The organism is Novosphingobium lindaniclasticum LE124 (genome assembly GCF_000445125.1).
GTDB lineage: Bacteria > Pseudomonadota > Alphaproteobacteria > Sphingomonadales > Sphingomonadaceae > Novosphingobium > Novosphingobium lindaniclasticum.
Genome location: NZ_ATHL01000046.1, coordinates 1 through 85,545, shown reverse-complemented (window position 1 = coordinate 85,545; position 85,545 = coordinate 1). Strand labels below are relative to the sequence as shown.

Below are 85,545 nucleotides of genomic sequence, written 5' to 3'. Positions count from 1 at the left end.
CCTCAATGCGGGCGCGCCGGTGCGCTCGACCGACCTCGCCGTGCCCCGCCTCGTGCGGCGCGGCGAGGCGGTGACGATCTCGCTGGTATCGGGCGGGTTGAAGATCACTTCGGCAGGCCGCGCGCTCAGCGACGGCGCCCGCGGCGAGCATGTGCGCGTGCTCAACCTCGCCACCAACCGCACGCTCGAAGCCGTGGCCGAGAGCGCGGGCAACGTGCGCATGACCGCGCAGTAGGGAGACCGGCCGTGAAGAACCGTTTCGCACCTTTCGTGTCCGTGCTGCTTGCCGCCAGCCTGCTTTCGGGCTGCGGCGCGGTGGGGCGCCTCAAGAACGTGGGCAAGCCGCCGAAGATGTCCGCGGCGGAAGACCCGGTGGCCCCGCGCCTCGAACCGTCGCTGGGCAACCATTCGGTCGATGACCGGGCGCTGGCGGCCAATGGCCAGAGGCAGCCTGACGAGGGGCGCGGCGCGTCGCTGTTCCGCACCGGCGGCGGCGCCTTCTTCCGCGACCAGCGCGCCTCGCGCGTGGGCGACATCGTGACGATCCGCATCAACATCGCCGACAATGCACAGGTGGCCAACTCGACCACCCGCACCCGCAACGGCAGCGAGAGCGGCGGCATCGCCGCCCTGCTCGGCCTGGAAAGCCAGATCCCGAAGATCCTTCCGGGCAGCCCCGACCCGGGCAATCTGGTCAGCACGGATTCGAAGTCCAGCGCCACCGGCGTCGGCAACACGACCCGCAGCGAGCAGATCAACATGACGGTCGCGGCCACCGTGATCGGCGTGCTGCCCAACGGCAACCTCCAGATCCGCGGCAAGCAGGAAGTGCGCGTCAACTACGAGCTGCGCGAACTCGTCGTCACCGGCGTGATCCGGCCCGAGGACATCGCCCGCGACAACTCGATCAAGCACTCCCAGATCGCCGAGGCCCGGATCAGCTACGGCGGACGCGGCCAGCTGACCGACGCCCAGCAGGCACGTTGGGGACAACAGATCTACGACGCCCTGTTCCCGTTCTGACGGGGCGTATCGTTGCAAAGTGAATTGCGCCTCTCCGGCAGTAGTCGGAGAGGGCTTTCGCGTATCTGCAAAATTCATCATTCTGGCATGCCGCCACCATCACCCTCGATTTCATCATACCGAACGTAGCGAAGCAATCCAGCGCGGCCTGGCGTAGACTCTGGATTGCTTCGCTACGCTCGCAATGACGGGGAATAGTTTCTCCCAAACTCAGAGAGACAAATTTTTTCTTGCGGAAATTCCGGAGCGTTCTTCCATCTTCCTAGAATGAACATGCAGCCGGAAGAACCAGCTGCGTGCATGGCGGCACTCCCGCCATCTGGCCGCAGAATCGGCCTGCTTTTCTAGAAGGAAGACAAAATGGCGTTTTCGGTTAACACCAATGCTGGCGCGATGGCCGCTCTCCAGAGCCTCAACGCGACCAACAAGTCCATGAGCACTGTCCAGAGCCGCATCAACACCGGCCTGAACGTTGCCTCGACCAAGGACGATTCGGCAAAGTACACGGTTGCTCAGACGCTTCGCGGCGACCTTGGCAAGCTGAGCGCGGTTACCTCCTCGCTCAACAACGCCAAGAGCGTCACCGACACCGCAGTTGCCGGTGCGGAGCAGATCTCCGATCTCGTCAACCAGATGAAGTCGAAGACTCTGGAAACCTCGGACGCGGGTCTGGATGCCGAAAGCCGCAAGGCTATCGCCAAGGACCTCAGCGCTCTGAAGAAGCAGATCAACACGATCATCGACGGTTCGGACTTCAACGGTACGAACCTGCTGAAGGGCGATGGCCTTGCCGCCACCCTTACGAACGGTAAGGTCAGCGCGCTTCAGTCGATCTCGGGCACTGAGACGCTGAAAGTTGACAACCAGGGCTTCACCGCCAAGGCTGACACCGCTCTCGGCGTAGCAGGCACAGACACCGACATCGATGCCATCGCCGCTGCAGCTGATGGTACCGCGGCCAAGACGGCGGCTGACGCCTTCACCGGGAAGCTCAACACCTTCTTCGGTGAGATCAAGACCAGCCTCAGCGCGCTGGGCTCGGCTTCGCGTCAGATCGAAGGCCAGCTGTCGTTCAACAGCAAGCTGACCGACGTGGTGACCAGCGGTATCGGTAACCTCGTCGATGCCGACCTCGCCAAGGAATCGGCGAAGCTTCAGGCCCTTCAGGTCCAGACGCAGCTGGGCACGCAGGCCCTGTCGATCGCCAACCAGGCGCCGCAGACGATCCTGTCGCTCTTCCGTTAATTGGAAGGTCGATGGTCTCCCGGTTCGCCGGGAGACAGGTCGTCTGGAAGGCCGGGATGGTTCGCCATCCCGGCCTTCTGTCGTTTTCCGGGGCAGTCCCGACCGGCCTTGCACCACGAATTTCCGGGTGCCGCGCGCCCTCGATTCACCCGCCGGGCTATAATGAAGAAGACGCTCCCATGGCGGGGCCGACCCCCCAAGCAGGAACTGGAATACTGATGCTTGATTTTTTTAACAATTGGCGATTGCCCAAAAAGCTATGGGCGGCCTTTTCGATCATCAACGTGATGATCGCCGTGGTGGGCCTGAACGGTTTCCTTTCGACGCGCGAACTCAATGCCGTCGCTGAATCGCACGTCTCGCGCGGCATGGCAGGCATGTCCGCGCTCACCGACGTGATCAGCAACGTCAAGGAACTGCGGATCATCGTCTACAGCTACTACAACGCCGCCAGCGCCAGCGACGCCCAGAACCTGCGCGATCGCCTGAAGGCAGGCGACGAGGAACTGCTGAAGTCGGTGGATGCCTACAAGCTGATTGGCGAAGAGGCGTTCGGTCCCGAAGTGGCCGAACTGCGCACCCGCGCGGTCGCGCTGACCGAAGTGAACGACCGGATCTTCGCCCTGCGCACCGCCGGCGATGTCGATGCCGCCATGGCCATGATCAAGACCGAGGGCAAGAAGGCCTCGCACGACATGATCGAGCAGACTGAGAAGCTGATCGAACTGACTCGCAAGCGCGTGGCCGGCAAGGCCGAAGATGGTGCCGCGACCGCCCAAACCGCCACGATCCTCTGCGTGACGCTGGCACTGGCCGCCATGGCGCTGATCGTGTTCATCTGGCTGCTCATCAATCGCTCGGTCGCCGCACCGATGAGCCGTATCGCCCAGGTCACCACCACTCTGGCCGAAGGCGGCAAGACCGACGTGCCCTTCCGCGAGCGCGGCGATGAGATCGGCGAGATCGCTCAGGCCGTCGAACAGTTCCGCGCCGCCGCCGTCGCCCGCGCCGAGATCGACGCCGCCCACGCCAAGGAACAGGAAGTCGTCACCACGACCCTGCGCACCAGCCTCCAGGCGATCAGCGAGGGCGACCTCACGCAGAACATCACCGCCGAGTTCCCGCCGGCTTACGGCGAACTCAAGAACAACTTCAACATGGCCGTCAGCGCCTTGCGCGAACTGATCGGCGCGGTAGCCGAAAGCGCCGTCGCCATCCGCACCGGCTCCAGCGAAATCGCCCAGGCCTCGGAAGACCTCGCGCGTCGCACCGAGAGCAACGCCGCCAGCCTCGAGGAAACCTCGGCCGCCATCACCCAGATGGACGAGCGCCTGCGCGCCACCGCCGCCGCTGCCGGTCGCACTGTGCAGCGCGCCGATGGCGCCATGACGGTGGTCGGTTCCGGCCGCGAGATCGCCGACGAGGCGGTGCAGGCCATGGGCCGCGTCTCCGAAAGCGCCAAGGGCATCGACTCGGTGATCGAAGGCCTCGACAAGATCGCCTTCCAGACCCGCGTTCTCGCCATGAACGCCGCTGTCGAGGCCGGCCGCGCAGGGGATGCCGGCCGCGGTTTCGCCGTCGTGGCGGACCTCGTCTCGGCGCTTGCCATGCGCTCGGAAGAGGAAGCCAAGCGCGCCCGCGAGCAGCTGACCGCCACGCAGACCGACATCGGCACCGCCGTGGAAGCCGTGCAGCGCGTCGATGGCGCCTTGCAGAACATCTCGGGCGACGTCACCGAAGTGCACTCGCTGCTGAGCAACATCGCCAGCGACAACCAGGCGCAGTCCTCGACGATCACCGAGATCAGCGCGACGATCGGCACCATGGACCAGGCGACGCAGCAGAACGCCGCGATGGTCGAGGAAACCTCGGCCGCCGCGCGCAACCTGAACAGCGAAGTGACCTCGCTTTCGGACCGCGCCGCGATGTTCCGCACCGGCAACGAGGGCCTGCGCGCCGCGCCGCGTCCGGTCGCCACTGCAAAGGTCGCTGCCGTCCAGCCTGCCGCGATCCGCAAGCCGATGAAGGCGCTCGCCACCGCCGACGACTGGATGGATTTCTAAGCGCATACCGCCGTCCCGGACCTGATCCGGGACCGCTGGCCATGTCGCGCCTCGCGCGGGATGGCGCCTCAATACCGACAGCGATCCCGGATCAGGTCCGGGATGACGAACAAGAAAAAGCCGTCCTGTCCCGGGCGGCTTTTTCTTTTTGCCGGCTACTTCAGCGTCAGCGGCAATCCCGCCGCCACGAACACGGCGCGCTCGACCGTCGCCGCCACTTGCTGGTTGAGCCGCCCCGCTTCATCGCGAAACCGCCGTCCCAGGGGCGTATCCGGCACGATCCCCAGCCCCACTTCGTTCGCCACCAGGACCAGCGGCTTCGGACAGGCGGCGATCGCCCGGCAGAGCCCGTCGAAGTGGATTTGCAAGGCCGCGTCCGCCAGCATCAGGTTCGACAGCCACAAGGTCAGGCAATCGACGAGCACGGCATCCGCCTCCCTTGCCGCTTTTCCGATCCCTTCGACAAGCTGCACCGGCGCCTCCAGCGTCATCCAGCGCGGGCTGCGATCCTCGCGGTGACGGGCGATCCGCGCCTCCATCTCGTCATCGAGCGCCTGCGCCGTCGCGATATAGGCCAACCGCCCCGGAACCGCCTCCGCAAGCGCCTGCGCATGGCGGCTCTTGCCTGAGCGGGCTCCGCCCAGGACGAGTGTGCTTGTCATCCGCGGTACTCCGTGAGGGCCAGCAGGCCGTCGATATCGAGATGTCGCTCCATGTCGGCGGCAAGCTCGTCGAGCGCGGCGTCGACACCGGCATGATGGTCGAGCCCATCGCTGTTCCCGCCCAGGCGCGCGAGGAGTTCGGCGCGCAGGCCGGTGGATGCCAGCAGCCCGTGGCAATAGGTGCCCATGACCTTGCCCGAAGCGTCCACCGCTCCATCGGGCCGGTCACCGCCGAGCATGGCGAACGGCGCCGCATCGCCGCGCCGGGTGACGCCCATGTGCATCTCGTAGCCGGCCAGTTCCGCTCCCAGCGCCGTGCCGGCGACCTCGCGCAGCGCCTTGCGTGTCCCCAGCACCGTCGTCACGTCGAGCAATCCCAGTCCGGCGATCTCGCCCGGGGCGCCCTCGATGCCGAGTGGATCGGCGATCGAGCGGCCCAGCATCTGGTATCCCCCGCAGATGCCCAGGATCAGGCCGCCGCGCCGACGATGGGCCAGCACGTCGATGTCCCAGCCCTCGGCGCGGAGAAAGGCCATGTCCGCCCTGGTCGCCTTGGAACCGGGCAGCACGATCAGCGCCGCCTCGCTTGGGATCGGCGTCCCCGGCGGGATCATCGCCACCTCGACGCCGGATTCCTGCCGCAGCGGGTCGAGATCGTCGAAATTGGCGATGCGCGGCAGGATCGGGCACGCCACCAGCAGCTTGCCGCTTCCACCTCCCAGTCCGCGCTCCAGCACGACCGCATCCTCGCTCGGCAGCCGTCCGACCGCGCTCGCCCAGGGCATGACCCCGTAGCCGCGCCAACCCGAAAGGCGCGCGATGGCCGCATAGCCATCGGCGAAGAGAGCCGGATCGCCGCGAAACTTGTTGATGAGAAAGCCCCGGATCATCGCCGCATCCTCGGGATCGATCACTGCGCGCGTCCCCGCTACGGCAGCGATGACGCCGCCCCGGTCGATGTCGCCCACGAGCACGACCGGCACCCCGGCCTCACGCGCGAAGCCCATGTTGGCGATGTCCCCGGCGCGCAAGTTGATCTCGGCGGGAGAGCCCGCCCCTTCGACCACCACGAGATCGCAGCGATCTTCCAACCGCCGATAGCTGGCCATCACTTCCGGCAGCAGAGTGCGGCGCGCCTCACGGAAATTTGCGCTGCCGAGCGTGCCCCGCACCTGACCATGCACCACCAGCTGCGAGGTGCGGTCGGCCTGGGGCTTCAGCAGCACGGGGTTCATGTCGACATGAAGCGGGGCTCGCGCTGCCAGTGCCTGCAGCGCCTGAGCCCGGCCGATCTCGCCGCCTTCCGGCGTCACCGCTGCATTGTTCGACATGTTCTGGGGCTTGAAGGGGAGCACCTTCAACCCGCGATGGCTCAGGGCTCGGCAAAGCCCCGCCACCAGCACCGACTTGCCGACGTCCGAGCCGGTTCCCTGCAACATCAAGCCAGCCATGCTACCCCCGCTTCCAGGCCAAGTGCAACGAGCGCGAGGAGAACGCAGGCCCGGCGGTAGATCGCCAGAGCCCTCCGCAAGTCCGCCACCCCCGCCACGCGGCCCTCCTCTCCGATCCACGGCTTGGCGGCAAGGGCTCCGTCGTAGACGATGGGCCCGGCGAGGCGCACGCCGAGCACGCCCGCCATCGCCGCCTCGGGCCATCCCGCATTGGGCGAGGCGTGGCGGGCATGATCGCGCAGCATCACGGCCACGCCCCTGGTGCAGCCGCTTCCTCCGGCCAGGCAAAGCAGCGCGCCCGCCAATCGCGCGGGGACCAGATTCGCCAGATCGTCGATCCGCGCCGCCGCCCAGCCATAAGCCCGCAGCGGCTCCTCGGGATGGCCGACCAGGCTGTCCGCCGTGTTGATCGCCTTGTAGGCCCAGGCTCCCGGCAACCCGCCAAGCAGGAGCCAGAACAGGGGGGCGACGACGCCGTCGCAAAAGCTCTCGGCCAGGCTCTCGATCGCGGCGCGGACCACGCCCGCCTCGTCGAGCCTTGCCGTGTCGCGACCGACGATCATGCCGACCGCCTCGCGCGCCTGGCCCAGATCGGCCCGCTCCAGCGCAGCGAGGACCGGGCGAACGTGATCGTCCAGACTGCGCGCCGCCAGCGCCGGCCATGCCAGCACGGCCAGGATGAGCCAGGCCCATGGCCCCGCCATGCCCCGCACCAGCCAAACCGCCACGGCGATGCTGGCCGATACGGCCGCGATGAGCGCAAGCATCGCCAGGAGACCGGCGACCCGCCTCGCCATATCCGACCATTCGGCGCGATTGAGCTTGCGCTCGCTGCCGGAGATCACCCTGGCGAACAGACCCACCGGGTGGCCGACCAGACCGTGGAGCCTGGCCGGCCAGCCGAGGGCGCCTTCCAGCGCCATGGCGGCGAACGCCACGGGCGCGATCATGTCGGCGCCTCGATCATGCCAGCGCCTCGTCCAGACGGCGCAGGGCGGCAGGGTCGGCGGGGACGCCGAAGCGCAGCCAGTCGGCACGCTCGGCAAAGGGTCTCACCAGGATTCGCGCGCGCGCCAGTTGCTCGAACAGCGCCTGCCCTTCGCAGCCGGTGACGAGCCGGAACAAGGGGCATTCCCCCTCGGGCGACAGACCATGGCGGCGCAGGACCTTGTCGAGTTTCGCGGCGCGGACGGGCAGGTCTTCGCGCGTGCGGACGATCCAGTCCTCGTCGGCATAGGCCGTCGTGCCCAGCGAGAGTGCCGCCGCGTGGACCGGCCAGCTTCCCAGCATCTGCCGCAGCAGCAGCATGAGCGCCGGCGGCCCCAGCACGAAGCCGAGCCGCAGCCCCGCCAGCCCGAAGAACTTGCCGAAAGAGCGCAGCACGATCAGCCGAACCCCCGAGGCGACGGCATGGGCCACGCTCGCTTCGGGATGGCAATCCGAAAACGCCTCGTCGACGATCAGGAAGCCGCCGTCGGCATCGATCCGCTTTGCCCATTCGATCACGGCATCGGGATCGCGCAGGACGCCGTCGGGGTTGTTCGGATTGGCGATAATGAAGACTTCTTTCGCCTTGGGCTGCTCGCCGAACAGGGCCGGCCGGGAGGGAAAGAACGCCTCACGGTGCGTGCGGTAGGCGGGAACCAGCGAGCGTCCCGGCAGGTCGAGCGCCCTGGCCAGCAGGCGCAGCGCCGTTTCGGTCCCGGGTACGGCGCAGCACATTGCGGGCGCAACCCCGAAGTGACGGGCGGCGGCCGCCTCCAGCCCGGCAAGAGCGTCGGGATCGGGCAAGGCGGTCCAGTCGATCGGCTGATGCTGCGGCACGGGCCAGGGTTTGGGATTCAGGCCGGTCGAAAGATCCAGCCAGTCCTCCGGCGCGCCGCCATAGGCACGCGCAGCCTCGCCCACCCGGCCGCCATGAAAGAGGAATGCCGCGCTCATCGGCCGACCACCAGCGCCAGCAGCAGCAGCGTCTCGGTCACTTCGATACCGGCACCGTGCCCGTCGCCCGAAATGCCGCCGATCTTGCGCTTCAACCAGTAGGCCCATGCCGGAACTATCAGGAACACGGCCAGCAGCGGCGGCGCCGCGAACAGGCTGGCGGCAGCCGCGACGATGCTCCATCCGGCCGAATGCACCCAGCTTACGGTGCTGCGGAACCGGCTGGCCAATCCTTCATGAAGCGGCGGCAGGGCCAAGGTCCAGAACAGCGGCGCGATCCGGGCCAGCGGCGGGGCGAGCAGCAGTCCCCAGATTTGGCTGGGCACCAGCGCGTGGAGCAGGACCAGCTTCGCCAGGACGTGCAGCACGATCGCCACGACCGCGAAGCTCCCGACATGCGGGTCGGCCATCACCGCCGAAAGCCGCGCCCGGTCCTTGTGCGCTGCGCCTGCGCCATCGGCCACGTCACCCAGACCGTCCAGGTGCAGTCCGCCGGTGATCGCGATCCAGGCGGCAAGCGCGAACAGCGCCGCCAGCCAACGGTCACCGAGCAGGTCGCCGAGCCACCAAGCCCCCGCCACGGCGCCGCCGACAGCCACTCCAGCCGCCGGAAACCAGCGCATCGACCGTGCGAAATCCTCCGGTTCGGCGCGAACGGCCGGAAGCGGGAGGCGGGTCAGGAACTGCAATGCGAGGACCAGCCCCCTCATGTCGGCGTGCCGCTGTCGAGCCTGAGGATCTGTCCGGCAGGCACGCCGTCGCCCGGCCAGATGCGCAGGCTGACCAGTGCGCCGTAAGGCAGGTCGAAGGCCCAGACCTGCCGGTGGTCGAACCCGAACACGACCGAAAGCGCGGCGCGCATGGCTCCTCCATGCGACAGGATCAGGCTGGCCTCCCGAACCTGCGCCAATCCCTCGCCCACGCGGGCGCGGAGCTGCGACCAGCGCTCTCCGCCGGGAGGCGGACATGCATCCGGATCGTCCCAGAACCGCGACTGGTCGGCCGGATCGATTTGCCCGGGCATCAGACCGTCCCAAGCGCCGAAATCGATCTCGCGCCAGCGCAGGTCGAGGTCGTGCGGCAAACCTCGCTGCTGGGCGATCTCGGCAGCCGGTATGCTCGAACGCCGCAAGTCCGAGGAAATCACCCGGTCGAACGCCAGGTCCGAGGCACGCGCCACGCAGCCGGCCACGCCGCCCGGCGTCGGCACATCGTCGCGGTGACCCAGGAGCAGGCCCGGCTCCTCCGGCGCCCCGTGGCGCATCAGGTGGACAAGGATGCCGCTCACGCCGCGCCCGCCACGGCCGCTTCCGCGAAAGTCGCCATGCCTCCATGCGCAGCCAGGGCCGAGCGCACGATCTGTGCCGCGACCGCAGCGCCCGACCCTTCGCCCAATCGCATGCCGAGATGGAGCAGCGGATCGAGGCCGAAGCGTTCGAGCAGCCGAACATGCCCCGCTTCCGCCGAACAGTGCCCGGCAAGGCAGTGGGCGAGGAACCGGGGATTGTCGGCCAGCAGCGGCGCCATGGCCGCGCATGTGATGAACCCGTCCAGCAGGACCGGCACCCGGAGATGCCGTGCCGCCAGAGCCGCGCCCGCCATGGCCGCGATCTCGCGCCCGCCCAGGCGGCGCAAGGTCTCGAAGGCGCCATTGCAGTATGGCCCGTGCAGCGCCAGCGCCGCCGTCACGGCTTCCGCCTTGCGGGCCAGCCCGGCCTCGTCCAGTCCGGTGCCGCGCCCCACCCAGTCCTGGGCCGATCCGCCGAAGACCTGTGCCGCCAACGCGGCGGCGGGCGTGGTATTGCCGATGCCCATTTCGCCCAGAAGAGCCAGATCGCTCTCATCCGAGACAGCGGCAGCCCCGGCGTTGAGCGCGGCGAGACACTCGGCTTCGCTCATGGCAGGCCGACATGCGATGTCGCCGGTCGGACGGTCGAGGTCGAGCGCCACGATGGCAAGCTCCGCTCCGCAAGCTGCCGTCAGCGCATTGATCGCCGCCCCGCCCGCGTGGAAATTGGCGACCATCTGCGCCGTGACTTCAGGCGGGTAGGCGCTGACGCCGCGTGTCGCCACTCCGTGGTTCCCGGCGAAAATCGCGGCGCGAATGCGGTCGGCGCGGGGCCGTTCACGCCTCTGCCAGCCGGCCATGAACACCGCGATGTCCTCCAGCCGCCCGAGCGAACCTGCAGGCTTGGTCAGGTCCGCCTGACGGGCGCGTGCTGCGTCCAGAGCGGGTGCATCGGGCTCGGGAAGTTCGGCAAGCGCCTGCGCGAAAGACGCAGGGTCTTCGAAGCGGATCATGTGCCCACGAACCCTTCCGGCGGCGTTCGGGTGATGAAGTGCCCCTTCACGCCCTGCGGCCACTCGCGATAGGGCACCTGCCCCTCCTCGCTCGCGGCATGGCGCACGGCATATTCGAGGATCGCCCGCGCGGCGTCGTCATCCGGTGCGAAGTCGCCCAGCACATAGCCGAGCTTACCAGGAGCCCGGACCGCCACGGTGCAATGCCGCTGGCAGGCGAAAAGGCAGGGCATCTCCTGAACCGCCACGCCCTGAAGCTCGGGGTCGGCCGCCTGCAAGCCGCGCATGGCTTCCGCCAGGAGCGCGCCGCCGCGACGACCATCTTCGTCCTCGCGCATCTCGGCGGAGTGGCGGCAGGTGCTGCACACGACGACGGACGGGCCGGGTTCCACGGGACTCAGCATCAGAAACGGCTCCTCAGGCCAAGGTGGATCGTGCGCCCCAGGGTGCCGTAGCCGCTCACGGTCTCGTACTTCTCATTGCCCACGTTCTCGACACGTCCTTGAAGACTAAGGCTTTCCCTGATCTGCCACTGTGCGCGCAGGTCGACCAGCCAGTAATCGTCCAGCTTTTCCCGTCCCGTCGCGGCGTTGTAGCTCTCGCCCGCATAGCGCGCGGCGGCGCTGGCGCGGATGCCCTGCGGCAGGTTTACGCCCGCCTCGATATTCGCGAGATGACGCGGCACGCGCTGCAACTGGCGGCCGTAGGTCTCGCTGCCGGCCGTGCGGTCCTCTGCCTTGATCCAGCTGTAGTTGCCTTCCGCGAAGAGGATCCCCCACTTGGCGGAGCCGCCAAGCTCCAGCCCGCGCGCATGGCTGGCCTTGACGTTGGCATAGTAGCCGAAACGCGTGGTGGACGTGCCGGGAATGGTGCAAGCCTCGGGAAGAGTGCCGCCGGTCGGGCAATAGGCGAAGTCGATCAGGTCGTCGGTCTCGCGCTCGAACCAGACGGCGGTGAGGCGAAGGGCTTCCCCGAAACCCTGTTCCGCGCCGAGTTCCCATCCCCTGGCCTGCTCCGGCCGCAAGTCGTCCACGCCGTAGACACTGTAGAGCTGGTAGAGCGAGGGCGCCTTGAAGCCTTCGTCATAGCCGGCGCGCAGCACCGTGGCGCCGGCGTTGGGCGTATAGACCACGCCTGCGCTGTAAACCGTGTTGCCGCCGAAGCGCGACTGACGATCGTAACGCGCGCCGCCGTTCAGCGTCAGGCCTGTCAGCGGGGTGACGCGCAATTCGCCGTAGATACTGTCGGTCTCCGCTTTCGTCTGCGTCAGAACATAGGGCGCGGTGCTGTTGGAGGGCGAGGCGGTGGTCATTCGCTGCGCCTCGCGCTCGGCCCCGAACACCGCCTGCAGGGCATCGCTGAAAGTGTAGGTGCCCTGGTACTCGAACCGGCGCACGCGGCCATGGGCATCGAACGTGATCTGGCGAACCCGGCGCGCGGGGTCGTAGTTCTCGCGGTCCGTCTCGGTCTGGAGCACCGCGACCCGGTTCGCGAACTTTCCGTCCAGCAGCGCGAAGTTCAGCCCGGCATAGCCCGACCACTCCTCGGTCCGGCCATAAGCCAGCGAGTCGCCTGCGGTGCCGTCGAAGTCGTTCCGCGAGTCGGACCAGTAGCCGCGCAGGTCCAGCGAGAATCCCGGCGCCAGGCGGAGGGAGACGGTGCCACTGGCGGCGCTGCGGCGATATCCGTCATCCTCGGTCCCGTTCGAGCGCGCCGAAATGCCGTCCGTGGAGAACCGCGAGGCCGAGAGGCGCCAGTCGATCGCTGCCGAGCTGCCGCCAAGGCCTGCGCGGGCAGATGCCGTGTCGCGGCTTCCCGCCTCCACGGCGAAGCTCCCTTCCAGCGGCTTCGAGGGACGGCGGGTGCGGACGTTGACCACGCCGCCGATCGCGTCGCTGCCCCAAAGAATCGACTGCGGGCCGCGCAGGATCTCTATCCGCTCGGCATCGTCGATGAGGAAATTGGCGAAAGCGTAGCCGCCTGCGGTGGAGGACGCGTCCGACAGCCGCATGCCGTCTATCACCATGACCGTTTGGCCCGCATCGGCTCCGCGAATGCGCAGCGACGTCGTCGCGCCATAGCCGCCATTGCGACTCATGCTGATACCGGGCGTGCGCAGGAGAATGTCGGTGAGCGCGATCGGCTGCGCGGCAACGATCTGCGCCTCGTCCAGCACGGTCACGGTATCGGAGACGCGGTCCGCCGCAACCGGCGTGCGCAAGGCCGTGACGACGATCCGCGTATCCGAAGACGCGGCGTCCGCCTCTTCGGCCCAGGCGCCTGGAGAATGGAGCGCCAGCGCGAGAGCCAGCGTGAAAGCCGGCGTTCTGGCGGCGACAGGTATTCGGCAGTTCACGTCATGTCCTTCCAGCGAGCATCGACCCGGCCGAGCCGAGATGCGCGCGAAGGGTTGGCCGCGTGGCAGGCGACGACATCCCCCTTCGCACCGCAAGCCGGCGCGGCAGTGGCTGTCGTTGCGCGAGGGACTGCCCCGATCGCCCGGCTCACCCTGTCCGGTCGAAGAACGACGGCGACGGGCAGGTCTCCTGGCTCACGGGTCAATGTCGTTCCGGCCGCCTTCTCAGGGACATGCCCCAATGGCAGAATGGCCGCACGGCTCGCCGCTTACAGTTGCAGGGGCAGCCCGGGCATTGCACCCGCGTTCCCTTTTGATCCCCTTGCGGGGAACCTGTCGCGGCACCGGCCCTATCCCGCGCCGCGGCGCGGTGCAAGAGCCCGGCGCTTGCGCGGCTGCGCGAAGTGCCATAGTCCGCCGCCGTCTCGCAGGGCCACATGCCTGCCTCTGCGCCGAGAGGATCGAAGCGGTTGCGTCACTTTCGAACTTGTCCGTCCATCGCTGCGCCTCGGCGATATCGAGGCGCAGCGCGATGACCGCCTGCCCGGCGCTGCTCGTCACGGCACCGTCGTCCGGACAGGGCAAGACGCTCGTCACCGCTGCCCTGGCGCGCCGCCATGTCCGTGCGGGGCGCAATGTGCGCGTGTTCAAGTGCGGGCCGGATTTCCTCGACCCCATGGTTCACCAGGTGGCCAGCGGCGCGCCCGTCCATCAGCTGGACCTCTACATGTGCGGCGAGGATCAATGCCGCGCGCTGCTGCACGAGGCGGCGCAGGAGGCGGACCTCATCCTGGTCGAGGGCGTGATGGGCCTGTTCGACGGCACGCCTTCGTCCGCAGACCTCGCCCGGCACTTCGGGCTGCCGGTCATGGCGGTGGTCGACGGATCGTCGATGGCCCAGACGTTCGGGGCGCTGGTCCACGGCCTCGCAACCTACCGCAAGGATGTGACACTGGCTGCCGTGCTTGCCAACCGCGCAGGCAGTGCGCGCCATGCCGACCTGCTGGAACGCGGCATGCCGGAAAACGTGCGATGGCTCGGTGCGATGCGGAGGGATGCCGATGCGGGCCTGCCCGAAAGGCATCTCGGACTGGTCCAGGCGCGTGAGATCGCGGATATCGACGCCCGCATCGACCGCGCCGCGGATCTCCTGCCGGAAAGTGCGCTGTGGTTGCCGGATCCGGTTGCATTCCCTGCGCCGGATGACGCTGTGCCGCCGCCCGCCGCTCTGGCAGGCAAGCGCATCGCCATTGCGCGAGACGCGGCGTTCGGGTTCATCTACCCGGCCAATCTCCGCTTCCTCGAACGCGCGGGCGCCGATCTTTCGTTCTTCTCGCCGCTGCGCGACGACGTGCTGCCGGACTGCGACGCCCTCTGGCTGCCCGGCGGCTACCCGGAACTTCATCTCGCCGCCCTTTGCGCCAATGGCGCGATCATCGCGGCCATCCGGAGGCATTTTCAGGCCGGCAAGCCGATCCTCGCGGAATGTGGGGGCATGCTCTATGCCAGCGAACGGCTTGAGGATGCGTCGGGGGCGAGTGCGGCGATGCTCGGACTATTGCCCGCGCGCGCGACCATGCAGACGCGTTTCGCGGGGCTCGGCATGCAGAAGGTCCAGTTGGACGGCCATGAGGCGCGCGGCCACACCTTCCATTACTCCAGGCTCGAAACGGATGCGGTTCCGGTCGCCGTCGCCCGCACGCCCGATGGGCGCGAGGGAGAACGGATCTTCCGGCACGGCGCGCTTACGGCGAGCTACATGCACTTCTACTTCCCGTCCGCGCCGGAACTGATCGCGGGGCTGCTGGGATAGGCGAAGACCAGACATCGCCCCCACCGCCCTGTCGGCGGCGGAGGCGAGCGAGGATCAGCTCACGCGATGGCGGGCAGCTTCGCGAGGTACTTGTCCAGTGTGATCGGATAGTCGCGCACCCGTACGCCGGTAGCGTTGTAGACGGCGTTCGCCACCGCCGCGCCCACGCCGCACAGTCCGAGTTCGCCGACACCCTTGGCCTTCATCGGCGAGACCTTGTCGTCGGCCTCGTCGAGGAAGATCACCTCCTGGTGCGGGATATCGGCGTGGACCGGCACTTCGTAACCGGCAAGGTCGTGGTTGACGAAGAAGCCGAACCGCCTGTCGACCGCCAGTTCCTCCATCAGCGCACCGCCGACGCCCATGGTCATGGCGCCGATCACCTGACTGCGCGCCGTCTTGGGATTGAGAATGCGCCCGGCCGCGCAGACCGCCAGCATGCGCCGCACCCGCGTCTCGCCGGTGTAGGAATCAACCGCCGCTTCCACGAAGTGCGCGCCGAAGGTCGACTGCTGGAACTTCTTCGCCAGATCACCCCACTGCATGGCCTCTTCGGCCACGATCTCGCCTGACTTCGCCGCTTCGGCAAGCGAGGCCGAGCGGTTGCCCGCGCGCACTTCGCCGTCGATGAACTCTGCCGTCGCCGGGTCCATGCCGAGCCTTTGAGCCACCGCTTCGCGCAGTTTCACGCAGGCCGCATAGACGCCCGAGGTGGAACTGTTGGCCCCCCATTGGCCGCCCGACCCCGCGGAGGCCGGGAACGAGGAATCGCCGAGCTTCACGCGGACTTTCTCGACCGGAAGGCCCATCATCTCCGCCGCCGTCTGGGCGATGATCGTGTAGGAGCCGGTGCCGATATCGGTCATGTCGGTTTCGACCGTCACGACGCCGTCACCGGCAAGCCGCACCCGCGCGGCGGACGTCATGTTGATGTTGTTGCGAAACGCCGAAGCGACGCCCATGCCGATCAGCCAGCGGCCTTCCCGCACCTGCCCCGGCTTCGCCTTGCGGCGGCTCCAGCCGAACCGCGCCGCCCCCTCCTGCAGGCAGCGCACGAAGTTGCGCTGGGAGAATGGCCGTTCGGGATGCTCGGGATCGACCTGGGTGTCGTTGAGGACGCGGAATTCCACCGGGTCCATGCCCAGCTTTTCCGCCGTCTCGTCGATCGCGATCTCCAGCACCATCATGCCCGGCGCTTCGCCGGGCGCGCGCATGGCATTGGCTTCGGGAAGGTCGAGTTCGGCAAGGCGCATGGCGGTCAGGCGGTTGGCCCCCGCATAGAGCAGTCTGGTCTGCTGCGTCGCCACTTCCGGACCGCCGCCGGGAAGATCGCCGGACCAGCTCTCGTGACCGATGGCGGTGATGCGGCCCTCCTTGGTCGTTCCGATACGGACGCGCTGGATCGTGGCCGGGCGGTGCGTGGCATTGTTGACCATGAACGGGCGCGGCAAGGCGATCTTCACGGGCCGGCCGCATGCCTTGGCGCCGAGTGCCGCCATCACCGCATCGGCGCGCAGGAACAGTTTTCCACCGAAACCGCCGCCGACGTAAGGCGAACGGACATGGACCTTCTCGGGCGGCATCTTGAAGGTCGCCGCCAGTTCCTTCTTGTTCCAGGCGATCATCTGGTTCGAGGTCCAGACGGACAGGGCGTCCCCTTCCCACCAGGCGATCGTGGCGAAAGGCTCCATCATCGCGTGGTTCTGGTCGGGCGTCGTGTAAGTCTGATCCAGTTGCACCGGCGCCGCCGCGAAGGCGCCTTCGAAATCGCCCGTATGGGTATCGGCATCGTTGCCGGTGAGAGGCTGCGCACCGGGCTTCGCCTTGGCAAGGTCGAAGCGGCCGGAGCCGCGCTCATACTCGATCCGCACCGCATTGGCCGCGCTGCGCGCCTGTTCGAAGCTCTCGGCAACGACCACCGCCAGTGCCTGATGGTAATGATCCACCTCGGGGCCGCCAAGCAGCTTGGCGGTGTTCATCTGGCCTTTGCCGAGCGGCTGCGCATTCTCGGCGCTGACGACCGCAAGGACGCCGGGCATCCGCTTTGCCTCGGCCGTGTTCATGGAGGCGACGCGGCCCTTGGCGATGCCGGCGCCGATCACGTAGCCGTAGGCCGGCTTGCCGGGTACGTCCTTGTGCTCATAGGCATAAGGTGCCTGGCCGGTGGTCTTGAGCTTGCCGTCCACGCGATCGACCGCCTGGCCGATCACCTTCATCGCGTCTATGGGGTTGGCGCCCGCAGGCGTTTCGAACTTCATGCGCGGTTCTCCTGCATGACGGCCGCAAGCGTCCGTTCGGCCAAAGTGACCTTGAAGGCATTCTCATGCGTCGGACGCGCGTCGGCAAAGGCGGTGCGGGCCACGGCGCTGGCGCCGCTGCGCATCTTCGCATCGGCTGCTTCCACCCGCCAAGGCTTGGGCGCGACACCCCCGAACGCCACCCGGCCGCTGCCGTCCTCGTTCAGCACTGCCGCCACCGAGACCAGGGCGAAGGCATAGGACGCACGGTCACGAACCTTGTGGTAGAAATGCCGCCCGCCCAGCGGCTTGGGCAAGGTCACTGACGTGATCAGTTCGCCGCGCTGGAGCACGTTCTCCACATGCGGCGTATCACCCGGCAGACGGTGGAACTCGCCGATCGGCACGCTGCGGGTCGCGCCCGAGGCATCGACGGTTTCCACTGCGGCATCGAGCACGCGCAGGGCGATGGCCATGTCGCTGGGATGCGTGGCGATGCAGGCGTCGCTCGTGCCGATGACACCGAGCTGGCGGCTGAACCCGCCGATCGCCGCGCAGCCGGAGCCGGGCTTGCGCTTGTTGCAGGCCTGGTTGGTATCGTAGAAATAGGGGCAGCGGGTGCGCTGAAGCAGATTGCCGCCGGTCGTCGCCTTGTTGCGAAGCTGGCCCGATGCCCCCGCGACGATCGCGCGGGTGAGGACGCCATAATCCCGCCGCACCCGCGCGTCCGCCGCCAGCGCGGTGTTGCTGACCAGGGTGCCGATCCGCAATCCGCCTTCCGCGGTCTCCTCGATCTTGTCGAGTCCGAGATCCTGCACGTCGACGAGGTGCGTCGGCGTCTCGATCTCCAGCTTCATCAGGTCGAGCAGATTGGTGCCGCCCGCGATGAACTTGCCGCCCTTGTGACCGGCGACGGCGGCAGCCGCCGCGGCGGGCGTCTTCGCCCGTTCATAGGTGAAAGCCTTCACGCCCGGACCTCCCCGTCCCGCATTTTCGCCTCATGCGTTTCGGCAATCCGAACGCCCGCCACCTCGGCCATGGCCTCGGCGATGTTCGAATAGGCACCGCAGCGGCAGATATTGCCGCTCATGCGCTCGCGCATCTCCAGCACGGTCATCTCGGGAGTGCCGCTGACGTCGCCCTGGACATGGCTTGGAATGCCCGCCTTGATCTCCTCCAGCACCGCCACGGCCGAGCAGATCTGGCCGGGTGTGCAATAGCCGCACTGGAAACCGTCGTGCTTGACGAAAGCGGCCTGCATCGGATGCAGATCCTCCGGCGTACCCAGCCCCTCGATCGTGGTCACCGCATCGCCTTCATGCATGACCGCAAGGCTGAGGCACGAATTGATGCGCGTGCCGTTGACGAGGACGGTACAGGCTCCGCACTGGCCGTGGTCGCAACCTTTCTTGGTGCCCATCAGGCCGACATGGTCCCGAAGCGCGTCGAGCAAGGTCGTGCGCGTGTCGAGCATCAGCGCCTGCGCCTTGCCGTTGATCTTGAAAGTCACCGCCATCTTGGGAGGCTGATCTGTCATGGGTGCCGCTCCTTCCGCGACGGACGGAATGGCGGAAATGCCGACGCTCGCAGCGCCGCCCGCCAGAACCGCACGTCTGGATACCTCGAAATGCGCCGTTTCGCTCATTGCCCGTCCTTCTTGCCCGAGACGGCAGTTTCCGTCCGGGCGATACGATAGCGTAAGACAAGGAAATTCGGCACTGCGCTAATTCGCATGCTATCATGAACGGCGCTCATCAACGAGCGTTCCCGATCAGCAGGGCGGACAGGCGAACGCCGTTATGGTCCGCGGTCATCCGGCCTCGCGAAGCAGGTTCCGTCCCTCGTCCTTGGCCCGATACAGGGCGCGATCGGCACGGGCCATCAGCTGCGCGCAATCCATGTTGCCGCTCAGCGAAGCCAGTCCCATGCTCACCGTCACTTGCTGGAGATCCAGCGGCTCCCAATCGATCGCCTCCACGGCGCGGCGGACCCGCTCGGCGACGGCGAAAGCCATTTCCGGGCTGGTTGCCGGCAGCACGATCAGGAACTCCTCACCGCCGATCCGCCCCACGAGGTCGGTGCCCCGGATCGCCGATGCGCAGACTTGCGCGACGCGGCGGATCACCTGATCCCCCACGGCATGGCCGAAGCGGTCGTTGATCTGCTTGAAGCGGTCGATGTCGAGCACGGCCACGCAGAGGGACCCTTCCAGAACCGCCGCTCTGCCTATCTCCGCTTCGAGGAAAGACAGCGCCTTGCGGCGATTGGCGATCTCCGTGAGCGCATCCGTTTCGGCCAGGTGGATCGCTTCGTCCGCCCGCGCTTCGGCGCGGGCCCGCGCGCTGGCCAGTTCCATCGCCGCCAGCACGCGGCTGGTGACATCCTGGAAGATGCCGAATATCGCAGCCGGCTTTCCGTCTTCGCGCAGCTCGACCTCGCTGCAACTGTAGACATAGCGGATCTCGCCGTCGGAGCGGACGATCCGGGCTTCGAATTCGCTGGGCTTGAGCGTCTCCAGGCTCCGGGACAAGGTGCCTTCCACCAGCGCGCGGTCTTCCGGATGATAGAAGTTGACCGCCCTGTCGAGCGCCGGGGACGGCCCGGGATCGAGGCCATGAATGTGGAACACCTCCACCGACCAGAACAGGCGCTGCTCGGCCAGTTCAAGCCGCCAATGCCCGACTTTGGCGATGCCTTCGGACATTTCCAGCCACCGCTTGCCGCGTTCCACTTCCGCGAAGCTGCGGTCCCGCATCGCCATGAGTGCCGCCAGCGGAAGGGCGGAAATGAGCAATGTGAAGAGGTAGAACTGGAAAAACAGCACTTCCGTTGCCGGGCCAGCATCGAGCAGGCCGATGCTCCCGCGTCCCTGCCAGATCGACACGGACCCGATCGCGGCGATGATCAGGATGCTGCACGTAGCGCCGGTCGCGCCCAGGATATAGGTCGCGAAAAGCACGCTGAGCAGCGGCAGGAACAGCAGCGGATAAGTCGATTGCAAAAAGACGCCGCCGGCCGTCACGGTGACCAGCAGCAGGACCAGCGCCGTGCTCGCAGCATTTCGTTTCGCCCTGGTCGTCCCGCCGGGTCCGGGGTGGGCGAAATTCATGATCAACGGGACCACGATCATGATGCCGAGCGCAACCGTCGTCAACCAGGACAGGAACATGTGCCCGAAGCCATGGCCGGTCAGCAGGCTGACGATCGCCGCACTCGTCAACGACGCCAGGACCGCGGCCAGGCAGAAGCGCAGGATGGCGGCGATGTGGAAGAACGAATCGTTGCGCCGCTGGATGTCCCGCATGATCCAGAAGGCGACCAGGGCCTCCGCCACGTTGGCGACCGTCTGTCCCAACGACGCAATGGCCGCGCCGCTCCACGCGAAATTGGCAAGGAAGCTGGCACAAGCCAGCGAGAGCAACACCCATCGCCGCTCACCCGGCATCGCCAGCAAGAGCGCCGCCACGGCGACACCGCTGGACGGCCAGACGGTGGCGATCCCGTCCGCTCCTCTCGTCAATTGAAGCGCGATGACGGCAAGAACAAAATAGAGCAGGCCCGCCAGGACCGCGATCCAAACCGTTCGCCGAAGATTATTGCTACCCACATGAGGCAGATAGCCGTCCTGGCGGTCGATTTCGAGCCAAGAACGAACGCTGCCGTCAATTTAGGAAGCCCCGATCCGGGACAATCCGAAGCCGCGCCCCGGCTCGACCATCGATCGTCACGATTTCGCTGAGACAAGCAGCTGGCGGAGCGGGAGGGATTCGAACCCTCGATACGCTTTTGACGTATACTCACTTTCCAGGCGAGCGCCTTCGACCACTCGGCCACCGCTCCGCATGCACTGGTAAGGCGGGCGCCCTAGCCTGCGTTGAAGGGTTCCGCAAGCCGTCTCGGCATGCCATCACGCACTTGATGCAAAAATTCTTTTCCGCCCTCGCGGTTTCCGCCGTTCTGACAGCACCGGGCCTGGCCGAGGATCCCCCTTCGGCCCGCACGCCGAACGATATCGTCGCGGCAGCGCCCGCCGGTGCGTGGAAGCGGATCGCGCCTTCCGATCTCCTGGTGATGGACCTTGCCCCCGATGCCGCGGGCAAGCTGCGGCGGGTGGTGATCCAGTTGATCCCGGCGCCGTTCTCGCAAGGCTGGGTGGGGAATATCCGCAGGCTGGTAGCCGCGCGCTGGTATGACGGGATTGCCGTGGTGCGGGTTCAGGACAACTACGTCGTCCAATGGGGCGATCCCGAAGGGGAGAACCCCGCGAACGCCAAGCCGCTGCCCAAGGGGCTCAGCGTCGTTAGCGAAGCCGACTACGTCTCCGCGATCGAGAGCACGATGATGCTGGCCGACAAGGAAGGCGATCTCGGCAGGATGCGGGCCAACATGGCGTTCGCGGGCGGAGAAAAACGCTTCGCCAAATTGATTTCGGCAGGCAACGACCCCTACGCGGGCACGATGATCGTCGATGGCTGGCCCCTGGCCATGGGCCCTCTCGAGAGCGCTTCCTCCATGGGTCGAACCAGCGGCAGTCCCGGCCTTTTCCCGGAGCGGGAGAGGATTGCGGCTGACCGCGCTGCCTATGCCTGGCCCGTGCACTGCTACGGCTATGTCGGCGTCGGGCGGAACAATTCGCCCGACACCGGCTCCGGCGCCGAACTCTACGCCGTGATCGGCCATGCGCCGCGTCAGCTCGATCGCAATGTGGCGATCGTCGGGCGGGTGATCTCCGGGATCGAGAACCTGTCCGCCCTGCCGCGCGGCAGCGGGGACATCGGCTTCTACAGGACGCCTCAGGAGCGCGTGGCGATCCGCTCCGTGCGCATGGGCAATGAAGTGACCGGCCTTCCGGAATACGAATATCTCTCAACCGACAGCCGCAGCTTCTCGGCCTACGTGGAGAAGCGCGCCAACCGTAAGGACGACTTTTATATCCACCCCGCCGGCGGCGTTGATGTCTGCAACGTGCCGGTGCCGATCCGCGAGGCCTCGCGATGACGTTGCTGGAACAGCTCCATCACACCGGCCGCCTCTGGCGCTGGACCGGCGGTTCGGGCAGCGGAACCTGGCATTTCGTCACCATCGACGGGGCAGCGGGCGAGGCGCTCTCCGGCACGGCGGTGATGCGCAAGCTGGAAGGGACCGCGCGCGGCTTCGGATCGCTGAAGGTCAAGGCGCGGATCGGCGCCACCAGCTTTGCGACCTCGGTATTTCCCGGCAAGTCCGATGACGGGGCAGCGGAGCAGGTCTGGCTGCTGCCGGTAAAGGCCGCCGTCCGCCGCGCGGAGGGGCTGGCGGAAGGGGATGCGGTGGAAGTCAGCCTGGATTACTGACTTCCACCAGGATCAGATGCGGGACGCTTCGGCCACCGCCTCGCTGGCGCGCAGGGCGCTGACGATGCGGGTGAGGTGCGCCAGGTCGCTCACTTCCAGATCGGCCTCGTAAGTGCCGAAAGGCTCGTCGCGGTGGACCATCTGCAGGTTGGTGACGTTCGCCCGGTTGGAGGCGAGGATCTGCGTCACCTCGGCCAGCGTGCCGGGCCGGTTGTAAAGCACCAGGCTGAGGCGACCGACGGCGCCGGTCGTGCGCTCTCCCCATGACAGGTCGAGCCAGTCCACGTCGGCGCCGTTGGCCAACGTCAGGCAGTCGATCGCATGGACTTCCACTTTGTGATCGGGACGCCTGATGCCGACGATCCGGTCTCCCGGAACCGGATGGCAGCATTGCCCCAGTTCGAAGCCCACGCCGGGCGTGAGGCCGCGAATCGAGATCGCTCGTTCGGTAAGGGCCCATTCGGCTTCATCGGGCAGTTCGGCGGTGCTGCCGGGCACCAACGCTTCCATGACCTGACGGTCGGTGAGACGGGCGGAGCCGATGGCGAACATCAGGTCTTCCTCGTCACGCATGTCGAGGCGCTGGATGGCGCCGTCGATCGCCTTCTTGCCGATCCGGCCGGGCAGGCGGCCGACGATCTCGTCGAGCAGCTTGGCGCCGATCTCGGCCACTTCCTGCCGCTCCTTCGCACGCACCGCGCGGCGGATGGAAGCGCGCGCCTTGCCGGTGACGACGAAGCCGAGCCAGGAAAGCTGCGGCTCGGAGGTCGGGCTCTTGATGATCTCCACCACGTCGCCGTTGGCAAGCTGGGTGCGCAGCGGCATGTGGCGGCCGTTGATCTTCGCGCCGACGGTCGCATTGCCGAGATTGGTGTGGACCGCATAGGCGAAGTCCACTGCCGTCGATCCCTTGGGCAACTGGAACAGCGCGCCCTTGGGCGTGAAGGCGAAGATGCGGTCCTGGTAGATCGCCATCTTGGTGTTTTCGAGGAGTTCCTCGGCATCGTGGCTGGCGTCCACGATCTCGATCAGGTCGCGCAGCCAGCCCACCTGCCCGTCGGGCCGGGTGCCTCCGCCCTGCTTGTAGGCCCAGTGCGCGGCAAGGCCGAACTCGTTGGTGCGGTGCATCTCGCGCGTGCGGATCTGCACTTCCATGCGCATCGAGCGCTCGAAGATCAGCGCCGTGTGCAGCGACTGATAGCCGTTGGACTTGGGCGTCGAGATGTAGTCCTTGAAGCGCCCCGGGATCATCTGCCAGGTCTGGTGCAGCACGCCCAGGGCCTTGTAGCATTCCTCGACATCATCGGTGAGGACGCGGAAGGCCATGATGTCGGTGATCTGCTCGAAGGTGACATGGCGTTCGGCCATCTTGCGCCAGATCGAATAGGGGTGCTTTTCGCGCCCCGAAACTTCGACGTTCAGCCCCGCCTCGGCCAGGGCCTGCTTGATGGACAGCGCGATCGCATCGACCTGCCCGCCTTCCTCGCTGCGGATCTGCGCGAGGCGGCCGGTGATCGTGGCGTAGCCTTCCGGTTCCAGCTGCTCGAAGGCGAGCATCTGCATCTCGCGCATATACTCGTACATGCCCACGCGCTCGGCGAGAGGAGCGTAGATATCCATGGTCTCGCGGGCGATGCGGCGGCGCTTGTCCTCCTTCTTGATGTAGTGGAGGGTTCGCATGTTGTGCAGACGGTCCGCCAGCTTCACCAGCAGGACCCGCAAGTCCTCGCTCATGGCCAGCAGGAACTTGCGCAGGTTCTCCGCCGCGCGCTCGTTCTCGGTCATCACCTCGATCTTGGAGAGCTTGGTGACGCCGTCCACCAGCCGCGCGACATCGGGCCCGAACAGCCGCTCGATCTCGTCGATCGTCGCCAGCGTGTCTTCCACCGTGTCATGGAGCAGCGCGGTGATGATCGTCTGCTGGTCGAGCTTGAGCTCGGTCATCAGACCGGCCACTTCGACCGGGTGGCTGAAGTAGGGATCTCCCGAGGCCCGCTTCTGCGAGCCGTGCTTCTGCACGGTGTAGACGTAGGCACGGTTGAGCAAGGCTTCGTCGGCCTGGGGCGCGTATTCCTTAACGCGTTCGACAAGTTCGTATTGGCGCAGCATTCCCGGACTTCATGTCAGGATTTTTCGCGACGCGGCAAGGCCCGAGTCGCAAGGTGCAAATTATGCAACGGAACTGTGGCAAACGCACCACCTGATCTTCCGGTTTGCTGCGCGACATGAGCAGGAACAAGGGAAGCAATCGTTTGTGCAGGAAGTCCCCGAAGCCTGGCCCTAACTCTGCGAGGAACAGCGCTGGAATAGGATCCAGAACAGAGCGGGTGCCGCCCGCCGAACGTGAAGCGCTCAGGAGTCCGGCATGGCGCGCGAAATGCCCCCGACGATCTACATATCGCACTTTGGAACGACCGAATCGGAACTGGCGAAAGCATCCTTGCTGCCGCCGAGACACGTTCAGCCACGTGCCCCGCGTCAGCGCACGCTGATCGCTGCCAGGCTGCTGCGGGTGGGGACGCCGGAACACGCCGTCATCGTCCGCAATGTCTCGGTGCGCGGTGCCTTGCACCGCGACGTGCCGCTGCCCGGCGAGATCGTTGCCATCCGCCTGCCCGAGAACGTCGAACACCTTGCCGAAGTGCGCTGGACCGATGACCGGGAATTCGGCGTGGAATTGTTCTCCACGCTCGACGTGGAGAAGCTTGGCGCGGCGAACCGGCGGCGCCACCGGGTCTTCCTCGACCTGATGGATGCCAGCTTCACGGCACCGATGCCGGTGACCGTCGTCGCCCGCCTCTGACCCTGGCGGGAGCCGGCCGTGAAGGCCGGCTCCCGCCCTTCCTGATCAGGCGATGGTGGGCAGGATGCCGCCCTCCGCCCTCAGCGCCGCGCCATTGGTGGCCGATGCCAGCGGGCTGGCCACGAAGGCGACCATGGAAGCCACCTCGTCCGCCTCGATCAGGCGGCGGATCAGCGAAAGCGGACGCAGCTTGGTGAAGAATTCCGCTTCGCGCTCGGCTTCGGAGGCATCCTTGTTGTCCACGACGGAACGGATGAACTCGACGATGCCTTCCGACCGGGTGGGGCCGGGCAGGACCGAGTTTACCGTGACCTGCGTTCCGCGCGTGGCATCCGCCATGCCCCGGGCCACGGCGAGTTGCGCGGTCTTGGTCATGCCGTAGTGGACCATCTCGCCGGGGGTCATCAGACCGCTCTCGCTGGAAATGAAGATCACCCGCCCCCAGTTGCGCTCCAGCATGCCCGAGAAGTAGTGGCGCGAGAGGCGAATGCCGCTGAGGACGTTGACCTCGAAGATATCGCGCCATTCCGCATCGGTGATCTCGACGAAGGGCCGCGCCTCGTAGATGCCGAGGTTGTTGACCAGAATGTCGACGTGCGGAACCGCCTCGATCAGAGCCTTGGCGCCTTCCTCGGTGGCCGGGTCGGCCAACACGGCGCGAACCTTGCCGAGCCGGCCGACCAGCTCTGCGGCGGCATCGAGCTTGGCCTGGTTGCGGCCGGTCACGATCACCTCGGCACCCTCGTCCGCAAGCTTGGCGGCGATGGCCAGTCCGATGCCGGCGGTCGATCCGGTGACGAGCGCAGTCTTTCCGGCGAGCTTGAGATCCATGGTAGAAATCCTTCCTATCTTGCAATCGGCTAGCAAGATAGGCGATCCCCCCAGGATCGATTAGACCGCTTTCAGGCGGCGCAGCTTTGCTCCCCGGGCAAAGGTCCTGCTCAGGACCAGGTCGCTTCCGGCGGCAGGCTCATCAGGATCGCGTCGATATTGCCGCCGGTCTTGAGGCCGAACAGCGTGCCTCGGTCGTAGACGAGGTTGAACTCGGCGTAACGGCCGCGCCATTCGAGCTGGACCGCCTTGTCCTCGGCACCGAACGCCATTCCCATGCGACGACGCACCAGGCGCGGGAACACGGCCAGGAACCCCTCGCCCACCGCGCGCGTAAAGGCGAAGTTTGCCTCCCAGCCGGCAGGATCGGCGCATTCCAGATGATCGTAGAAGATCCCGCCGACACCGCGATGGACCTTGCGATGGGGGATGTAGAAATAGTCGTCCGCCCAGGCCTTGTAGCGATCGTAATATCCCTCACCGTGGGCATCGCAGGCCGCCTTGAGTTCGGCATGGAACGCCTCGGTATCCTCCTGATACGGGATCGGGGGATTGAGATCTGCACCGCCGCCGAACCAGGCCTTGGTCGTGGTCAGGAACCGGGTGTTCATGTGCACGGCCGGGACATGCGGATTGGCCATGTGCGCAACCAGGCTGATCCCTGTGGCCGAGAACGCGTTCTGCTCGGCGGATGCGCCATTGATCGTCCCTGCGAAATCCTTCGACAGCTCGCCGACGACCGTGGACACGTTCACGCCCACTTTTTCGAAGACCTTGCCCTTCATCAGGCCCCGCGTGCCGCCGCCAGTCTCACCGCCACCGCCAGCCTCGCCTTCCCGGCCGCCTTCCACCGCTGCCCGCTTCCACGGACTGTATTCGAAAGCGGCCGACGATCCCGCTTCCCGTTCGATCGCCTCGAACTCGGCGCAAATGCGGTCGCGCAGCGTCTCGAACCACGCGCGGGCGCGGGCGGTTTGGGCAGTCCAGTCTTGAGCGGGCCGGTCGGTCATTTGGTTTCCTTTTCCGCCCGGCGCTTGCCAAATCGGGCGGGCTGCGGCAAGGGAAAGACATGGTTCCCTTTTCGTTCCTTTCCCAGGAATTGCGTCTGGTGCCCCCGCCCCCTGGTTCGGGAGCAGGACGCGGTGCCGCACTTTACTGGCCGCGTGAAGAAGCGCTGCTGGTGGCGGACCTGCACCTGGAAAAGGCCAGCTTCTTCGCCCGGGGCGGACAGATGCTCCCGCCTTACGACAGCCGCGAAACGCTGGAACGGATCGCGCTGGCGGTTCGGCAGACCGGCGCACGCAGAGTTTTCGCGCTTGGCGACAACTTCCACGACAGCAAGGGAACGCAGCGACTCGATCCCCATGCCGCCGGCATGCTCGGCGCCCTCACCCGCGCGCTCGACTGGGTGTGGATCACCGGCAATCACGATCCTCACCTCGGCAGCGAAGCGGGCGGCACGCGCGTGGACGAGGTCGCGGTGAACGGCATCGCCCTGCGCCACGAAGCGAGGCCGGGTACGACCGGGCCGGAGCTTTCCGGCCACTTCCACCCGCGCCTGATCGTCCATGCGCGCGGCCGAAGGATCGCCCGTCCTTGCGTGGTGCACAGCGGTAACCGTTTGATTCTTCCAGCTTTCGGCGCTCTCACCGGCGGCATGGACGCGGCCGATCCGGCGATTTTGAAGGCCCTGCAACCGGCGGAAGAGATCAACGCGCTCGTCACCGCGAAGGATCAACTTCTCCGTTACCCCCTCTGGCGATCCGCGGCCTGATACCTATATGACGTCATGGCCATTTCCCATGGCCGGGGCGTCCGGTAGAATTTGCACAATTCGTGCTTTGCGTGTCGATGCGATTCGCATTAATGACGCCCGCACTCGCCTAGCGACAGAAACGATTCAGGAGAACGCTTATAGCACCCCCACCACGGCGTATGATGACGCCACCGGTCAAGAGCGGACCGCGCTACAATAACATGATCCAGTCGGACAAGGTCCGCGTGATCGACCAGGACGGCGAGAACATCGGCGTCATGTACACGCGCCAGGCGATCGAGCAGGCGGCCGAGGTCGGCCTCGACCTGGTTGAAGTCTCGCCCAACGCGGATCCGCCGGTGTGCAAGTTCCTGGATGTCGGCAAGTTCCGGTATGAGGCTCAGAAAAAGGCCAATGCCGCGCGCAAGACCCAGAAGACGCAGGAGATCAAAGAGATCAAGATGCGTCCGAACATCGACGATCATGACTATGACACGAAGATGCGCAACGTGCAGCGGTTCATCACCGATGGCGACAAGGTGAAAGTCACCCTGCGCTTCCGCGGCCGTGAGCTTTCGCATCAGCAGCTCGGCATGAACCTGCTGCGCCGCGTGCAGGAAGACGTCGCCGACATCGCGAAGGTCGAAGCCTACCCGCGCATGGAAGGCCGCCAGATGCTGATGGTGCTCTCGCCCAAGTAAGGGCTGCACGTCGGATATGGCAAAACGCGAAGGGCGCGCCGCAAGGCGCGCCCTTTGTGTTTTGGCTGAAGCGGCTCGCGTTATCGTCGTCCCGACCGCTTGGCTTAGCCCTTCCACTCGCGGCGATCTTCCGCCGCACGCAGGACTTCGTAGGCCAACTGATAGGTCTGAAAGGCCTTGGCCGCTTCGGGATCGTTCGGCTTCACGTCCGGGTGCACTTCCTTGGCCTTGGTGCGCCAAGCCTTGCGAACGGCGTCGAAATCGGCGTCCGGGTCAAGGCCGAGCGCTTCGAGCGCACGCAGTTCGTCGCGGCTGCGGCTGCCATCGCCGGACGTCGCCCAGCCGTAGTGCGCCGATTCCTTGTAGCCCGCGTTATGGGTCTGCTCGTCCGATTCCCGGCGCGCGGCTTCTTCCGCGTCCAGCCCGGCAAAGTAGTCCCATCCGGCGTTGTATTCGGCCGCATGCTTCTGGCAGAAATACCAGCGATCCGGGCTGTTGGGGCTTTTGGGCGCGGGGCAGTTGCCGGGCTCGGTACAGCCATGCCGATCGCACAGGCGCACTTGCGCGGCCTCGCGCGAGCTGCCGTAGCTGCGCCAGCGCGGGAAACCCCAGTCCATCGATCGACCTGCGCGACTCATTCGACGGGCGATACCTGTCCTCATGAAGCCAATGCAAGTGCGTATCCATGCGAGAGGCCCGGCTCGCAGGTGCGAACCGGGCCTTTCATTGCTTCAATCCGCTGTCAAATCAGTCGATCGTGACCGTAACCGCGCGGCGGTTCTGGGCCCAGGAGGCCTCGTCCGAGCCAAGCGCGATCGGGCGTTCCTTGCCGTAGCTTACAGTGTTGATGCGCGAGGCATCGACGCCGAGGCTGACGAGGTAGTTCTTGGCCGCATTGGCGCGGCGTTCACCCAGGGCGAGGTTGTATTCGCGGGTGCCGCGCTCGTCGGCATGGCCTTCGATGGTAGCGCGCTTGCTGGGATACTGCTGCAGCCACTGCGCCTGCTTCGACAGGGCTGCCTGGTCGGCCGAGTCGATGCTGTCTTCGTTCAGCTGGAAGTAGATGGTATCCGAACCCATCATGCGCGCCACGAAGTCGGCCTGGCTGCCCGGCTGCGGGCCGCTGGCGGACGGAGCCGGCTGGGTGGTGGTTGCCGGGCCCGGCTCGGGCGGCAGTTCCTTGGGCGCCTTCGAAGCGCAGGCCGACATGGCGAGTGCCCCGGCGATCAGGAGCATTGTCGATCCGGTCTTCACATGACGGGGGTACATGAGGGCAGGCATGAGGCAATCTCCTATGGTACGCAGCCATTTATAAATGGCCTGCATTTGTTGAGGTTCCGTGTAATCGGCAGGGCTGTCAACCTGAACGGCCGCTCTTTTTGGAGGCGGTCGTTTCAGGCGACAGATGAGGGCGTGGTCAGGGGCGGACGGGACCCCAGGCAGGATCCGATGCGCCTACGGGAGTAGGCAGCTTGCGCTCGTTGCGGCCGGTAAGGTCCACCTGCCAGATCGAGGCCGTGCCGGCATTGCGCGCCGTGCGGAAGAACTGGATGATGCGTCCGTTCGGCGACCAGGTCGGCGCTTCGTCCTGCCAGGAATCCGTCAGGTGGCGCATGCCGCCCCCGTTCGGGTTCATCACCGCGATGCGCAGATTGCCCACGACATGGGTGAAGGCGATCTGGTCCCCGCGCGGGCTCCATTCCGGCGTCGCCGCACGGCCGCCGAAGAAGCTGATGCGGCGCTGGTTCGAACCGTCCGAGTTCATCACGTAGATCTGCTGGTTGCCCGAACGGTCGCTCTCGAACACGATCTGGCTGCCGTCGGGCGAGTAGGACCCGCCGATCGAGATGCCGGGCGTATTGGTCAGGCGCTGCGGGGTTCCGCCGCCGGCCGAGGAGATGCGATAGATGTCGGTATTGCCGCCCGAGGCCATCGAATAGAGCACCCACTTGCCGTCCGGCGACCAGCGCGGGGCCATCGTCGGGTTGCCGGTACGGGCGATCAGCTTCTGGGTGTTGCTGGCGAGGTCGTAGACGTAGATGCTGGGCTGTCCGTTGAGATAGGACAGATAGAGGATCTTCGAATAGTCCGGCGAATAGCGCGGAGTGAGCGCGGTCGACTGGCCGCTGGTCAGGTAACGGTGGTTGGCACCGTCCGAATCCATGATCGCCAGGCGCTTCATGCGGTGGTCCTTGGGACCGGTCTCGGCGATATAGGCGATCTTCGAATCGAAGAACGGGCTTTCGCCCGAGAGGCGCGAATAGACCATGTCGGCGCACTTGTGCGCGGCGCGGCGCCAGTCGGACGGCGGAACCTGCCAGCCACCCTTCACCAGCTGCTGCTTGAGCGCCACGTCGTAGAGGTAGCAGCCCACGGTGATCTGGCCGCCGGAACCTGCGCGCACGTATCCCTGCACCAGCATGTTCGCGGCGCGTGCCGACCACACCGGGAAATCCGGGGTCTGGACTTGCGAATAGGCCGGCTGCGGCAGGCCGTCCGGGCCGGAGGGCTTGAACAGACCGTTGTTCTTGAGGTCGGCCGCGACCACTTGCGACAGCGCGCGGCCGAGCGCCGCCGTCGAACCGGCGTTGGTGCCGGTGGGCACGTCGGCATCGGTGGCGAAAGTGGTGATGGCGATGCCGAGATCCTGCCAGTCGCTATCGTCCGAGACGGTGACCTGAAGGCCGCCGTCCTCGTCAGCGGGGGCACCGGGCGCTGCGGGGGCGGGCTGAACGGGCACGACCGGTGGCGCGCTCTGGGCGAACGCTGCCACGGAACCGGAAAGCAGCAGGCCAAATGCAGCGAGGTGGATGATCTTTTTCATTGCGATAGCCTTCTGTCGAAGTTGGTCGTGATGACCTTCCAGCCGTTGTAGAGGTCTTCCGGCAGATTGAACGGAGCTGCAAGCTTCACCGCGCGGATCGCCTGTTCCTGGTGACGCTGGACCTGCGCCGAGTTGGCCGCGTTCTGGCCGGTCGTGCGCAGGACCTGAGGATCACCATTGAGGCTGCCGTCCTGGTTGAGGCGGAAGCGCACGGTGGTCACCAGAAGTTCCGCGTCCGCGCCCTGGGGAGCGGCCCAGTGCGGCTTGAGCTGGCGGCTGATGGCCCCGTTGAGTGCGGACACCGCCGCCGGCCCCAGAGCCGCCGCGGGTTGGCCCTTGCCCTGCGTGGACGTCGCGCCGGAAACGCCGGCAAGGAAGTCCGCTCCGACACGGCTACCGCCGGCCTTCTTGGGCGGCGTGGTCGCCTTGCTTGACGCGGAGCCGGACTTGCCGACGATCCGGTCGATCGCGCTGCTGTTACGGCTTGGCGCGGGCTTTGCAGCGGGCTTTTGCGGAGCCGGCTTGGCGGCGGGCTTCTGAGGCGCGGGCTTGGGCTTCGGTGGTGTCGGTTTGGGCGGTGCAGGTTTAGGCGGGACCGGCTTCGGCGCGGGTGCCGGCTTGGGCTGCGGTTTGGGTTGCGGCAGCGGACGCGGCGCAGGCGCCGGAGGTAGCGGCTCGGGCTGCGGCAAGGGCTCCGGGGCGGGCGCTGGCGGCGGCGCCGCCTCGCCGATCTCGGGCGCGATATCGGGCGCGGCCTGGCTGAACGGGTCGGGCGAGGTCGAGGTCATGCCGACCTGATCGCTCAGCGTCACTTCGATGCGCTGCGGCGGCTTCACGACATCGGTCTGCGCCGGGCGCAGCACGATGACCGCCAGCACCGCAACGTGCAGCGCGACTGCCAGCGTGAGCCCCAGCCCCTCGTCCTTGCGCAATCCCAGCATTGCCATCGTGCCAGCCTAACTCAGCCGCCTGAACCGCTGCTGACACCCGTCACCAGCGAGATCGAGGTGAAGCCGGCATGGTTCAGCTCGCCCATGACGTCGATCACCCGGCCATAGTCGAGGGCCTTGTCGGCCCGCAGGGTGACCTGCGGCTTGCGGCCGTCGGCGCCGTCCGGCACCGAGGCGAGACGTTCCGTCAGTTCGCCGGGTGCGAGCGCTTCGGTCTCGTAGTAGATCGTGCCGTCGCGCTGGACCGAGATGGTGATCTGGTCCTGTTCCTCGTTCATCGCCTTGGCGCGGCTGTCGGGCAGCTCGATCGGCACGGCCGCCTTGAGCAGCGGCGCGGTGACCATGAAGATGATCAGCAGCACCAGCATGACGTCGACCAGCGGCGTCACGTTGATTTCGGCCATGGGGGTACGTCCCCCGCCGCTGCGCCGGCTATTTCGCCTGCCGCCGCCGGAAACGCCCATGCCCATCAGCGCTGCTCCAGCTCACGCGTAAGCGCGGAGTGCAGCCGGTCGGCAAAGCGCTGCAGGCGCGATTCGAACAGGTTCACGCGGTGCGAGAAGCGGTTGTAGGCGATCACCGCCGGGATGGCCGCGAACAGACCGATGGCGGTGGCGAACAGCGCCTCCGAAATGCCGGGGGCGACGACCGCGAGCGAGGAATTCTGCTGCTGGCCGATCTGGAAGAAGCTGTTCATGATGCCCCAGACGGTGCCGAACAGACCCACGAAAGGTGCCACCGAACCCACGGTCGCCAGGAAGTTCAGGCGGTTGGAAATGCGGTCGCTCTCCTCACCCACCGAAGATGTCATGGCCAGGGCGATACGCTCGCGCGCGCCATCGGGGTCGAACTTGGGCATGGCGGCATTGCGGCGCCATTCGGCGAGACCCGCGCCCGCGACTTTGCCCATCGGCACGTCGCCGCGGCGGCGTTCCTTCTGATAGGCCTCGAAGTTCTGGGCTTCCCAGAAACCTTCCTCATACTCGGCGCATTTGCGGTTGAGACTGCCGATGCGCAGCATGAAGCTGATGATGATGGCCCAGACCCAGACGCTCGCCAGGATCAGCCCCGCCATGATCGACTGCACGACGATATCGGCGTGGAGGAACAGCTTCACCGGATTGAGGTGGTTGGAATCGCTGCCGATGGTGACGGCGGAGGCGAGCAGTTCAAAAGTCATTCTTGTCCTCTCGGATGCTCTTGCATGAGCGAGGCGAAAGCGTGTTGCCAGGCGGCGGGCTGTTTGCGCGGTCGTCCTTCAGGACTGATGAACCCGACCTTTACCGTGGCCTCGGCAAGGCGAATTTCTCCGCGTCGGGCCACTTGGCGAAGCGTGCAGCTCACGCGGCCGACCTGAAGCGCATGGGTATCGATCACCACCCCGTCCCCGAGGCGCGCGGGCGAAAGGTAACGGATGTTCACTTCCGCAACGGTGTAGAGCCCTTCGCCGGACTCCATTGCCGCGCGCTGGTCGATACCCAGCAGGTCGAGCAGATCGGAGCGGGCCCGTTCGAACCAGCGGATGTAATTGGCATGATAGACCACCCCGCCCGCGTCGGTGTCCTCGTAGAACACGCGAAGCGCATAGCGGTGGAGCGGCCCGTCGAGGACGCCGCTGGGGGGAAGAGGATCGCTGCTCATGCTGCCGAGTTGTGTAGCGGGAGGGGGCCGTAGCGCAATCCACTCGTCGCAACTTATCCCGCGCACGGGGCGTGTTCGTGCGAATTTCACGCCATCCGTCGTCCCGGACTTGATCCGGGACGACGGGGTTTGCCCGCCCTGCCTACTCCGCGATCATCTGGAAGAACTGGCGGCCGCCGAAAATGTGCACATGGAGATGCGGCACTTCCTGGTGGCCGTTGGTGCCCATGTTGACCATCAGGCGATAACCCGGCTCGTCCAGTTCGAGCTGGCGCGTGACGTGGCCGACGGCGCGCATGAATCCGGCGATTTCGGCATCGTCCGCCTTGGCGGTGAAGTCGTCCCACGAGACATAGGCGGCCTTGGGGATGACCAGCACATGGACCGGTGCCTGTGGGCGGATGTCGTTGAAGGCCAGCGCGTAGTCGTCCTCGTAGACCTTGCTGCACGGCAGCTCGCCGCGCAGGATCTTCGCGAAGATGTTGTTCTCGTCGTAGGGCAGCTTGGGGTCGATCGGCATCGGTGTCTCCCGGAGTATCGAAAGCAATGGGACTGGAGGCTCAGTCCTTGGGGCGGGCGGCCTTCTCGGCAATGCCGGAGACGCCTTCGCGGCGGTCCAGTTCGGCCAGCACGGCAGCGAACGGCACGTCGCGCGCGCCGAGCAGCACCATGAGATGGAAGATCAGGTCGGCCACCTCGCCAGTGAGCGCCTTGTCGTCCTCGGTGAGGGCGGCGATCACGGTTTCGGTGGCTTCCTCGCCCAGCTTCTGCGCGATCTTACCCAGCCCTTTGGCATGGAGCTTCGCGACATAGCTGCTTTCGGGATCGGCGGCGCGGCGCGTGGCGATCGTGGCTTCGAGGCGGGCGAGAGTGTCGAGGCTGCTCATGTCCTGCCCATGCGTTGCGTGAGCATATCGGTCAAGAGCGGCAAAATCCGAAAGAAGGCGGATCAATCCGGCCGGTTGCGCGAGAACTTGCGCCCGATGACCACATCGGCCACCCCCATGGCGAGAAGGAACAGGCCGCTGGGCTCGGGCAGGCGCGTGGCGTCGGCCGCGAAAACGGAGGCGGGCGTGAGTGAGGCCGCCACAAGGACGGACAGGCAGCGATAGCAAGGCAAGATATGGCTCCTGCGGGACTGTTGAGCGGCCATCAGCGTAACCGCTTGAAACGGCAAGTGCGCATCGGCACTTGTCCCGATCCGGGGCGATCGGAAGAGCAAGGGTTTGCCATATTGCCGTCCGGGACGACGTATTCGTCACCCCCGCGCCGGCAGCCCTGCCGAACGCAGCGCTGCATGCGCCTCCGCAATCGAATGCTTGCCGAAGTGGAAGATCGAGGCCGCCAGCACCGCGCTGGCCTTGCCGCGGGTCACGCCCGCCACGAGATGGTCCAGATTGCCGACGCCGCCGCTGGCGATCACCGGCACCGAAACGCTCCCGGCAATCAGGCGGGTGAGTTCAAGGTCGTAGCCGCTCTGCGTGCCGTCGCCGTCCATAGAAGTAACGAGCAGCTCGCCCGCACCGTAATCCGCCAGTTTCACGGCATGTTCCAGCGCGTCGATCCCGGTGGCCTTGCGGCCGCCGTGGGTGAAGATCTCCCACTTACCCGGCGCGACCTTGCGGGCATCCACCGAAGCGACGATGCACTGCGAGCCGAACTTCTCGGCAATGTCCGCCACGACTTCGGGGCGAGAGACGGCGGCGGAATTGACCGCCACCTTATCGGCCCCGGCAAGCAACAGCGCGCGGGCATCCTCGGCGGTGCGCACGCCGCCGCCGACCGTCAGCGGCATGAAGCAGACCTCGGCAGTGCGCTGCACCACGTCGAGCAGGGTACCGCGCCCTTCGTGGCTGGCGGAAATGTCGAGGAAGCAGAGTTCGTCGGCCCCGGCGGCGTCATAGGCGCGGGCCTGCTCCACCGGATCACCGGCGTCGACGAGATCGACGAAGTTGACGCCCTTCACGACGCGGCCGTTGGCGACATCGAGGCAGGGAATGACGCGGATACGGACGGTCATTTCGGGCTCCTGGACATGGGTGTCACTCCACCGGCTTGAAGAACAACAGCACGCAAAACACGCCTACCGTCAGGCAGACGGCGAAGTTGAACGCGGTGTAGGCCCAGAACTTGCGCGGGTTCTCTTCACGCCCTGCTTCCACTTTCGAGCGGGCCCGGCTGAACAGCATGAGCCGCGCCCTGCCCTTGCGGAAGTCGCGAAGGGCAAAGATCGCGCCCGGCACGAAGATCGCCAGCGCCAGGACGCCGACGAGGCGGTTCTCGTTCACGCCTTCTCCGCCATCGCGATCGCGGCGGCAAGGTCGAGGCGGCCGTCGTAGAGCGCCCGTCCGGTGATGACACCCTCGATGCCGCCCCCGGCATGGAGCCCCAGCAGGCGAATGTCGTCGAGGCCCTTCACGCCGCCGCTGGCGATCACCGGCAGGTCGGTGCGACGGGCGAGATCGACGGTGGCGTCGATGTTGCAGCCCTTGAGCAGGCCGTCCCGGCCGATGTCGGTGAAGAGCAGCGATGCCACGCCCGCGTCCTCGAACCGGCGGGCCATGTCGACGATCGAGACGTCGGAAACTTCCGCCCAGCCCTCGGTCGCGACCATGCCTTCGCGCGCGTCCACCGCGACGACGATGCCGCCGGGGTATTCACGGGCCATGTCCTTGACGAACTGCGGATCCTTCAGCGCGGCGGTGCCCATGACCACGCGCGAGACCCCAAGGTCGAACCAGCCCGCCACCGCCTCACGCGTGCGGATGCCGCCGCCGAGCTGGACGTGACCGGGAAACGCTTCGAGAATGGCTTCCACCGCCTCGCGATTCTCCGCACGGCCCGCGAAGGAGCCGTCGAGATCGACGACATGGAGATACTGCGACCCCGCTTCGGCAAAGAGCATGGCCTGCGCGGCGGGATTGTCGCCATAGACGGTAGCGCGATCCATGTCGCCTTCGGCCAGGCGCACGACCTGCCCCTGCTTGAGGTCGATGGCGGGAAAAACGATCATTGTCCGGCCTCCCGGCCGGAGGCGGCACCGGCCCACGCCGCGCAAGGATCGGCGAAAGCCGATCCGGTCAATGCATCAAAATTCATCTCAGGGCTTCCATTCGAGGAAACGGGAAAGCAGCGCCAGCCCGTAGGCCTGGCTCTTTTCGGGGTGGAACTGCACGCCCACGACATTGTCCTTCGCCACGGCCGCGACAAGGCCGCCGCCGTGGTCGGTCATGGCCGCCACATGCGCGCCGTCGTCCGGCTGGAAGTGGTAGGAGTGCAGGAAATAGGCTTCGCCGGGCTCGATCAGCCCTTGCGCCGGATCCTTGCGGCCGAGCGAGACGTCGTTCCAGCCCATGTGCGGAATCTTGATCGCGGGATCGGTGCGCTCGACGATCTGCACCTGGCCGCCGATCCAGTCGAGCCCCCGCGTCACGCCGTGCTCAAGCCCCCGGGTGGCGAGAAGCTGCATGCCCACGCAGATGCCCAGGAACGGCGCTCCGCCGACATGGACGCGCTCGTTCATGGCCTCCACCATGCCGCGAATGCCCCAGAGCCCTTCGGCACAGGACCGGAAGGAGCCGACACCCGGCAGGACGATGCGGTCCGCCGCGCGCACGACGTCCGGGTTGGCCGTGACGACCACGTTCTCCGCCCCCGCCGCCCGCAGCGCATTGGCGACCGAATAGAGGTTGCCAGCGCCGTAGTCGATCAGCGCCAGGGTCATCCCGCGAGACCCGAAATACTGTCGTCGAGGAAGCCGTGCGCCCACTCGATCACTTCGATGGTGGCGACGCCGCCCTTCACGAAAGGATCCTGCGAAGCGAGTGCCTCCACCGCGGGCTTGCTCTCGCCCTTGGCCAGCAGGATGCCGCCCTCTCGCGGAACCTTGCGGCCCCAGCCCAGCAGGTGCCCGGCCGCATGCTGCTCGCGCAGCCAGGCGACATGCTTTTCCAGCAGCGCGTCGATCGCTTCGATCGGTGCGGTATAGGTCAGCGAAACGATGAAGCTGGCCATTACAGAGACTCCTGTCCGAGAATGCCCTTGGTCGAGGGTATGGCCCCGCCCTTGCGCGGGTCCAGTTCGACGGCGGTGCGCATCGCGCGGGCGAAGCCCTTGAAGATGCCTTCGCAGATGTGGTGATTGTTGGTGCCGTAGAGAAGCTCGATGTGCAGGGTGATGCCCACGGCCTGCGCGATCGAGTGGAACCAGTGCTCCACCATCTCGGTGTCGAACTCGCCCAGCTTGTCCTGCGTGAAGCCCGCCTTCCAGACCAGCCAAGGTCTGCCCGAGATGTCGAGCGAGACGCGGCTCAGCGCCTCGTCCATCGGCGAATGGACATCGCCGTAACGGCCGATCCCCGCGCGGTCGCCCAGGGCCTGGCTGATCGCCTGGCCGATGGCGATGGCGCTGTCTTCCGTGGTGTGGTGCTGGTCCACATGAAGATCGCCCTTGATGCGGCAGGCGATGTCGATCAGCGAATGGCGGCTGAACTGCTCGATCATATGGTCGAGAAAGCCGATCCCGGTGGAGACCTGATAGGCTCCCGTGCCGTCCAGGTTGACCTCCACGGCGATGTCGGTCTCGTGAGTCTTGCGGATGATCGAGGCTGTGCGCATGGCTGCGCCTATAAACCGGTACACGCGGGAATCAATTCCGCCCGGCACCAAGTGTGCGCGAAAAGCGTTTCCAAAGTAATCTTCGGTCGCTCCCTTTAGCAAACGACCTAGGGAAAACCTGTCGAGACGTGCTATTTTACGCTCGAAGCCGCTTGACCGAAAAAAGAACCATGAGCACGTAAGGCGCGATGAACGATACGACACCAGACAGCCTGATCCCCTACGATGAAATCGTGCAGGAGGCCCTGCGCGCCGTTGTCGGCCGCGTGCTCGGCCAAGTCGAGGATGCGGGCGGCGTCCTGCCGGGCGCCCACCATTTCTACATCACCTTCAAGACCGGCGCGCCCGGCGTCTCGGTTCCTCCCGAACTGCGCGCGCGCTTCCCGGACGAGATGACGATCGTGCTCCAGAACAAGTTCTGGGATCTGGCCGTGCGGGAAGAGGATTTCACGGTAAGCCTCAGCTTCAACCAGATGCCGTCCAAGCTGGTGATCCCCTTCTCGGCGATCACCGCCTTCGTCGATCCGGCGGTGGACTTCGGGCTGCAGTTCCAGGCCGTGGAAGAGGACGAGGACGATCTCGCCTCCGCCGAAAACGATTCGGCCAATGGGGCTTCGGAACGCGACGTGGCCTCGCGCATTACCTCCAGCGAAGACGGATCGAACGTCGTTTCGGTCGATTTCGGCAAGAAGAAGTAAGGCGGGCGGAAAACCGCCCGGGAAAGCAATATCCATGGGCGTCGTTTCCGTACCCAAGAAAGTCGGCCAGAGCGTCGGCAAAAGCATGAGCAAGGCCGGAACGGCGGTGAAGAACACCGCCGGAAAGGCCCTGGACAAAGCCAGCACCTTGAGCGGCCCCAGTCCCAACGCCGCCACCAATCTCGCCATCGCCGACATCGCCCTTCGCGGGGGATCGTTCCTGGCCCGGCGCGCGATGGAACATGCGCTGCTCGGCAAGCGCTACACGCCGGAAACGGCAGCGCAGATCCTGCGCGGCCGCTCGTTCAGTCAGGCCATGCTGCATACCGCCATCGCCCGCGTGGCGCTAGGCTCCGGCCCCGGAGCCGCGCTGGTCATCGGTAGCCTGGCGGCAAAGACGCTCTATGAACGCAGCCGCGCCCGCAAGGAAAAGGCGCGCGGCCAGAAGCAGCTCCAGAGCATGGCGGAAGAGGGCGAGGGCAAGTCCGACATCGTTCCCAAGGTGGGATGACGGGCGTTTCCGGCCCTTCACGCGAACGCCGCCTGATTTGCCCTCTTGATTTGCCCGCCGGTCATCGGCATCGGGGCACATGGTCAACTCCCCGGAAAATCCTGCCGATACGCTTGCCCGTCGCGGGCTGATGCTCATCCTGTCCTCGCCCTCCGGCGCCGGCAAGACGACGATCGCACGCATGCTGCTCGAACGCGATCCGCACATCCGCAACTCGGTGTCCTGCACCACCCGCGCCCCGCGACCGGGCGAAGTGGACGGCAAGGACTACCACTTCGTCAGCCGCGAACAGTTCGACCGCATGGTGGCGGACGAGGACTTCCTGGAATGGGCGACCGTGTTCGGCCACTCCTATGGCACCCCGAAAGCCCAAGTGAAGGCCGGGCTCAAAGACGGGCAGGACTATCTCTTCGACATCGATTGGCAAGGCACCCAGCAGCTCTATCAGAAGCTGGAGCGCGACGTGGTGCGCGTATTCCTGCTGCCGCCCAGCATCGACGAACTGCGCCGCCGCCTCACCGGGCGCGGAACCGACAGCATGGACGTGATCGCCGCCCGCATGGAACGCGCCCGTTCGGAAATCAGCCACTGGGACGGCTACGACTATGTGGTGGTCAACGACGACATCGCCCAGTGCTTCGACAAAGTGGAGCAGATCCTCTACGCCGAACGCATGCGCCGCGCCCGTCAGACCGGCCTGATCGGCTTCGTGCGCGAACTGATGGTTCCCTGACACCCGTTTTCCCGCGCGGCACGGGCACTTGTTCCGGTTTCGCGCGTAGTTAGCCGGGAACAGGAGACGATGATGGTCACGCGACGCAATTCGCTGGTGCAGGCTCTGCCATGGGCTTGCATTCTCGCCCTTTCGGCCTGCGGTTCGCCTTCCCGCGAGGAAGCGACCGAAAGCCCGCAGGTCACGGACACGGCGCCCCGGGCCGCGGAGCCGGTCGCATCCGCAACGCCGGCCGCGCAGAGCACGGCGTCGTCCGACCCGCTTTCCTGTGCGGACGAAATCGGCGCCACCGCCGCACAGAAGCGCGCGGACTTGTGCCGCAACGTCTCCCCCGCGACCCACCCACCCTGCAACGTCGCCAACAGCTGCGCGATGATCGAGGACGAGATCGCCCGCAGCTGCACGCTCTTCGATTCCAAGGGCGATCGGATGCCCGAGTGCGGGATCGATCCCAGGAGCAAGGAAGCCGCCGCCGCCGTCGTGGAGCGCTACTATTCCGCGCTCAACGCGCGCGACTATGGAACGGCCTGGCAGCAATGGGGCGACAACGGCCCGCCGAACCAGACGCTCGACAAGTTCCAGTCCGGCTTCGCCCATACCCGCTCCACCCATGTCACCATCGGCAGGCTGGAGCCGGGCGATGCCGGTGCAGGCTCGATCTACCAGCCGGTGCCGGTGACGGTGGACGCCACGCTGAATGATGGCACTCGCCAGCGCTTTCGCGGAACATATGTCGTGCGGCGCGTCAACGATATCGACGGCGCCAGCGCCGACCAGCGACGCTGGCACATCGATTCGGCCCAGCTCACCCCGGTAGGCTGAACGAGCGCACCGGGCGACTGGAGCGGTTTCCGATCCGACTGCATCGGATCGACCACTCCAACTTTCTGGTTTGACGCCCTTTCCGAGCCATCAGGTGATTCCACCTAATTAGAGAATGCTCCAGCGCGCAACGAAGCGGCGCGCAGCTTGTGCCGATTGCATCCTTCTTTCTTGTCCTCGCCTCCCGCAGCCTCTAGGCGCGCCTGCAAACCTGCCTTTTTGGCCGACTTTCTGGAGACGCGAACATGTCCGAACTCGAAACCGCGATCGAAGCCGCCTGGGATGCGCGCGACACCGTCACCCCCGCCAGCGAAGATGTGCGCAAGCTCGTCGATGAAGCGCTCGGCCAGATCGAATCGGGCGCCGCCCGCGTTGCCGAGCCGGACGACCAGGGCGGCTGGAAGGTCAACCAGTGGCTGAAGAAGGCCGTTCTTCTCTCATTCCGCCTCAACGACAACGTACCCGTCGCCCACGGTGCCGGCGGCGCGCCCGCCTTCGACAAGGTGCCGGTGAAGTTCGACGGCTGGGCCGAAGAAGACTTCCGCAACGCTGGTTTCCGCGTGGTTCCGGGCGCCGTCGCCCGTCGCGGCACTTACATTTCGAAGGGCGTCGTGCTGATGCCGAGCTTCGTGAACATCGGCGCCTATGTTGGCGAAGGCACGATGGTCGACACCTGGGCGACCGTTGGCTCCTGCGCCCAGATCGGCAAGAACGTCCACATCTCGGGCGGCGTCGGCATCGGCGGCGTGCTTGAGCCGCTCCAGGCCGGCCCGGTCATCATCGAGGACAACTGCTTCATCGGTGCCCGTTCGGAAGTGGCTGAAGGCGTCGTCGTCGGCGAAGGCGCGGTGCTGTCGATGGGCGTTTACCTGGGCGCCTCGACCAAGATCGTCGACCGTGCGACCGGCGAAGTCCACATCGGCAAGGTGCCGCCTTACTCGGTGGTCGTGCCCGGCTCTCTGCCCGGCAAGCCGCTGCCCGACGGCACCCCCGGACCGTCGCTCTATTGCGCCGTGATCGTCAAGACCGTCGATGCGCAGACCCGCTCGAAGACCGGCATCAACGAACTGCTGCGAGACTGATCGCGCGCTCGATGATTGCGAAATGGGGTCGGATGCCGCTGCATCCGGCCCTTTTTCGTATCGGACCTTGCCGGAACGCCCTCCAATGTGACGCGTTGATCCCCAGGAAGGGCTGCGTGCGAAATGCGTCGGGCCGAGAACCGGGAGATGTCCATGGAAAGCCGCGGAGAGGAAATCCACGTCGAGAAGACCGAAGCGCGCGCAGGCGCCACGCCCAATGTCGTGCGCTACGTCCTGCTGATCAGCCTGGTGCTGGCCATCGCTGCCATGTCCGCGATCTGGATCTTCGGCGCGGTGCAGGCGCCCGACGACACCGGCGGACCTGCCGACACGCGGCAGGCCGTCGAACGCGGCGATGTCGATCCCCAGGCGCAGCCGGGTGTCCAGAGCCCCGAACCGGCGCAGAACCAGGGCGCCAGCCAGAACTGAGCGATGGCCGCGCTCGACCGCTTCGTCGAGGCGCAATCGCGCGATTACCCGAGCGTCGTTGCGGAATTGCAGCGCGGCAGCAAGCGCAGTCACTGGATCTGGTACATATTTCCGCAAGTCGCCGGGCTTGGTCGCAGCGAGACCGCGCGCTTCTACGCCATTTCGACACTGTCCGAGGCTAAGGCTTACCTCGCCCATCCGTTGTTGGGCGCGCGGCTTCGCGAATGCGTCCAGCTGATGCTCTGCTGGCAACCGGAGCGCAGTGCCGCGACGATCCTGGGCGAGCTGGATGCGATGAAATTGCGCAGTTCCCTGACACTGTTCGAAGCGGCAGGCGGCGGCGCGCTTTTCGGCCGCGCGATCGACGGGTTCTTCGAAGGACGGCGGGACGAGAACACGCTACGGATAGTCGGCCTGACGGCTCCCCGGACAAAATGATCCGAGGTCAAAAAGCCGGGAACCAAATGCACCATCCAGCGTTTACGTCGTCGGCCCTCATTGCATTGCGGCCGCAGAGCCGCTCCCAAAAGCTGTCGGGCCATGGGAGAGCCGAGATGCAACGTGTCGGTGATGAAGTTCATCTGGACGAGGACGAAGCCCGTTCCGGCAGCACGCCCCATATCGTGCGCTATGTCCTGCTGGCCAGCCTCGTTCTTGCGATTTTGGCCATGTCGGCGATCTGGATTTCGCGCGCCTGGTGGGATCAGCCGCCCGCCCAGGGCCATCCGGTAACGGCGGAAGAGCACGCGCTCGGAAACTGACCCTGCCGATTTCGCTTGCCTGATGCCGCAACTTGCCCTGTTCTTCACGCGGGAGAAACAGAAGGACCGACGTTGCCGATAGCGCAGCGCCGAGTCCCGGTGAAAGGAACCGGAAGGATGCGGGATCAGGTCGAGATCGATTCGGCGCGTGCAGGCTTGCCGCAGGACGTAGCCGTTCACGGGGATTCCGGTCAGCCGCCGCTCATGGCTGGCCTGCAAACCGGGAGAAATTCCTCCCTGCCAATCCTGCCCCATATTCTCGCGGCGATTTTCGGCGTGTTCGCCATCGCCATCGTCATCCTGTGGCTTTCCATCAGCCTGTGGAGCCGCCCCGATCCCCATCGCCTCGCTCCCGGCGGGGCACCGTTGCAGGCGCCTGCGGATCCCTCGCCTTGAGCGAGCCGAGGACGACCGGATCGTAAAAAAAGAGCCGCCGGTGGATGACGTGTCCCGAGCGCGGCGTGCCGCGCTCCCGCCACGGATCGATCGTTCGCCCCCCGACGATCCGATCGTTCCCTGCACCGACGGCTCGGTATGAACGGCGTCAGGCGCCATTCTCTACGCGTCCGATACTGCGTTCGGTGGCGGCTCTATTCTCCACTATCCGTTTGGATAACAGATCGTTGCAAGAATTTAACGATAGCTCGGCGTTGCTCGGAACGGCTGCGCCCCCGACCGGGCCGTCACGCCAGCAGCGCCCGCGTCCGCGCCGTCACTTCCACCAGGTAGTCGCGCGCCGCTTCCACGCCCAGCGCCGCCTGCGGGAGCGAGAGGTCCAGCCCCAGGGTCTTTCCGCGCGGCAGGGCGTCCACGAATTCGCGCAGCGGCAATTCGCCCTCTCCGGGGATCAGCCGCCCGCGTTCCTCTTCCTCGGCATGTGCCATCGCCGCCTTCAATGCCCCGTCGCAAAGGCGAACATGGCCGATCAGCGCGGCATCGAGTTCCGCCAGTTCGCGCACGGCGCCGCCGGAGCGGAAGAAGTGCAGCGCATCCACCGTCACGCTCACCCGGTCTCCGCCGATATGCGCCACGAGATCCAACGCTTCGCGGAGATTGCGCAAGGTCATGACCGGCGAAAACTCGAAGGCGAAGTCCATGTCCCGCTCACGGGCCATTTCGGCGAGGCGGGCGATGTAGTCGAAAGCAGGCGCGCGCTCGAGACCGTTGTCGCGGGCGCCGATGCGGCGGGTGCCGAGCTCGGCGAAGAGATCGAGGTCGGCGGCATGGTCGCCCGGCGACTTGAGGGAGGAAACTTCGATGCCCTCGCCCAGGCCGATCCGCAGCCCGGCGCCCGTCAGCGCGGCCCGGACTTCGCGCCGCAGCAACGCATCCTCGCGCAGGCTCCACGCCGCATAGCCTTCGCGCCCGCTGGAAGGCTGCTCCAGCCCAAGCGACACCGCCTTGCAGCCAAGGTCCGCTGCCAGGCCGACATGTTCGATAGGGCCCATTCCGGCAACCGTGCGCCTGTCGATGCCTAAGGGGTGGGGCATTATCGTATCCTCATGACGGCGCGAAAGCCTTGCGAAGGCGTTCTGAATAACCATCCTTTCGGCCGGCGCGAAGCCTCCATCCGGCGAAAGCCCCAATTACCTGCGCGCCCATGCCAGCCCCCAGTGCGATCATCCAAAGCTCTTGACGCCGGCGCGCGGCCCGGCAACGGCGGGACGGTATCCACAAGGACCGAAAACAGCCATGATCCCCTCCGTTACCCTGCTGCCTGACCTGACTTTCGCGAACGACCGCCCGTTCGTCCTGATCGGCGGGATGAATGTCATGGAAAGCCGCGAGGCGGTGATGGACGTAGCGGCCGAATTCGTGCGCGTGACAGGCGATCTCGGCATACCCTATGTGTTCAAGGCCAGCTTCGACAAGGCGAACCGATCCTCGATCTCCTCTTTCCGGGGACCGGGCCTGGAAGAGGGCATGAGGATCCTGGCAGACGTGAAGGACCGCTTCGGTGTGCCGGTGCTGACGGACGTTCACGAACCCTTCCAGGCGGAAGCGGTTGCCGAAGTGGCGGACATTCTCCAGCTACCGGCCTTCCTGGCGCGGCAGACCGACCTCGTCGTGGCGCTGGCGCGCACGGGCAAGGTGATCAACGTGAAGAAGCCCCAGTTCCTGGCCCCGCAGGAAATGCGCCACATCATCCGCAAGTGCGAGGAGGCGGGCAACGGCCAGGTGCTGCTGTGCGAGCGCGGCTCCTCGTTCGGCTACAACAACCTCGTCGTGGACATGCTGGGGATGGACGAGATGAAGGCTATGGCCCCGGTGGTGTTCGACGCCACCCACGCCCTCCAGCGACCGGGCGGCCGCCCGGACAGCGCCGACGGCCGCCGCACCCAGGCAGCCGCCTTGACGCGGGCCGGCATGGCGCTGGGCATCGCCGGGCTGTTCCTGGAAGCCCATCCCGACCCGGACAAGGCGCTTTGCGACGGCCCTTGTGCGCTGCCGCTCGACCGGCTGCGCGCCTATCTGGAGCAGGTGCAGGCGATAGACCGGCTGGTCAAGGCGTTCCCGCCGCTCGACATCGACTGAACGGAAAGGAGGGCGCCCGGAGCGGCGCCCTCTTCCCTAGGCTATGCCGCGTTCCTTGAGGATGCGTTCGATCACCGGCTTGTCGCCGGGGTTGTTCAACTCGATCGCGTCCCACGACAGGGGATCGAGCGTGACCACCGAAACCGGCAGGCCAAGATCGAGGAACCGCAGCTGTTCCAACCCTTCGAGCAGTTCGAGTTCGCACGGCGGTGCGGCGACGTAGCGCTCCAGCGCCTCGCGCCGATAGGCATAGAGACCCAGGTGCAAGTGCACCGGCGGGAACTCCCGCGCTGCCGCTTCCGCGGGAAGGTAGGGCAGCACCCGCTTCGAGAAGTAAAGCGCGCGCCCGCGCCCATCGATCACGGCCGTGGTTCCGCCCACACGGCCTTCGGCCTGGTCGTGGACCAGATGCTCGTAGACAGAGCGGGACGCCCGCACGGCGGGCGTTGCCATGATCGCTTCGGGATCCTGGAGCAACCGCTCGACCAGGGCGGGCACCACGCCTGCAGGGGAAAGCGGCGCATCGCCCTGAAGGTTCACCACGACGTCCGCCACCGGGCCCAGCGTGGCGATCGCTTCCGCGCAGCGCTCGGTACCGTTGGCGCAATCGGGAGAAGTCATGACGACCTGTCCGCCGAAGCTATCCACTTCGGCGGCGATCCTCTCGTCGTCCGTGGCCACCCAGACCCCGGCGGCGCCGGGAACGCCCATGGCGCAGTCCCAGCTACGCCGGATCAGGCTGCGCTCCTCGCCCGTGGCGCCGGCGAGGCGGACGAGCGGCTTGCCCGGATAGCGGCTCGACGCGAAGCGCGCCGGGATGACGATCGCGAAACTCGCGGCAACACTGGCTGAAGTCACGGGAGGGTCAGCTCAGTCCCGAGCGGAGGAAGTCATGCACATGGATGATGCCGACGGGGATCTGGTTGATCGTGGCGACCATCTCGTCCTCGACCACGGCGCAGTTCGGGCCGTCTTCGCCGACGACGAAAGCGCATGTGATCTGTGCATCGTTGAGGAAGCGCAGCGCATCCTCGGCGGCCATGTCGGCGCGGAGCATCTTCGGACAGGGCGTCATCACCTCGCGGGCGCAGACCTGGTCGAGCACCTTAAAGTGACGGCGCAAGTCGCCGTCGGTGATGATGCCTGCCAGACGGCCTGCCTGATCGACGACACCCGCGATGCCGAAGCCCATCGAGGTCATGCAGGTGATGACGTCGTCCATCGGCAGGTTCAGATCGACCAGGGGCAGCTTGTCGCTGCCGTGCATGAGCTGGCTCACCGATGCCAGGCGCAGACCGATCGAACCGCCCGGATGAAGCGCCTTGAGGCTTTCACGGGACACGCCCTGCATGTCCATGAGCACCATCGCGATGGCATCGCCCAGTGCCAGCTGCTGCGTGGTCGAACTGGTCGGCGCGATGTTGGCCGAGCAGGCCTCGGTCGCGATCGGCAGCAGGATGCACACCGTCGAGCGGCGATCCACCAGCGATTCGGCGTAAGACGTCATGCCCACGACCGGGATGCCCCAGCGTTCGGTATGGTCGAACAGGACCTGGAGTTCGGCGGTGTTGCCGGAGTTCGAGATGGCCAGCACCACGTCGCCTTCGACCACCATGCCGAGGTCGCCGTGCGCGGCTTCGCCGGGGTGCAGGTACATCGCGGGTGAGCCAGTGGCGGAAAGAGTCGCGGCGATCTTGCGGGCGATGTGGCCGGATTTGCCGACGCCGGCGACGATGATTCGCCCGGTTGCGCCCGCCAGGATCTGGCAGCCCTTGGTGAAGCTGGCGCCCAGCGAGGCGCCGAGAAGATCCAACGTGCGCGCCTCGATTTCGATGACTTCCCGCGCCCTGGAAATAATGAGATTGCTGGCCCCGACGGTGATCGGGACGACCGAATGTGACAAGTTTACCCCCCTGCTGGTGTGCTTCCGATTGCCGCGCATCGCCTACACCTTGCTAGCCGCATTGCACAACGCCGCAGTCCTTACATGTACTGTTAAGCGAGGGCATAATCCGCGAATTTGTGCTACGCAGCATGATTGCCTATGTAAACCCCGCCATGTCCGACCAATCCTCCACTTGCCGCAAATTCGGCACGGGCGTCGGCAAGTAGCGGAGGTTGATTGTTGAAGCTATTGATGCGGCAGCTCTCCATTGCTTACGTAGATAGCTTTCAGTCCATCGAATCTACTGGGCGGCGCACCCCGACTTTGCGCCAGGGCTGCCCCACGACGTTCTCGAAGCGATCGCGTAGTGCCCAGAGCCAGCCCACCCGGCGCTCTGCGAGCCCCGGCAGGCTTAGCGGATCGCCGCCCAGCCAGGGCACGAAGGGATTGCGGCGGCCGTAGGACCAGATCTCCACCCGCTCGATCGGCCGAACCGAGTCGCCTCGCGCGTGAAATCCCAAGGTATCCGCCACGACCAGAGTGTTGGCGGGCACGGCCAGCGCGCGCGGCGCGGGCAGCTGCATTTCCGCAAGATCGGCAGCGTCCACCCGGGGCGAGCCGCGCGCCGAGAGCCTGTCGATCGCTGTCGGATCGGCCAGGCTGCGGCGATATTCCCAATCGAGCCGCGCTTTGGTCAACCGGTGCGAACCGGGCACGAAGGTGAACGGCGCCTCGTCCGCCGCAACCGCATTGAGGAACAGCCAGGACTTCAGCGACGAGTGGAAGGCATCGGCATGGAGCGTCTCCTGCGGGTCCGCCTCGTTGCTGGCGTCGTGAGTCACGATCGTCTGGATGTAGTGCAGCGGCGCGATCCGGAAGCCCGCGACGTAATGGAACAGCGCCTTGATATCCTTGCGGTCGAGCAGACGGCGCAGTTCGGGAACGGCGTGGAACATCTGCGGATCGACAGCGAGGCGGCGGGTGATCGCATCGCCCTGCCGCATTTCCCGCGCCTCGCCCTCGTAGCTGAGGATCGCGCGGCGCAGCGCCGCGAACTCCTCCGGCGGGATCACGTTCTCGATGGCGACGAAGCCGTCCCTGTCGAAAGCCTCGCGCCAGTCTGCCCGCACTTTGCCCGAGAGCCGCCACCGTCGCCAGCCACAAAGCGCGCCGGCCGCCCGCACCCGCGCACGGTGCAGTCCCCATCGGTTCAAACGCTGTGAGCCCAGCAGCGGATTGTCGAGGAAACTCTTGGCCGAAGTGCCGAGCTGGAGAAACCAGATCGGCAGCATGAGTAACGATTTGGCCTTGAGGACGGTCATAAGCAGTGGGCTACCAATTTCGGGGGAGCCGACATGCCCCCTATGACCGGTCGATGGCAACCGATTTCATGATATTCTGATCGTCAACTTTCTTGATCGGTGCCGCGGGGTGGATTTTAGGAAAAATTGCCTATGAGAACGGTCTCCTGCGGCGCCGCCGTTCTGACGCTTGCCGCCTGCCTGCCAGTGACCGGCGCCTGGGCGGAAGCGGTTGATGGCGCGGAGGCCTTTCCCGAGACCGAGCTGGCAGCTCCCGCCCAGGTGATGGCGGCGCTTGTTCCCGCCGGCACTTCCCCCCGGCCGTCAGGGTGTATCGCACTGGAACCGACGTGCGATGGGCCTGATGCAGCCTTGGCGGGTTGGGACCTCGCCGATCTGCGGAATCAGGATGTAGTAGCCGAGAACCTAGCGGGCTCGCCCGGCCTCTCCATCGAGAAGCCCGAAACAGGCTCCAGCCTGGATCGCTCCGGCCATGTCCCGCGAGACGAGGCGCGATATCGCGGCTTCTTCCAGCAGGCCGGCACGATCAAGACCGAACTGGCCATACTCGCCGTCTACATGGGCGCTCAGTCGGTGCCGAAGCTGTTCAAGGAGACCCGGCCGTTCCACTTCAAGGACGAAGGCTGGTTCGGCAAGGACACCGCGAACGTCGGCATGGACAAGCTGACCCATGCCTTCAACACCTACCTCATCGCCAACATCCTCCATGCCCGCCTGCATCGCAACACCGAAGCGTCCACCGGAGACGCCCTCACCGCTGGAGTGCTGGCCGCAGGGTTCATGGCGATCAACGAAATCTCCGACGGGATCGAGGCCGATAGCGGCTACTCCATGCAGGACATCGCCATGAACGTCACTGGCGCGGCCTTCTCGGTCCTGCGCAACGCGGTGCCCGGCGTGAAGGAGAAGCTGGCTTTCAAGATCGAGATCATGCCGAACAAGAGCATCTACAGCCATGTCGGCAAGAAGCATTACGCGCAGCAGCGCTTCATGCTGTCCATCAAGGGCGCCGGCTTCGCGGGCCTTCGCGAGACGCCGCTGCGCTACCTCGATCTCCAGGTCGGATACTACGCCTCGGACTTCCTCAACAGCGACCGGGCGAAGGGCATAGAGCCTAAGCGGCACCTGTTCTTCGGCGTCGGGCTGAACGTGGGCGAACTGCTGTTCGGCGAATCCCGCTCTCGCTTCGGCAGGGCCGCCCATTCGGTACTCGACCACGTTCAGCTTCCTTATACCTCGCTGCGTGTCGACACGGCGGGAGAGTTCGGCCATTGGTGACCCAAATCTTGGACGCCACAGAGACCTGCTGACCATGGACCGAAGCCTTACGCCTGCCGTCGAGCAGGCGATGCGCGATGCCGCGCGACTTGCCGTCATGCCGCGATTCGGAACGGCGGGCGCGGCGCTCGTGGCGGACAAGGCGCTGCGTCCCGGCGAAAGCGAGCCCGTGACCGCAGCTGACCGGGAATGCGAGGCGATCCTGTCCGACCGTCTCGCCGGATTGATACCGGGCGCCGCGATCGTCGGCGAAGAGGCCGTGCATCAGCAGCCGGAGCTGCTGGCGGGGCTCGGTTCCGGGACCTGCTGGATCATCGACCCGCTCGACGGAACCGCCAACTTCGCCGCCGGCACCGGTCCTTTCGGGTTGCTCGTGGCGCTGGCAGAGCAGGGCGTTCCGATCGGCGGCTGGATCCTCGATCCCCTGACCGGACGGTTCTGCGCCGCTCTTACCGGCGAGGGCGCCAGCATCGACGGGGAGGCTTTCCGCACCGCCGCGTCCGGCCGAGAACGACCGCTGGTGGCCGTCACCCGCCTCTTTTCCGACCAGTCCCGCAGGGCCAGGCTGCTCTCCTCCCTGGCCGAGAACGCCGAAGTGGTGGACAGCCCGCGCTGCGCCGCCGACCAGTATCCGCGCATCGCCACGGGCGGCCACGACGTGACCTTGTTCACCCGCACCCTGCCATGGGATCATGCTGCGGGCGTGGTCTTCCTCAACGAGGCGGGCGGCCGCGCCGCCCGGCCGGATGGCACGCCCTATCGCTGCGACGACGAGCGCGAGGGCCTGATCGCGGCAACGACCGACGAGGCATGGGATTGGTCCGCAAGACGGCTGGCCCAGGCGGGCGAGACGCTGACCGTGGATGTGAGGATTGCATGACCCCTGCCTTCCTCCGCATCCCCCCCTTTCCCGGCCATCGCGCTCCGCCCCTGGCCCAAACTCTGGCCGGGGCAGGACCGGCCCGAAGCCAAACGACCGGAAAAGAGCTGGCTCAAGCTCTCCGCGCCGCCCGCGTTGGCGGCGCTTTCTGGGGAGCCCAGGCGGCGCTGCCGCAAGGACGCGACGTTCTTGTTGCGGCTCATGGGACGACGCGAGCCGATCTCCAGCGCCGGGGTGTGCTGGATCGGTCGGTCACTCGGGGACGCATCGCCGGTCTTGAAGGGCTCCCCTCCCTCCCTGCGAACTGCGATCCCTGGACGGCCTGTGCAGGAACGCATCTCGTCGTTGCCGATGCCGACGACGAACTGCTGCTCGTCGCCGCGCTGTCCGGGTGCAGGGTCGAGCCAGTGGGCGACGGACGCTTCGCCGCTCTTGCCGATCCGGGCGCGCTCGAAGACGTCGTTTCCGCCGAACTTTCCCGCTGGACCTACCGCGATCCCTTCGGCGGGGCCACGCTCGGCGCCGTCCAGGCCATCGATCTGCTGGCCGGCTGGCGGACCCTGATCGACGCCAACCGCGATGTCGCGGCCGTCTATGGCATCGCCCGTTGGAAGCGGATCACGGCGGACAACCTGCTGTGGGACGGCTCAGGGCCGGTGCGGCATGCCGATAAGGCCCTGCCGCCGGCCGGCGCCTCGCTCGCCCTTGCCTGGATCGCCCGCAGCGATGCCGACACTCTCAGGGCGCTGGAAGCAAGCGGCGTCCACATTGGCGAAATCGAAGACGGCATGATCCGCTCGACGGGCCTTGGCGCCAATTGCGTGCCGCCGCTGTCGATCGTGGTCGATGCCCGGGGACCGCATTTCGACCCCGCGCAAGCCAGTGAACTGGAGATCATCCTTCAGAGCGCTACAATCCCCGAAGCGGTCCTCCAACGCGCCGCCGCCTTGCGCGAGCGGCTCGTATCCGGCGGCATCAGCAAATATGGTCAGGACAGCACGCATCGGCAGAATGCCGAGAAGAACGCCCGCAGTGCCGGGCGCAAGCTCGTGCTGGTCACTGGGCAAGTCGGGGACGACCGATCGGTTCTGCGGGGCGGCGGCGGGCTCGATAATATGGAACTGCTGCGCCGCGCAAGGGCGCAGGAGCCCGGCGCCACCATCGTCTTCAAACCGCACCCTGACGTCGAGGCGGGCCATCGCAAGGGGCGCATCCCGGACCCCATCGCGCTGGAATTCGCGGACGAGATCGACCGCACGTCCTCGATCGCCGCCCTGCTCGACCGGGTGGACGCCGTACACGTCCTGACTTCGCTCGCCGGGTTCGAAGCCCTCATGCGCGGCCGCGAAGTGGTGACTCACGGCGTCCCCTTCTACGCCGGCTGGGGCCTGACGCGGGACCTTGGCGCGGTGCCCGCTCGCCGGACCCGTCGCCGCAGCCTGGACGAACTCGTCGCGGCGACGCTGATCCTCTATCCCCGCTATCTCGATCCGGTTACCCGGCTGCCCTGTGGCCCGGAGACGCTGGTGGACAGGATCGCGGGGGGGCAGGCCGAAGTACGATCGCCGCTGATCCGCCTGCGTGAAGCACAAGGAAGGTTGAACCGGTTGATCGAATGGATCGCGCGGCGATAGGTGCCAGTCCCGCCTGAGTCAGAACCCGCTGAGTCGGATCCGGCTCAGCCGCGGATGGCTGGTCTCAGGCGCATCGCCAGCGAAATCACGAAAGGCCAGAACAGCGTCGCGATGATGTCGCGCGTGGTGTCCGGCCAGTTCCAGGAACCGTGCGCCAGGCGATCGATATATTCGTTCGCGGCTTCGAAGATCACGACCATCGCCAGCGGCCAGGCGGAACTGAGCTTCTTCTTCATCACGATGGCCGTGAGCAGCCAGATCGTGAGACCGGCATAAGTATGGGCGAACTTGTCGGGAGCGGGGCACTGCGCGACGATCCAGGAGATCGCGCGCTCATAGTGGTGGACGAATTCCATGCGGCCTTATGCTGCGGCGCACCAAGTCGGTCCAGCCCGTAAAGATCCGTCATGGCGACAAATCCGGGGACCCGCGACGCGCTTGCGTCAAGACGCGCCGAAACGGGTTCGACGCGCCTTGATCTTCTCCCTTCCCTCAGCCTGGGCCGCATGCCCTCCCTGTGGTCAGGCCAGCTTGCGCCGGAACCTCACCAAGGCCCCATCGATCGCTCCGCGCGCCGTATCGTTCCCGAAACCACCCGAGAGACGACCCGCCCATCATCCGGCCAACAGGTGCCTTTGCCTCGCCGTCACCCGGCAAGGTAGAGCGCCTGCTTGCGCCGAACGAGGGCGAGATCGTCCGCTCGGGGAACCGGATTGTCTCGCATGAAGAGGCATCCGTCATGGCTGGCATCCTCGCACGTTCATCGCAAGGCCTTCCGCCCGCCTGCGTGCCATCCGCGACAGCTTCATGACAGCATCCTCTTCCCGGCGGTTCGCAGGCCGCCTCTTGGCCTGGACATATAGCAGCCGATCAATGAAATCGGAAGCGATCATTGGCCGCCGTTGCCGGGCTTGCTCTATTCCGCATTGCGAAAGGAATTGCCCGTGCCCCGCGACCTTACGAAGACTCTCACCTACTTGTGCCTTCACCTGACCGTAGGCTTCAGCGTAGCCTATGTCATGACGGGTTCTCTTGCCCTCGCAGGCGGGATCGCTCTTGTGGAGCCCTGCATCAACGCGGTAGCCTTCTGGTTCCATGAACGCGCCTGGAAGAAGCATGATGCTGCATCCGCGAAAGCCGGGGTTCTTGCAAGAACAGCCCTCTGCGCCGCCTGAGCCCCGGCCGATTGCCTCCAGCACCGCTTTCCTGGACAAGGATGCGGATCGGGAACGGCCCTCGCCATCCCGCGTTGCCCCGCACTGAGAACCCGCTTCGCCCCTATGCGCGAAGCCCTTCATGCAATCACGACCCCAGGAAAGGACACGAAGCATGACCACGAACACCGCTTCCGCACGTTATTCGGGCCTCGGCAAGGGCGGCAAAGGCGCGATCACGACCCGCTCGGGCGTGTTGAGCGACCAGCCTTACGGCTTCGGCACGCGGTTCGAGGGCCAGCCCGGCACCAATCCCGAGGAACTGATCGCCGCCGCCCACGCCGCCTGCTTCACCATGGCCACCAGCTTCGCGCTGGCCAAGGCCGGCTTCGCGGACGGCACCCTGGACACGCAGTGCACGGTCACGCTCGACAGCGCGGACGGCGGCTTTGCAGTTACCAAGTCGGCGCTCACCCTCAAGGCCAGTGTGCCCGGCATCAGCGCCGAAGATTTCGAAAGGCTTGCCGACGAAGCCAAGGCGGGTTGCCCGATCTCGAAATTGCTGAACTGCGAGATCACGCTCGAAAAGTCGCTCGAGAGCTGAGCGCTCTGCGTACCGCGCTCGTCCCGTCGCTCAGGCAGTCAGGGATGAGAATGCGCTAGGAAAGCCTTCCGTCGCCTGCCATGGCCCCAGCCTGAAGAGCCGGTTCGATGGAGCCGGTCTCGCTGGAAGGACCGACATGGCAGGCGACGACGAAGACTACGTTTACGATGAAGACAGCGGCGAATGGATGCCCGCCTCCGAACTGGCCGGAAAACGCGCTGCCGAGAACAGCGTCGAAGTGCGCGATGCGGTCGGCAATATTCTGGCGGACGGAGACCAGGTCACGCTGATCAAGGATCTCGACGTCAAGGGCGCCGGGCAGACCCTGAAGCAAGGCACGCTCATCAAGTCGATCCGTCTCACTGGCGATCCGCAGGAGATCGATTGCAAGTATCCGGGCATCAAGGGACTGGTGCTGCGCGCCGAATTCGTCCGCAAACGCTGAATGGATCTGGCGGCCGGGTTTGGAACAGCCTGATCGACGGGGCGTTTAGAGGATCGGACGGGGCAAGCGGAGAAACCCATTGCCGATGAAGATCAATGTCGCCGCGGCCGTGCTAGGTGCGATCGCGATCGGTTTGCTGGCAGGCGCCTGCCTGCCGGCGGGCAGCGACGCGGATGTCCCCGTCGTCGTCGCCGCAGCGCAATCCGGTCATCGTCTGGACTAGGGCGTAATCTCAGCGCCTCTCGGCGGCCGAGCCTTCGCCCGTGGGGCGCTGACGATCGGTCCAGGCGCAGCCGCTGCGCGTCTCCTCCCCGTGCTTCAGCATGGCGGCGAAAGGGTAGCTGCGATCGGACATGCCGTCGCTGCACGGCCCGGGAGCAATCGCCAGCGTCAGCAAGGCGCCGTCGCGCTCGCCGCTGAACGAAAGACCGCCGCGACCAGCGAAACGGCTGACCGCCAGGGTCTCGCCGATGGGGTTTTCCGGAGTCTTGTAGGTCAACCGACCGGCGGACACATCTCCGCTCCAGAACGGTTCCGTGCCCGCGAACCGGACTGTTTCATCGGCCGATATGGCGCTGAATGGCGTATGATCCTGCGCATCGCCGGGCATGTTCTTCGCCCCGTCCTGGCAGGCGTACAATGCACAAAGGGCCGCTAAAGCCGGCAAGCGACGGGAAATCAGGGCGGGGGCTGTCATGGCGTCAGGCTAATCGCCCTGCGCGAAGCACGCAATCGGCCGGATGATGAACGCCGCTGACGATGCGTGATTCGCCGGCAACAAAATGCCGCTCGGCGCCCGATCTCACGAAATTTGCCATCAGGGAAGCAGCCATGGCGCAGCCCATATCGTGCTAAAGCCCTCTTTCGCGGAGCAAAGTTCAACAGTTGCAGTTTGTGCAATCCCAGTGGCAAGTAATTCCATTGCGGCAGCGATGTCAGATCTACATGTTGCACTGCAACAAGATAAGGGGTGCCCCAAGGCAATCTCCTATCGTCCAGACCAAGGATTTTGCCATGCTGAAGACCGTTTTCGCCATGGGCGCCGCTCTTGCTGCTGTCGCCACCACTGCCGCTCACGCTGAAGATGCCCGCGATTTCTCGCACGACGGCGTGCACTACAACTACACGACCGAGCAGAAGGGCAAGGTTACCGTGATCCAGGGCACCGCGTCGGGCCAGGTTCCGTTCCGCCTCTACGTGTCGGGCAACCGCGTCACCGGCACCTACAACTCGCGCAACGTCAATTTCCGCCTTGCCGACGCCAAGGGCGCTCTGGCCGGCGTGACCGCGCAGTAAGGGTTCATCCCTGACGAAAGAGGGCGCTTTCCCTTCGGGGAAGGCGCCCTTTTCGTATGCGCAGCCGCTCAGTGCCGCTTTTGCAACATGTCCTCGTGACGCACGAGGCGGATCTCGACGTCGCCCCCTGCTTCTACCCCATGCTTCGCGGCGATCGTCGCTTCCATTTCCGCGATCGCCGATCCGTCGGATCCGGGCGGGATCTTGTAGCGCGCCAGCACCATGCCTTCCTCCACGTCCACGACGCTGAAGTGGCTGGAGATGCACGAAGCGGCCAGCGCATCCAGATCGAGACCGTCTGCAAGGCTCCAGGTCTTGCCTTCGCGTGAGCGGATTCGCTTGCGGCAATAGCGGCATGTGCAGACGAGCGTTCCGTCCTCGTCCCGCTCTCGTCGCCCATCAGGCTCGTGCACGCGGGAGAACCAGCATGGCGTGAGCGAATAGGCGTCTGACCGTTTCGTAAACATGCGTTCACCATGTCACTGGGATATGAACGGTTGCTTGTCACGCGCCTCCGTATAAGTCCGGGGACATTCACCCTGCCGACATGGAAGCTCGATTAGTCCTATATTGGATAGAGACGTTGGCGCGATGCGGAGTTGAGATGGGTTTCGGCAAGTGGTTCCTGGTTCTGGCAGCGGGCGGAATCGGCGCAGGCGTGGTCGTGGCAGGTATGACCACGGGCAAGATGCAGAAGTATCCGGACGCTTACGCGCTTGGCGGTGAACACCGTGGCGCGGCCCGACCGGCCTATGGTGAGCCTGACGATACGGCCTACGCGCTGCCCGGAACCGACTTTGATTCCGAGGAAGACGGCGAGCCGGAAAATGCCGGGTTCGGCCCGTCGCGTGGCCGCATGGTCATACTCGGCGGCCCCGGCTGGGTGGACGATGAAGGATCGGCCGGCGCTCCCCGCTGGAGCGATGAGGATGACGACGCTTCCGACGAACGCCCCTTCATCGCAGCACCTTCGCAGCAGGCGCCGCGCTTTTTGCCCCCCGGCCCGCGCGGTTACCTACCGCAGCAGAGCCCGCCCCGCCCCGCAATGGCCCGACCGGCTCCCGGACGCGACTCCGCCGCGGACTCCGCAGCCCGCGCCGCCGGTGCCGCCGCCGACGTCCTGGCCGCCGAGCGGGACGGCGCCTGACGCTTCACCGCCGTTTTATCATCCCAGCGTCAGGAACACTTCCGCCTCGATCACCCATTCTCCGCCCAGTTCCCGCCACTTCGCCGTATAGACGCCCGACGCGGTGAGCACGTCGGAGGTGCTGTCGATGCCGTCCCAATGGCCATGTTCCAGCGCGATCGGTTCGACTGGCGAAAGGACGACCCGCTCCGTCGTCCTTGTATAGATCAGCCGTGCCGGTCCGGCGAACTCCCGCCGCCAGACTTTCACCTGCCCCATTCGCCCGGAGATCACGGCGCTGTCGGTGCCGGTCAGCATAACGCAGTCGCGCGCCAGAAGCGGCGCTATGGCACCGGCGTCACCCTCGGCGATGGCGCGGTTGAACGCGGCCCGCCGGGCGCGGATCGCAAGCTCCGAAGCGCTCACGCCCGGCCTCCGGCGCAGCCTGCCGGAGCGGGGCACCCTTGGGAAAAACCGTCGGGGACGAGATGGAAAATCGGCAGGCGGGGGCTCATGGGGGGCTTTCGTGCTGCGGAACAGGGCCGCACACGCTACATCAGCTGTTGCCGCTTGCCTCTACCTGTTGCGCGATCCAATCGTGGACAAGTGCCTGCGCCAAGCTGGATCGCCGCTTCAGGCACACCCTTCCACATAGCCCAGGACCGGCATCGTCCCGACGTGGATCAGCTTGACCTTGCGGTCCTGCCCGATTTCGAAGCGCAAGGCGGGATCGTCGCTCGCCCTGTCGGAGCGAACATTGGGCGCTGTGAGGTACTTCGCCGGAGCATCCTCGTACTTGTGCGGTTCCTCCCGGAAACCGGCGAACCACTTCTGCACGTCGCTTTCGGGGGAGCCCACGCCGACGCCTTCGACCAGCTTCACCTTCGACTGCCCGCCAAGCGTTATCCGGCGCACCTTGCCCTGCTCGACGATGGCATAGACGCCGGGATAATCGGGAGAACTGACCGTACGGCAGGCATCGGATATCTGAGCGCCGCGCTCGGCCCAGGAAGATCCCCGAGGCACGGCCTGCCCGATCCTGAGATCGCCCAGGCCTTCCAGCGAAAGCACCTGAGCATCGGCATTGGGCGAAGCGGCAGGGCTTGGCGCTCCGGATGCGGCCTCGTCCGGCACGACGGAGGTCGTCGCCGCCTCGGTGGTCTGCTCCGGGGCCGTCACCGGCTCGGAGGAACAGGCTGCGAGAGCGAGGGCAAGCGCGGAGGCGACGAGGATGTTCTTCATGGCGGTAACAACCGGAAGGATCGAGGGAAGTTCCAATCCGCAAGGCCGGACCCCGACGCCCGTTCGAGCGCCGGAGCCTCGGCTACAATCAGGCCGGCACGGTCTCTGCCGCCGGCTCACCGCTGGCGGCATTGTCCTTGCCCGAGGTTCCGCGGCCCACCGAGAGATAAGTGAAGCCGGCCTCGCGAAGGTGCTCGGGCTTGTAGACGTTGCGCAAGTCCACCAGTACCGGTGCCTTGGCGATGGCCTTGATCCGGCCGAGGTCGAGCGCACGGAAGGCGTCCCATTCGGTCACCAGGACGATCGCGTCGGCACCTTCGATGGCGGCGTAGGGGTCCTGCTTCATGTCCACCTGGGGCATCAGCGGCTGAGCCTGCTCCATGCCTTCCGGGTCGTAGGCGGCAACGGTCACGCCGGCATCGGCCAAGGTCTGGGCGATGGCGATCGAGGGCGAATCGCGCATGTCGTCCGTATTGGGCTTGAACGTCAGCCCCAGCATGGCCACCCGCTTGCCGCGCGCTTCCTCCGCCCCGCCAAGGGCATCGACGACCTTGCGGCCCATCGCGCGCTTGCGGGCGTCGTTGACCTTGACCACCGCCTCGACGATGCGCACCGGGCTGTCGTAATCCTCTGCCGTCTTGAGCAAGGCCAGCGTGTCCTTGGGGAAGCAGGAGCCGCCATATCCTGGGCCGGCGTGAAGGAACTTGGAGCCGATCCGGTTGTCGAGGCCGATCCCGCGCGCGACGTCCTGCACGTTGCCGCCGACTTTCTCGCAAAGATCGGCCATCTCGTTGATGAAGGTGATCTTCACCGCGAGGAAGGCGTTCGCGGCATACTTGGTCAGTTCCGAGGAACGGCGGCTGACGAAGAGGATCGGCGATTCGTTGAGGAACAGCGGGCGGTAGACCTCGCGCATCACGCTGCGGCCGAAATCGTCCTCGGCGCCGATGACGATGCGATCCGGGCGCTTGAAATCGCCGATCGCCGCGCCTTCGCGGAGGAATTCCGGATTGGAGACGACCGAGAAGCGGTGCCCCGGATTGCATTCGCGCAGGATCCGCTCGACCTCGTCGCCGGTGCCGACCGGGACGGTCGACTTGGTGACGATCACCGCATCGTTGGAAAGGTGCTCGCCCACCTCCTGCGCTACCGCGTAGACGTAGGAAAGATCGGCATGACCATCGCCGCGACGTGAAGGCGTCCCTACGGCGATGAAGATCGCCTGGGCACCGGCGATGCCCTCCGCAAGGTCGGTGGTGAAGGACAGGCGCCTGGCTGCGACGTTGGACTCGACCAGTTCGGCGAGGCCGGGCTCGTAGATCGGCATCATGCCGTGAAGCAGCCGCTGGATCTTGGTTTCGTCCTTGTCGATGCAGACGACTTCATGGCCGAAATCGGCAAAGCAGGCACCCGAAACCAGGCCGACGTAGCCCGAACCTACCATCGCAATCTTCATGGTGCTTCCATTTCCTTGTAAACGTGGAAAGTGAACGTGGGGAAGGTATCCTAGTCCCCTGCCCGATCGGCAAGTCAGCCATTCGGGCAGGTGGTTAACCGAATTCTCTCTCGACCTGCCGGTTCCAGCCCATGGAGCGGCCGGAGCCGCCTCCGGACGCGCCTCTAGCTGGCCGAAATGGTCATGTTGCCTACTTCTCCTTCGCCGCGGCCGGAGAGGAGCACGAGTTCCTGGCTGTCGCAGAAGGTGTCGGGGATGAAGAACTCGGTCGATCCGGATGTCATCTCGCCATCGCCGAGACGGCGGGCGGAGCCGTCCTTGGCATAGCAGACGATCTGGAGGACGACCGGCCGGAAACCCGCTTCGGCATGGGCGGCACCGTCCAAGCGGGCCACGTAGCGCCCTGGCCCGAGCAGGGCGTTGCGCTTGGCGATCACGCTGCGCAGCGGCTCTCGGTTGCGGTACTGCAGCACCACGCCGTTCTTGCCCTGGGTGAATGTCCGGTCGAGGCCCACCGCTTCAGGGTATTGCCAATCGTAGGGGCCGATCGGCGCATCGTCGCCCATGTCCTCTCGAAATGCGAAAGCACCCGGCTGGGTGAAACGGCCGTTCGCGCAGAGATTTCGCCAGAGGATCGCCGCCGTTTCGGCCCGCCCGGAGCGGACCAGCGCCTGAGTGCGCGGCGACAAGGCGCCGCAGTCCACGCGCGCGCCCTTGCGGGCCATGGTGGAGGCGACTGTCGTCAGAGCCGGCGGCGCGACCGCCGTGGCCGCCCAGGGCAGGAAGGCGTTGGCCCAGTACTTCTCCTGGCCGACTTGCGCCGCGAAGGCCTCGACGCCCTGCGGCTGCGACAGCAGGTCGGCGGTCATGTCCTTGAGGCGGTCGTCGTTCACGCCGACTCGCCAGAGTGCCACCGTTCGCTGCGCGGCAATGCCCCACTCCTGCGCCTGCAGGCCCAGCATCACCAGGCTCTCCTGCGTGAACCGGTCGCGCCAGCCCCGGTCGCCCGCCATGATCACCGACCGGAGCGCGGCATCCTGATCGCCTTGCTGGAGCTGGCCGAAGCCGAGCAGTGCCAGGCCTTCGGACGGGATCGGGCGGCGGCGAATGAAGTCTCGCGAAAGCGCCATTCCCGCCGCCAGATCGCCGCGATCATAGGCGTCATGCGCCAGGGATTCCAGCGAGGCGGAGCGAAAGAGCGGCGGCACCGAATCGCGCACCACCTGGGCTACGGCGAAGTTCCGGCGCCCTTCCCGGTCCAGTTGCACGCCCACGGCCGCCACGGCAGCCAGCGCCAGAGCCGCAAACCACGCGGTGCGACCGAAGAGCGACGCCATCCCGGATCAGTCCTTTTCGCCGTAGCTGTAGTAGCTCGCGGCATAATAAGTGTAGTCCTCGCCTCCGACCTTCGGATCGAAGCGGTTGAGGACGACGCCCAGCATGTTGGCCTTGATCAGCGCCAGTCGGCGCAGCGCGGACTTCACGGCGCCGCGATGGAAGCTGGAGGCGTCGACCATGAACAGCACGCCGTCGGCATGATTGGCCAGCAGCGCCGCGTCGGAGAGGCCGAGCAACGGCGGCGAGTCGATCACCACCACGTCGAACTTGCGGCGCGCCTCTTCCATGAACTGCGGCAGGCGCTCGCCGGACAGGATCAGCGCGGGATCGGGCGGAGAGGGCAGCGCCGACATGTAGCTGAGGCTCGGAACGTCGGTCTGCTGGAGCGCGGCATCGAAGGTCTTCTCCCCGGTCAAGACGTCGGTCAGGCCTGTCGCCTTGCGATCGTTCATGAAGTTGTGGAGCGTGGGCCGCCGCAAGTCGGCATCCACCAGCAGCACGCTCTTGCCCAGCACGGCGATATCGTGGGCCACCGCGCGCGCCGTCGTCGACTTGCCCTCGGATTCCCGGGAGCTGGTCACCATCAGCACTTCCGGCAGGCCCGTCGCGGTGGAGTAGCGCAAGTTGGTTACGAGCGAGCGATAGGCTTCGCTGACCCGCGAGCGGCGATCGTCGAAATGACTCGCCACGTCGCCGCCCTTCTCCAGCGGGATCAGGCCGAGCAGCGGCATGCCCAGCTTGCGCTCCACGTCCTCCGGCGAGCGGATCGCGTCGTCGAAGATCTCGCGCAGCAGCACGGCAGCGGCAGCCAGCACCAGGCCCAGCACCAGCGAGGCGACGATATTGACCAGCAGGCGCGGCGAGTAGGGCTTGGGCGGCACTTCCGCCTTGTCGATGAGCGTCAGGTTGTTCGACGAGGCACCGGCCGTCGCGTTGAGCTGATTGTAGCGCGAGAGCAGCGTATCGTAGAGCGTCTTGTTGGTATCGGCTATACGCTTGAGAACGGCCAGCTGAACGCCGCGATCCTGCTCCTTCAGCGCCTCGCCGCGCAGCGAATCGACCTGCCCGGCGAACGACTTCTCGCGCTCAAGGGCGGATTGGTATTCAAGGTAGGCGGACTTCTTGATGGAATCGGCAATCGCACCGATGCGGCCATCGTACTCGGCGATTTCGGCCTGCTTGGACTTGATCGTGGTGAAGTCGTCCAGATGGCGGGTGCGCTCCTCGGCCAGCGCGGCCTCTACCTTGGCCTTTTCGGCCAGCAGCGTGGAGACGGCCGGGTTGGCATTGACTTCCGGGATCGCGAGGGGCGCGGCCTTTGCCAGGGTCAGCCAGCGATCCTGCGCGGCGATGCGGTCGGCCGTGGCTTTCGCGGAAGCATCGTTGAGCTGCACGAGGCTGTTGTTGGTGACCGAGAGCACCGACTCCTGGTTTCCGTCCTGGCCTTGGCTGGTAACGCGGATCAGGCCCGCGGCGCTGGCGTACTGGTTCAGATCCCGTTCGGACTGGGTGACCTTGGCACGCGCCTCGTCAAGCTGGTCGGCCAGGAAGCGACGGGCATAGGAGGAGCTGTCGTACTTCTGGTTCAGGTTGCGCTCGATGTAGCGCTGGCCGTAAAGCTGCGCCAGCTTCGCGGAGTATCCCGCGCTGCGGCTGCTCACGCTGATGCTGACGATGCGGCTGTCCGGCGGCAGGGCCACGGTAAGGTTGCCGAGCAGCGCATCGATCGCCGCTTCCTTGCGCAACTGGTCCAGCTTCTTGCTGCCGCCCGACTTGAGCACGTTTTCCTGCGTGGGCATGTCGATCCCCATCGCCTCGTAGAAGGCGGGATCGCGGTCCAGGCGGCCGCTTTCGACGACGCTTTCGGTCAGCGAGCGGCTCTGGATGATGCCGAGCTGCGTCTGCAGAAATCGCTCGGCATCCTGGACGTTGGTGACTTTCTGAAGCTCGCTGCCCTCGATGATCTGGTCCGCCTGGTCCTCGATCAGCACCCGCACCCCTGCGCTATAGCGCGGCGCGATCAGCAGGGTGACGACCACGCCCAGCACCAGGCATGCCGCCACGATCGCACCGATCAGCGCGATGTTGCGGCGAACCATGCCCATGATGGTTTTCAGCAGCGCGGTCAGATCCGGGCCGGATTCCTCGGGATAGGACCCACCATAGGCCCCTCCGCGAAGATCGACCCGATCGAGAAAAGCTTCGTTCAAGATATAGCCCGCCTTGTTCTTGTGTCCACGCGAGTAGTGGTCGACCCGATATTCGTTCATCGTTTCAGAGGATCCGTGGTGGAGGGGCGGGCGGCGTGAGGCCGGTCTCCTGTTCGGCGCGATCTGCGCCGAACTTCCCCGGCTTCGTCGTCGTCCCGGCCGCCATCGATCAGCAGCGCCAGCATCAGCCCGGCCAAACAGAGCAGGGTCTGGCTACGCAGTGGATAGTCGGTGATGGACTGCAGCGCGATCAGAGCGAAAGTGCCCACGCCTGCCAATCCGATTCCGCCGCGCCGAAGCGCCTGTACGCCGAACCGCGCGACAGCCGCGATCCACCCGGCGGCCAGGGCAATCCCGAGGATCCCGGATTCGAGCGCGGCTTCCAGGAAATCGTTATGCGCACGCTTGGCCCGGCCGTAGCTGAGATTTTCCAGCGACTCGTCCGCCTGGAACACGTCGTCGAACGTGCCGATTCCGCTGCCGACCGGCATGTACCGGCCGATCGCCGCTATCGTGTCTTCCCAAATAAGCGGGCGCTGCTCGTCCTCCACCGCGTCGAAGCGCGCGAAGCTGCGCTGCACGCGCTGGTTGCCGGCCAGCAAGGCAGCACTCCCGGCGAGCACGAGCACAGCCGCAGCAATTACGATCGCCAGGCGCCGGTTCCAGGTCGGCCGCCGCCACCGCAGCCAACGCCATGCCGCGAGGCAGGCCGGCACCAGCAGCAAGGCCATGCTGGACCGCGACCGCGTGAGGACGACGCCGACGATCAGCAGCAGGGCCGTGGCCATCCCTCCCAGCGTCCAGATCGCACGGACCTGTCGCAGCGGGAAGACCGCCACCAGCGCCACCAACGCCGCATCGAGCATGAGCCCGGCGGTGTTGCGGTTGGCGAAAGTGCCCTGGAGATCGGGAGAGCCGAGAGTTTCGGCATAGAACACCAGATGGCGATTGCCGCTTGCAAGCTGCTGGGCGCCGAGCAGCACCACCAGCAGCCCGCACGCGGCGACCAGCATCAGCAGGCGGCGACGATCTTCCGCCGACGATTGCCACGACAGGACGAGAATTGCCAGCGCGGGCAAGAGAGCGAAGAAGGCGATGGCCGTTCGGTTGGGATCGAGCGAAAACGCCTTCCAGATCTGGCTGCCGCCGGTCAGTTCAAGCGATTGCACGGCGAATTCCCGCCCCGGAAGCGCTTGCCAGATCGCGGGGGGCAAGGGCACCAGCTGCAGCAGCGGCAGCAGCAGCGTCACGGCAACCAGCACGGATATCGCGCGCGGCGCGGAGCGGAAGAAGGTCTTCACCGCGGCACCGTTCACCGCCAGAATCGCCAGGGCGAGAAGCTGAACCACCAGATTGGCGAGGCCGGCAGCGGAGCCGCCGCCGCCGAACAGGACACCCGCCAGCAGCAGCCCTCCGGCTTGCACCCCCGGGCTGCCCGCCCGCATTCCCGGCACGAAGATCGTGCGCTTTTCAGCTATCGAGCCAGACAGAGTTTCTTCCTTATGACTGCAAATCGCGGCACCATACTTCGCCAACCTCAGTCGTTTGGGGGACAATTACATCCGGCGCAGATTACCCGACTTGCGAAAATCGTCGCCAGTTTCCGACCCCGGCCCGCGGGTCCAAAAAACCGCTGCGCGACCGGAATGTCATCCGCGTGCTATAATGAAGCGACAGAACAAGTCCGTTCCCGAAGCGAAGCGGCAAAGACGCCGGAAACATTCCCGGTTATGGCAACGCACCTCTGCTTCATGAGTCCTCCTGGAACTGCGGCATGTAGGTCGATCTTGTTTCAGGAGCATACCGCGCTGCACAATCGAGAGCAAATCAACTGGGCTGCTCTGCGCGCGATTTCAGCGCCTCTCGTCGTACTTACAAGGCTTTCCATCGCAGCAGCGCGCTGCCTCCGCCGGGTTCGACTGTGAACCTATGCGCTGTGACTGACCGCCGGATCGCGTGATCAGTTTCGTCAGCTAATAAGACTGTTCACGCATTCCGAATACTGCTGGCGAAAGCGTTCCTCGCCGAAGCTGGCGGCGTTGACGATGCAGTCTTCGGAGCGAATTTCGCTTTCGCCCTCGACGAAGCGGTCGATCGCTCCGACGAGGCTTTCCACGGTCTGATCCTCGAACCAGACGCCCGTGGCGCCGCTGTTGCCAAGCGGGCGCACGGTTTCGGCCGTCCCGCCCTTGCCCAGGCAGATCACCGGGGTTCCGCAGGCCTGCGCCTCGACCGGGACGATGCCGAAATCTTCAAGCGCGGCAAAGACCAGAGCCCGCGCGGTTTGGAACTCGCCGATCACCTGCCCGAAGGGAACGTGCCCGAGCATCTCGACGTTCGGCCCGGCGAGCTGACGGATCTTCTTCATGTCCGGGCCGTCGCCAATCACCCGAAGACGAAGATCGGGGCGGCGATTGAAGGCCTCGACGATCATCTCCACACGCTTGTAAGGCACGAGCCGGGAAGCGGTGACGAAGTGATCCCCGCGCGCCGCCGTGCCGGGAACGAAGTCGCCGGTATTGACCGGCGGATAGATCACCTGCGCTTCGCGCCGATAGATCTTCCAGATGCGGCGGGCGATGAACTGCGAGTTTGCGAGGTAATGGTCCACACTCTGCGCGGTACGCATGTCCCAAAGGCGGAACCGGTGCATCATCTCGCGCGCGACCGCCCGCTTCAGACCGCCGAGCTTGCCGCCTACAGTCGCGATGTATTCATGGGTCAGATCCCACGCATAGCGCGCGGGACTGTGAACGTAACTGACGTGCAACTGGCCGGGACCGGTGATCACGCCTTTCGCCAGTGCCGCCGAAGAACTGAGCACCACGTCATGTTCGGACAAGTCGAACGCCTCGATCGCACGGGTCGATTGCAAAAGCAGGAAGCGGTAATACTGCTCGACGAGCGGAAGATCGTTGAGGCTAGAGGTGATGATCCGGTGGTCGGCCCCGAAGAAGTTGCGCGCCGTCTCTTCCGGCAGGAAGTTGAACAAGGTGAAGATGTCGCTGCCCGGTGCGCAGTTCGCCATCTGCTGAAGCACCCGCTCCGCCCCGGCGATCAGGGGAATCCAGTCGTGGACAAGCGCGACGCGCTCGCCGCGGATCAGTGCCTCTGCGGCCCCCTGGGGTGCGGCGGCAACAGGAACGCTGTGTTTCATGAGCGTAAGTGATCCTTCGTGATGGAGCGGGACTTCACGGGAAACGCCGTTGATCTTGGCTTTGAACTAGTCCGACCCGAACAGGTCGCGCGAAAAGACCTTGTCCTTCACGTCGTCCAGTTCGGGAAGGACGCGGTTGGTGACGATCACATCGGCCCGCCGCTTGAAGGTTTCCAGATCGGCCTCGACCGGCGTGTTGAAGAAGCTCGCATCGGGGTAGCTCGGCTCGTAGAGCACCGTTTCGATGCCCTTGGCCTTGATGCGCTTCATGATCCCCTGGATGGAGCTCTGGCGGAAGTTGTCGGATCCGGCCTTCATGACCAGGCGGTAAAAGCCCACCACCTTCGGCTTGCGGGCCAGGATCGTGTCGGAGATGAAGTCCTTGCGGGTGCGATTGGCTTCGACGATGGCGCCGATGATCGTCTGCGGAACTTCGTGGTAATTGGCCAACAACTGCTTGGTGTCTTTCGGCAGGCAGTATCCGCCATAACCGAAGGACGGGTTGTTGTAATGAGAACCGATCCGGGGATCGAGGCCGATGCCTTCGATGATCTGCCGCGCTTCCAGCCCGCGCGACATGGCGTAGCTGTCCAGCTCGTTGAAATAGGCGACGCGCATGGCGAGGTAGGTATTCGCGAATAGCTTGATCGCTTCGGCCTCGGAAGGGTCGGTGAAGAGAACCGAAACGTCCTTCTTGACCGCGCCTTCCAGCAGCAGATCCGCGAAGATCCTCGCGCGCTCGGACTGTTCCCCGACGACGATGCGACTGGGATGGAGGTTGTCGTGAAGCGCCCGGCCTTCGCGCAGGAATTCGGGGCTGAAGATCAGGTTGCGCGTCCCCATCGCCTCGCTCGTCGCGGCGGTGAAGCCCACGGGGATGGTCGATTTGATGACCATGACTGCGTCCGGCGCATGCTCCATGACCTCGCGAATGACCGCCTCCACCAGAGTCGTGTCGAAGCGATTGGTCACTTCGTCGTAGTTGGTAGGCGCGGCGATGATCACGTAATCGGCGCCGGTATAAGCCTCGACCGGATCGAGCGTGGCGCGCAAGTTCAGATCGCCGCGCCGAAGGAAAGCCTCGCACTCGGTATCGATGATCGGCGAGCGCCCGGCATTGATCATGTCGACTTTGGCGGCCACGACGTCTTTCGCCACGACTTCGTGGTTCTGCGCCAGCAATAGCGCATTCGACAGACCGACATATCCGACGCCTGCAACAGCGATCTTCATTTCTGCTCCTCTGACCGCCCTGGCAGGGCAGGTTCGACAACTTCGCACCAGCGGGATGAGCCGGCGCCTCCGGTTAGTGGGATAGTGGAAAGTTCCGGTCGGTGAAACTGCAAGCGATTGATGCGAATGCTGTGCCGAGGATCGCTTTTGCGTTCAAGCGATCCGCGGGATTATGGGATAATCGGGTGCAGTAACGCGACGGAATTCATATGCTTCAACAAAATGACGCAGGAATTCCTCTCCGGCGATGTTGCAACGCAGCTAAAGCGGCTTCGGCCGCTCACAACGGAAGCGCAGCTTTATGTGACCTCGCGCGCCGCAGTTCTACCGATTCGCTATCACACAGGGCGATATAAGGGCGAGACGCCTCGTTCATCTGACAGTCATCTCGCTGATAAACGACTATAATGTTTTCGGCATTTACCATAGCGCAGTAGTGCCGGCCGCTTCCTCCCTGCAGGGCAACGCGCCGTGACAGGCACCTATCGGCACAAATGCCGCATTGCAAAACGTTCGATCGACGCCAGCCGCTCTGCTCGCGAAGTCGCCTGTCACGTTTGTAGGAGCGCCGAATAGGAGCACTGCCATTTTCGTCGCGGCGTTCTACTGCGATCTACCGCTCGTGAACTGTCGGCCACCCGTTCCCTAGGTCCGACGCCTCCCCTTTCGGACGACTTGCCAAGTTCCTTGCAAGCCTGCAAAACATGCGGACATCTCCACAAAATCTGGACTTTAGCATGACTGATGACGTCGTCGGCAAGGCTGCCCCCCGCACGGCTTTGATTACGGGTGCCGCGGGTTTTATTGGGTACTACCTCTGCCGCAGACTGCTGGATGACGGTTTTCGGGTGATCGGCCTCGACAGCCTCAACGACTATTACGAAGTCGCCCTTAAGGAACGCCGCCTGGCCATGCTCAGCCAGAACGAGCATTTCCGCTTCATCAAGGGCAAGCTGGAAGATCCCGAACGACTGATGACGTTGTTCTCGGAAGAAAAGCCGGACATCGTCGTCAACCTCGCCGCGCAGGCGGGCGTGCGCTATTCGATCGACAATCCGCGCGCCTATGTCGAGGCGAACCTGATCGGCGTGTTCGAACTGCTGGAGGCCGCGCGGGCCTATCCGCCGCAGCACATGCTGATGGCGTCCACCTCCTCGGTCTACGGCGCCAATACCGAGATGCCTTATGCGGAGACCCACAAGGTCGACACGCAGATGTCGTTCTATGCGGCGACGAAGAAGGCCAATGAAGCGATGGCGCATTCCTATGCCCATCTCTACGATCTGCCGATCACGATGTTCCGTTTCTTCACGGTCTACGGACCCTGGGGCCGCCCGGACATGGCGCTGTTCAAGTTCACCAAGAACATCCTCGCCGGCAAGCCGATCGACGTCTACAACCACGGCGACATGAAGCGCGACTTCACCTATGTCGAAGACCTCGTGCAGGGCATCCGCCTCTTGATCGACAGTGCCCCGGTCCGCCCCGAAAGCGCCGAGGACATCGCCCAGCACGACAGCCTTTCGCCGGTGGCGCCATGGCGCGCGGTGAATATCGGCAATTCGGATTCGGTGCAGCTGATGGACTTCGTGCGCGCCATCGAAAGCGCTACCGGCCAGAAGGCCGAGATCAACATGATGCCGATGCAGCCCGGCGACGTGCCCGCGACCTGGGCCGATGCCTCCCTTCTCCAGGATCTTACCGGCTATCGCCCGACGACTTCGGTGAAAGAAGGCGTGGCCAAGTTCGTGGAGTGGTATCGCGACTACTATCAGGTCTGACGAGTACCGAAGAATTGCGAGAAAGGGCCGCCTCATCGGGGCGGCCCTTTTGTTATGCCCGGGTCACCCCGCCGACACCGCAGCCGCGGCCACCGCGTGGCGCCTGCGCAGGGGTTCGAAGCCGAGTACGCCAGCGAGGCCGAAGCGCTTCGACACCCCGAAGAGGATCAACGGCAGGCCCACCCCGGCAACAGTCGAAACCAGCACCACCACGGCAACGTCCTTCACGCCGAACCGCGTCAGCACGACCCGCATCCCGGCTGCGAAGATGATGTGGGTGAGATAGATCGGCATCGTCCGCTCGCCCAGCTTGCGTACCAGAGCCGAGCCCTTGAGGCAGATTCCGAGGAAACCGACGCAGGCCACGAAGCCGCAGAGGTAGGCCGGCACGGTGTCGAACGGCGAGACGGCGAGCGCCCAGGCTACGCCCTCGGCAAGCAGGAACGCTGCAAGGCAGGCGGCCAGCGGCAGGCCGTTCTCCAGCCAGCGGGAGCCGACCAGCACGCCGGCGAAGAAAAACGGCGCATGCTGGACGATCTGCCCCGTCAGCCCTTGCGGCTGCGCCAGCACGACCGCGGCCATGCTGCCCAAGGCGATCGCAGCCGCAGCAAGCCGTCCGCGCAGGACCATCGCCGCCGCCTGGAACAGGAACAGTGCCAGCAGGAACCAGAACACGCTCTTGGGCGGGAACGGATAGCTCAGCACCTCGAAGGGCGATATCCGGCCCTTGTTGCCCGCGCCGGTGAGAAGATGGACGCAGCCCTCGATCCACGCCCACAGGCACATCGGCCAGAGCAGGTTCAAGGCGCTGCGCGCCAGTCCGCTCTTCAAGCGCCCGTCACGCAGCTTCTCCGGCGCCTTGAAGAGCATGCCGGAAATCAGGAAGAACACGGGCATGTGGAAGAGATAGACCGCGCGGTCGATCGTCTCGAACAGGCGCGCGTCGATCAGGTGCTGGCCGTCCAGCCCGCGCCAGACATGGCCGAACACGACGAAAACGATTCCCACGCCGCGCGCGGCGTCGAGGCCCTTAATCCGCATGGGTTCCTCGGGTAGTCATCGGAGCGTGCCGGGCTCCCCGGGGCCCGGGCACGGCATGAGGCGGGCGCCAGATCGGCATGGTCCCGGCGACTTTGCGGGCCACCTTTCGTGCCTTGTCCTGCGCCCCCGTCGCCAGCGCGGGATAGGCGCCCAGCGAGGCGGCGAGGCCGATCAGCACCAGCGGCGCGGCGCCCTGGCAGTTGATCGTCGCGGAGAGGATCGCGATCACGAAGCCGATGTGTCGGTCCGACCGGGGCACGCGCACCAGGCGGCGGATCAGTTCCACGCCCATCAGCATGCCGAACAGGCCGAACTGGTAAAGGATGTAGAGGAACAGGTTGTCCACCGCGCTGAACGGAGAGACGTAGACGCCGGTGTAGAACGCCGCTGGCCCCACCGAGCCGAAGCCATGGCCGAGCAGCGCGGTCGCCGGGCCGCCATCCATGATCATCTCCCAGACGCCCGGCCAGGTGACGTGGAGGCGTACGACGGTGCTGCTCATGCCCACGGAAATATCGCCGACGCCGTCGATGGCGAGCAGCCACAACCCGGCGATGGCGGGCAGGAAGAAGCAGATCGAGAGCAGCATCCCCAGCGTCTTGCGGCCCGGTCCCAGCCCGTGGAACCAGTGCCAGGGCCAGAAATCCACGATCATCGCCACGGCCAGCGCGATGAGGTTGGTGCGCGAAGTCGTGGTGTTCAGCGCCCAGAGCGTCGCGACGTAGATCAGCAGGCGGACATGCCAGGTACGGGCCTGCCGCAGGACGATCAGCGCCAGCAGCAGCAGCACGCTGGCCGAGGCGCTGCTGGCGGCGCCCAGCCCGGCGATGCGCTCCTGACCGTGTATCCACCATTCACGGCCTGCCTCGCGCTCGACGCCGAACTGCGAGACGGAATAGCCGGTCCAGGGCATCGTCATGCGGGTGTCGGCGGCCACCCCGGCGATGCCCAGCACCAGCAGGGCGAGGCAGGCCCGGCGCCACCACTTCGCATTGATGTAGCTCGGCGGCAGCATGAGCACGGCGATGACCGGGCAGAGCAACTTGAAGCCTGAGAAGACCGCGACCGGGTTGTGATAGACGACCATGCCGACCGCCATCTGGACCACGGTCGCGCCGAACAGCCAGATCAGCGGCGTCGGCAGGCGCAGGGTCACGGCGGCCAGCAGCATCCGCATCAGCACAACCGCGATCACGGCCAGGTCGGGAATGAACCACAACGGCCCAAGCCCGAAGCGATCGAAGTAGTAGCGCGCCGCGCCGCCGAAGACCTCGCGCGCGACAATCAGCAGCACGGCGGCGCCGGTCAGGCTGGTCAGCAGCGTGGCGAAACTGCTCCTTGCGGGTGCGGGCGGCGTAAACGGGGAAGGATGGACGGCCGCCCTCATGCCGGGTTCCAGCTCTGGCTGTTGCGCATGATCCAGTCGCGTCCGCGCCAGATCACCAGGCAGTAGACGAGACCCGCTGCGCCGAGCAGGCCGAGGCAGGCGACCGGCTCGCTGAAGCCCCTGAGCGGCACCAGCGCCGCGCCGAGCACCAGCGAGAGCACGACCACGAACAGCGACGAACGCGTCAGCAGCGGCGTGCGGACATGGCGGCTCACCACCAGATAGAACAGCGCGAAGCTGCCGATCTGCGAGATGGCGATGCCGATCGCCATGCCGGTAAGCCCAGCCAGCTTCACGCCCACGATCCCGCTCGGCACCAGCAGCGCCAGATTGACGGCGGGCGAGATGATCAGCAGCTTGGTCTTCTTGACCAGTTGCAGCGCCACCGAAAGGTGGAACGTCGTCAGCGCCTTCAGGATCGCCGCGATCGCCACGTAGGGCAGCAGCATGGCCACGGTGTCGCGGAACGAAGGGCCGACGAAAAGCCGCGCCACGCCCGGAGAGAGCGCCGCCAGGATCGCCGCCGCCGGGGCGCCGATCATCAGGTAGACGATGAAGTTCTCGGCCAGGATCTTCTCGCCGGCCTCGCGCCCGTCCTTCTCGAAAGCGCGGACGATGGCGGGATAGGCCGAAAGGTTGACCGCCAGCATCAGGAAGATGACGGTCTTCTGCATGAGGTCCACCGAGACCGAATATTGCCCGACCGCCGCCTGACCGAGCGTGGAAGAGACAATGTAGCGGTCCGCCACGGCGCTCCCATAGCCCAGGCCCGAGCTGACGATCAGCGGCGCGCCGTAGCGCATGATTTCCTGGAGATCGGCGCGGCGGGCGCGGAAAGGCCGCAGGCCGCGCCAGGCGGCGTCGGTCACGTTACCCAGCACCGCGCAGCCGATCTGCGCGCCGAGGATGCCCAGGGCCACGCCCAGCGCGCCCATGTCGAAGAACCACACGAGCACCGCGCCCACCGCCAGCGAGAGCGAGGATCGCAGCGTCATCATCGCGAAGAAGCGCCAGCTCAGCAGGCGCAGGCGCGCGGTGACCGTGCTGATCGCGAAGAGCATTTCCGAGAACAGCCAGAGCCACATGGCTGGCCACCAGTCCGGCGCCACGCCCAGGAAGTGGATCTGGAACGCGCGGAGCGACAGGGCCACCGGCAGCAGCAGCAGGATCAGCCCGAGGCAGACCGTGGATAGCGCATTGGCAATCTCGGGATTGAGCTGGTGCTCGGCCGAGGGATCGTAGAGCAGGCGCGAGGCGGTGAGGCGCAGCCACTCGAAGATCGCGGCATTGAGGAACAGCACCGTCGCCGAGACAAGCGCGTAAGTGCCGAACTCGGCCGGGCTGAGCAGGTGCGTCCAGACGATCAGCGAGAGGAAGTTGAGCCCGCTAGAAATGCCGAGCGCCGCCGTAGTGATCGCGCCCTTGGATAGTTTCATGCTGCCAAGTTTCGTGCGGGCGAGTTTCATCCGGCCAGACGGTCCTTGCGCCGGGGCGTCACGATCCGCGCCGGGGCGCCTACCGAAGTGGCGCCTTCCGGCACGTCGCTCAGGACCACCGAATTGGCGCCGATCCGGCTGGCCCGGCCGATGCGCAGCGGCCCGACGACCACGGCCCCGGCATAAATCACCGCGTCCGCGCCGATCACCGGATAGCCTTCCTCACGCCCGGACTGGCCCAGGGTGACGTTCTGGTAGATCGTGGCGTTCTCGCCGATCTCGACATTGTGGCCGATCACGATGCCCACCGGATGGGGCAGGTTGATCCAGCCCGCCGGGCGCGAGAGCGGGGAGATGTGGCAGGCGTAGCGCCAGTGGATGTAGCGCCGGATCACGTTCGCCAGTGCCCGGCTCGCCCCGCCACGCCGGTGCAGGCGGCACATGCGCTGCCACAGCGAGACCAGGCCCGCGCCTTCCATCGCGCGCGCGGCGCTCATGGCGCGACCCTCCGCGAGGGCGGCAGAATGCGCGCGGGAACGCCCACGGCGATATGTCCGGCCGGAACCGAAGTCTTGACCACGGCATTGGCGCCGATCACCGCGCCTGCGCCGATATCGATATCGCCGATCACGGTGGCGCCCGCGAAGATCGTCGCCCCGGCGCCGATGCGCGGGCAGCACCCGGCCGCACCGTCCTGGCCGATGGTGACGTTCTGGTAGATCGTCACGCCGTCCGCGATCACGGCATTGTCGCCGATCACCACGCCCACCGGATGCGGCAGGTAGACCGCCTCGCCCACTTTCGTCGTCGGCGCGATGTAGCAGCCGTAGGCGCGGCGGATATGCCCCCGGATCGCCCGCGCGAGCAGTCGCCCCCCCGGTCCCGAGGCCCAGAGGCCGCTCATCCGCTGCCAGGCGCGCAGCACGCCGCTGCTGGGGCTGAAACGCCCGACCGGCAGGCGCCCCACCGGCAGGCTCGCCGCCACGGAGGAAACGGGCGGCGTCTCCCCGAAAGTCACGGCCATCTCGCGCTCAGGCCGCATCGAACAGCTTCTCCAGATGGCTCTCGTAGCGATCGATCACCGCGCCCGAGGTGAAGACGCCGCCCATGTCGAGCGCGCCCGCGCTGTAATGCGCGTAAGTCTCGGCCGGGAGCGTGCGGAAATGCTGGATCTTCTCGGCCAGTTCGGCAGCATCCTCGCCGTCGTAAAGCTCGCCGGTCTCGCCGGGGGTCACGACTTCAGGATTGCCACCGACGCGCGAGGCCACGACCGGCAGGGCGAAGCCATAGGCCTCGTAGATCACGCGGGGCAGCGGCTCGTTGTAGACCGAGGGGCAGATCACCACGTCGACCGCGCCGTAGAAGTCTTCCGCCGCCTGCCAGCCCAGGAACTTCACACGCGGATCGCCCGCCGCCTGCGCCTTGAGCCCCTCGACATAGCCGGGTTCGCCGTCGCCCGCGATCACCAGCGTCCAGGGACGGCCGCCCTGCGGCAGTTGACGGACCGCCTCGATCAGCTTCTCCACGCCCTTGGTCGGGGCAAGGCGGCCGATATAGCCGAACACCATCGGCGCGCCGTCGGCCAGTGCTCTCGGCTCCGGCACCAGCGGACGGTCATTGACGTTCCACTGCACCGCGCAGGGCTTGTCGTCCCCGAAGGCGCCGTGGCGGCGATGGGTCTCAGCCACGAAGGCGCTGTTGGACAGGAACATGTCGACATTGCGCGTCTGACGGCGGTTGACGCCGGCCACCACCTTGCAGCCCGAACAGAGCGAGGTGCAGTTCTCGCCCGCGCGGTACATGCCCGAGCGGCTGCAGATCAGGTAGTAGTCGCGCATGGTGTGGATCAGCCGCGCGCCGCTGCGCTTGGCCTCGCGCAGGATCGCGGTGGAGAAGCCGTCGATGATGCTGGTGTTGACCACGTCGGGGCGGATGATGTCCAGCATCTGCCGCACGTCGCGCGCGGCGCGGAAGTTCCAGAGGTCCAGCGTATGCCACACCGCCTTCATCGCCGGGGAGCGGCGGCGCTTGTCGTAAGGCCAGTAGATGTTGCGGATCGGCAGGACGTGGAGCGTCGGCTTGCCGGGCCCGGTAACCCCGGCCTCCATGCCTGCGCGCAAGGTCGCGGCTTCCTCTCCGCGCGGGGCGAGGCGCAGGATGTGGACGTCATGGCCGCGCTCGACCAAGCCCTCTGCCAAGGTCTGCACGGACTTGGCGCCGCCGCCCACCTGGTCGGGCCGGTACGAGCGGATGATGAAGAGAATTCGTCGGGACGTCATGGACGTGCTGTCTCCGTTGCGGCCTGTCATGCTGATACTGGTCATGCTGATACTGGCCATGCTCATGTCGCTCATGCGGGTCGAGGGCAGGTCGGCGCCGGTCGCGCGCCGGCATCGGCGGGGCGCAAGCGCAAATAGACGGGCGCGTTGCCGAGCCGCTGGTCGCCGCCGGGAAGCGCTTTTCCGGTCATGTCCACCAGCCCCGCGAGCTTCCAGCCGGAAGGCACCAGCTTAGCAGGTTCGAGCAGGGCCGCACCTGCCTTGGCCCAGACCAGCGCTTTGGCGCCGTCCGCTCCCGAGAAGATCGCGCCTTCCACTCCGGCGCGCTGGACAGGGCAGGCGTAGCGCATCGCGCCCAGCTCTTTCAGCAGCGTCTGCAGGGCAAAGTAGGACGGCTTGGGCGTGCCGTTCGGCCGCAGCAGGCCGAAGTGGTGCTGATCGTTGCCGGGGTCGGTTCCGGCGTCCTTCCACGAATACCAGACGTTCGGCGCCACACCCGCCGCCAGCGCGGAGACCAGCGTGCGGACGAGGTAGCGCGCCTGCGCCTGGCCGTCGACGCGGCCGACGACCGGACGGCCCCACTCGGAATTGGCGATTCGGGGCGCCTTGACTTGCCCGCCCGCGGCGATCCGACGGCGCAGGCCATCCCAGAGCGCGGCGTCGCGGCTCGCGTCGCCGGTCATCTGGTAAGGGTGGACGCTGATCCGGCTGAAGCATGTCACGGCCTTCGAACCCGCCAGGGCGGTCAAAAATGCACCGTCCACCCATTTGGAAGCGGCGGGGCCGTAGACTTCGGCGGAACGGTCGGCGGCGCGGATCGCCTGGCAGGCGGCCAGCGCCATGCGGCCATAAGCGGCAGCGTCCGGTTTGGGCGGCCAGAACCGGGGGTGGTCAGGCTCGTTCCAGACCTCCCAGATCGGATCGTAAGCGGCGAACGCCTTGGCAGCGGCAGCGGCCCAGGCGCTATAGGCCTTGATCTGGTCCGGTGCGACCGGCGGCGAGGTGCGCCGCTCGTCGCGGCCGCGCCACTGGATCTTGGTGAACGGCGTGTGGACCGGGTTGCCATAGTCTAGGATGAACAGCGGCCGCATTCCGCGGGCGTGAACCTGCCGCGCAAATTCCAGATAGGTGCCGAAGTCGTAAGTGCCGGCCTTGCGCTCGGTACTCGCCCAGCTGAAATCGCTGCGCACGACATGCAGGCCGAGGCCCGCCGCTCGGTCGAGGTCGGCGGGCGTGAGGTTGTTCCCGGCGATGCCCACCACCTCCCTGACAGGCGCCGCGACATGGCTTTCGGAGCGAACGGCGGCGGGCTGGAGCAGCAGGGCGGCAAGCAGGGCGCCGGGGCAGAGCAGCAGCACACCCGCCAGCACGCCGTTGCGCAGGCGCGCACGCCTTGCGCGGCGGCGCGCCGAGCCGAGCCCGCCCCTGCTCCGCCGCCAGTCGATCACCGCGCCAGCACCGCCGAATAGACCTCGTTCACCTGCCGATGCATGCGCTCCATGCCGAAGCGCTCGGCCACCGTGCGAGCGGCGGACTTCTGAAGTTCGACCAGCATCGGCCCCAGGGTGGAGATTTCCTCCATGGCGGCGCAGAAAGCCTCCGCATCGCCTGCCAGCCAGCCGTTCTCGCGGTGGTCGATCATCTCGACGATGCCGCCCGCCGGATAGCCCACCACCGGCAGGCCCATCGACATGGCCTCCATCACCGAACGAGGGAGCGGATCGGGTGTCTCCGAGGGGACGAGCACGGCATCGAGCCCGTTGTAGATCGCCGCCAGACCTTCGAAGCGGCCTTCGAAGCGGACGTGATCCTTGAGACCCAGCGCCTCGGCCTGATGCTTCAGGCTTTCGAGGTAGGCCCGATCTTCCGCCTCCGCCTCTCCGCGCACCAGCAGCGTGATCTTGAGGCCCCGCCGATGCGCCGCACCGAGCCAGTCGAGCGCGACGTGGTGGCCTTTAAAGGGATGGATGCGGCCGCAGATACCGACGGTCAGCGACGCGTCCGCGCCGGGCGCGCGGAATGTCCGGGGCTCGTGGTCGCGTTTGACCCCGTTGAACACCACCGAGACGTTCTCCGGCAGCATCTCGCCCGGCCAGCAGGCACGGCTGACGAGCACGGTATGGTCGGAGGATCGGGCAAGACCTTTCCAGATCAGGCGCTCCGACCCGCGCACGGCGATATCGCGGACATGAAAGACGCAGGCCTTGCCGCCTAGCTTGCGGGCGAGCCCGGCGATGCAGTGCGCTTTCAGGCCGTTGCTGTGGACGATATCCGCCCCGTGCCGCTTCGTGACCGCCATGAGCCTGCGCGCCGCACCGAACCAGTCGCTTACCGCTGCACCGACGCTTGCCGGGCGCACCGGCCTGCGGATCGCCGCGACCTGACCGAAATCGACGACTTCCACCGGGATGCCGCGGCTGGCGGCCTGTTCCGAAACGGGCCCTTCCGCTGGAACGATCAGCAGCGGATCCACCTTCGGATTAGCCATCAGGTCGAACAACGATCGCTCCGCTCCTCCTTTAAAGAAGGGCACGGGCGACAGGAAAGCGACTCTGTAGTTCATAGGATCGGTTCCGGCACTTGCAGGATTCATCATCGGTTATCCTTTCACCGATCGCTTGCGCTCTCGGCATCGGACGAGCAGTCCTGACGCCCGGCGCTCGATGGGTCAGCGTGCGAAGACCGCGAAGGCGTTGAAGATCGGCGCCGTTCTCAGGAAGTCCTGCCATAGGCCCTTGATCTTCGAGAAGCCGACCACGACGACGTCGCCGTCCATGATGATCGGATCCGGACTGACGCCGCCGCGGATGTCCTTCAGGTCGAAGCGTGCGGCCATGCGCTGGCCATTGATCGTCCTGAAGATCACCACTTGGTCCAGCTTCGCCGTAACGAGCGGGCTTTGCGCCCGCGCCAGGGCACCGAGCAGAGTGGTGTTGCTGGTCATCTCGTAGACACCCGGCACCTTTACTTCGCCTTCGACCGAGACGAAGCGGGGCGCAGCTTCATCCACCGAAACGACGACTTGCGGATCTTTCAGGTACTTGCGGCCAAGAATGCCGGCGATTTCGCCCGTGACTTCCGGTGCACTGCGGCCCGCGGCCTTTACCTGGCCGGCCAGTGGAAGCTGGATGAAGCCCGCCTCGTCCACCCGCGCCTTCTCCACCGACAGGTCCGGTTCGCCGAAGACGCGGACCTGGAGAACGTCCTTCGGCGCGATCGCGTAGACACTCGGAGCCGGAACGGTGGCCGGAATCGTCTGATAGGCGGCCTGCCCCACGGGGACATCCGGGTTGGAGGTCATCGTGGAGGTGCACCCCGACATTAAAGTGCCATAAAGGAGGACAGCGAGCCCGGATTGTTTCTTCGTGCAGCGCACTTACGGTCGTCTCCATAAGGCCATTGTCAATCGCCTATTCGGGTAATCGGCTGCGCAAAGCGGTGCAAGGGTCTGAGCCGTGCTCCTAAACGGCGAAACCCAATCCTAAAACGTCACGTCGCAAATCTCTCTCGCAAGTGCGAAATAGAGGAAGGCTGGAAAGGGGAGTTACCGCCCATCCGCTGGCGAATCCGCCTGCGACTACAGAGGTCATCATCGACCCTGGAGAGCCGTTCATCTGGCGTTCAACTGGTGCCAAACCGTACAGTACGAGAGGAAGGCAGTATTCAGCGGTTCCTCGCTCCCTTTGGGATTGGTTACTCCACCCGAAAGGATAGCACGGCAATGGACGCTCTTTCCTTTGACGCACTGCAGCACGGTGCATATCTCTCGATCCGTCACGGCGACTTGCGCCCCGCCGCCCTCTTGCGTCGGTGGCGCCGGCCGTCCAACACGTCATCGAAATATCCATGCAGTTCAGATCGTCGTTCAGCAAAGCGAGACCATGATAGCCAAGATACCCGTTCTCGTTACCGGCGGCGCCGGTTATATCGGCAGCCATGCCGTGCTCGCCCTCAAGGATGCCGGTTGGCCGGTTGCGGTGATCGACAATCTGACCACCGGCTTCCGCTTCGCCCTTCCCGAAGACGTGCCCCTTTACGAAGGCGACATCGAGGACGCCGCCCTGCTCGCGCGCATCTTCCGCGAACAGGGGATCAAGGCGGTGATGCACTTCGCCGGGTCGATCATCGTGCCGGAATCGGTCGAGAACCCGCTCAAGTACTATCACAACAACACCGCCAAGAGCCGGGCCCTGATCGACGCGGCCGTGGCGGCCGACGTGCCGCACTTCATCTTCAGCTCCACGGCTGCGACTTACGGCATTCCCGAAGTGTCTCCCGTCACCGAAGACAGTCCCAAGCAGCCGATCAATCCTTACGGCATGTCCAAGCTGATGACCGAGATCATGCTGGGCGACGTGTCCCGTGCGCACCCCATCAACTACTGCGCGCTGCGCTACTTCAACGTCGCGGGCGCGGACCCCCAGGCGCGCACCGGCCAGTCGACGGCGGGCGCCACCCATCTCATCAAGGTCGCTGTGGAAGCGGCGCTGGGCAAGCGCGAGCACGTCGGGGTGTTCGGCACGGATTTCGGCACACCTGACGGCACCGGCGTTCGCGACTACATCCATGTGTCGGACCTCGCCGATGCGCATGTCCTGGCGCTCGAACACCTGATCGCCGAGCCGACGGAATCGCTGACGATGAACTGCGGCTACGGCCAGGGTTTCTCGGTGCTCGAAGTGCTGGATGCCGTGGACCGCGTCACCAACCGCACGATCGACCGCCGCCTGCAAGGCCGCCGCGCCGGGGATCCCGATTCGCTGATTTCTGACAATCGCCGGATCAAGGCGACGCTTCCGTGGCAGCCACGATACGCCGATCTCGGTACGATCGTCGAACACGCGCTCGCCTGGGAACGGCGGCTGAGCGAACTACGGCCAGCGTAATCGGTGCGATAGGGGGCGTTTCGGACGGCAGCATCTGGAAGCCCCCTGCCGTCCTCACAAGCGATGCGCGTCGCATGTCGCTGCCGGCTGCAAAAAGGCCAAGTCCGTCCAGCGACAGGTCACGTGATCGCTCCGGCCCTTTTCTGCGTCCGAACCGCACCCATATCGTGCGCTGAAGCGCTCGAAGCCGGACCCGATACTGACACAAATCGATGGTACTCGGCCCGACGAACCGCTGGGGTACGTCGCCGCCGCCAAGGCGCTGCGGATCCCACGCGAAGCTACAACGCCTTCCGGGCACCGTAACGCGGATGCCGGGCAGGCCACGAGGTGACCGTCCTTGCCGCCCGGCTTCGTGCCGTGCGTCAGGGACGCGGAGCGGGTTCGGAAGAGTCGTGTCCCTTTCTTCCGAGCCCGCCCCGCAAACTTGCCTATAGCGGCCTCGCACTCACGAACCGTTCCGGTCTCGGACGATGCCGGCATCGCTGCGATGACATTCCTGCCCCTTGGGGAAGAGGCACTGATGGAGGGCGCCCTCGGCTACAGCGCCGGCCTGCGACGTCATGCCGTCAGCAGGTGCCCCTCCACCATGCTTCGCATGGCCCCCTTCCCCCTTTCGCGAAGGAATCAGGCTGCGCGGACGATCTCTACCGGGATCGACTTGTACGCCGGCGTCCCGCTCACCGGATCGAAGTCCTCCAGCGGCACCAGGCAATTAGCCTCGGGATAATAGGCCGCCAGCGAGCCGCGCGCGATGGCGTGTTTCACCACCGTGAAACCCTTGAGCGCACGCCCGGCCCTGGTGGTCACATCCACGACATCGCCATGCGCCAGGCCCAGCATGTCGAGATCGACCTCGTTGGCGAAGATCACGTCGCGGCGGCCGGTCACGCCGCGATAGCGATCGTCCAGGCTGTAAATCGTGGTGTTGTATTGGTCGTGGCTGCGGATCGTGGTGAGCAGCAGCGGTCTCGGGCCTTCCGCCGCCTCCACCGGATGGGCGATGAACTGCGCCTTGCCGCTGGGCGTGTTCCAGACGCGGTTGTCCGGCGCGATGGTCAGGCGGAACCCGCCCGGCTCGCGGACGCGGCGGTTGAAATCGTGGAAGTCGGGATAGACCTGCTCGATCCCCTCACGGATCCGGTCGTAGTCGGCCACCATCGCGTCCCAGTCGACCAGGCTGCGCGGCATGGCCGCCTTGGCAAGCCCTGCAACGATCGCTGGCTCCGAGCGCACCAGCGGCCCCGGCGACTTGAGCTTCCCGCGCGAGGCATGGACCATGGACATGCTGTCCTCCACGGTCACGAACTGCGCGCCCGTGGCCTGCTCGTCCAGTTCGGTGCGGCCAAGGCAGGGCAGCACCAGCGTCTCCTTCGCGGTGAGCAGGCAGGTGCGGTTGAACTTGGTGAGGATGTTCACCGAGAGATCCAGCTTGCGCACGGCGGCGAAGCAGGCTTCCGGATCGGGCATGGCGACCGCGAGGTTGCCGCCGAGTCCGATCAGCGCCTTCGAGCGCCCGTCCCGCATCGCCTCCAGCGCCTCGACGGCATTGTGCCCATGCTCGCGCGGCGAGGTGATGCCGTAAGTGGCATCCAGCCGTTCCAGCATCTGCTCGGTCGGGATCTCGGTGATGCCGACGGTGCGGTCGCCCTGCACGTTGCTATGGCCGCGCAAGGGGCAGATGCCGGCGCCGGGCTTGCCGAAGTTGCCGCGCAGCAGCAGCAGGTTGGCGATCGACTGCACGTTCTGCGTGCCGTGGCGGTGCTGGGTGATGCCCATGCCATAACAGACGATCACCCTCTCGGCATTCATGTAAACTTCGGCCATCGTCTCGATGGCGTCGCGCGTCAGGCCGGAGGTCGTCTCGATCCAGTCCCACGAAGTCGCCTCGAGATCGGCCTTGAGCGCTTCGATCCCCTGGGTGTGCTCGGCGATGAAGGCATGATCCAGCGCATCGGCTTCGACCACCAGCTTCATGATGCCCTTCAGCATCGCCATGTCGCCGCCAATGCGCACCTGGTGGTAGGCGGAGGCCAGCGGCGTCGCATTGGGAGAGAGCATTTCGGTGGGGTGCTGCGGCGACTTGAAGCGCTCGAGCCCGCGCTCGCGCATGGGATTGGCGACCACGATCGGCACGCCCCGCTTGGACGCGGCGGCAAGCGTGGAGAGCATGCGCGGGTGGTTGGTGCCGGGATTGTGGCCGATGCAGAAGATGGCGTCGGCCAGGTCGAAGTCTTCCAGCGTCACTGTGCCCTTGCCGACGCCGATCGACTTGGGCAGCCCCACGCTCGTCGCCTCGTGGCACATGTTCGAGCAGTCGGGGAAGTTGTTGGTGCCGAACTCCCGCGCGAAAAGCTGGTAGAGGAACGCCGCCTCGTTGGAGGCGCGGCCCGAGCAATAGAATTCGCAGGCGTGGGGATCGTCCAGTTCGCGCAGCACCGCACCGGCGCGGGCAAAGGCCTCGTCCCAGCTGATCGGCACGAAATGGTCGGTCTCGGGATCGTAGCGCAGCGGCTCGGTGAGGCGCCCGGCATCTTCCAGCCGGTGGTCGCTCCAGGTCCACAGTTCGCTGACGGTGTGCTTCGCGAAGAATTCGGGATCGACGCGCTTGACGGTCGCTTCCCAGGTCACGGCCTTGGCGCCGTTCTCGCAGAATTCGAAGGAGGAGGTGTGCTTGGGATCGGGCCAGGCGCAGCCGGGGCAGTCGAACCCGTCCGGCTGGTTCATCTGGAGCAGCGCCCGGGTATCCGGGCTGGCCTTCATCTGCTCGCGCACGGTGCGCGCCACGGCGCCCAAAGCTCCCCAACCGCCCGCCGGGCCCTTGTAGTCGCTGATGCCTTCGAGATTGCCGTCGGCGGCGTGAGATTCGGCCATGACCTGTCCTTTCGTCGCCCGTCGCATAGACGACGAATGTGCGCAGGAACAAGGGCCGTCAGATCATCGACACGACAGCTCACCGCAGCGAAAGGCGCAGATACGACTAAGGGGCCGCCTATCGGCGACCCCTTACGTATTCTCAACCGAGTTGAGAATGGTGCCCAGAAGAGGACTCGAACCTCCACGCCCTTGCGAGCGCCAGCACCTGAAGCTGGTGCGTCTACCAATTCCGCCATCTGGGCACGGAAGCGAGGGGGCCGTTGTTGCCGTCCTCGCCGGGTAGGAGGGCGCCTCTAAGCGGCAGCCTGATTCTTGTCAACGCCCGTTCTCGAACTTTTTTCAAATCACGCGAAAAAAGGCGAAATCCCAGTTGTGGGGCTTCGGCCGGTTGCTCGGGAACCGGCCTTGTGCCAAGGGCGCTTATCATGCGCGAAACCGGCGCAGGCGGCTTTTCCTTCCTTCAGCCGCGCCTGCGCCACGCTGAAGGAACCGTTCTGATCATGAGCCAAGCCTCCGACCCTCTTTACGGCAAGATCGTCACGCTGCTGGGCGGCAGCGGCTTCGTCGGCAAGCACGTTGCCCAGGAACTGCTGACGCGCGGCGCACGCCTGCGCATTGCCAGCCGCCGTCCCAAGAAGGCCTACGCGCTGAAGCTCCTCGGCAGCCTGGGTCAGGTGCAGTTCGCTGGTGTCGATGTCACCAAGCCCGAATCGCTGGCGGCTGTGCTCGCCGGATCGGACGCCGTGGTGAACGTAGTGGGCGCCTTCACCGGCAACCTGGACGCGGTGCAGGGCGAAGGCGCGGGCCGCATCGCCGCCGCCGCCAAGGCAGCCGGCGCGAAGGCCTTCGTACACATCTCCGCCATCGGTGCCGACGCTTCGTCGGGCGTCGCCTATGCCCGCACCAAGGCCGAAGGCGAGAAGACCGTGCTGAACGCTTTCCCAAGCGCCACGATCCTTCGCCCTTCCGTCATGTTCGGGCCGGACGACAACTTCGTCATGATGTTCGGCAACCTCGTCTCGCGCCTGCCGGTCCTGCCGGTCTTCGCCCCGCAGGCCCGGCTCCAGCCGGTCTTCGTGGACGATGTCGCCTTGGCCGTGGCCGAAGCGGTCTGCGCGCCGGAACTCCATGGCGGCAAGACGTTCGAACTGGCCGGTCCCGAAGTCGTGTCGATGATCGACCTGAACAAGCGTATCGCCGAAGCCGCATGCCGCAAGCGCAGCTTCGCGGAACTCTCGGACGGTATGGCCGGGCTCGTGGCCGCCCTGCCCGGCACGCCGATCAGCGCCGACCAGCTCAAGCTGCTCAAAGCCGGCAATGTCGCGAGCGGGACCTTGCCGGGTCTGGGCGACCTCGGCATCTCCCCGCGCCCGCTGGAACTGTTCCTGGACCGCTGGATGACGCCGTTCCGCAATCACGGCCGCTTCGGCACCAAAGCCGCGGCCTGATTTCGCCGCGACAACCCTACTCATGAAAAGGG

Annotated in this window: 89 protein-coding genes, 2 tRNA genes and 1 riboswitch; of the genes, 32 read left to right on the top strand and 59 right to left on the bottom strand. The window is 65.9% G+C overall.

Annotation, left to right across the window (positions count from 1 at the left end; genetic code table 11):
* From flgA to L284_RS30770, 4 genes are all read left to right on the top strand, one after another.
* Positions 1-235: flagellar basal body P-ring formation chaperone FlgA (gene flgA, locus L284_RS30785; protein WP_021233168.1), on the top strand; the 235-nt coding region annotated here is incomplete at its 5' end.
* Between the two features lie 11 nt (positions 236-246).
* A complete protein-coding gene (gene flgH, locus L284_RS30780; protein WP_021233167.1) occupies positions 247-1,023 on the top strand; it encodes a flagellar basal body L-ring protein FlgH in 777 nt (258 codons plus the stop codon).
* 360 nt (positions 1,024-1,383) lie between these two features.
* A complete protein-coding gene (locus tag L284_RS30775; RefSeq protein ID WP_021233166.1) occupies positions 1,384-2,268 on the top strand; it encodes a flagellin in 885 nt (294 codons plus the stop codon).
* A gap of 218 nt (positions 2,269-2,486) precedes the next feature.
* On the top strand, positions 2,487-4,331 hold the full coding sequence (locus L284_RS30770) for a methyl-accepting chemotaxis protein (RefSeq protein WP_031341661.1): 1,845 nt from the start codon (positions 2,487-2,489) through the stop codon (positions 4,329-4,331).
* 155 nt (positions 4,332-4,486) lie between these two features.
* Here L284_RS30770 and cobU read toward each other — a convergent pair whose 3' ends face one another.
* Genes cobU through L284_RS30725 form a run of 9 tightly spaced genes read right to left on the bottom strand, consistent with a single transcriptional unit; the run spans position 4,487 to position 13,042 of the window.
* Positions 4,487-4,993 (bottom strand): bifunctional adenosylcobinamide kinase/adenosylcobinamide-phosphate guanylyltransferase, encoded by a 507-nt coding sequence (cobU, locus tag L284_RS30765; protein ID WP_021233164.1) that lies wholly within the window; start codon positions 4,991-4,993, stop codon positions 4,487-4,489.
* Entirely contained in the window at positions 4,990-6,444 is a 1,455-nt protein-coding gene (locus L284_RS30760; protein WP_031341660.1) for a cobyric acid synthase, read from the bottom strand. The genes cobU and L284_RS30760 overlap by 4 nt, the downstream gene beginning before the upstream one ends.
* Positions 6,432-7,394, bottom strand: a complete 963-nt coding sequence (gene cbiB / locus L284_RS30755; RefSeq protein ID WP_021233162.1) for an adenosylcobinamide-phosphate synthase CbiB — start codon at positions 7,392-7,394, stop codon at positions 6,432-6,434. Before cbiB ends, L284_RS30760 begins: the two co-directional genes overlap by 13 nt.
* Before the next feature lie 13 nt (positions 7,395-7,407).
* Entirely contained in the window at positions 7,408-8,385 is a 978-nt protein-coding gene (locus L284_RS30750) for a threonine-phosphate decarboxylase (RefSeq protein ID WP_021233161.1), read from the bottom strand.
* Positions 8,382-9,095 (bottom strand): adenosylcobinamide-GDP ribazoletransferase, encoded by a 714-nt coding sequence (gene cobS, locus L284_RS30745; RefSeq protein WP_021233160.1) that lies wholly within the window; start codon positions 9,093-9,095, stop codon positions 8,382-8,384. The genes L284_RS30750 and cobS overlap by 4 nt, the downstream gene beginning before the upstream one ends.
* A complete protein-coding gene (locus L284_RS30740) occupies positions 9,092-9,673 on the bottom strand; it encodes a histidine phosphatase family protein (RefSeq protein ID WP_021233159.1) in 582 nt (193 codons plus the stop codon). Before L284_RS30740 ends, cobS begins: the two co-directional genes overlap by 4 nt.
* Entirely contained in the window at positions 9,670-10,686 is a 1,017-nt protein-coding gene (gene cobT / locus L284_RS30735) for a nicotinate-nucleotide--dimethylbenzimidazole phosphoribosyltransferase (RefSeq protein WP_021233158.1), read from the bottom strand. The genes L284_RS30740 and cobT overlap by 4 nt, the downstream gene beginning before the upstream one ends.
* A complete protein-coding gene (locus L284_RS30730) occupies positions 10,683-11,090 on the bottom strand; it encodes a DUF1636 domain-containing protein (RefSeq protein ID WP_021233157.1) in 408 nt (135 codons plus the stop codon). The genes cobT and L284_RS30730 overlap by 4 nt, the downstream gene beginning before the upstream one ends.
* Entirely contained in the window at positions 11,090-13,042 is a 1,953-nt protein-coding gene (locus L284_RS30725) for a TonB-dependent receptor plug domain-containing protein (protein WP_021233156.1), read from the bottom strand. The genes L284_RS30730 and L284_RS30725 overlap by 1 nt, the downstream gene beginning before the upstream one ends.
* A 163-nt stretch (positions 13,043-13,205) precedes the next feature.
* Positions 13,206-13,394, bottom strand: a riboswitch (cobalamin riboswitch).
* A 180-nt stretch (positions 13,395-13,574) separates the two neighbouring features.
* Between L284_RS30725 and L284_RS30720 the strand changes: the two genes are divergently transcribed.
* The gene (locus L284_RS30720) at positions 13,575-14,855 is read left to right on the top strand and encodes a cobyrinate a,c-diamide synthase (protein ID WP_021233155.1); all 1,281 of its coding nucleotides are present in this window, start codon (positions 13,575-13,577) and stop codon (positions 14,853-14,855) included.
* A gap of 59 nt (positions 14,856-14,914) precedes the next feature.
* Here the strand turns inward: L284_RS30720 and paoC are convergent, their stop codons facing one another.
* The 5 genes from paoC to L284_RS30695 form a co-directional block, all read right to left on the bottom strand.
* On the bottom strand, positions 14,915-17,113 hold the full coding sequence (gene paoC, locus L284_RS30715; RefSeq protein WP_021233154.1) for an aldehyde oxidoreductase molybdenum-binding subunit PaoC: 2,199 nt from the start codon (positions 17,111-17,113) through the stop codon (positions 14,915-14,917).
* On the bottom strand, positions 17,110-18,060 hold the full coding sequence (locus L284_RS30710; protein ID WP_021233153.1) for an FAD binding domain-containing protein: 951 nt from the start codon (positions 18,058-18,060) through the stop codon (positions 17,110-17,112). The genes paoC and L284_RS30710 overlap by 4 nt, the downstream gene beginning before the upstream one ends.
* A complete protein-coding gene (gene paoA / locus L284_RS30705; protein ID WP_021233152.1) occupies positions 18,057-18,737 on the bottom strand; it encodes an aldehyde dehydrogenase iron-sulfur subunit PaoA in 681 nt (226 codons plus the stop codon). The genes L284_RS30710 and paoA overlap by 4 nt, the downstream gene beginning before the upstream one ends.
* Before the next feature lie 165 nt (positions 18,738-18,902).
* The gene (locus L284_RS30700; RefSeq protein ID WP_021233151.1) at positions 18,903-20,699 is read right to left on the bottom strand and encodes a sensor domain-containing diguanylate cyclase; all 1,797 of its coding nucleotides are present in this window, start codon (positions 20,697-20,699) and stop codon (positions 18,903-18,905) included.
* Between the two features lie 142 nt (positions 20,700-20,841).
* Positions 20,842-20,932 (bottom strand) — tRNA-Ser (locus L284_RS30695).
* Positions 20,933-21,010: 78 nt separating this feature from the next.
* Between L284_RS30695 and L284_RS30690 the strand changes: the two genes are divergently transcribed.
* Together L284_RS30690 and L284_RS30685 are read left to right on the top strand one after the other, a co-directional pair.
* Positions 21,011-22,090 (top strand): peptidylprolyl isomerase, encoded by a 1,080-nt coding sequence (locus tag L284_RS30690; RefSeq protein WP_021233150.1) that lies wholly within the window; start codon positions 21,011-21,013, stop codon positions 22,088-22,090.
* Positions 22,087-22,425: a DUF1905 domain-containing protein gene (locus L284_RS30685; protein WP_021233149.1), complete on the top strand. Its 339-nt coding sequence runs from the start codon at positions 22,087-22,089 to the stop codon at positions 22,423-22,425. The genes L284_RS30690 and L284_RS30685 overlap by 4 nt, the downstream gene beginning before the upstream one ends.
* Before the next feature lie 12 nt (positions 22,426-22,437).
* Here L284_RS30685 and L284_RS30680 read toward each other — a convergent pair whose 3' ends face one another.
* Positions 22,438-24,534, bottom strand: a complete 2,097-nt coding sequence (locus L284_RS30680) for a RelA/SpoT family protein (RefSeq protein ID WP_021233148.1) — start codon at positions 24,532-24,534, stop codon at positions 22,438-22,440.
* Positions 24,535-24,790: 256 nt separating this feature from the next.
* On the opposite strand from L284_RS30680, the gene L284_RS30675 reads away from it, so the two are divergent.
* Positions 24,791-25,228 (top strand): hypothetical protein, encoded by a 438-nt coding sequence (locus tag L284_RS30675; protein WP_021233147.1) that lies wholly within the window; start codon positions 24,791-24,793, stop codon positions 25,226-25,228.
* 45 nt (positions 25,229-25,273) lie between these two features.
* Here L284_RS30675 and L284_RS30670 read toward each other — a convergent pair whose 3' ends face one another.
* Positions 25,274-26,059, bottom strand: coding sequence for an SDR family NAD(P)-dependent oxidoreductase (locus L284_RS30670; protein ID WP_021233146.1), 786 nt, complete (start codon positions 26,057-26,059; stop codon positions 25,274-25,276).
* A gap of 110 nt (positions 26,060-26,169) precedes the next feature.
* On the bottom strand, positions 26,170-27,069 hold the full coding sequence (hemF, locus tag L284_RS30665; RefSeq protein WP_021233145.1) for an oxygen-dependent coproporphyrinogen oxidase: 900 nt from the start codon (positions 27,067-27,069) through the stop codon (positions 26,170-26,172).
* A 59-nt stretch (positions 27,070-27,128) separates the two neighbouring features.
* On the opposite strand from hemF, the gene pdeM reads away from it, so the two are divergent.
* The gene (gene pdeM, locus L284_RS30660) at positions 27,129-27,833 is read left to right on the top strand and encodes a ligase-associated DNA damage response endonuclease PdeM (protein WP_021233144.1); all 705 of its coding nucleotides are present in this window, start codon (positions 27,129-27,131) and stop codon (positions 27,831-27,833) included.
* A gap of 161 nt (positions 27,834-27,994) precedes the next feature.
* The gene (infC, locus tag L284_RS30655; protein ID WP_021233143.1) at positions 27,995-28,516 is read left to right on the top strand and encodes a translation initiation factor IF-3; all 522 of its coding nucleotides are present in this window, start codon (positions 27,995-27,997) and stop codon (positions 28,514-28,516) included.
* Between the two features lie 104 nt (positions 28,517-28,620).
* On the opposite strand, the gene L284_RS30650 is transcribed toward infC, so the two are convergent.
* The 16 genes from L284_RS30650 to hisB all read right to left on the bottom strand — a co-directional run bounded on the left by L284_RS30650 (position 28,621) and on the right by hisB (position 38,547).
* The gene (locus tag L284_RS30650) at positions 28,621-29,154 is read right to left on the bottom strand and encodes a J domain-containing protein (RefSeq protein ID WP_031341656.1); all 534 of its coding nucleotides are present in this window, start codon (positions 29,152-29,154) and stop codon (positions 28,621-28,623) included.
* Between the two features lie 109 nt (positions 29,155-29,263).
* Positions 29,264-29,797 (bottom strand): peptidoglycan-associated lipoprotein Pal, encoded by a 534-nt coding sequence (gene pal / locus L284_RS30645; protein WP_235054315.1) that lies wholly within the window; start codon positions 29,795-29,797, stop codon positions 29,264-29,266.
* A gap of 136 nt (positions 29,798-29,933) precedes the next feature.
* Positions 29,934-31,340: a Tol-Pal system beta propeller repeat protein TolB gene (gene tolB, locus L284_RS30640; protein WP_021233140.1), complete on the bottom strand. Its 1,407-nt coding sequence runs from the start codon at positions 31,338-31,340 to the stop codon at positions 29,934-29,936.
* A complete protein-coding gene (locus L284_RS30635; RefSeq protein WP_031341655.1) occupies positions 31,337-32,287 on the bottom strand; it encodes a hypothetical protein in 951 nt (316 codons plus the stop codon). Before L284_RS30635 ends, tolB begins: the two co-directional genes overlap by 4 nt.
* Positions 32,288-32,301: 14 nt before the next feature.
* Positions 32,302-32,760 (bottom strand): ExbD/TolR family protein, encoded by a 459-nt coding sequence (locus L284_RS30630; RefSeq protein ID WP_021233138.1) that lies wholly within the window; start codon positions 32,758-32,760, stop codon positions 32,302-32,304.
* Positions 32,760-33,470, bottom strand: a complete 711-nt coding sequence (gene tolQ / locus L284_RS30625) for a protein TolQ (RefSeq protein ID WP_021233137.1) — start codon at positions 33,468-33,470, stop codon at positions 32,760-32,762. The genes L284_RS30630 and tolQ overlap by 1 nt, the downstream gene beginning before the upstream one ends.
* Positions 33,467-33,931 (bottom strand): YbgC/FadM family acyl-CoA thioesterase, encoded by a 465-nt coding sequence (locus L284_RS30620; RefSeq protein ID WP_021233136.1) that lies wholly within the window; start codon positions 33,929-33,931, stop codon positions 33,467-33,469. Before L284_RS30620 ends, tolQ begins: the two co-directional genes overlap by 4 nt.
* A 142-nt stretch (positions 33,932-34,073) precedes the next feature.
* Positions 34,074-34,451 carry a histidine triad nucleotide-binding protein gene (locus L284_RS30615; protein WP_021233135.1) on the bottom strand — a complete coding sequence of 126 codons (378 nt, stop codon included), beginning with the start codon at positions 34,449-34,451 and terminating at the stop codon, positions 34,074-34,076.
* 40 nt (positions 34,452-34,491) lie between these two features.
* Entirely contained in the window at positions 34,492-34,818 is a 327-nt protein-coding gene (locus tag L284_RS30610; protein WP_031341654.1) for a phosphoribosyl-ATP diphosphatase, read from the bottom strand.
* 62 nt (positions 34,819-34,880) lie between these two features.
* Entirely contained in the window at positions 34,881-35,051 is a 171-nt protein-coding gene (locus L284_RS47870; protein ID WP_235054313.1) for a PEP-CTERM sorting domain-containing protein, read from the bottom strand.
* Between the two features lie 138 nt (positions 35,052-35,189).
* On the bottom strand, positions 35,190-35,951 hold the full coding sequence (gene hisF / locus L284_RS30605) for an imidazole glycerol phosphate synthase subunit HisF (RefSeq protein ID WP_021233132.1): 762 nt from the start codon (positions 35,949-35,951) through the stop codon (positions 35,190-35,192).
* Positions 35,952-35,973: 22 nt separating this feature from the next.
* Positions 35,974-36,219, bottom strand: coding sequence for a hypothetical protein (locus L284_RS30600; protein WP_021233131.1), 246 nt, complete (start codon positions 36,217-36,219; stop codon positions 35,974-35,976).
* Positions 36,216-36,944, bottom strand: a complete 729-nt coding sequence (hisA, locus tag L284_RS30595; protein WP_021233130.1) for a 1-(5-phosphoribosyl)-5-[(5-phosphoribosylamino)methylideneamino]imidazole-4-carboxamide isomerase — start codon at positions 36,942-36,944, stop codon at positions 36,216-36,218. The genes L284_RS30600 and hisA overlap by 4 nt, the downstream gene beginning before the upstream one ends.
* Before the next feature lie 87 nt (positions 36,945-37,031).
* The gene (hisH, locus tag L284_RS30590; protein WP_021233129.1) at positions 37,032-37,655 is read right to left on the bottom strand and encodes an imidazole glycerol phosphate synthase subunit HisH; all 624 of its coding nucleotides are present in this window, start codon (positions 37,653-37,655) and stop codon (positions 37,032-37,034) included.
* On the bottom strand, positions 37,652-37,945 hold the full coding sequence (locus L284_RS30585; RefSeq protein WP_021233128.1) for a YciI family protein: 294 nt from the start codon (positions 37,943-37,945) through the stop codon (positions 37,652-37,654). Before L284_RS30585 ends, hisH begins: the two co-directional genes overlap by 4 nt.
* Entirely contained in the window at positions 37,945-38,547 is a 603-nt protein-coding gene (gene hisB, locus L284_RS30580) for an imidazoleglycerol-phosphate dehydratase HisB (protein WP_021233127.1), read from the bottom strand. Before hisB ends, L284_RS30585 begins: the two co-directional genes overlap by 1 nt.
* Before the next feature lie 188 nt (positions 38,548-38,735).
* Here hisB and L284_RS30575 point away from each other — a divergent pair, with 188 nt between their 5' ends.
* The 9 genes from L284_RS30575 (at position 38,736) to L284_RS30540 (ending at position 43,979) form a co-directional block, all read left to right on the top strand.
* Positions 38,736-39,245, top strand: a complete 510-nt coding sequence (locus L284_RS30575; protein WP_021233126.1) for an SspB family protein — start codon at positions 38,736-38,738, stop codon at positions 39,243-39,245.
* 34 nt (positions 39,246-39,279) lie between these two features.
* Positions 39,280-39,756 (top strand): hypothetical protein, encoded by a 477-nt coding sequence (locus L284_RS0123845; RefSeq protein WP_021233125.1) that lies wholly within the window; start codon positions 39,280-39,282, stop codon positions 39,754-39,756.
* A 79-nt stretch (positions 39,757-39,835) separates the two neighbouring features.
* On the top strand, positions 39,836-40,489 hold the full coding sequence (gene gmk / locus L284_RS30570; protein WP_021233124.1) for a guanylate kinase: 654 nt from the start codon (positions 39,836-39,838) through the stop codon (positions 40,487-40,489).
* Between the two features lie 72 nt (positions 40,490-40,561).
* The gene (locus L284_RS30565) at positions 40,562-41,311 is read left to right on the top strand and encodes a hypothetical protein (protein WP_031341652.1); all 750 of its coding nucleotides are present in this window, start codon (positions 40,562-40,564) and stop codon (positions 41,309-41,311) included.
* Between the two features lie 245 nt (positions 41,312-41,556).
* Positions 41,557-42,393 (top strand): 2,3,4,5-tetrahydropyridine-2,6-dicarboxylate N-succinyltransferase, encoded by an 837-nt coding sequence (gene dapD, locus L284_RS30560; RefSeq protein WP_021233122.1) that lies wholly within the window; start codon positions 41,557-41,559, stop codon positions 42,391-42,393.
* Positions 42,394-42,546: 153 nt separating this feature from the next.
* On the top strand, positions 42,547-42,822 hold the full coding sequence (locus L284_RS46815; RefSeq protein ID WP_152524614.1) for a hypothetical protein: 276 nt from the start codon (positions 42,547-42,549) through the stop codon (positions 42,820-42,822).
* Positions 42,823-42,825: 3 nt separating this feature from the next.
* Positions 42,826-43,260: a DUF1810 domain-containing protein gene (locus L284_RS30550; protein WP_021233120.1), complete on the top strand. Its 435-nt coding sequence runs from the start codon at positions 42,826-42,828 to the stop codon at positions 43,258-43,260.
* 116 nt (positions 43,261-43,376) lie between these two features.
* On the top strand, positions 43,377-43,583 hold the full coding sequence (locus tag L284_RS30545; protein ID WP_021233119.1) for a hypothetical protein: 207 nt from the start codon (positions 43,377-43,379) through the stop codon (positions 43,581-43,583).
* Positions 43,584-43,700: 117 nt separating this feature from the next.
* Positions 43,701-43,979, top strand: a complete 279-nt coding sequence (locus L284_RS30540; RefSeq protein ID WP_021233118.1) for a hypothetical protein — start codon at positions 43,701-43,703, stop codon at positions 43,977-43,979.
* A gap of 287 nt (positions 43,980-44,266) precedes the next feature.
* Here L284_RS30540 and L284_RS30535 read toward each other — a convergent pair whose 3' ends face one another.
* On the bottom strand, positions 44,267-45,073 hold the full coding sequence (locus L284_RS30535) for a sugar phosphate isomerase/epimerase family protein (RefSeq protein WP_031341650.1): 807 nt from the start codon (positions 45,071-45,073) through the stop codon (positions 44,267-44,269).
* A 202-nt stretch (positions 45,074-45,275) separates the two neighbouring features.
* On the opposite strand from L284_RS30535, the gene kdsA reads away from it, so the two are divergent.
* The gene (gene kdsA, locus L284_RS30530) at positions 45,276-46,118 is read left to right on the top strand and encodes a 3-deoxy-8-phosphooctulonate synthase (protein WP_021233116.1); all 843 of its coding nucleotides are present in this window, start codon (positions 45,276-45,278) and stop codon (positions 46,116-46,118) included.
* 36 nt (positions 46,119-46,154) lie between these two features.
* Here kdsA and L284_RS30525 read toward each other — a convergent pair whose 3' ends face one another.
* From L284_RS30525 to L284_RS30515, 3 genes are all read right to left on the bottom strand, one after another.
* Entirely contained in the window at positions 46,155-46,976 is an 822-nt protein-coding gene (locus L284_RS30525) for a 3-deoxy-manno-octulosonate cytidylyltransferase (RefSeq protein ID WP_021233115.1), read from the bottom strand.
* A 7-nt stretch (positions 46,977-46,983) separates the two neighbouring features.
* Complete coding sequence (locus L284_RS30520; RefSeq protein ID WP_021233114.1) at positions 46,984-48,021, bottom strand: KpsF/GutQ family sugar-phosphate isomerase; 1,038 nt, start codon at positions 48,019-48,021, stop codon at positions 46,984-46,986.
* Positions 48,022-48,290: 269 nt separating this feature from the next.
* The gene (locus L284_RS30515) at positions 48,291-49,295 is read right to left on the bottom strand and encodes a phytanoyl-CoA dioxygenase family protein (RefSeq protein ID WP_235054312.1); all 1,005 of its coding nucleotides are present in this window, start codon (positions 49,293-49,295) and stop codon (positions 48,291-48,293) included.
* 162 nt (positions 49,296-49,457) lie between these two features.
* Here L284_RS30515 and L284_RS48690 point away from each other — a divergent pair, with 162 nt between their 5' ends.
* From L284_RS48690 to L284_RS30505, 3 genes are read left to right on the top strand one after another with little or no spacing between them, the layout of a single operon-like run.
* Complete coding sequence (locus L284_RS48690) at positions 49,458-50,603, top strand: DUF2279 domain-containing protein (RefSeq protein ID WP_021233112.1); 1,146 nt, start codon at positions 49,458-49,460, stop codon at positions 50,601-50,603.
* 34 nt (positions 50,604-50,637) lie between these two features.
* Positions 50,638-51,483, top strand: a complete 846-nt coding sequence (locus L284_RS30510; protein WP_021233111.1) for an inositol monophosphatase family protein — start codon at positions 50,638-50,640, stop codon at positions 51,481-51,483.
* On the top strand, positions 51,480-53,117 hold the full coding sequence (locus tag L284_RS30505; protein ID WP_040712661.1) for a capsular polysaccharide export protein, LipB/KpsS family: 1,638 nt from the start codon (positions 51,480-51,482) through the stop codon (positions 53,115-53,117). Before L284_RS30510 ends, L284_RS30505 begins: the two co-directional genes overlap by 4 nt.
* A gap of 44 nt (positions 53,118-53,161) precedes the next feature.
* Here L284_RS30505 and L284_RS30500 read toward each other — a convergent pair whose 3' ends face one another.
* Positions 53,162-53,473, bottom strand: a complete 312-nt coding sequence (locus L284_RS30500) for a hypothetical protein (RefSeq protein WP_021233109.1) — start codon at positions 53,471-53,473, stop codon at positions 53,162-53,164.
* Between the two features lie 588 nt (positions 53,474-54,061).
* Here L284_RS30500 and L284_RS47210 point away from each other — a divergent pair.
* The 4 genes from L284_RS47210 (at position 54,062) to L284_RS48190 (ending at position 55,543) form a co-directional block, all read left to right on the top strand.
* Complete coding sequence (locus L284_RS47210; protein WP_021233107.1) at positions 54,062-54,292, top strand: DUF2061 domain-containing protein; 231 nt, start codon at positions 54,062-54,064, stop codon at positions 54,290-54,292.
* A gap of 154 nt (positions 54,293-54,446) precedes the next feature.
* Positions 54,447-54,875: an OsmC family protein gene (locus L284_RS30495; protein ID WP_021233106.1), complete on the top strand. Its 429-nt coding sequence runs from the start codon at positions 54,447-54,449 to the stop codon at positions 54,873-54,875.
* 136 nt (positions 54,876-55,011) lie between these two features.
* Entirely contained in the window at positions 55,012-55,320 is a 309-nt protein-coding gene (locus tag L284_RS30490; protein ID WP_021233105.1) for an alkylphosphonate utilization protein, read from the top strand.
* Positions 55,321-55,405: 85 nt separating this feature from the next.
* On the top strand, positions 55,406-55,543 hold the full coding sequence (locus L284_RS48190; RefSeq protein ID WP_021233104.1) for a hypothetical protein: 138 nt from the start codon (positions 55,406-55,408) through the stop codon (positions 55,541-55,543).
* 9 nt (positions 55,544-55,552) lie between these two features.
* Here the strand turns inward: L284_RS48190 and L284_RS30485 are convergent, their stop codons facing one another.
* A complete protein-coding gene (locus tag L284_RS30485) occupies positions 55,553-55,930 on the bottom strand; it encodes a COG3650 family protein (protein ID WP_235054311.1) in 378 nt (125 codons plus the stop codon).
* Positions 55,931-56,334: 404 nt separating this feature from the next.
* Here L284_RS30485 and L284_RS30480 point away from each other — a divergent pair, with 404 nt between their 5' ends.
* Positions 56,335-56,616, top strand: a complete 282-nt coding sequence (locus tag L284_RS30480) for a hypothetical protein (RefSeq protein ID WP_021233102.1) — start codon at positions 56,335-56,337, stop codon at positions 56,614-56,616.
* A 68-nt stretch (positions 56,617-56,684) separates the two neighbouring features.
* Here L284_RS30480 and L284_RS30475 read toward each other — a convergent pair whose 3' ends face one another.
* Positions 56,685-57,083, bottom strand: a complete 399-nt coding sequence (locus tag L284_RS30475) for a hypothetical protein (RefSeq protein ID WP_031341643.1) — start codon at positions 57,081-57,083, stop codon at positions 56,685-56,687.
* A gap of 137 nt (positions 57,084-57,220) precedes the next feature.
* Here L284_RS30475 and L284_RS47865 point away from each other — a divergent pair, with 137 nt between their 5' ends.
* Complete coding sequence (locus tag L284_RS47865) at positions 57,221-57,763, top strand: hypothetical protein (RefSeq protein ID WP_021233100.1); 543 nt, start codon at positions 57,221-57,223, stop codon at positions 57,761-57,763.
* Positions 57,764-57,781: 18 nt separating this feature from the next.
* On the opposite strand, the gene L284_RS30465 is transcribed toward L284_RS47865, so the two are convergent.
* The 8 genes from L284_RS30465 to L284_RS30430 form a co-directional block, all read right to left on the bottom strand.
* Entirely contained in the window at positions 57,782-58,168 is a 387-nt protein-coding gene (locus L284_RS30465; RefSeq protein WP_031341642.1) for a DUF4440 domain-containing protein, read from the bottom strand.
* Positions 58,169-58,375: 207 nt separating this feature from the next.
* A complete protein-coding gene (locus L284_RS30460) occupies positions 58,376-58,984 on the bottom strand; it encodes a hypothetical protein (protein ID WP_021233098.1) in 609 nt (202 codons plus the stop codon).
* A gap of 88 nt (positions 58,985-59,072) precedes the next feature.
* Positions 59,073-60,440 carry a UDP-glucose dehydrogenase family protein gene (locus L284_RS30455; protein ID WP_021233097.1) on the bottom strand — a complete coding sequence of 456 codons (1,368 nt, stop codon included), beginning with the start codon at positions 60,438-60,440 and terminating at the stop codon, positions 59,073-59,075.
* A 164-nt stretch (positions 60,441-60,604) separates the two neighbouring features.
* Positions 60,605-61,777 carry a hypothetical protein gene (locus L284_RS30450; RefSeq protein WP_021233096.1) on the bottom strand — a complete coding sequence of 391 codons (1,173 nt, stop codon included), beginning with the start codon at positions 61,775-61,777 and terminating at the stop codon, positions 60,605-60,607.
* A 6-nt stretch (positions 61,778-61,783) separates the two neighbouring features.
* Positions 61,784-64,048: a GumC family protein gene (locus tag L284_RS30445; protein WP_021233095.1), complete on the bottom strand. Its 2,265-nt coding sequence runs from the start codon at positions 64,046-64,048 to the stop codon at positions 61,784-61,786.
* Positions 64,045-65,433, bottom strand: a complete 1,389-nt coding sequence (locus L284_RS30440; protein WP_081673917.1) for an O-antigen ligase family protein — start codon at positions 65,431-65,433, stop codon at positions 64,045-64,047. The genes L284_RS30445 and L284_RS30440 overlap by 4 nt, the downstream gene beginning before the upstream one ends.
* A 524-nt stretch (positions 65,434-65,957) precedes the next feature.
* The gene (locus tag L284_RS30435; RefSeq protein ID WP_021233093.1) at positions 65,958-67,145 is read right to left on the bottom strand and encodes a glycosyltransferase; all 1,188 of its coding nucleotides are present in this window, start codon (positions 67,143-67,145) and stop codon (positions 65,958-65,960) included.
* A 66-nt stretch (positions 67,146-67,211) separates the two neighbouring features.
* On the bottom strand, positions 67,212-68,378 hold the full coding sequence (locus L284_RS30430) for a nucleotide sugar dehydrogenase (protein WP_021233092.1): 1,167 nt from the start codon (positions 68,376-68,378) through the stop codon (positions 67,212-67,214).
* A gap of 737 nt (positions 68,379-69,115) precedes the next feature.
* Here L284_RS30430 and L284_RS30425 point away from each other — a divergent pair.
* Positions 69,116-70,159, top strand: a complete 1,044-nt coding sequence (locus tag L284_RS30425; protein ID WP_021233091.1) for an NAD-dependent epimerase — start codon at positions 69,116-69,118, stop codon at positions 70,157-70,159.
* Between the two features lie 63 nt (positions 70,160-70,222).
* Here L284_RS30425 and L284_RS30420 read toward each other — a convergent pair whose 3' ends face one another.
* The 9 genes from L284_RS30420 to L284_RS30380 form a co-directional block, all read right to left on the bottom strand.
* Positions 70,223-71,200, bottom strand: coding sequence for an acyltransferase family protein (locus L284_RS30420; RefSeq protein ID WP_021233090.1), 978 nt, complete (start codon positions 71,198-71,200; stop codon positions 70,223-70,225).
* Positions 71,190-72,587 carry an O-antigen ligase family protein gene (locus L284_RS30415; protein ID WP_021233089.1) on the bottom strand — a complete coding sequence of 466 codons (1,398 nt, stop codon included), beginning with the start codon at positions 72,585-72,587 and terminating at the stop codon, positions 71,190-71,192. Before L284_RS30415 ends, L284_RS30420 begins: the two co-directional genes overlap by 11 nt.
* Positions 72,584-74,023: a lipopolysaccharide biosynthesis protein gene (locus L284_RS30410; RefSeq protein WP_160172101.1), complete on the bottom strand. Its 1,440-nt coding sequence runs from the start codon at positions 74,021-74,023 to the stop codon at positions 72,584-72,586. Before L284_RS30410 ends, L284_RS30415 begins: the two co-directional genes overlap by 4 nt.
* Before the next feature lie 26 nt (positions 74,024-74,049).
* The gene (locus L284_RS46810; RefSeq protein ID WP_021233087.1) at positions 74,050-74,520 is read right to left on the bottom strand and encodes a serine O-acetyltransferase; all 471 of its coding nucleotides are present in this window, start codon (positions 74,518-74,520) and stop codon (positions 74,050-74,052) included.
* Positions 74,517-75,065 carry a serine O-acetyltransferase gene (locus L284_RS46805; RefSeq protein WP_021233086.1) on the bottom strand — a complete coding sequence of 183 codons (549 nt, stop codon included), beginning with the start codon at positions 75,063-75,065 and terminating at the stop codon, positions 74,517-74,519. The genes L284_RS46810 and L284_RS46805 overlap by 4 nt, the downstream gene beginning before the upstream one ends.
* Positions 75,055-76,347 (bottom strand): glycosyltransferase family 4 protein, encoded by a 1,293-nt coding sequence (locus L284_RS30395; RefSeq protein ID WP_160172100.1) that lies wholly within the window; start codon positions 76,345-76,347, stop codon positions 75,055-75,057. The genes L284_RS46805 and L284_RS30395 overlap by 11 nt, the downstream gene beginning before the upstream one ends.
* Before the next feature lie 26 nt (positions 76,348-76,373).
* The gene (locus L284_RS30390; protein ID WP_021233084.1) at positions 76,374-77,750 is read right to left on the bottom strand and encodes a hypothetical protein; all 1,377 of its coding nucleotides are present in this window, start codon (positions 77,748-77,750) and stop codon (positions 76,374-76,376) included.
* Positions 77,747-78,790 carry a glycosyltransferase family 4 protein gene (locus L284_RS30385; RefSeq protein ID WP_160172099.1) on the bottom strand — a complete coding sequence of 348 codons (1,044 nt, stop codon included), beginning with the start codon at positions 78,788-78,790 and terminating at the stop codon, positions 77,747-77,749. The genes L284_RS30390 and L284_RS30385 overlap by 4 nt, the downstream gene beginning before the upstream one ends.
* A gap of 180 nt (positions 78,791-78,970) precedes the next feature.
* Entirely contained in the window at positions 78,971-79,624 is a 654-nt protein-coding gene (locus L284_RS30380; protein WP_081673916.1) for a polysaccharide biosynthesis/export family protein, read from the bottom strand.
* A 559-nt stretch (positions 79,625-80,183) separates the two neighbouring features.
* Between L284_RS30380 and galE the strand changes: the two genes are divergently transcribed.
* Positions 80,184-81,188: a UDP-glucose 4-epimerase GalE gene (galE, locus tag L284_RS30375; protein WP_021233081.1), complete on the top strand. Its 1,005-nt coding sequence runs from the start codon at positions 80,184-80,186 to the stop codon at positions 81,186-81,188.
* A 627-nt stretch (positions 81,189-81,815) separates the two neighbouring features.
* On the opposite strand, the gene L284_RS30370 is transcribed toward galE, so the two are convergent.
* Positions 81,816-84,062: an FdhF/YdeP family oxidoreductase gene (locus tag L284_RS30370; RefSeq protein WP_021233080.1), complete on the bottom strand. Its 2,247-nt coding sequence runs from the start codon at positions 84,060-84,062 to the stop codon at positions 81,816-81,818.
* A 158-nt stretch (positions 84,063-84,220) separates the two neighbouring features.
* Positions 84,221-84,307, bottom strand: a tRNA-Leu gene (locus tag L284_RS30365).
* Positions 84,308-84,565: 258 nt separating this feature from the next.
* On the opposite strand from L284_RS30365, the gene L284_RS30360 reads away from it, so the two are divergent.
* Positions 84,566-85,513 carry a complex I NDUFA9 subunit family protein gene (locus L284_RS30360; RefSeq protein WP_031341633.1) on the top strand — a complete coding sequence of 316 codons (948 nt, stop codon included), beginning with the start codon at positions 84,566-84,568 and terminating at the stop codon, positions 85,511-85,513.
* Positions 85,514-85,545: the final 32 nt, after the last annotated feature.

Coding starts and splice junctions, on each gene's coding strand:
- L284_RS30480 (WP_021233102.1), top strand. CDS start 56,335: ATGCTGAAGACCGTTTTCGCCATGGGCGCCGCTCTTGCTGCTGTCGCC.
- L284_RS30630 (WP_021233138.1), bottom strand. CDS start 32,760: ATGGGCATGGGCGTTTCCGGCGGCGGCAGGCGAAATAGCCGGCGCAGC.
- L284_RS30460 (WP_021233098.1), bottom strand. CDS start 58,984: ATGAAGAACATCCTCGTCGCCTCCGCGCTTGCCCTCGCTCTCGCAGCC.
- L284_RS30775 (WP_021233166.1), top strand. CDS start 1,384: ATGGCGTTTTCGGTTAACACCAATGCTGGCGCGATGGCCGCTCTCCAG.
- L284_RS48690 (WP_021233112.1), top strand. CDS start 49,458: ATGAGAACGGTCTCCTGCGGCGCCGCCGTTCTGACGCTTGCCGCCTGC.
- L284_RS47865 (WP_021233100.1), top strand. CDS start 57,221: ATGGGTTTCGGCAAGTGGTTCCTGGTTCTGGCAGCGGGCGGAATCGGC.
- pal (WP_235054315.1), bottom strand. CDS start 29,797: ATGCCTGCCCTCATGTACCCCCGTCATGTGAAGACCGGATCGACAATG.
- L284_RS30675 (WP_021233147.1), top strand. CDS start 24,791: ATGGCGCGCGAAATGCCCCCGACGATCTACATATCGCACTTTGGAACG.
- L284_RS30495 (WP_021233106.1), top strand. CDS start 54,447: ATGACCACGAACACCGCTTCCGCACGTTATTCGGGCCTCGGCAAGGGC.
- L284_RS46805 (WP_021233086.1), bottom strand. CDS start 75,065: ATGCGGCCTGAGCGCGAGATGGCCGTGACTTTCGGGGAGACGCCGCCC.
- kdsA (WP_021233116.1), top strand. CDS start 45,276: ATGATCCCCTCCGTTACCCTGCTGCCTGACCTGACTTTCGCGAACGAC.
- paoA (WP_021233152.1), bottom strand. CDS start 18,737: ATGAGCGAAACGGCGCATTTCGAGGTATCCAGACGTGCGGTTCTGGCG.
- L284_RS48190 (WP_021233104.1), top strand. CDS start 55,406: ATGAAGATCAATGTCGCCGCGGCCGTGCTAGGTGCGATCGCGATCGGT.
- L284_RS30425 (WP_021233091.1), top strand. CDS start 69,116: ATGACTGATGACGTCGTCGGCAAGGCTGCCCCCCGCACGGCTTTGATT.
- L284_RS30720 (WP_021233155.1), top strand. CDS start 13,575: ATGACCGCCTGCCCGGCGCTGCTCGTCACGGCACCGTCGTCCGGACAG.
- L284_RS30500 (WP_021233109.1), bottom strand. CDS start 53,473: ATGGAATTCGTCCACCACTATGAGCGCGCGATCTCCTGGATCGTCGCG.
- L284_RS30440 (WP_081673917.1), bottom strand. CDS start 65,433: ATGCGGGCGGGCAGCCCGGGGGTGCAAGCCGGAGGGCTGCTGCTGGCG.
- L284_RS30410 (WP_160172101.1), bottom strand. CDS start 74,023: ATGAAACTATCCAAGGGCGCGATCACTACGGCGGCGCTCGGCATTTCT.
- L284_RS30680 (WP_021233148.1), bottom strand. CDS start 24,534: ATGCTGCGCCAATACGAACTTGTCGAACGCGTTAAGGAATACGCGCCC.
- L284_RS30370 (WP_021233080.1), bottom strand. CDS start 84,062: ATGGCCGAATCTCACGCCGCCGACGGCAATCTCGAAGGCATCAGCGAC.
- hisH (WP_021233129.1), bottom strand. CDS start 37,655: ATGACCCTGGCGCTGATCGACTACGGCGCTGGCAACCTCTATTCGGTC.
- infC (WP_021233143.1), top strand. CDS start 27,995: ATGATGACGCCACCGGTCAAGAGCGGACCGCGCTACAATAACATGATC.
- L284_RS30385 (WP_160172099.1), bottom strand. CDS start 78,790: ATGGCTAATCCGAAGGTGGATCCGCTGCTGATCGTTCCAGCGGAAGGG.
- tolB (WP_021233140.1), bottom strand. CDS start 31,340: ATGAAAAAGATCATCCACCTCGCTGCATTTGGCCTGCTGCTTTCCGGT.
- L284_RS30760 (WP_031341660.1), bottom strand. CDS start 6,444: ATGGCTGGCTTGATGTTGCAGGGAACCGGCTCGGACGTCGGCAAGTCG.
- L284_RS30620 (WP_021233136.1), bottom strand. CDS start 33,931: ATGAGCAGCGATCCTCTTCCCCCCAGCGGCGTCCTCGACGGGCCGCTC.
- L284_RS30545 (WP_021233119.1), top strand. CDS start 43,377: ATGCAACGTGTCGGTGATGAAGTTCATCTGGACGAGGACGAAGCCCGT.
- L284_RS46815 (WP_152524614.1), top strand. CDS start 42,547: ATGGAAAGCCGCGGAGAGGAAATCCACGTCGAGAAGACCGAAGCGCGC.
- hisB (WP_021233127.1), bottom strand. CDS start 38,547: ATGCGCACAGCCTCGATCATCCGCAAGACTCACGAGACCGACATCGCC.
- L284_RS30475 (WP_031341643.1), bottom strand. CDS start 57,083: ATGTTTACGAAACGGTCAGACGCCTATTCGCTCACGCCATGCTGGTTC.
- cobT (WP_021233158.1), bottom strand. CDS start 10,686: ATGATCCGCTTCGAAGACCCTGCGTCTTTCGCGCAGGCGCTTGCCGAA.
- L284_RS30430 (WP_021233092.1), bottom strand. CDS start 68,378: ATGAAGATCGCTGTTGCAGGCGTCGGATATGTCGGTCTGTCGAATGCG.
- L284_RS30565 (WP_031341652.1), top strand. CDS start 40,562: ATGGTCACGCGACGCAATTCGCTGGTGCAGGCTCTGCCATGGGCTTGC.
- L284_RS30455 (WP_021233097.1), bottom strand. CDS start 60,440: ATGAAGATTGCGATGGTAGGTTCGGGCTACGTCGGCCTGGTTTCGGGT.
- L284_RS30515 (WP_235054312.1), bottom strand. CDS start 49,295: ATGCTGCCGATCTGGTTTCTCCAGCTCGGCACTTCGGCCAAGAGTTTC.
- L284_RS30690 (WP_021233150.1), top strand. CDS start 21,011: ATGCAAAAATTCTTTTCCGCCCTCGCGGTTTCCGCCGTTCTGACAGCA.
- dapD (WP_021233122.1), top strand. CDS start 41,557: ATGTCCGAACTCGAAACCGCGATCGAAGCCGCCTGGGATGCGCGCGAC.
- cbiB (WP_021233162.1), bottom strand. CDS start 7,394: ATGATCGCGCCCGTGGCGTTCGCCGCCATGGCGCTGGAAGGCGCCCTC.
- L284_RS30510 (WP_021233111.1), top strand. CDS start 50,638: ATGGACCGAAGCCTTACGCCTGCCGTCGAGCAGGCGATGCGCGATGCC.
- L284_RS30585 (WP_021233128.1), bottom strand. CDS start 37,945: ATGGCCAGCTTCATCGTTTCGCTGACCTATACCGCACCGATCGAAGCG.
- galE (WP_021233081.1), top strand. CDS start 80,184: ATGATAGCCAAGATACCCGTTCTCGTTACCGGCGGCGCCGGTTATATC.
- tolQ (WP_021233137.1), bottom strand. CDS start 33,470: ATGACTTTTGAACTGCTCGCCTCCGCCGTCACCATCGGCAGCGATTCC.
- L284_RS30535 (WP_031341650.1), bottom strand. CDS start 45,073: ATGCCCCACCCCTTAGGCATCGACAGGCGCACGGTTGCCGGAATGGGC.
- L284_RS30540 (WP_021233118.1), top strand. CDS start 43,701: ATGCGGGATCAGGTCGAGATCGATTCGGCGCGTGCAGGCTTGCCGCAG.
- L284_RS30610 (WP_031341654.1), bottom strand. CDS start 34,818: ATGAGCAGCCTCGACACTCTCGCCCGCCTCGAAGCCACGATCGCCACG.
- L284_RS30730 (WP_021233157.1), bottom strand. CDS start 11,090: ATGCTGAGTCCCGTGGAACCCGGCCCGTCCGTCGTCGTGTGCAGCACC.
- pdeM (WP_021233144.1), top strand. CDS start 27,129: ATGGTTCCCTTTTCGTTCCTTTCCCAGGAATTGCGTCTGGTGCCCCCG.
- L284_RS30490 (WP_021233105.1), top strand. CDS start 55,012: ATGGCAGGCGACGACGAAGACTACGTTTACGATGAAGACAGCGGCGAA.
- hisF (WP_021233132.1), bottom strand. CDS start 35,951: ATGACCGTCCGTATCCGCGTCATTCCCTGCCTCGATGTCGCCAACGGC.
- L284_RS30445 (WP_021233095.1), bottom strand. CDS start 64,048: ATGAACGAATATCGGGTCGACCACTACTCGCGTGGACACAAGAACAAG.
- L284_RS0123845 (WP_021233125.1), top strand. CDS start 39,280: ATGGGCGTCGTTTCCGTACCCAAGAAAGTCGGCCAGAGCGTCGGCAAA.
- L284_RS30395 (WP_160172100.1), bottom strand. CDS start 76,347: ATGACCAGTATCAGCATGACAGGCCGCAACGGAGACAGCACGTCCATG.
- L284_RS30750 (WP_021233161.1), bottom strand. CDS start 8,385: ATGAGCGCGGCATTCCTCTTTCATGGCGGCCGGGTGGGCGAGGCTGCG.
- gmk (WP_021233124.1), top strand. CDS start 39,836: ATGGTCAACTCCCCGGAAAATCCTGCCGATACGCTTGCCCGTCGCGGG.
- L284_RS30615 (WP_021233135.1), bottom strand. CDS start 34,451: ATGCCGATCGACCCCAAGCTGCCCTACGACGAGAACAACATCTTCGCG.
- L284_RS30650 (WP_031341656.1), bottom strand. CDS start 29,154: ATGAGTCGCGCAGGTCGATCGATGGACTGGGGTTTCCCGCGCTGGCGC.
- L284_RS30770 (WP_031341661.1), top strand. CDS start 2,487: ATGCTTGATTTTTTTAACAATTGGCGATTGCCCAAAAAGCTATGGGCG.
- L284_RS30635 (WP_031341655.1), bottom strand. CDS start 32,287: ATGGCAATGCTGGGATTGCGCAAGGACGAGGGGCTGGGGCTCACGCTG.
- L284_RS30420 (WP_021233090.1), bottom strand. CDS start 71,200: ATGCGGATTAAGGGCCTCGACGCCGCGCGCGGCGTGGGAATCGTTTTC.
- L284_RS30575 (WP_021233126.1), top strand. CDS start 38,736: ATGAACGATACGACACCAGACAGCCTGATCCCCTACGATGAAATCGTG.
- hisA (WP_021233130.1), bottom strand. CDS start 36,944: ATGATCGTTTTTCCCGCCATCGACCTCAAGCAGGGGCAGGTCGTGCGC.
- L284_RS30550 (WP_021233120.1), top strand. CDS start 42,826: ATGGCCGCGCTCGACCGCTTCGTCGAGGCGCAATCGCGCGATTACCCG.
- paoC (WP_021233154.1), bottom strand. CDS start 17,113: ATGAAGTTCGAAACGCCTGCGGGCGCCAACCCCATAGACGCGATGAAG.
- cobS (WP_021233160.1), bottom strand. CDS start 9,095: ATGAGGGGGCTGGTCCTCGCATTGCAGTTCCTGACCCGCCTCCCGCTT.
- L284_RS30450 (WP_021233096.1), bottom strand. CDS start 61,777: ATGGCGTCGCTCTTCGGTCGCACCGCGTGGTTTGCGGCTCTGGCGCTG.
- cobU (WP_021233164.1), bottom strand. CDS start 4,993: ATGACAAGCACACTCGTCCTGGGCGGAGCCCGCTCAGGCAAGAGCCGC.
- L284_RS30360 (WP_031341633.1), top strand. CDS start 84,566: ATGAGCCAAGCCTCCGACCCTCTTTACGGCAAGATCGTCACGCTGCTG.
- L284_RS30415 (WP_021233089.1), bottom strand. CDS start 72,587: ATGAGGGCGGCCGTCCATCCTTCCCCGTTTACGCCGCCCGCACCCGCA.
- hemF (WP_021233145.1), bottom strand. CDS start 27,069: ATGACCGACCGGCCCGCTCAAGACTGGACTGCCCAAACCGCCCGCGCC.
- L284_RS30505 (WP_040712661.1), top strand. CDS start 51,480: ATGACCCCTGCCTTCCTCCGCATCCCCCCCTTTCCCGGCCATCGCGCT.
- L284_RS30485 (WP_235054311.1), bottom strand. CDS start 55,930: ATGCCCGGCGATGCGCAGGATCATACGCCATTCAGCGCCATATCGGCC.
- L284_RS30670 (WP_021233146.1), bottom strand. CDS start 26,059: ATGGATCTCAAGCTCGCCGGAAAGACTGCGCTCGTCACCGGATCGACC.
- L284_RS46810 (WP_021233087.1), bottom strand. CDS start 74,520: ATGAGCGCCGCGCGCGCGATGGAAGGCGCGGGCCTGGTCTCGCTGTGG.
- L284_RS30435 (WP_021233093.1), bottom strand. CDS start 67,145: ATGAAACACAGCGTTCCTGTTGCCGCCGCACCCCAGGGGGCCGCAGAG.
- L284_RS30685 (WP_021233149.1), top strand. CDS start 22,087: ATGACGTTGCTGGAACAGCTCCATCACACCGGCCGCCTCTGGCGCTGG.
- L284_RS30380 (WP_081673916.1), bottom strand. CDS start 79,624: ATGTCGGGGTGCACCTCCACGATGACCTCCAACCCGGATGTCCCCGTG.